This is a genomic window from Paracoccus saliphilus (assembly GCF_028553805.1).
GTDB lineage: Bacteria > Pseudomonadota > Alphaproteobacteria > Rhodobacterales > Rhodobacteraceae > Paracoccus > Paracoccus saliphilus.
The window spans coordinates 1-113315 of record NZ_CP067141.1; the positions used below are offsets into that span (position 1 = coordinate 1).

Below are 113315 nucleotides of genomic sequence, written 5' to 3' on the forward strand. Positions count from 1 at the left end.
ATGCGGCAGAAGACTCGCATCGACAAGCTGGTGGGCGACCATGCACTCGCGCTGTCCGAGCGCCTGCAGGCGCATAGGGCACAGCTTTTTCCACCTGACGCAAGGCGTGAATTGCGCAAGTTCACCAGCGGCGAGGTGGCGGATCTGCTTGGCGTCAAGGACGCCTATCTGCGCAAACTGGACCTTGAAGGCCGTGGCCCCAGCCCCGAGACGCGGGCGGGCGGGCGGCGCTATTATACTCCTGCCGATATCCAGGAATTGCGCAAGCTATTGGAAAAAGGCGCAAAATCTACCGGCACCTACCTTCCCGGACGGCGTGGCGAGGATCACCTGCAGGTCATCACGGTGATTAATTTCAAGGGCGGATCGGGCAAGACCACCACCGCCGCCCACCTGGCGCAGAAGCTGGCGCTGGACGGGTATCGTGTGCTCGGCATCGATCTCGACCCGCAGGCCAGCCTGTCCGCCCTGCACGGGTTCCAGCCGGAATTCGACCTGCTGGATGGCGGCACGCTCTACGATGCGATTCGCTACGAGGATCCGGTGCCGTTGCGCAACGTGATCCAGCGGACCTATTTCACGAATCTCGACCTGATTCCCGGCAATCTCGACCTGATGGAGTTCGAGCACGAGACCCCGCGCGCCATCATCGAACGCGCGGGTAACATCTTTTTCACCAGGATCGGCGACAAGCTGGGCGAGGTCGAGGACGATTACGACGTCGTTGTCATCGACTGCCCGCCACAGCTTGGATTCCTGACCATGTCCGCCCTGTCCGCCGCCACGGCCATCCTTGTCACCGTGCATCCGCAGATGCTCGACGTCATGTCGATGTGCCAGTTCCTGCTGATGACCTCGAATCTTCTCGGCGTGGTCTCCGAGGCCGGGGGGGACATGACCTATGACTGGATGCGCTATGTCATCACCCGCTACGAGCCCGGGGACGGGCCACAGAACCAGATGGTCAGCTTCATGCGCTCGATGTTCGGCGAGCATGTGCTGAACCATCCGGTGCTGAAATCCACGGCGATCTCGGATGCCGGGATCACCAAGCAGACGCTGTACGAGATCGAGAAATCACAATTCACCCGCGCCACCTATGAGCGCGCGATGGAGAGCCTGAACGCCGTGAATGGCGAGATCGAAGGGCTGATACAGGCGGCATGGGGCCGCTGAAGGGGGAAAGATGGCACGCAAGGACCTGCTGAAGGGATTGATGTCCGAGGGCGCCTCGGCCGCCAAGGACGAATCCCCTGCCCCGCCCCGCTACAGCCGTGGCGCGATCGGCGCTGTCAGCCGCTCCATCGCCGATCTGAAATCCCGCGCGCTGATCGAGGTGCCGGCGGACATGATCGACGATGCCGGTATCAAGGACCGGCTGGATGACGACCCCGAGGGGATCGAGGCGCTGAAGCAATCCATGGCGGAATATGGCCAGCAAGTGCCGGTCCTGCTGCGTCACAGCCCCAATTACGAGGGCCGCTACGAGGTGGTGTTCGGCCGCCGCCGGGTCCGCGCGCTGCGTGAATTGCAGATGCCGGTCAAGGCGATGCTGCGGCAGCTGAACGACCGCGAGCTGATCGTCGCGCAGGGGCAGGAAAACAGCGCCCGCAAGGATCTCAGCTTCATCGAGAAGGCCAATTTCGCCGCCCAGATGACCCGGGTCGGCTATGAGCGCAAGATCATCTGCGACGCCCTGTCAATCGACAAGACGGTGATCTCGCGGATGCTGACCGTCACCGACGCCATCCCCGAAGAGGTGATCCGCGCCATCGGGGCCGCGCCGTCGGCGGGGCGCGACCGCTGGCTTGCGCTGGCCGAAAAGGCCAAGGGGCGCGATGCGGATGCGCTGATCGAGGCCGCAAAGGGCCCGGATTCCGATGCGCGTTTCGTGGCCGTGCTGGCATCATTGGCTGCGCCGAAACCGGCCTCGGCGGCACCGCGCGCCTTGCAGGGGCAGGATGGCGTCAGCTTGGGGAGCGCGCGGAAAACAAAGGGAAAAACTGTGATCGAACTATCCGGCGAGGGCCGCGCCTTTGCCGATTGGCTAGTCGATCACATGACAGAGCTTCACCGCGACTGGCAAAAAAAGGAAGGCCGGGCGGGAAGATGAGGCAAATGAAGCAGCAAGGAGGCACGACACGGTAGAACCAAAAGAAAAGCCCCCCAGGACATACATCCCGAAGGGCCGTTTCTCGATCTAGCACCTCGAAGATAACGGCAAAAGTTGACAGCTGTCAACAACGTCCTTGTGGGCGAATGGTGGTTTTTACCCCAGTGACATGAAAATGAGGCATATTTCGATGACGCCTTTCGGGCGGCAGCCGGTGACGGCTGGCCTGCTCGCAACCCAGGCATTGGCCGAGGCCCCTGCCCCGGACCACGCGCCCGACAAATGGGCCGTGCTGCGCGACCTGACCACGGCACGCGCCGCATACGGCATCAGCGACCGCGATCTCGCGGTTCTGGCGGCGCTTCTGTCCTTCCATCCCGGCAAGGAGCTGGCAGATGACGACAAGCTGATCGTCTTTCCCTCGAATGCCAGCCTGTCAGACCGCGCGCATGGAATGGCCGAAAGCACCCTGCGGCGGCATCTGGCGGCGCTGGTGCGTGCCGGGCTGCTGCTGCGCCGCGACAGTCCGAATGGGAAGCGCTATGCCACCCGCGATCTTTCCGGTTCGCTGGACCGGGTATTCGGCTTTGATCTGCGGCCCTTGCTGACCCGATCCGCCGAGATCGCCTCGGCCGCGCAAGAGGCCCGTCATGTCGAATTCACGAAGCGCAGGTTGCGCGAAAGCGCCGTGATCCGGCTGCGCGACGCGGGCAAGCTGATCCAATGGGGCCGCGAACAGATCGCGGCGAATTGGGACGCGCTCTCGGATGGCTGCGCCTTGCTGCAACGCGCGCTTCGTCGCAAGCTGGACACTGGAAAATTGCGCGAACTGGCCGAACGGGCCCAACAGCTTCTGGATCAGGTCAAGGCCGTGATCGCACCTGAAACAGAAGAAATGAGCGGCAGTGACAGCGAAACCGAGCGGCACCATCAGAGTTCAGATAAAGAGATCCATGAATCTGAACCATGCGAAGAAAAGCAGGACAGACAGTCCGATCATCTCGCGAAGGACCCGCCGATTCCGCTTGGCGTGTTGTTGAAGGCGGCGCCGGATATCCTTGACTATGCTCCGGACGGAATCCGGACCTGGCGGGACCTGGTGGGGGTTTCCAATTTCGTCTATCCGATGCTCGGGATCAGCCCGGATGCCTGGCGGCAGGCGCAGGACAACATGGGTCACGAAATCGCGGCCATGACGCTAGCCTGCATGTTGCAACGCGCCGATACGATCATGCGACCGGGTGGTTATCTTCGCTCGCTGACAGCAAAGGCGGTCACAAGCGGATTCTCTCCCGGACCGATGGTGATGGCCTTGCTGCGAGCCGAAAATCGTCAGGCCCTGTGACCGCCTTGATCCGCCAGTCCGGGCAGGGACCTCGTGTTGACAGCTGTCAACAATCGGGGTGGGTGAGCGATCGTGAAAATGGCATCTCGAAGCGTTGTCGGGCCCGAATACCGGCAAGCCATATCGAGGCGTTATCCAGGTTATCAATCAAGCGGCTCGGATGCTGAAGCGAAGGGCAGGGCGTGTTGACAGCTGTCAACTTTGCAGCGCGGGCTTTGGTGAGTATCCGTTCGGAAAGCACCCTTACAAGAGTGGAAAGCAGGGGCTGCACTCCAGCGAGGCACGGACATTCACGCTTCGGGACGCGGGAATCAGTAAAAATCATTATAATTCAATAATATCTCTGCGTATGATCATTGAAATCGGCGTGCATATCGCTCAAATCCCCATCGCTGCCAGCATTGGCCCCCCGAACAGCACCGCGACCCCGAGGATCAGGAACAGTGCGGTCCGCATGACTCGTCTTTCCCCGATCAGCCCATGCGAAATCAACCCGCAACCGATGCCGATCTGGACCGCCGCCAACAGCGCAGCCCCCGGAGTTCCGGCCAGTTCGATCAGCGCCGGATGCGCGATCATCGCCAGCGGGATCAGGTAAAGGCCAACCCCCAGCGCCATGGCCGTCAGCGCGACCTTGATCCAGTTCTCGCCGATCATGCCCGCCGCGATGAAGACCGCGCCGCAGACCGGCGGCGTGATGGTCGACAGCAGCGCGAACCAGAAGACGAACAGATGCGCCTGAAGCGGTGTCAGGCCAAGCTGGGTCAGGGCAGGGCCCGCGACGGACACGCAGATGACATAGGCGGCGGTGGTCGGCACCTCCATCCCCAGCACCAGGCAGGCAAGTGCCGTCAGCAGCAGCGACGGCCACAGCATCCCGCCCGAGACCGACAGGATCAGCGAGGTGATCTTGACCCCCAAGCCGGTCACGGCCAGAACACCGATGATGATCGAAGCACACAGGATGATGGCCGCAATCATCGAGACCTGCCGGGCTGCGGTGATCAGGGCTTCGCTTATCCGCCCCTTGGCCCGGTGCAGGTCGATCCGTCCATCCGCACCCGCCAGCAGCAGAACGGCGGCTACCATGATCGACAGGCAGGCCGAGAATTGCGGCGTGTAGCCCATGCCGAACATGGCCACCATCAGCACGGTGAAGGGGACCAGGAAGAAGGCCGAGGTAATGGCGACAATGCGCGGCGCAGGGCGATCTTTGGCGTCGATGCCACGCAGATCGAAGCGCCGGGCATAGGCGTCGATGCCGATCCAGACCACGAGGAAATACGAAAACGCGGGCAGGGCGGCAGCCAGCACGATGCCGGTATAGGGCACCCCGGTCAGTTCGACCATGACGAAAGCCCCGGCCCCCATCAGTGGCGGCATGATCTGTCCGCCCGACGAGGCGACGGCCTCGACCGCCGCGGCGATGCGGCGCGGATATCCCAACCGGACCATCGCGGGCATGGTCACGGCCCCGGTCGAGGCGACATTGGCCGAGGCCGATCCCGAGATCGAGCCGAACAGGGCAGAGGCCAGCACGCTGACCTTGGCCGCCCCTCCGCGCAGGCGACCGGCTGCCGCGGCCGAGAGGTTCATGAACCCCTGTCCGGCCTCGCCCGCGTTCAGCACCGCGCCGAAGATCACGAAGATGGCGACGACGCCCACCGATACCCCGGTCAGGGTGCCCCAGATGCCGCCCTCGGCCAGGGTCAGCGTGCCCATCAGGCTGGCATGGGGCAGGGGGGCATGGCCGAACTCGCCGGGGATCAGGTGGCCCCAGAACGCATATGCCAGCGACAGCGCCGCCACGATCGGCAGCGGCCAGCCAATGGCCCGCCGTGCCGCCTCAAGAACCGAGATCAACAGCACGGCACCGGTGGCATATTGGAACCCGCTCTCGACAAAGCCGTATTGATCGGACAGCGCATCGGCGTTCCACGCCACCCAAACCGAGGCGGCGACCCCAAGCGCGCCCAACACCCATCCGCTGAGCCGCGACACCAGCGAATGGCTGTCGGTGAAAAGGAATATCCAGGGCAGGATCAGTGCCATATGCAGCGGGCGGGCGACAAGGTTGGGCGTCAGCCCGTAAAAGATCAGCCCAAGATGGTAAAACACCAGCAGCGCCGCCGCGATCAGCGCCAGCGGCCGGGCAGGGGGGCTGGCCGTGTCGGCGGTAGAGGGCATCTCGATCGGAGCAGAAACGGATTTCATCGGCGGAACCATGCAAAAGGGCTGCGGGTCAGTTCAAAGGCTCGGGGATCGTTCGTCCAAAAGACCGCAAGCAACCGGCACTCCCGCTCTTTCTTCTTCATGCAAATATCCTCTGGGGGTCGCCGGCAGGTCGCGCCACTGGTTCGAGAGACCAGCCGGCGACGGGGCGAAGCGCCCCCGGCCATCGCGGGACGCAGGTCCCCCTTACTCGCCGGTATCGACGCCCGCCTCTTCGTAATAGCGCGCTGCGCCGGGATGCAGCTCGCCGATACCGGCCACCTGTTCGGGGCTGACACCCGCCCACCAGGCGGCGGTTTCCGCCAGTTTCTCGCGGGTTTCCCAGAAATGTTTGGTCAGATCATAGGCGGTCTGTTCATCCATCGCCGTGGTGGTGAAGGCCACGACCGGCAGGCCGGTGGTGACGATCGGCTCAGCCTGTCCGGGATAGGTTTCCGCGGGGATCTCGACACGGGCCTGGCCGGTTTCCTCGACCTGGGCCTCGCTCAGCGACAGGATGCGGACGCCGGTGCTGGCCGCCGCCTCGATGATATTCGGCGCGGGCCAGCTGCTGGCCGAGACGAAGGCGTCGATCTGGCCGTTCTTGAGCGCATCCCCGGCATTGGACAATTCGGCATCGGCGACGGTCACGTTGTTCTTCAACCCGAACAATTCGAGATATCTTTCCCCCTCGGTGGCGCTGAACGTGCCCTTGCCAAGCAGGATGCGGGTTCCTTCCAGCACCGACATGTCGGTCGGGCCCTCACTGCCGGTGACGACGAAATGCATGGTCAGCGAGGGGATCGGGAACAGCGCCCGGATGTCCGAGAATTTCGGATCGGCCTTGCCCTCGAACGGTCCGGCACCCTCCTTGGCCGAGGCGATCAGCGAAGGCGGCGAGGTGAAGATATAGTCGCCGCCCCGCGCACGCACCTCCATCACGTTCTGGACCGAGCCCTGGCTTTCCTCGACCGTCATGATCAGGGCTTCCTGCGAGGCGCTCTTGACGGCTTCGGCCAATTCGACCCCCATCTGGTAATAGGATGTGCCGGTCTTGGCGGATTTGAAAGTAAGCTGGGTCTGCGCCATTGCGGGCAGGGCCAGTCCTGCGCAGGACATGAGTGCCATGGCGGCGGCGATCAGGTTGCGGCGTTTCATCTGGGTCCTCCTCGGGTTTTGCGCCACAGTTTACGCGGACGCGCAATTATGCAACCCGAGTTTGCCGCCATCGGCAAGCATCCGATGGGTTTGACGATGACCGGATTTGACGGCGGCGCATTCGGATGGCTTATGGCATCAGCGAAAAGCCGGAGGAGCAGAGATGACGCGTGATACGACGATGGGGGCCCTGCTCGACCGCCTTGCCGATATGGCGGGAGGCGATCGGCGCGTGCTCGTGGCGCTGGCGGGCGCGCCGGGTGCGGGCAAGAGCCATGTGGCCGAGGCGCTGGTCGGTGAGCTGGAGGCACGGATGCCCGGACGGGCGGCGGTGCTGGCGATGGACGGCTATCATTTCGACGACATGCTGCTGGAGGCGCGCGGCCAGCGCGACCGCAAGGGCGCACCGCATACCTATGATGTCGATGGTTTCAGGGTCATGCTGGAACGGCTGGCGCTCGACGATGGCCGCCCGGTGGTGGTGCCGGTCTTCGACCGCTCCATTGAGATCGCCCGGGCGGGGGCGCAGGAAATCCCCCCGGGGGTACGGCTGATCATCGTCGAGGGGAATTACCTTCTGCTCGACCGGCCGGGCTGGTCGGATCTTGCCGGATGCTTTGACCTGTCGGTCTTCATCGACGTGGCCGAGGCGACATTGCGGGACCGCCTTGCCGCGCGTTGGGCGGGGATGGATGCGGATCTTGCCCGGCGCAAGATGGAGGGCAACGATCTGCCGAACATGCGTCTGGTGCTGGAACATGGCCGTTCGGCGGATCTGCGCCTTCCCAACGGCTGAGATGCGTCCCGCGATGGCCGGGGGCTGCCTGCCCCGTCGCCGGCAGGTCTCTCGAACCAGTGGCGCGACCTCCCGTCGACCCCCCGGGATATTTGCATGAAGAAGAACAGGGGGCGAGCAGGGAAAGCCGCGAATTTGTCGAGACGATGGAATGTCTTGACGGAGAATGTGGCAAAAATGGCAGGGCTCTGCCAATTCGCCGCGAAAGCGTTTACATTCGACTTTGGTTGTAGCAGATTTTTGCTTGAACTGGACTCGACCTGGTCGAGTGGCTCATCCGGGCGCCTATCCCCCGGGCAATTCCGAGCGGGTTCCTGTTGCCATGGGTTCTAGGGTCATGTGGTCGACAGCATTGGTGGCATCGCATGTGAATCTGTGCTCGCATCGAATGTGAACGCTTTGACATGAAAAAACGCGACTCCCTGTTTCGCCGGATCATACGCGAGAAATTCGAGGATCTGTTGTCGGACACGATCCGCAAGGGCTCCCTGGTGGTGGAGATGCCATCGGGGGATAGCTGTGCGGGTGGTGACGGTTCGGGGCGGCAGGTCCGGATCCGGATCACGAGCTGGAAAGCGCTCACGCGGATCGTGCTTTATCCGGATCTGGCGGTCGGCGAGGCCTATATGGATGGCGATCTGGTCATGCTCGATGGCGAGATGTATGACCTGCTCGACCTGATCTTCACCAATATGACCGTCGACGAACCGTCCGGGCTGTCAAGCCTCACCCGCCGCCTGGTGCGGCTGTTTGTCAGGCTCCTCGATTACAACTCCCCCACGCGCTCACGCCGCAATGTCGCCCATCACTACGATCTCGACCGGCGGCTCTATGACCTGTTCCTCGATAGCGACCGGCAATATTCCTGCGGCTATTTCGAAACCCCGGGCGACGGGCTGGAAGAGGCGCAACTGGCCAAGAAACGGCATCTGGCCGCCAAGATGAACCTGGAACCCGGTCAGCGGGTGCTGGATATCGGCTCGGGCTGGGGCGGGCTGGCGCTGTATCTTGCGCGGATGTACGATGCGAGCGTGCTGGGCGTCACCCTGTCCGACGAGCAGCTGGCGATCTCGAACGAGCGCGCCCGCGCGGAAAAGCGCGAGGGGCAGGTGGATTTCAAGCTGCGCGACTATCGCTCGCTGACCGGACGGTTCGACCGGATCGTCTCGGTGGGCATGTTCGAGCATGTCGGCAAGCGCAGCTATGGCGAGTTCTTCGCTAAGGTCCGGGACCTGCTGGAGGATGACGGCGTGGGGGTCCTGCACTATATCGGCCGGACCACCGCGCCCTATGTCACCAATGGCTGGGTCCGGAAATACATCTTCCCCGGCGGCTACCTGCCGTCGCTGTCCGAGGTGATGCCCGAGATCGAGCGCAACGGGTTGACGGTCACCGATGTCGAGGTGCTGCGGCTGCATTACGCCGACACGCTGCGGCATTGGCGCAAGCGCTTCATGGCCAATCGCATGCGGGCGGTCGAGCTTTACGACAAGCGTTTCGCGCGGATGTGGGAGTTCTACCTGGCCGGCGCGGAGACGGGTTTCCGCTACCAGGGGCTGGTTATCCATCAGATCCAGTTCGCGAAATCTGTCTCGGCGCTGCCGGTGACCCGCGATTACATGACCGAGAACGAGGAGGGTCTGCGCCAACGGGACCGGGTTTCGGAGCGCTCGCAGACGGCGGCGGGATGAGGGAACCTGCCCATCGCGGCGATCTCTCGCAAATGTGAGCGGTGAGATGGCACATATTGCGGTTTCGGTGCGTTGCCGGGCCGGATTTTCGATACTAGATTGATCTCATGGCATTCGGACGCAGAAATTTCCTTGCCGGCGCGCTTTTATCCGGCATCGCGGCCTGCGGGCCCAGCAAATTCAAATCCTATACCGGTCCAAGGGTCACCCGCGTCGTGGTGAACAAGGGCGCGCGGCAGATGTATCTGTTCAGCGGCAAGAGGGCGCTGAAGGTCTATCCCATCGGGTTGGGCACCTATCCGGTCGGAGACAAGGAATACGAGGGCGATGGCAAGACGCCTGAAGGTCTCTATTACATCGACCGCCGCAATCCCGAGAGCCGCTATCACCTGTCGATCGGCATTTCCTATCCCGATGAGCAGGACATCGCGCGGGCGGCCGAACAGGGCCTCCAGGTCGGCAGCGATATCTTCATCCACGGCCAGGGGCCGGAGGGGCGGGTTCTGGCGCAGCGCGAGCGCGACTGGACCGTCGGCTGCATCGCGGTGACCGATGAACAGGCCGAGGAGATCTATGCCATGGTCGAGGACGGCACCCCGATCTACATCACCCCCTGAAACATTCCCGGCGAGGCGCGGAAGCGCCGGGATTTGTCATGAATATTGCGTGAAGGACGCTTTCCGGGCGGAACCCGTTCCGGTTCGGGCCGTTTATGCTGCAAGCAAGTTCCGAACCGTGACATGAGGGCGTCAGATGAAACGCATCGCTCGCAATACAACCGCCATTGTAACCTGTCTCTCGATGCTGATGCCCCATCTGGTATGGGCGGAGGCTTCGGATGAAAAGGATTTCTCCCAAAGGCTCTCCCAGGAGTTGGAGCGAAAGCAGGAGCAGTCGGAGAAAGAGCTCAAGCGCAAGGCCGAGGAGAAGAAGAAGGCTGCGGAAGCGAAGCGTGAAGAGCGCAAGGAGCGGCAAGAGGCCAAGCGTGAGAAACGCAAGGAGGCGCAAGCCCGGAAGGCTCGCGAAGAGGACAAGAAGGCCGCGGAAGCGAAGCGTGAAGAACGCAAGGAGCGGCAGGAGGCCAAGCGCGAGAAGCGCAAGAAAGCGCAGGCCCGGAAGGCTCGCGAAGAGGACAAGAAGGCCGCGGAAGCGAAGCGCGAAGAGCGCAAGGAGCGGCAGGAGGCCAAGCGTGAGAAACGCAAGGAAGCGCAGGCCCGGAAGGCCCGCGAAGAGGACAAGAAGGCTGCCGAAAAGGCGCGTCAGCAAGAGCGGAAAGCCGCGGAAAAGCGCCGCGCTGAAAGGCGCGAGGCCGAAGAACGCCGCGCCGAGAAGCGGCGGACCCGGAGCGCGGCTGCACGGGAGGCCGCCGAGGCGGCGCGTGCGCCCGAGGCCGCCGCTCTGCACAGCCTGCTCGGTTCGGGGTCGGGCGATGTCATCCGGCAGGTGATTACCGATGGGAATTCACGCTCGTCCGACGAGGATTTCGCCACCAGCCTGCGCGATGCGATGTCGGGGGACCGGAACAAGCGGCGCGAAAACGAGTCCCGCTGGCGGAAAGAGGAGCGCAAGAGGCAGGAAGCCCGCGACGATGACGACGACGACAACGATCTGACCAAGGCGCTGCTTCTGGGGCTTGGTGCGCTCGCGGTGGGCTCGATGCTGAACAATAACCGCCAGGTCGCGCTCAGCTCGCCCGACCGGGTGGTGACGACGCGCCCGGATGGCAGCCAGGAAATCGTCCGGGACGATGTGGCGCTGCTGCGCCAGCCCGGTTCGAATGTCGAGACCGAGCGTTTCGATGACGGGTCCTCGCGGACGGTGGTGACACGGGCCGATGGCAGCAAGGTCGTCACCATTCGCGACGCCAACATGCAGATCCTGCGCCGCACGCTGATCTCGCCGGATGGCCGCACGAGCCGGCTGATCGACGATACGGAAGATGTCCGGCCCGTCGATATCGACAGCCTTCCGGAACCGGCCCCGGTCACGGAACTCGGCAATTCCATGGATGAAGAGGCGCTGCGCGCGGCGCTGAACCGCGAGGCCAATATCGACCGTCGCTTCACGCTCGGCCAGATCCGCAACATCCCCGAGGTGCGCTCGCTAGTCGCGACGGTGGATATCCCGGCGATCACCTTCGATACCGGTTCGGCGGCGATCCCGCCCGGCCAGGCAGAACATCTTTCGGCCCTGGGACGGGTGATGGAGGATCGAATCCGCGAGAACCCGCGCGAGATGTACATGGTCGAGGGATATACCGACACGGTCGGGGATTCGGCGATGAATCTCGCGCTGTCGGACCGGCGGGCGGAATCCGTGGCGCTGGCGCTGACCGAGTATTTCGATGTGCCGCCCGAGAACCTGGTGGTTCAGGGCTATGGCGAAGAATTCCTGAAAACCGGGGAGGCGGGGGATGTCCGCGCCAATCGCCGAAGCTCGGTCCGCCGGATCACCGACCTGCTGCAGACCGCGTCTTCGGAATAGGGTAACGTTCTCTGCGCGGCGTCTTCCCGGTTGAAATACCTTCGGTGCGCGCCGCCCCGCCGTAACAGCGGGGCGGCGCCGTTACATCGAAGCCGGAAGCCAGAGGGCGATGGCCGGGAACAGGATGATCAATAGCAGCCTGATGATATCGGCTCCAAGAAACGGCATGATACCGTGGAAGATTGTACCGAGCGGGATATCCTTACGGACGCCGTGCATCACGAAGACATTGATCCCGATGGGCGGTGTAATCATGCCGATCTCGATCACCACGATCATGACGATCCCCCACCAGATCGGATCATAGCCAAGCCCCTCGGTCACCAGCGGGAACACGAATGGCAGTGTGATGACCATCGCCGCGATCGAGTCGAAGATCGCCCCAAGAGCGATATACATCGCCGCGAGCAACAGGATGACCGCGAGTGGCGCGAGGCCCAGGGAAATGACCGCATCGACCAGGGCCGAGGGCATATGCGTCAGGGTGACGAAATTCGAGAAGATATGCGCGCCGATGAGGATCACATAGAGCATCCCGACGCTATGCGCGGTCTCGGCCACGACGCGCTTGAGATCCGCGAGGTTCAGCTTGCCCCTCGCCCATGCGAAGAGGAATGTCACCAGCACGCCCGCCGCCGCTGCCTCGGTGACGGTGAAGATTCCGCCATAGAGGCCGACGGTCATGATCAGGATGACCAGGATGATCCCCCAGGTGGACAGCGCGACCCGGCCTGCCTCTGCCCAGCTCGACCGCTCGCCGGCGGGCGCGAGGGAGGGTTTCCTGCGGACCAGCAGGTAGATCGCGAGCCCGTAGATGCCGATGGTCAGAAGCCCCGGAAGGATACCGGCGATGAACAGGTCAACGACGAATTGCTCGGTCAGGAAGGCATAGATCAGCATGATCGACGAGGGCGGGATCAGCGAGCCCAGGGTGCCGCCCGCCGCGATGCAGCCGGTGCCGAGGCTGCGCGAATAGTTGCGGCTCTCCATTTCCGGCAGGGCGATCCGCGCCATGGTGGCGGTGGTCGCGATGGATGAGCCGCAGGCGGCGCCGAATCCGCCGCAGCCCGCGATGGTCGCCATGGCCAGCCCGCCCTTGCGATGCCCGATCAGGGCATTGGCGAGACGGTAGAGATCGCCCGCCAATCCGGATATCCCGGCAAGCGAGCCCATCAGCAGGAACATCGGGATGATGATCAGTTCCGGGCTGGCGATGGCGCCCGCGGTCTCGGTACCGAACATGGCGATCCCGGCCGAGATATTGCCGGTCAGGAAGGAAAAGCCCACGACCCCCGCCAGGGCCATCGCGATTCCGATAGGCACATGAAGGGCGATGAGAAGGAGCATGCCGAGAAAGCCGAGCATGCCGATCGTGATGGGATCCATGGTCTGTTCCTATATGCCTTCTTCGAGTTCGGGATGCTCGTCTTCCAGTGGCTGGCCCCTGCGCATATTCGCGAATGTCTCGGCGGTGACGAGGCACTGGATGGGCAGGCAGAGAACCAGCAGCAGGCTGGTCAGCAGCCAGAACGGCCAGGTCGGTATGCCCAACAGCCAGGTGACCTGCTGGTTGGCAAACATTTCCCAGCTATAGACGGCCACCCGCCAGGTCACCCCCAGGATGAAGAGCAGGACGGCAACCTGGCCCAGAAGCTCGACGGCCTGGCCGGGGCGGGGTGGCAGGGCGCGGCCGAGAAAGCGGATGGTGATGTTCTGCCGGGCAGCGAGGGCCACCGGCAGGCAGGAGGCGACGATCGGCGGGGTGACGATCTCGATCAGGTCGCTGAACCCGTAGATCGGGCTGTTGAAAACCGTGCGCATGACGACATCGGCAATCGTCGCGACTGACAGCGCCAACAGTCCGACAAGCCCGATGGCCGCGATCAGCTCGCTGCGCGCCAGCCATCTGGTGATGAGCGATGTGGATTGCATCTTTCCGTCTTTCGATAGCTGAACCAGACAGGGGCCCCCGCTGTCCGGGGGCCATGCGCATCAATTCGCGTCGCTGCGGACCTCTTCGATCGCGCTGACGGCTTCCTCGTAGAGATTGGCGCCATCCGCGTTGGGCTGGTCCCATTCCTCGCGCACCGGCGCCAGCAATTCCCGCGCCTCTTCGATCTGGGCCTCGGACCATTCATGAACGGTCTGGTTGCCGTCCTCCCTGATCTTGGCCATGCTTTCTTCCTGCTGCTTGTCCAGGCCTTCGCCCAGAACGCGGGTGAACCATTCGCCGGAATAGGTGTCGAAGGCCTCTTTCGCCTTGGGCGGAAGCTTTTCATAGGTGTCGCGGCGGATCGGGAAGATGACCGCGACCGAACCCAGTTTCAGATCCCACAGGTGATGGGTCGCCGCATCCGAGATCCGGAAGTTGTAGAGGTTGCCGGGGGCCATCATGGTGCCGCCGATCAACCCGCGCGAGATGTTCTCGGCGATCTGCGGGGCGGGGATATTGCCGACCGGGGCGGCGCCGAGCAGATTGGCCATTTCCGTCTGGATCGGTCCGCCGACCCGCAGCCGCTGGCCGTTCAGATCCTCGAGCGAGGTGATCGGATCGGTCGAGGACAGGCCATATGGTCCGGTCATGATGATGCCGACCAGCATCAGCTCCTCGAAATCCGAGACCAGCCCCTTCTCATAGAGCTTGTAGGCGGCCAGTCCCGCCTCGACATTGGATTCGGCGAGGAAGGGAAGTTCGAAGACCGACAATTCGGGGAACCGGCCGGGCGTGTAGGAGGTCACCACCTCGGCGATATCGACAATGCCGTTCTCGACCATGGAAAGTTGCTGGGGCGGGCTTTTTCCCAGGGTTCCGCCGGGAAAATGCTCGATCTTCAGCGTCCCTTCCGAGGCTTCCTCGACCGCCTCGATGAAGGCGGGAACGCTGATGCGGTTATTCGCGCTCATGGGCGAGAACGCACTCGCGAATCGCAATGTCACCTGCTCTTGCGCGGCGCCCGGTTGCCCGGTTCCGGCATTCAGCAGCAGGCCGAGCCCGGCCGCCAGAGTGAGGTTTCTCAAAAGCTTAGCCATCGTGACGTTCTCCCTGTTCTTGTGCTGCCGAGATATGTGGGCAGTGTGAGCGTAGAAGTTTCGCGATCTTCGAGTCGCCGCGTCAGTCGTTGACAAGTCTATGCAGGTATATACAATTAATGCAACGGTAATCTTTGGGCAGGTTTGGAATTTGATTGTGGATCAGTTGAAGAAGCAGGCGCAGACCCCGATCAGTCAGCAGATCAAGGAGTTCATCCTTGAAGAGATCGAGTCCGGGACGCTGGCGGTGGGGGACAAGGTGCCGTCAGAGGCGCAACTGGCCACGAAATTCTCTGCCTCGCGCATGACCGTGAACCGTGCGGTCAAGGAATTGACGGTCGAGGGCCGGTTGAACCGGGTGCAGGGGCTGGGAACTTTCGTGGCGGAGTACAAGCCGCTGGCCCCGCTGATCGAGATCCGCAGCATCGCGCAGGATATCGCGTTGCGTGGCGGGGTGCATTCCTGTGTTCCGATCGATATCAGCGAGGGAATGATCGGCGATGACGAGGCGGAACGGTTGGGCCTGCCGCTTCGGGCGCGGGTCTATCAGCTACAGGCGGTGCATAAATGCGACGGCGTGCCGATCCAGCTCGAGAACAGGGTGGTGAACCCGGCTTTCTCCCCGGATTTCCTCGAGCAGGATTTCAGCAAGGCGACCGCGTCGGACTACCTTCTGAAGAACGTGAATTTCACCGAGGTCGAGCACAAGGTCGACGCGATCCGGCCGACCGCGGAAATGAGCCGGCTGCTCGAGATCGGCGAAAGCGATCCCTGCCTGCGCCTGGTGCGCCGGACATGGTCGGGGAACAGGCTGATCACCTATGTCCAGCTTGTCCATCCCGGCGAGTCCTTCCGCTTGGGCGGCCGGTTCCAGGGGCCCGGAATCGCACGGGAAATCGCGTGATGATCGCCTGCACCCGCATGTATGACGTCACCCCTACCGTGGCCGGGCTGTGGCGAGAGCTGATCACCCGGATATCGGCGCAGGCCGGTCACCCGTTGGAGGTGGTGGATTATCCTGCCCCCGCGCCGCTGGATGAATTGTGGAACCGGGCGGATCTGGGGGCGGTGTTCATGTGCGGCTGGCCGTTCCGGAAAAGATCGCCGGGACCGCAGATCGTCGCCGCGCCGGTGCCGGTTGACCGCGATTGCAGCGGACCGAGCTATTGCACCGACATGGTGGTCGATGCCGCCAGCCCCTACCACAGGCTCGAGGATACGTTCGGAGGCCGGATTGCCTGGACGGATGCGGGGTCGCAATCGGGGTTCAACGCGCCCCGGCGGATGCTCTTGAAGTTCAGCAGGGATGGCGCGCCTCTCTATCGTGAAAGCCTCGGGCCGCTGGTCACGCCGCGGGCCTCGCTGCGTTCGGTCCTGGAGGGGAAGGCCGATATCGCCCCGCTGGACAGCTATTTCCATGCCCTGCTCAGGCGCCACGAACCGGAGACCGCGCAACGGTTGCGGATCGTCGCCAGAACCGAACCGACGCCGATCCCTCTTCTCATCGCCTCCAGGGAGATCGATCCGAAGATCGTCGAGGCGCTTGGCCGGGCATTCGAGAATGCTGCCGCCGATCCCGTCCTGCGCCCACTTCTGGAAGATCTCTGCCTGTCCGGTTTCGCCCGTATCCCCGATCCCGAACGCTATGGCATCACCGAAGAATGGGATCGCGAAGCGCTTGCGGCGGGCTATCCGGTGCCCAGCTGAAAGGCCCGGCGATGCCCTTCGCCGAGCTAGCCCTTTCTTCTTCATACAAATATCCTCTGGGGTCGGCGGCGGGTGCGCCACTGGTTCGAGAACCAGCCGGCGACGGGGTGTGAACCCCCCCAGCCATCGCGGGACGCAGCCCGCGCTAGCCGCTGCCGCGGCAGAAGCAGGCGCTGGTCACGGCAACATCCGCACGCGCCTCGGCAATGGCGAGTTTCTGCGCGATCATCGCCTGCCCGCTGCGATCCCCCTTGTGCTCGAGACATTCCAGAAGCCCGCGCAGGGCCCAGATATTGTCCGGATGCCGGGTGCAGCGGGCGATCTGGTCGTCGAGCCCGAGATCGGCGCGATAGGCTTCTTCGGCTTGCGCGAAATGCCCCTGCTCGGCCAGAAGCGCGCCAAGCGCGTGGCGGGGCGGATGCATCCAGGCCCAGGGCTCTGTATAGGTCAGGTTGTCGTCGCGTTCGACGGCCAGGCGCAGGGCGCGGAAGGCCCGGTCGTAATTGCCCTTGCGATATTCCAGCTCGCCTTCCAGCATCGCCTCGCCGACGGCCAGCATCTCGGTCACCGGGTTGCTGAGGAAAACCGCCTCGCCGGGGATATTCGCGAGGATGTCGTGAAAACGGCGCTGCGCCATTTCGGCCTCATCGACATTGCCCAGGGCGGAATGGGCCACCCCCTTGCCGTAGGCATCCATCGCCGCGCGGATCGGGGTGCGTTCGGCGTCATGCACCTGCTCGGCGGCGATCAGGTCGGACCAGCGGCCAAAGCGGACCAGGACATGCACGCGCATCGCCGAATAGCCGTCGAGGATCGCGGCCATGAAGGGAAAGCTTTCGGCGATCAGTTCCGGGGTGGCCGTCCCGCAGATCCGGTCCGCGGCATAAAGGGCGCTGCGATACTGGCCCAGCATCATGGCCGCGAACATGTAGAGATGCAGGTCGTGGCAGCGGGCGGTGGTATAGAAGTTCCGCGCCCCGCGTTCGGCGAGATATTTGTCATCCCTCGCGACAGCGCGTTTGCTGACGGCGAGGGATTGGGCATAGTCGCCGCATTGCACATAGATATGCGCCGGCATGTGGTGGAAATGCCCCTCGTCCTGCGCCAGGTCCCGCAGGGTATCGGCGGCCAGCAGTGCCTTTTCGGGCTCCTGCGACATTTCCATCGCGTGCAGATACATGTGGATGATGCCGGGATGGGGCGTGGCCCCGGGGGCGGTCATGCCGCGCATGGCCCGGTCCAGCACCTCGACCGCTTCGACGATATCCGAGCCCGGAAGGGGTGCGCCCGTCCGGATATTCCACAGCTTGCGGGGCGTGCGGGTCACGGCGGCCTCGACGAACAGCGCGGCGATGTCGAGATCATCGGGAAAGGCGCGATGGGCCGCGCGCATCCGGTCGGTGAAATCGTCATGCCAGCGGTTGAGTTCGGCCAGCGGCGCCGGTTCGGCCTGCGGATAGCGGCACGGGATCGCCTCGATCAGCGCCTTTTCCTGCGGCGACACCCCTGCGCTTGCCGCGACGGCCCGCGCTGCGGCGTCATGGCAGACGGGCAGGGCTTCGGCGATCTCGGATCGCGTGAAGCGGATCCATGGCCGATTGTAGAACGGACCACTGGCATAGGCGATGCCCCACCACGCCATCGCGCAATGGGGGTCATGCTTCAGGGCCTCGCGGAAGCAGAGAACCGCCTCTTCATGGTTGTAGCCATAGGTCCAGGCCAGGCCCCGGTCGAACCATGTCCGGGCCTGCGGCGAAGAGGTGGTGACAGGTCTGCGCCAGTCATTCAGATCGAAACGGTAACCCTGTGACATCGCGGTTCCTGTTCTACTTGAATCGCAGCTTCTGGCCGATGCCCATGCCGGCGGCCTTGCCGATCATCGCGGCGCCGAGCGCGACATCGGTGCTGGACAGGCCGCGATGCCAGAAAAGGATCGTCTCGTCATCGCTTTCCCGGCCCGGTTTCAGCCCCGCGGCGACTTCGCCCATCTCGGCATAGAGGGTTTCGGGCGTCAGCTTGCCTTCATCCACATGCCGGCGGAGCGAGCCATAGGGCCGCCCGGGGCCGCATTGCCCCCAGTCATCGACGAGGATCTTGTCCATGATGTCGGTCAGGTCGAATTCGACAGCGCTCATGGTGCCATAGGGCACGACGAATGCGCCTTTTTTGATCCATTCCGTCTTGAACATCGGCTGTGGCTCGGGCAGGCGCGTTGCTTCGACCATGATGTCGGCGCCTTCGAGGCAATCCTGCCAGTTATCGGTTACGACAATCTTCTTGCCGAGATCCCGTTCCAGCCGTTTGGCAAAGGATTCGCGGCTTTCGGGACGGCGGGAATGGACACGGATTTCCTCGAAATCGAAGAGATGATCCATGAGCCGGATATTCCAGTAAGAGGTTCCCCGCGTGCCGACATGGCCAAGGATCCTGCTGTCCTTGCGGGCCAGGTATTTCGCGCCGATCGCGGTCACGGCCCCGGTGCGCATCTCGGTGATCGCGGTCGCGTCGACGATCGCCTTGGGAACGCCGGTCTCCGGGTCGAACAGGTTCAGGACCGCCAGTTCGGATGGCAGGCCCTGCTTGTAATTGTCGACGAAATCCCCGACCACCTTGACGCCGGCCACATCGAGCGGCTTCACATAGCCCCGCAGGACATTGAAATGGCCCTTTTCCGATGTTTCGGGAACAAGGTGGACCCTGGGTTCGATCACCGTTTCGCCCCGGCCCTGTGCGGCCAGGCAGGTTTCGATGGCATCCAGGATCTCGTCATTGGTCAGGGCAAGCGCCTCGACATCCAGGGCATTGAGATAATCCATCCAGATCTCGGTCATTCCAGCATTCCCTCCGCTATGTGCCGTGACGCCGGGTGGTGGCGTGGCGTTGACCCGGCCACCTTATCGTATATACTTATATATACAAGCTAAAAGCCGGATTTTTCCAAGGAGTGGCGACGTGCAATATTGTCCCGGGTCCCGTAGATCGTTTCGTGACATTTCCAGGGAAAGTACCGGGCTGATACGGCATGCATGAAAAACTGAACGGGCTGCGTAATGGGCTGCGCGGCATCGCGCCCGGCCTGATGATCGCGATCTGCGTGGCGCTTGCGGCGCAGTTCCTGTCCGAACATTACGGCGTCCCGGCGATGCTGATGGCCCTGTTGCTCGGCATGACCCTTGCCTTCCTGTCCGAGACCGGGCGCTGCGTCGAGGGGATCGGGTTCTCTGCCCGGTTCCTGCTGCGCCTTGGCGTTGCGTTGCTGGGCGCGCGGATCAGCGTCAGCGCCCTGGTCGAGCTTGGCGCTGGCCTGGTCGTGCTGGTCGTGCTGGCGGTGGTCTGCACCATCCTGTTCGGCATCCTGATCGCGCGGATCATGGGCCGGGGCTGGCGCTTCGGGGTGCTGACCGGCGGTGCGGTGGCGATCTGCGGTGCCTCGGCGGCGATGGCGCTTGCGGCGGTGCTGCCCCGTAACGAGAAATCCGAACTTAACCTGACCTTCACCGTTCTAGGCGTTACGCTGCTCAGCACCTTGACGATGATCGCCTACCCGATATTGGCGGGCTGGCTGAATTTCGACGATTTCACCGCCGGGTTCTTTCTTGGCGGCACCATCCATGACGTGGCGCAAGTGGTGGGGGCTGGGTATTCGGTGTCAGAAACCGCCGGCGATACCGCCACCCTGGTCAAGTTGATCCGCGTGGCCATGCTGGCCCCGGTCGTCGTCACGCTGGTGGCGCTGACCAATCGTCACGACGGGAAGGTCGGATCCGGGGCGTCGAAAATCGCGCTGGTGCCGCCCTTCCTGATCGGGTTCATCGCCATCGCCGGGTTGAATTCGCTCGGCCTCCTGCCCGGACCCGTGGTGGCGGTCGCCAATGACCTGTCGCGCTGGTTGCTTCTGATCGCCATTGCGGCGGTCGGCATGAAGACCTCGCTCAAGACCGTGCTGGAGATCGGACCGCAGGCGATCATGCTGCTCGTGCTCGAGACGGCATTCATCGCCTGCTTCGTGGTCATGGGGCTTTATCTGCTGTGACCTCGGGTGGGTCTTGAGCCCGATTTCGCGGGCTCAGTTCGTGGTGCTCATGACATAACCCGGATGGCAGGCGATGCGGACGGTCGTTATCGGGCCCGTGTCGTTCCATGTCGTGCGATGCAGGATCAGCAACGCCTGTCCCTTCGGGATATGAAGCAGGCGCGCATCCCGCGCATCGGCATTCTCGGCCGAGAAGGCGATATCCGCGCGCAGATAGGGGGCGTTGCGCACCAGCCATTCATTGGCGTTCTGATGGCGGAAATCGACCTTGTCGAGACCGGGCACCGAATCCGGGTTGATCCAGCGATCCTCGAACTGGAAGGCCCGGTCATCGCCGTAATGCACGGCGCGCAGATGGATGAATTCCCGTCCGGCCGGGACGCCGATCCGCGCGGCCGTCGGATCCGGGACCGGACTGCGCCGCTGCGCGATGACGCGATGGCTGTATTCCATCCCGGCGCGCTCGATCTGTTCGCGGATGATGGGGATCGTGAAGACCGCCTTGCGGGCGGGATTGACCGCCACCCGCGTGCCTGCCCGCCGCTTGCGGTCCAGCAGCCCCTCATCGGCCAGGAGTTGCAACGCCTTGTTGACCGTCGCCCGCGCGGCGCCGAATTCGACGGCCAGCTCGGCCTCGTCGGGAATCCGTTCGCCCTGCTGCCATTCTCGCCCGACGATGCGGCGGCGCACCTCGCCCGCGATGAGCTGCGCCTTGGGCGAGGTCAGGCCGGGTTGACGGTCGGTCACATCCGCTCCTGCAAACGGGCGATCCGGGCCAGGTAGTCGGCACTGATCCGGTCACGGTCGATATGCCGCCCGTCGCGGACCACATGTCGTCCCGCCGCCCAGACATCGCGGATCAATCCATCGCCGCCCGCGAAGATCAGGCTGTCCAGCATCTGGTCGCCGTCGCGCGCGACCATCACCGGGTTCTGTCGCGACACCGCGCAGAGATCGGCCCAGAGTCCTTCGCGGATCGCGCCGCTTTCGCGTCCGGCGGCACGTGCGCCGCCTTCCAGTCCGGCCTCGTAGAGCACCCGCCCGGTCGAGCGTTCGGGCTGCGCGAGGATGGCGCGGGCAGTGTCACGCAGGCGCTGGCTGTATTCCAGCGTGCGCAGTTCCTCGATCAGCGAGATACGGATATTGCTGTCCGAGCCGAAGCCGAGCCGACCCCCGGCCTCGCGCCAGATCGTGCCGTTGAAGATGCCGTCGCCAAGGCTGGATTCGGTGATCGGGCACAGCCCCGCCACCGCGCCGGTCGCGGCCAGCCTGCGGGTTTCGTCCTCGGTCATATGGGTCAGGTGGATCAGCGTCCAGTTGTGGTCCGGGGCGTGGTTTTCCAGCAGCCACTCGACCGGGCGGCGGCCATGGGTCGCCTGCACCTCCTCGATCTCGGGAATCTGCTCGGCTAGGTGCATATGCAGGGGGCGGCCCGGACGCAGCCCGGTGCAGGCCGCCAAGCCTTCCGGGCTGACGGCGCGCAGGGAATGCGGCGCCACCCCGATTCCGGCGTCAGAGGGCAGGCCGCGCAGGCTGGCCTCGGCAGCGTCGAGCAGGCGGGCGAAGCCATCCGGGTCGGTGCCGAAACGCGCCTGTCCGGGGCCGAGCGGCCGCCCGTCGCAGCCGCCGAACTGGTAATGCACCGGCAAGAGCGTCAGCCCGATCCCGGTCCGGCTGGCGGCAGCGGCGATTCGCTCGGACATCTCGGCGATATTGTCATAGCCCGCGCCGCCGGGGCGGTGATGCAGGTAATGGAATTCGACATTGGTGGCATAGCCCGCCTCGAGCATCTCCATCTGCACCAGCGCGGCGATGGCCTCGACATCCTCGGGGGTCAGGTGATCGAGAAAGCGGAACATGATCTGCCGCCATGTCCAGAACGTGTCGCGGGGATGGGGGCCGCGCGACTCGGACAGCCCGGCCATGGCGCGCTGGAAGGCGTGGGAATGCAGATTGGCCATCGCGGGCAGCAGCAGCTCGACCCGCTGCCCATCCGGCGCGGAATCCGTCGTGACACCGGCGATCCGGCCGTCTGGCGTCAGTTCGATCCGGGTATTGCTGGCCCATCCGCCGGGCAATAATGCGCGTTCCGCCCATAGCACAGTCATCTCGATCCCCTTTTTCGCCGGTCCGGGCCGGACAGTGTTTGACCTGTAATAGGTTTATACATATAACAGGAATAAGTTTAAACATATATCGCTGCCAAAAGCAATCGAAAGCGGGTGTGCCATGCAACTTCTCGGGAATGCAAAGCTTGCCGTGATTGACGGTAAATCAGGGCATTACACGGTAACAGACCCGTCCACCCTTGTGATGGAGGGCGGTCGAATCGCCTGGATCGGCGACGCGGCCGCGCTTCCAAAGCGTTTCGCCGCTGCGCCTTGCCGTGATCTGGGCGGGCGGATCGTCACGCCGGGGCTGATCGATTGTCACAGCCATATCGTCTTTGGCGGCGACCGCGCCCGCGAATTCGAGATGCGGCTGGAAGGCGCGGGTTACGAAGAGATCGCGCGGGCGGGCGGCGGCATCCTGTCGACCGTCAAGCACACCCGCGAGGCGGATGAGGCCAGCCTGCTGGCCTCGGCCCTGCCGCGCGTCGATGCGCTGCTGGCCGAGGGCGTGACCGCGCTGGAGATCAAGTCCGGCTATGGTCTGGATATCGAGACCGAGATGAAGATGCTGCGCGTGGCCCGCCGGATCGGGCAGGAGCGTCGCGTGAGCATCCGCACGACATGGCTGGCCGCCCATGCCCTGCCGCCGGAATACAGCGACGACCGGGCGGGCTATCTGCGCGATGTTGTCATCAAGGGCATGGATCGCGCCCATGCCGAGGGGCTGATCGACGCGGTGGACGGGTTCTGCGAAGGCATCGCCTTTACACAGGGTGAGATCGCGCAGGTCTTCGATCACGCCGCCCGCCTTGGCCTGCCGGTCAAGCTGCATGCCGAGCAATTGTCGGATCTGGGCGGTGCGGCGATGGCCGCGAAACATGGCGCGCTGTCGGCGGATCACCTGGAATATCTGGGCGCGGATGGGATCGGGGCCATGGCCGCGTCGGGCACGGTGGCGGTGCTGCTGCCCGGCGCCTTCTATACGTTGCGCGAAACGCAATTGCCGCCGGTGCAGGCGCTGCGCGATGCCGGGGTGCCGATGGCGCTGGCCACGGATTGCAATCCCGGCTCGTCGCCGTTGAGCTCGCTGCTGCTGACCATGAACATGGCGGCGACGCTGTTCCGCATGACTCCCTCGGAATGCCTGGCGGGGGTGACCGCCCATGCCGCCCGCGCAATTGGCATGGGCGATCGCGGCGTGATCGCGGTGGGCAACCGCGCCGATCTGGCCATCTGGGACATCACCCATCTGGCCGAACTGAGCTATCGCATCGGGTTCAACCCGCTTCATGCCCGCATTTACGGAGGCGAATTTGCCTGAACTGATCCTTGTCCCCGGTGAGACGACACTTGCCCAGCTTGAACGGATCTGGCGCGAGGGTCTGGCCGTCCGGCTGGATGACAGCGCCCGCGCGGGCATCATGGCCTCGGCCGCGCAGATCGAGGCCGCCGCGAATGGCGATCGGCCCGTCTATGGCGTGAATACCGGTTTCGGCAAGCTGGCCTCGATCAAGATCCGGGCCGAGGATACCGCCACGCTGCAACGCAACCTGATCCTGTCGCATTGCTGCGGCGTGGGCGAGCCGGTCGAACCCGAGACCACAAGGCTGATCATGGTGCTGAAGCTTCTGTCGCTCGGGCGCGGCGCATCCGGGGTGCGCCCCGAGGTGATTGCGCTGATCGAGGGAATGCTGGCCCGCGATGTGCTGCCGGTGATCCCCGCGCAGGGTTCGGTCGGGGCCTCGGGCGATCTGGCGCCGCTGGCGCATATGGCCGCCGTGATGCTGGGCGAGGGCCGCGCCACCCATGACGGGCAGGAAATGAGCGGCGCCGAGGCCTTGGCGGCGGCGGGACTGGCGCCGGTGGTGCTGGCCGCCAAGGAGGGGCTGGCGCTGATCAACGGCACGCAGGTCTCGACCGCTTTCGCGCTGGCCGGGCTGTTCGAGGCTTTTGCCTCGGCCCGTGCCGCGCTGATCACCTCGGCGCTGTCCACCGACGCGATCATGGGCTCGACCGCGCCTTTCCTGAACGAGATCCACCAGCTGCGGGGGCATCGCGGCCAGATCCTGTCGGCGCAGGTCATCCGGGGGCTGATGGAGGGCAGCGAGATCCGCGAAAGCCACCGCGAGGGCGATGCCCGCGTACAGGACCCTTATTGCATCCGCTGCCAGCCACAGGTCACCGGGGCTTGTCTTGATCTGCTCTGGCAGACGGCAAGCAGCTTGCAGATCGAGGCGAATGCGGCCACCGACAACCCGCTGGTGCTGGCGGGCGAGGATCGGATCGTCTCGGGGGGGAATTTCCATGCCGAGCCGGTAGCCTTCGCCGCCGACCAGATCGCGCTGGCCATCGCCGAGATCGGCGCCATCGCGCAGCGGCGTGTCGCGCTGATGGTGGACCCGGCGCTGAGCCATGACCTGCCGCCTTTCCTGACCCCCGATCCGGGGCTGAACAGCGGGCTGATGATCGCCGAGGTCACCAGCGCCGCGCTGATGAGCGAGAACAAGCATCTGGCCAATCCCTGCAGCACCGATTCCACGCCCACCAGCGCCAACCAGGAGGATCATGTCAGCATGGCCGCCCATGGCGCGCGGCGCTTGCGGCGCATGAATGCCAACCTGTCGCAGATCATCGGCATCGAGGCGCTTTGCGCGGCGGCGGGCGTGGAATTCCGCGCGCCCCTGGCGACCTCCGCCCCGTTGCGGGCGGTGATCGGCCGGTTGCGCGAAACCATTCCGGCGCTGGAGCAGGACCGTTACCTGGCCCCCGACCTGGCCGAGGCGGCCGAGATGGTCCGCTCGGGCGCATTGGTCGCGGCAGTGCCCGCCGATATTCTGAAGGAGGTATGCCCGTGAATCCCGTCGACATTATCCAGGGCGACAGCCCGATCATCCTGGGCCTGCCCCATAGTTGCGGCTATCTGCCCGAGGATATCCGCGCCAAGCTGAACACGAGCGGGCAGGTTCTGGCCGATACGGATTGGCATGTACACCGTCTCTATGACGGGCTTCTGCCCGGCGCGACCACGGTGCGGGCGCGGTTTCACCGCTATGTCATCGACGCCAATCGCAGCCCTGACGATGCCAGTCTCTATCCCGGGCAGAACACCACCGGGCTTGTGCCGCTGACCGATTTCGACGGCGAGCCGATCTGGACCGAGGCGCCCGGCCCCGAGGAGATCGCCGAACGCAAGGCGCGTTTCCATGCCCCCTATCACGCCGCGCTCGCCGCTGAAATCGAGCGGGTGCGGGCGAAACATGGCGTGGCGATCCTGTATGACTGCCACTCGATCCGCAGCGAGATCCCGTTTCTCTTCGAGGGCAGGCTGCCGGATTTCAATATCGGCACGAATATGGGTGCGAGCTGCGATCCGCGCATCGAGGCCGCCGCACGCGAGGTCGTTGAAGCTACTGGCCTGAGTTGGGCCGTGAATGGCCGCTTCAAGGGGGGCTGGACGACGCGGCATTACGGCCAGCCCGCGCTTGGTGTTCACGCCATCCAGATGGAACTCGCTCAATCGACGCATCTGGTGACGGAGACCCCGCCCTTTGATTACGACGAAGGAAAGGCCGAGGCATTGCGGGATCCCCTGCGCGAGATCCTGGTCCGGTTGGCCGCGTTGGCGCCGATGCTGCTGGCCGAATAGTTGCGTCCCGCGATGGCCGGGGGCGCTTCGCCCCCCGGATCCCCAGAGGATATTTGCGTGAAGAAGAAATACAGGTTTTCCGATCTGCTTGGGAGCAAGACATGAACAATCCCCGTCATAACAGCCGCGATATATATCCCGCCACCGGCACCGAGATCACCGCGAAAAGCTGGTTGACCGAGGCGCCGATGCGGATGCTGATGAATAACCTGCATCCGGACGTGGCCGAGAACCCGCATGAACTGGTCGTCTATGGCGGTATCGGTCGGGCGGCGCGGACATGGAAGGATTTCGACCTGATCGTGGACAGCCTGAAGGCGCTGGAGGAGGATCAGACCCTGCTGGTCCAGTCCGGCAAGCCGGTCGGCGTGTTCCAGACCCACAAGGACGCGCCCCGGGTGCTGATCGCCAATTCCAACCTCGTGCCGCATTGGGCCAATTGGGATCATTTCAACGAGCTGGATAAGAAGGGGCTGGCCATGTATGGCCAGATGACCGCCGGATCCTGGATCTATATCGGCAGCCAGGGCATCGTGCAGGGCACCTACGAGACCTTTGTCGAGGCCGGGCGGCAGCACTACGAGGGCGATCTGACCGGCCGCTGGATCCTGACCGCCGGGCTTGGCGGGATGGGTGGCGCGCAGCCGCTGGCGGCGGTGATGGCAGGGGCCTGCTGCCTGGCCGTGGAATGCGACGAGACCCGCGCCGATTTTCGGCAGCGGACTGGCTATGTCGATGAAAAGACCCATAGCCTCGACGAGGCGCTCGCCATGATCACCCGCTGGACCAAGGCGGGCGAGGCGAAATCGGTGGCGCTGATCGGCAATGCGGCGGAGGTGTTTCCCGAACTGGTCCGCCGCGGCATCCGCCCCGATATCGTCACCGACCAGACCAGCGCGCATGATCCGGTGCATGGCTATCTGCCAAAGGGCTGGAACGTGGCGGAATGGCGGGCGCGTCAGGAAAGCGATCCCAAATCCGTCGAAAAGGCCGCCCGCGCCAGCATGCGCGAGCATGTCGCCGCGATGGTGGATTTCTGGAATGGGGGCGTGCCGACACTGGATTACGGCAACAATATCCGGCAGGTCGCCAAGGAGGAGGGGCTTGAGAACGCCTTTGCCTTCCCCGGCTTCGTGCCCGCCTATATCCGCCCGCTTTTCTGCCGCGGCATCGGCCCGTTCCGTTGGGCGGCGCTGTCGGGCGATCCGGAGGATATCTATCGCACCGACGCCAAGGTGAAGGAACTGATAGACGACCCGCATCTGCATAAATGGCTGGACATGGCCCGCGACCGGATCAGCTTCCAGGGCCTGCCCGCGCGGATTTGCTGGGTCGGGCTGGGGCTGCGCCACAAGCTGGGCCTCGCCTTCAACGAGATGGTCCGCAATGGCGAATTGAAGGCCCCGATCGTGATCGGCCGCGACCACCTGGATTCCGGCTCGGTCGCCTCGCCCAACCGCGAGACCGAGGCGATGAAGGACGGCTCGGACGCGGTGTCGGACTGGCCGCTTTTGAATGCGCTGCTGAACACGGCCTCGGGGGCGACATGGGTCAGCTTGCATCACGGCGGCGGCGTCGGCATGGGCTTTTCGCAGCATTCCGGCATGGTGATCTGCTGCGATGGCAGCAAGGATGCCGATGCGCGGATCGCGCGGGTGCTGTGGAACGACCCGGCGACCGGGGTGATGCGCCATGCCGATGCGGGCTATGACATCGCCCTCGACTGCGCGCGCGAATATCAGCTGAACCTGCCCGGTATCCTGTAAGGGACCGGGCCGGGGCGGGGGGCCGGCATGCCGGCCGCTGGAGGAAGTCAATCGAGAGGGAGGGACGTGACATGAGGATCATGGGCAGGACAGGTGGTGCATATATCCCTGCATTTCTTGTCTCGGCATTCCTGGCTGGCGACGCCGATGCTGCCAGTTGGGTGTTGGACGGAGAAAGCCTGACGGTGGAGGACGTGGCGGGCCTTGCGCGCGACACCGAGGCCGAGATCGAGCTGACGGCGCGGGCGCAGGCGCAGATTGAACAGGGTTTTGACCTGGTGATGGAGGCCGCCCTGCAGGACAAGGCGGTTTACGGGCTGACCGTGGGCGTCGGCTGGAACAAGGACCGGCCGGTCGTGACCATGAAGGATGGCGAGGCGGTGCTTGCCGAGGAATTGCTGACCCAATCGCGCAAGTTCAACCTCAATTCGCTTCGCGCCCATGGTGCCGGGGCGGGCGATCCGATGCCGGTCGAGACTGTCCGCGCCGGGATGGCGATCCGCCTGAACCAGATCGCCACCGGTCAGGCCGGGGTGCAGCCAGAGCTTGCCGAGATGTATCGCCGCCTTCTCGAAGAGGGGATCACGCCGGTCGTTCCCTCGCGCGGGTCGGTCGGAGAGGCGGATATCACCCTGGCATCGCATATCGGCCTGGCGATGGTCGGCGAGGGCGAGGTGTTCCGAAATGGCGAGCGTATCGCGGCGGCAGAGGCGCTGGAGCAGGCCGGGATCGAGCCGTTATCGCCGATTGGCAAGGATTTCCTGTCGATCCTCAGCACCAATGCGCTGACGGCCGGCAAGGCCGCGCTTCTGGCTCATGATCTTCGGGATTACCTGGAAAAGGCGACCGTCGTCTACGCACTGACCCTTGAAGGATTCAACGGCAATGTCGCCCCCTTCCTGGAAGCCACGAATGACATCCGCCCCTATCCCGACAATCTCGCAGGGGCCGCGCCGATCCGCGAGGCGCTGCAGGGCAGCTATCTGTGGGAGCCTTCGGAGGATCGGGCACTTCAGGATCCGCTGTCCTTCCGGACCATGGCCTATGTGCTGGGAAGCAGCCTGTTGGCCGAGCGGGATCTGCGCGAGGCCCTGCTGATCCAGATCAATCACGGCGATGACAACCCCTCGGTGATCGTCGGTGCCTCCGGGCAGGATGCGGAGCCGCAGGTCCGGGGATATCATGTCGAGGGCGATATTTCCGGGGCGATCTTCCCGACCGCCAATTTCGAGATGCTGCCGATCGCGACGCGGGTCGAACAGTTGAATGTCTCGCTGGTGCGCCTGTCGCAGGCCATCGCGATGCAGACCATCCGTTTCGAGAATCCGGACAAGACGAAACTGCCGCGTTTCCTGTCCGCGCCGGAGAATGACGGCCATGCCTTCGGCGCGATCCAGAAACCGCTTGTGGCGCTTCTGGCCGAGAACCGGCAGCTTGGCGCACATCCCGCGGTGGAGTCGATCGCGATGTCGGGCAATATCGAGGATCTCAACAGCAATGCGCCGCTCGCGGTCGCCAATCTGGACGGGATTCTCGACAATCTCTACTGGATGTCGTCGGTGCAGCTTCTGCACGCCGCGCAGGCGGTCGATCTGCGGGAACCGGAAAAGCTTGGTGCACGGACCGGGCCCTTGCTGGAAAGCTATCGCGAACATGTGCCCTTCGTCGACCAGGACCGGGTGTTTTCCGAGGATTTCAGCGCCGGTTACGATTTCCTGACGGCATATCCGGCAGCGCCGGACGGTCAACCGGCACCCTAGGCGGGGCAGAACCCGCTTCGGCTCAGGCGCGCGTCAGGTCGATGGCAAAGCGGAAATAATCCGACCGATAGACCGCCCGCAGCAATTCAAGCGGGCGGCCATCGGTTGATAATGTCAGCCGCTGCATCTCGATCAGCGCGGTCAGCCCATCAAGCTGCAAGAGCCGCTGCTCTTCCCCGGTCGACAGGCGCGCGCTGATGGACTGCCGGGCGGTCCCGATCCGCAGGCCAAGCTCGTCGTCGAAAACCTGGTACATGCGGATATTGATCAAGTCCCTGTCTTGCAAATCCAGCCCGATATCGGGCGGGTAGAAGGCATGCTCGATGGCGATCGGCATCTGGTCGGCGAAACGCACCCGGCGCAATTGCCAGATGGCCCGTTCGTTCAGGGCGGCATGGATATCCTCGCCCGCCGCATTGGTCATGCCCTTGTCGAGGATCTCGGCGCCGGGGTGATAGCCCTGCTCGGCGATGACTTCCTGAAAGCCAAGCAGCCGGCCCATCCAGCGCTCGGATTCATTGCTGCGCAGGAAGGTGCCGCGACCGGGCGTGCGTTCGAACAGGCCGCTATCGACCAGCGGCGCGATCGCGCTGCGGATGGTGATGCGGCTGACGCCGAAATGCCGGCCAAGCTGGGCCTCGGTCATCAGCCGCCCGCTCTCGTCGACCAGCTCGCCGTTCAACGCCTGCCGGCGGATCATCTCGCGCACCTGCACATGCAGGGGCTGGTCAGGTTCGAAGCGGATCTGGTCTGTCATCGGACGGGCCTCGCGGGAAAAACCGGCAATGCAGGGTCAATAGCCGAACCAGCGCGGCAGCCACAGGTAAATCTGCGGCACGAAACCGATCAGCAGCACCGTCATGAACATCGCGACCAGGTAGGGGACGGCCGCGCGCATCACCCGGCCGACGCTGATCCCGCCGATCCCGGCGGCGACGAAGAGGCACAGCCCCACCGGCGGCGTCACCAGGCCGAGCGCCAGCGTCATGCAGGTGAACAGCCCGAATTGCACCGGGTCGATGCCATAGCTTTGGGCCAGCGGCGCGAAGATCGGCACCAGCATGACCATCGCCGCGGCCTGCTCGATGAACATGCCGACGACCAGGTAGACCACCAGCATGATGGCGATGAACATGACCGGGCTGGCGGTGACGCCCTGCACGTAATCCGACACGGCGCGCGGCACGCCCTCGATGGTCAGCCACCAGGTCGAGACATTGCCGAAGGCGATGATGATCATCACCACGGCGGTGACCAGCACGGTGCGCTCCATCGCCGCGAAGACCTGCGCCCAGCTGAGCTCGCGGGTGATGAAGAAGCCTGCGAAAAGCGCATAAACGATGGCCAGGCAGCCGGCCTCGGTGGGGGTGGCAAAGCCGCCGACCACGCCCGCGACCATGATCACCGGCAGGACGGCCGCGACCAGGAAGCGCCGGGAGATCCTGAATATGTCGCGAAGACCGTAGCGGGTGGTGTCGCGCGGATAGTCCTTGCCGCTGACGATCAGCGCCGTCGCGACCAGCAGGGTGATGCCCAACAGGATTCCGGGCACCACCCCGGCCAGGAACAGCGCCGCGATCGAGACGTTCCCGGCCGCGAAGGCATAGATCAGCATCGGCAGGCTGGGCGGCACGATGGGACCGATCACCGAGGAGACCGCCGTCACAGCCGCCGCCAGGTCCGGCTCTCCATATTCCTTTTCGGTGGCCTTGATCAGCATCGAGCCCACCGCGCTGGTATCGGCGATGGCCGAACCGTTGATGCCGCCGAAGAAGATCGACACCAGGACATTGATATGCAGCAGCCCGCCCTTGATCCGTCCGACCAGCAGGCGCGAGAAATCCAGCAGCCGCGACAGGATGCCCGATCCGCCCATCAGCTCTCCGGCAAGGATGAACAGCGGCAGGGCGACCAGCGTGAACTTGTCCAGCCCGGTCCAGAGCCGCTGCGCGAAAAGCGACAGTGGCTGGCCGTCCAGCCAGAAGACCGTGACCGTGGCCAGCCCCAGGGAAAAGGCGATGGGAACCGACAGGGTGATCAGAACCAGGAAGGCGATCAGGTAGATGGCAAGCATGGCGTCAGATTCCCTGTGTGGCGGCATGGGGCAGTGGGTCTTCGTCTCGCGGTCCGGTCAGGGTGATCCCGGCAGTCAGCAGCGCCTGCACCACGGCATAGAGCGCGCCGACAGGCACCGACAGATAGGGAATGACCATCGGCACGCCGAAGACGAAGGGGTCGGAAGAGGTCAGGCCGGACATCGCATATTGCCAGCCATAGACCAGGATCACCGTGAACAGCCCCGCCACGGCCAGCAGGATCGCCAGGGCAAGCCCGCGCCGTATCCGAAGCGAAAGCCGGTCGGACAGGGCGCTGACCAGCACATGCTCACCCCGGCGCATGGCCAGCCCCACGCCGAGGAAGGCGATCCACTGCATCAGGTATTTCGACAGCGGATCGGCGAAATTCAGAGGTGTGAAGATAATGAAGCGGGCGAAGATGGCGGCGCTGATGGCGATCACGATCAGTCCCAGCAAGGCGATGCAGATCGCCCGAACGGTGACATAAAGCGAATGCTCGATCCGCAACAGCCTTGCGTGAATCCGGTCCCGCGTCATCTATCCAGTATCCTGCCCGTCTTGTTTCTTCTTCATGCAAATATCCCGCGGGGGGTGCCGGGGGGCGCGAAGCCCCCCGGCCGGCGCGGGACGCAAGTCCCGATCACTCGATACTGTAGCCCCAACCGCCATCGCCGATCTCTCCGGCTTCGGACTGGATCAGGTCGATCTTGTCCTGCTCCATCCCCGGCTGGCCCACGAATTCGCCCCAGACCTTGTCGATGGTCATCTCCTTGACCTTCTCGTATTCCTCGGGCGGTAGGCTATAGACCTCGACACCCGCCTCCTTCATCTCGGCGACATTCCGGGTGACGTAATCGGCCACGTAATCGACATGCCATTCATGCGCTTCCTGCGCGGCTTCCTCCAGAACGGATGTCACGTCCTCGGGAAGCGCGGCATATTTCTCGGCATTGACCACCAGGACAGAGGCGTAGTTCTGGAAATTCAGGTCCAGCATGTACTTGATCAGCCCGCCCTCGTGGAACTTGGCCGAATAAAAGCTGGCATAGGGCACGGTCAGTCCGTCCACCATGCCAAGCCGCACCGATTCCGGGGTCTGCGGCCAGTCCACCGTGACGCCCGCCGCGCCCCAGGCCTCGTGGCTGCCGATCTCCAGCGGCGAGCGCGAGGCGCGGAACTTCATCCCGGCCAGATCCTCGGCCGTCTCGATCTTCTTCGTCGAGGTGCCGACCTCGCGCGGGCCGCCGATCTCGAAGGTCGAGAACCATTTGAGGTTGACGGGTTCCAGTTCCCCGTTGACGCGCTCCTGCACCTTTTCGCTTCCCATGGCGTTCAGCAACTGGGCGCGGCTCTCGAACAGGAACGGAAAATGGAAGACCTCGAAAGCCGGGGTGATCGAGGCCAGGTTGGCGAAGCTGTCGGCGGCGAAATCCAGGTTGCCGTTCTTGACCGCCTCGAATGTCTCGACACCCGAGCCGAGCTGGCCGCCATGGAAGACCTCGATGGTGATCCGGCCGTCGGATTTCTCGTTGACCAGTTCGGCAAATTTTTCGACGCCCGCGGCGGTCACATCCGTGGATGACAGCACATTGGCCAGCCGGAACGTATGGCTTTCCTGTGCGAAGGCCCCGGAACACAGCGCCATGATCCCGGCGCCTGCCAGCAGGCTGCGTCTTGCAATATCGAACATCTTTTCTCCTCCCGTTTCGTACCTGATTTTCGGGTCAGGCATCCTCTTCCCAGAACGCTTCGACGCCCTGTGCTTTCATGATTTCAAGGATCTTCTCGCGCGGGATCACCCCGCAGCGATCCGCCCATTCCTGCCAGCCGGCCGCCATCCGCTCGACCCGGTCGGGATGCTGCCCGGCCATGTCATGCATCTCGGTCCGGTCGGCCTCCATGTCGTAAAGCTCCCATGGGCCGGGATAGCGGCGGACCAGTTTCCACTTGCCGTCGCGCATGGCGGCATTGCCCTCGTGTTCCCAGAACAGCGGTTCCTCGCGCGTGACGTCCTGCCGGAACGAGGGGCGAAGGCTGACGCCTTCGCAGGGCGGGATGGCATGGCCGTCGCGCGCTGCCGGATATTCGGCCCCGGTGATGTCCAGGATCGTCGCCATGATATCGGGCAGCTGACCGGGAACATGACGGATACCGCCTGCTTCGACCTCTTCGGGCCAATGCACGATCAGCGGTGTGGCGATCCCGCCCTCATGGGTAAAATGCTTGTAGAGCCGGAATGGTGAATTGGACAGGTTGGCCCAGGGGATGCCATAGCTTTGATAGGTGTCCTCGCCCCCCGGCATGATCGACGGATCGTTGCCGATGGTGACCGGGCGGCCGTCGCGGGTCCGGTACTGGGCGATCTTCAGATCCTCGACCAGTTGCCGGGGATCGACATCCTCGGGGATATCCTCGGCGCAGCCGCCATTATCCGACAGAAAGACGATGATCGTGTTGTCCATCTGGCCGTTCTGTTCCAGCGCCTCCAATATCCGCCCGATGCCCTGGTCCATCCGGTCGATCTGCGCGGCATAGACCTCCATCAGCCGGCACAGCCATTCCTTGTTCCCGGCCTCCTCGAAGGGCGGTTGCGACGGATCGCGATCGGTCAGCTGCCACGACGCGTCGATCAGCCCGGCGCGCACCAGCCGGTCCAGCCGTTCCTCGCGCAGCCGATCCCAACCGGCGTCGAAGCGGCCCTTGTAGCGGGCGATATCCTCGTCATGCGCGTGCAGGGGCCAATGCGGCGCGGTATAGGCGACATACATGAAGAAGGGTTGATCGGCATGAGCGGCCTTGTGCCCGCGCACATAATCCGCCGCCTGGTCCGAGATCGCGTCGGTATAGAAGAATTCCGGGTTCCCGACCGCCTCATGCTCGACATTCTCCAGCCCGCGGGTGAGGGTATTGGGGTGATAGAAGCTGCCCGCGCCGATCACCGTGCCGTAGAATTCGTCGAAGCCCCGTTCGGTTGGCCATGCGCCGTTGGGTTTCTCCAGATCCGCCGCGACATGCCATTTGCCGGACATGTAGGTGCGATAGCCGCGTGATTTCAGCAGTTCGGGAATGGTGATGCATTCATCGACCAGGTTGCCGACATAGCCCTCGGGGCCGATGCTGTAGGTCAGCACGCCGATGCCGGTCTGATGCGGATGCAGGCCGGTCATCAGCGATGCGCGCGAGGGCGAGCAGCGGGCGGTGTTGTAGAATTGCGAATAGCGCAGACCGTTTTGCGCCAGCCGGTCCAGGTTGGGGGTCTCAACCTCGCCGCCGTAACAGCCGATATCGGAATATCCCATGTCGTCATTGAGGATCAGAACGATGTTCGGCTGGTTCATGATGATTGCATCCCACGCTGACTTAAATGTTATGACATTTGCCTCTTCAACCGAAATGTGCTGACATTAGTGATTCTTGTCAACAATAAAGTCCGGCGGGAGAAAGCCACGTCCGCCGGGACTTGAATCCGGGGCAGGCCGGGTTCAGAACGTTGAATGCAACGACCGGGAGGCGAATGATGGGCAAGGATGGCGAAGGGAAAACCTGTTGTGGCGCATCGCGTGCCATGCTGTCATCCGATCCGATGGAGCGCGATGCATGGTTCCTGCAGCAGGCCGAAGAGGTCAGCCGCGCCCCGGCAAGCGTGACCGATGAATTGCGCGGGCGGCTGAAGCCGATCCCCGGCGGAATCTACGAGATGGGCGCCCGCCGTTCGAGCTTTCCGGCGGATCTGGACAGCCCGCGGCGCAAGGTGAAGGTCTCGCCCTTCCTGATGTCGCCCCATAGCGTGACCAATGCCGATTATGCCCGCTTCGTCGAGGCCAGCGGCTACCTGACCGTGGCCGAGCAGGAGGGCTGGAGTTTTGTCTTCCACCTTTTCCTGGCCGACCGGGCGGCATGGCCGATCAGCCCGCCGGGGCTTCGCTGGTGGCGCAGGGTGGATGGCGCCTGCTGGTCGGCGCCCGAGGGGCCAGGTTCGGACATCACCGGTCGCGAGGACCATCCGGCCGTGCATATCGCCTGGTATGACGCGCTGGCCTATTGCAACTGGGCGGGGCTGCGCCTGCCGCGCGAAGCCGAATGGGAGCGGGCGGCCCGCGGCGGGCTGGTCAAGCGCAAGTTCCCCTGGGGCGACGAGATGATGCCTGGCGGTGCCTTCGCGATGAACACCTTTCAGGGAAAATTCCCGGATCTGAACACCGCCGAGGATGGCTGGCCCGGCACCGCCCCCGTCGATGCCTTCGAGGCGAATGGCCATGGCATGTTCAACATGACCGGCAATGTCTGGGAATGGGTGCAGGACCGCTTCGGCCCACGCCCCCCGGCGGGACGCCTGCCCGAGACCGATCCCGCCGGACCCACCGAGGGCCATGCGCGGGTCCAGCGCGGCGGGTCATATCTGTGCCATGCCAGCTATTGCGACCGCTATCATGTCCATTCCCGGACCCGCAACGACCCCGACAGCTCGACCGGGAATTGCGGTTTCCGGGTGGCCGCCGATCCGTAATGCCCGGCGGCAGGCCGGTTCCTATTGCCAGATGATCAGCCCGGGCAGCCAGATCAGGGTGAGGATCAGGACCAGCGTGCAGGCCAGGTAGGGCAGGCAGGCGCGCACGACCTCCCAGATGGAGGTGCCTTTCGGTGCCACTCCGAGCATGACGAACAGCAGCAACCCGAAGGGCGGCGTGGCAAGGCTCAGCTCCAGCGCCAGCAGCATGATGATGCCGAATTGCAGCGGATCGATCCCCTGCATGGCGATCAGCGGCATGAAGATCGGCAGGGTCAGCATCATGATCGACAACTGGTCCATGAACATCCCGAGCAGGACCAGCACCGCCAGCATGGCGAGCAAGGTGGCATGCGGTCCAAGCTCGAATCCCGCCATCCATGCGACCAGCCCCGCAGAGGCGCCGGAAAAGGCCAGAAGTTGCGAGAAGGTCGAGGAGGCGAGGATGATCACCAGCATCATGACCGAGACCGACAATGTGCCCCATAGGGCCTTCTCGACCGCCGGCCAGCGCAGCTTGCCATAGAACAGCGCCAGGATTGCCACTGCCAGCACCCCGAAGGCGGCGGATTCGGTCGGGCTGGCCACGCCGAGGATGATCAGCCCGATCACGGCGAAGATCACCAGCCCCATCGGCGCGACATCGCGAAGCATCGCCAGCGCCTTTTCGCGGGTCGGCACCGAGACAGGCGAGACCGGCGGCGCGGCCTCGGGGTCGATCCAGACATGCAGCCGGATCACCGCCAGATACATGACCGACAGGATGATCCCCGGCACCACGCCCGCCAGAAGCAACGCGCCGACATCGATCTTGGCCAGCGAGCCCAACAGCACCGCCAGCGACGAGGGCGGGATGATCATCGCGATGCTGCCGGTGGCGATGATCGGGCCCATGATCAGGCTTTTCTTGTAGCCGCGCTTTTCCATGTCGGGCATCAGGGTCGAGCCGAGCATGGCGGTATTGGCGATCGAACTGCCTGACAGCGTGGCGAAGATCGTGCCGCCGATCACCGTCAGATAGGCCAGCCGCGCCCGGATCGCGCCAAGGATCTTGTCCAGCGCGTCGAAGACCCGCACCGCCATGCCGGTATGGAACAGCAGCTCTCCCATCAGGATGAAGAGCGGCACCGGGACCAGCGCGAAAGAGGTGATCGAGGAGGTCGCATTGGCGATCAGCTGGTCGATCCCGCCCAGCCCGCCCATGAAGGCCACCGCGCCGATCAGGTTGACCGTCAGGAAGGCGATGACCACGGGCGTGCCCAGGGCCATCAGGAACATGACTCCGCCACCCAAAAGCAGCGCCGCCGCTTGCCAGCTCATCCTTGCCCCTCCCTATGCCGAGACCGAGCCCTGCGGCTCGAAACGTCGTTGCAGGATCAGCCGCAGGCATTCGGTGCCCATCAGGATGAAGCCGGTGGCGAGGATGCCGTAAGAAATCCATTCCGGCACCGCGATGGACCGGACATCCATGCCGCCCCGCAACCACTTGTCATATCCGACCATCGCCGAGCGCCAGCCGAGGATCAGCAGCGTGAGCGTCGAGATGGCGAGGGCCAGCGCCCCGGCGAATTTCCGGCCTGTGGGCGGGAGCAGCTCGACCAGCGAGGTGACGGTGATATGCCCGCGCCGGCGCATCAGCCATGGCGCCCCAAGCATGGTCGCGAAGAGCAGCGCATATTCGATCAGCGTGCTCGAGGCCCGGATGGAGCCCAGCCCCAGAAAGCGCATTGTCACATCGCCAAGGATCAGCCCGGTTGCCACCAGAAGCGAGATCACGGCAAATCCCGCTAGCAGGTGAATCAGGCCCGAATACAGCTTGCCCAGAATGGCCATCATGCCCTCAGCGATCGTAGAAGGTTTCGCGCAGCCGGTCGTAATAGGCCGACCCCGAATCCTCCAATGCCTGCCACGAAGTGTCATAGGCGGCATCGAGGAATGCCTCGGCGGCCTCGCCTTCAAGCTGGAAGGTCTCGACCCCGGCTTCGGCAAGCTCGGCCTCGGTTTCCTTGGCCAGTTCCGTGAAATGTTCGCCGCTCTGGACTTCCCAATCGGCGGCGGCCTGTGTCAGCAACTCTTGTGCCTCGGGCGCCAGCCCCTCCCAGGCTTCGGGATTGAGCACGATCGACAGATCGCCCTGGAAGAAACCCGGATCGATGCGGTATTTCAGGAACTTGTCCCAGGACAAATCGCGTATCCCGATCATCGGAAAGCCCAGCCCGTCGAAGGTGTTCCGCTCCAGCCCGGTATAGACATCGGGCACCGGAACCGAGATCGGCACCGCGCCAAGGGATTCGAAGAACTTGTTATAGATCGGCAGGGCGCGAAGCTGCATGCCCGACAGGTCCACGCCGCCATCCTCGGTGCGCTTTGGCTCGCCGACGGTGTAGATATAGAAGCGAATATCCGAATCCGGGCGGCCAAGCAGATAGACGCCCAGCTTCTCGAGCATCGCCTCGCGCATCACTTCCAGCCCGCCATTCTCGCGGGTTTCCACCGGATCGACGGTGCCGCCGACAAAGGCATAGGCCTCGGGCAGCGAGCCGATGGAGTAGGTGGCGGGGCCGTATTGCATATCGACGATGCCACGGCTGACGGCGTCGATTTGCTGGTTGGGCGGAAAGACCTCGGGCCCGCCCATCATCTGGATCTGCACCACGCCCTTGCCGCGTTCGTTCACCAGTTCGACGAAGCCCTGGAAGCTCTGCGCGAAGGCAAGGTTCGGCGGAAAGGCCGAGACGGCCTTGAGCGTGGTTTCGGCATAAGCCGCCGCGCTGCCCATAAGCGCGACGAGGCCGCTGGCGGCGAATAGTCTGAACATCTGGCGGGGGGGTTTCATTCGGTCAACTCCTGCTGGTCATTGTTCTGGCGGGGATCGGCGCGGCTCATCCGCGCTCGTGACGGGCTGGTTCCACAGTCCCGCATTGCGGACCGCCGCCAGGAACGCCCCAAGCCGTTCGCGGCGATAGGCGTCGATGTCGCGGTCCGAGTAATCAAAGAAGCCCTGTCCGGTCCGCAGACCGATCTGGCCGTTCTCCATCTTGTCATTGACGATGGCGGGGGCGGCAAAGCGCTGCTCCCCGGTCGCCTGCGTCATGTAGCGGCTGGCGTGAAACAGGATGTCGCCACCGCCCCAATCGATGAATTCCAACAGCCCCAGAACCCCGAAGCGCAGGCCGAAGCCGTATTTCACCGCGCGGTCGACGTCTTCGGCGCTGGCCACGCCCTCTTCGACCAGCCGCGCCGCCTCGTTCATCGCCAATGCCTGGATGCGCGGGACGATATAGCCGGGCGAAGCCTTGCAGCGCACCGGAACCTTGCCAAGCTGTTCGAGGATCCGTTCCAGCCGGGCGAGGGTGTCGGGCTCGGTCTGGTCGCTCGGGCTGATCTCGACCAGCGGCACGAGGAAGGCGGGGTTGAGCCAATGCGCGTTCAGCGTCCGGCCGGGCAGGGCGGTCAGGCCCGCCAGTTCGGTTGCCAGCATGGTGGAGGTGGTCGAGGCAAGGATCGCGTCGCTTTCCGCGTGGCGATCCACCAGCGCAAAAGCGGCGGCCTTGGCGTCGTGGGTTTCCGGCACCGCCTCGAAGATCAGCTCGGCCCCGGCAAAAGCGGCCTCGGCCCGATCCGCCGGGTGGACCGAGACCCGGCCAAGGATGTCACCGACAAGCGCGGGATCGAACCCGCCCAGATCCGCGACCATGCTCAGGCTGCTGCCGATTTCGGCCAGCGCCTCGTCTTTCAGGCGCCGGAAATCCGCCGGATCGCGGGGTTTCATGTCCAGAAGCCGGACATCATGCCCGCCATGCGCCATGGCATGGGCGATCCCCCGGCCCATCCGGCCCGCGCCGAGGCAGAGGACCGGCCGCCGGCTCATGCCGCCGCCCCGGCCAGTGACAGCTTGCCACCCTGCAAAAGCTCGGTCATCTCGGCCCGGCTCAGGCCCGACAGACCCATCGCCTCGATCGTGCGCGGCCCGTGGCGCAGATCCCGCCCGGTCACCGCAGAGGCCAGCGCCAGCAGCCCCTTGGCCACCGGCACATCGACCCCGGCCCAATCGGCGACCGAGACCAGCAGCGCAAGGCCATAGGCGATGTCTTCGCTCATGTAGCGGTGATCGTCGAGATTCAGCTTTTCATGCCAATCGCCCGAGCCCACCAGCTTGTCATGGGCCAGGTTGCCATACATCCACTGGTCGGTCTCGTAATGATCTCGCAGCGGGAAATGCGGGGCGGTATATCCAAGCGTCTCGCGCAGGGTGATGCGTTCCCCGTCCAGCGCGTCATGGATTCGGCGGATCGAGGGTTGCGTGCCCTCGTTATGGATATCCCAACGGTCGAAATGCTCGATCGGTCCGGCATTCATCAGGATCAGCGGCGGGTGGATGATCGGCCCGGCATTCATCAGCGCGCCGGACAATGCGTCCTCGGACCGTTCGATCACGCCGGGAAAGGCGCGTCCTATAATCTCCAGGGCGCGATCGGTCAGCCTTGCGGGAAAGACACCGGTCGGCAGGCGCGAGGCGCGGGTGGTGATGCGCACGGCATCCGGCCCCTGCTTGCGCGCGAGCCATGGCAAGGTGCCGGTTTCGGCCAGCGCGATATCGGCGCTGCAACCGGCCTCGCGCAGGATTTGCGCCATGCGCAGGCTGCCGAAACTGCCGGGGGCGAGGAAGATCACCTGCCCGTCCCGCAGATGCGGGGCAAGGCTGCGGGCGATATCTTCCTGCGAGAAGGCGGGCGTCGGGATAAAGATCAGCTCGGCGCCGTCCAGCGCCGCTGCCAGATCATCGGTCGCCCGGACGGCAATCTCGCGGCTGCCCTTGTGGTCGATCAGGGTCAGCTCGGATGCGTCGGATTGCGGCCCGTTACGCCGCCACCAGCCAATCTGATGCCCGGCCTCGGCGAAATCCGCCACGGCGGCAAAACACCCATTCCCTCCGCCTATCACTGCTATCTTCATCTTTCCTCCTGTTCATCGATGTCACTGCGAATAGATTGATGAAAATGAGCAGATGCCACGCCTTGCTATAATAATATTTCAAATTTGTAAATATGCATTTGCACATATAAGCGCGGACCAACTCATTTCGCGGATTGCTCCTTTGGGCGGCCCGCGTGTCTCTTCTTCATGCAAATATCCTCTGGGGGTCCGGGGGGCGAAGCGCCCCCGGCCATCGCGGGACGCAATCCTGCCCGCGCCTCTAGATCGGCACCCCGCCGATACTCGCGCCGCCGCAAACATAAAGCGTTTGCCCGGAGACGAACCCGGCCTCGGGTTCGGCAAAGAACATGAAGGCGCGGGTGATATCCTCGACCGTGCCGAGCCGTCCGACCGGCAGGCGCGCGGCAAGGTCGCTTTCGGCATCGCTGCCTTTCGGGACGATGCCCCAGAAATTGTCGGTCTGCACCGGACCGGGGGCGACGACATTGACGGTGATCCCATGCGGGGCAAGCTCCAGCGCCCATGTCCGGGCCATGCCGATGATGCCCGCCTTGCTGGCCGAATAGGATGTCCGCGTCTTCGCCCCGAGCGCCGCGCGAGAGCCGTTGAACAGCACTCGCCCGAAACCCCGCTCTTTCATCGCGGGCAGGAAGGCCTGTAGTAATTGCAGTGCCGCGCCCAAGTGAAGCTGGGTGAGGGTCTGCATCTCTTCGACGCGGGCATCCTCGATCAGGTTGGGCAGGATGATCCCGGCATTATGGACCAGATGCGTCACCCGGTGCCGCGCGGCGATCTCGGCTGCGGTTTGGGTCACGGCCTGCTGATCGGCCAGATCGGCGGTGACCTCCTCGATCCCCTCGGCCCCGGATCGGTGCCGCGCGATCGAGACGACATGCCAGCCCCGCCCCCGCATCGCCTGCGCCAGATCGGCGCCGATGCCCTTGTTTCCGCCGGTGATGACGGCCGTGTAATCGCTCATTCTCTCAGCCCTCCTTCTCGATCAGTGCCAGCACCCGCAGCGGACTGCCAGAGCCGTTCTCGATCTTGAGTGGCGCCGCGAGCAGGATGGCCCCGGCCGCCGGCAACCGGTCCAGATCGCACATGCATTGCAGCCCGTAGCGCCCCGCGCCATGCAGGGTGGCATGGGCCGGGTAGGGCGGATCCAGATGCCCCGCCTGCCCGGCATCGGTTCCCACCGTCTCGGTTCCGAAGCCGCGGATGTCGCGTTCCTCGACCAGGAAGCGGATCGCCTCGGGCGAGGGGCCGGGGGAATGCGCGCCATCCTCGCGCAGGTTCAGATAGGCCGCGCCCTGGCGTTTCGACCAGTCGGTGCGCAGAAAGACCCAGCAATCGGCGGGGACCCGTCCGTGGAGATCCTCCCATGCGTGGATATGCGCGACCTCCAGAAGTGCATCCTCGTCCGCTGCGGCCTCTGCGGTGAAATCGATCACCACGACCGGGCCGACGAAATTGCGCACCGGGATAGAGTCGGTGGCGCCATTGGGCACGTCCCGGCCGGTGATCCAATGGCTTGGCGCGTCGAAATGCGTGCCGGTATGCTCGTTCATGGTGATCTCGTTCCAGCGCCATGCCGGGCCGCGATGGTCATAGGCGCTGACCTCGGTCTTGCGGAAGGCCGCGCATTGGGCGAATTCCGCTGGCAGGACCATGACCGGGAAATCCGGGGTCAGCCGGTGGGTGAGGTCAACTACCTCGACCCGGCCCAAGGCGAGCGCGCCGGATAATTGCGCGAGTATGCCGGTCATGTGACTGCTCCTTTGCTGCATCGATTCGGTTGGAGCCGGGGTGCTGGTTGCGTCCCGCGATGGCCGGGGGCGCTTCGCCCCCCGGACCCCCAGAGGATATTTGCATGAAGAAGAAATGCAGGTGATCTCATGTCATTTCGCCAGTGCTTCGCGGATGGCCAGAGCCGGGTCGTCGCGCCAGCGGGCATGGAGGTCGCGGGCGATCTCTCCGGCCGTTGCCTCTTCCTGCCCAGCGATCAAGGCCGAGACGATCGCGCGGGCCAGCGCCGAGGGCGTCACTTTCGGGGGCGGCAATTCCTGGTGCCATTCGTCGTCCACCGGCCCGGTATAGAGGTTCATCACCCGTACGCCGCTGCCACGCATATCGGCGCGCATGCCATGCGACATCGCCAGCGCGGCGGCGCCCGTGGCCGAGGTCATGCCATGGACGGGCTGAGGCACCAGCGCGCCGATGGGCAGGATATTGACCCATGCGGTGGCGTTGTTCACTCCGTCCTCGCCCCGCGCGACCATGGCGCGGCCGAATGTCTGCGCCAGCCGCATCAGGCCAAGGCAGCCGGTCTCGATTTCCTGTCTTGCGAAGATCGTGTCCGGGCGCGCCAACGCGCCGCCCGGGCGGATGAAGCGGGCATTGTTGATCAGGATATCGGTCTTGCCGCCGATCTGGGCGGCCAGCTCCCGGGCCGAGTCGATATCGGTCACGTCCAGCGGCATGATGCTGCAATTCCCGATCTCTTCCAGCTCGCGGCGGGCGGGGAAGGGTTTCCACGCTTCGGGCAGGCCCAGGAAGATGTGCGATGCACCGGCCTTTTGCAAGGCGCGGGCGAGGGCGGGAGCCTCGGGCGCGCGGGCGTCGGTGATCAGCACGCGGCGGTGGCGCGGATCGCAGGACAGGGCGCGCAGGGCGGGATCGTCTTGCATATGGGGGACCTCCTTGAGGGGCAGGGCGAGCAGGATCGCCTGGCCGGCAGCGTCGATGCGGTTGATCACCCGCACCCGGTCATCGCCCGAGACATCGCCATGCAACCGGCAGATCAGCGATGGCCCGGCATCCAGAAGCACCGTGCCGATGCGGATCGGCAGCCGGTCGCGGAAATGCGTGTCGGGGGTGGCGCGGATCGTGGTTTCGGCGATCAACTGGCCCATCGGATCGGTATCACGCCATTCCAGCGCTTCGGACAGGCAGCTGCGGCACAGGTCGCGGGGCGGATACTGGATGCGCCCGCAATCGGCGCAATGTTGCAGCGCGAACCGGCCCTCGGCGGCCATGACGCTCAGGCCGGTCGCGGCGCGAGACCGGGTTCCGGGCGGCGAAACCGGCACCCGCGTCCGCTTGAGCGGGTTCTTTTTCGGCGGTGGTTGCAGGGGTTTGGTCATGCGCCCTCACCTTCGATGATCGCGGCGGCCGAGCAGATGCCGCGGTCGTAATTGACCATGCCGAAGCCCGAGACCAGCGCCCTTGCTGCTTTTGCCACCTGTGTCGGCCCGGCGGTTGCGGTGACCTGGCGGACTGCCTCGGTCAGGCCAAGGAAACCGCCCGCCGCCCCGGCCTGTCCGGCCGAAAGCTGCCCGCCCGAGCTGTTATGCGGGAAATCCCCGTCTGTGGTCGTGTCGCGGGAGGCGAGAAAGCGCGCGCCCTCGCCCTTGGGGCAAAAGCCCAGATCCTCGGCCTGCATGGCGCAGATCACCGGGTAATCGTCATAGGTCTGCAGCAGGTCGATATCGCTCGGCCCGATCCCGGCGGCGTCCCACATGTCCGGCGCGTCTGCGGTCCAGCCGCCGCGATATTGGGCGGGATCGTCGGGAAAGGCGTTGTGACGTTCTATCGTGGCGCGGATGCGGGCATGGGGCAGGCGCAGCGCGCGGGCGCGATCCTCGGACATGACCAGGAACGCTTCGGCCCCGGCGCAGGGCATGACGCAATCGAACAGGCAGAGCGGGTCCGAGATCATCCGCGCGCCAAGGTAATCGTCAAGGCCGAGCGCGCCGCGCAGCAAGGCCTGCGGGTTGCGGCGGGCATTGGCGCGTTGGGCGGTGGCGATCCTGCCAAAATCCTCGCGCGTGGCGCCGTATTTTCGCATGTAGTGATCGGTCAGCAGAGCAAAGACCGCGTTCGGGCCGCCCGCCCCATAGGGATAGCTGGCATCCATCGCGAAACGGCTGAAGGATTGCAGCAATCGGCGGAAACTGTCGGGCTCGTTGGCGTCCCCGGCGGTGCAGGCGACGATCTCGGCCTCGCCCATTTGCACGGCGCGGGCGGCGCGGCGCAGGGCGACGACACCGCAGGCGCCGCCGACCGTCACGGTTTCCAGCCAGCGCAGGTCGAGGCCGAGATGATCGGCCAGGCCCGGCGCAGAGTCTGGAAACAGCGAGAAGGATGACACCGTCAGCCCGTCGATTTCGCGCGGGGTCAGCCCTGCCGCCTTCAGCGATCCACGCAGGGCGGAGCCGAGCCAGTATTGCGCCGGATGCGGAGAGAACCGCGTATAGGGCATGGTGAACGGCGCGGCGACGACCACGCCGTCATAGGGGGCGGGGGCGGTCATGCCTGCCTCTTTTTCAGATGCCGCAGGTCATGGGTTTCCGGCTGCCCGACCAGCGCGGCGGCGCGGGTTTTCAGCTCGGCCCGTTGCAGTTTGTTGGTCGCGGTCAGCGGCAGGGCGTCGGTCAGCGCGATATAGCCGGGGATCTTGTAATAGGCCATGCGATCCAGCGCCCATGCGGCAAGGTCTTCGGGTGCAATATCGGCGCGGGGGACGATCAGCGCGAAAACCTCATCGCCGCGCAGCTCATCGGGGACGGCGGCAATGCCGACCGAGGCAATGGCGGGGTGGCGGGCAAGGATCGACTCGACCTCGACCGCGGCGATATTCTCGCCCGAGCGGCGGATCACGTTCTTCTTGCGGTCGACGAAATGGATCTGCCCGTCCGGGGCGCGGCGGACGATATCGCCGGTATGGAACCAGCCGCCTTGCCATGCCTCGGCGGTGGCGTCGGGGTCGTGCAGATATTCGCGGAAGAAGCCCTGATGCGGATCGAAACCCGCAGCGCGGACCAGCAATTCGCCCTGTTCGGCGGGATTGCCGTCCTCGCCCTCGATTCGCATTTCCATCGCCGGGCCCGGTTGGCCGAGTGCGCTCTGGCCCACGCTGCGGGGCGTCCGGCTGGCGGCGATGACTGCGCCCGCGCCGGTCTCGGTCATCGCCCATGCCTCGATCAGCGGAAAGCCGAAGCGGTCCTCGAATGGCCCGTGCAGCTTGGGATCGACCCCGGCGCCAAAGCCGAAGCGGACGGAATGGCTGCGGTCCAGCGGGCTGTCCGGCAGTCCCATCAGGATCGAGGGCATGACGCCAAGGTAGTGCAGGCAGGTCGCGCCGCTCTCTGCGACCGATTGCCACCAGCTGCGCGGATGGAACCGGTCCAGCGCGATCAGGCAGCCGCCCACCGCGATCATCGCCATGAAGGAATAGGCCATGGCGTTCATGTGAAAGATCGGCAGCGGGGTCAGCATCCGCTCTCCATCGGAGGACAATGCGCAGAGGCTGCCCTCTTGCGCATACCACTGGCCCGCCCGCAGGAAATATTCATTCGTCAGTACGCAGCCCTTGGGCCTGCCGGTGCTGCCCGAGGTGAACAGCACCGCCGTCTCGTGGGTGCGGCCGGGGATGTCGTCGAAGACCGGTCCCGACGTCAGTTGCGCGATGGCCTCCCCCGGCGCATGGACCGGCACGCCGGGGATGGCGGCCTGTAGATCGGCGTGGCGGGACCGGATCGCGATGATCAGCGCCGGGCGGGTCAGGCTGGCCATATGTTCCAGCTCGGCGGCGCGCAGATCGGGATTGATCGGCACGACCGACAGGCCGAGTCCGTTGGCGGCCAGCCAATACAGGAAGAAATCCGGGCGGTTTTCCAGAAGCAGCATCAGCCGCATGCCCCGAACCGCCCCGGCGGCCTGGAGGGATTCGCGGATCGCCCGCACCCGGGTTGCGGCCTCGGCATAGGTCAGTTCGATTGCGTCCCGCGATGGCTGGGGGCCAGCCCCCGTCGCCGGGTGGTTCTCGAACCAGTGGCGCACCACCCGACAACCCCCGGGATATTTGGATGAAGAAGAAGCCGGCGGAGAAGAGCGTTTGTCTCGATCGGCGGAGGGGGCGTCATCGAGTGAAATGCCATAGGCCCGCGCGGTTTCCGGCAGCACGCAAAGGAATGGGCGATCTGGCCAGCGGTTTGCGGCGGTGGCGAAGGCGTCTGCGACGGTATCGGCCTGCATCGGGTTCATGGCAGCAACTGGATATTGCCGAAGGCGGCGTCGCAATTCAGGATATCGACCCGCTTCCCGGCGATCATGATCTTGCCGTCCACCCGCTTGAGGTGATGGCGCACGGTCAGGGCCAGCAGCATCTGCTCGTCCAGCCGCGTCTCGACATAGTGCATCTGCGTGACCACCCGCGCCTCGTCATCCGAGACTTCCTCGATGCGGGGGCGGTTCAGCACATGGTGACAGCGGCTTTTCGGTTTCTGGCTGAAGGTGCGCGCGCCGTGCAGCCGCTCGACCCGCAGGCGCAGCATGAAATTGTCTTCATAGAGCAGCGAGGTCTCGTTGATCGGGTCCTGCTGGTTCCAGTTCAGCGGCATCCAGTAGATGGCCTCGGGCAGCCACAGATCCAGCCAGTCGTGAAACTGGCCCTGGTCCAGCATCCATGCCTCGTCATAAACGAAATCGGTGATCTCTTCGGGTTTCATGCCGCACCCCCGATCATGAAGCGCTTCCAGGCGTTGAACTGGTTGCGCATCTGCCGCTCGGTCGTGCCGTTCAGCACGGCCTCTTGCGACAGGTCCTCGCCCTCTTCGTAGAGCCGCTGGACATTCACCCATTCAAGCCCGTCGGCCATCAACCCCTCCTGCGCGCGCTCATACATTTCCAGATCGTCATGCCCGACCATCGAGGTTGGCGCGTTGATCATCCGGTTATACATCGCGGTGCGGGCGACAAGCTGGTCGGGGGCGCCGTCCAGCCGGAAGATCCAGCTTTCCACCAGCGTCTTGTCGGCGGCAAGCGGGATGAAGTTGCGCAATTGCTGGATCGGGCCCTTGATCATGATATTGGGGAAATAGACCGTGTTATGCCGGTTCTCGCCGAGGATTTCCTTGGCGCGATCCTCTCCGTAAGCCTCGACCATCGACTCGAAATAGCCGGGGATCGCCGAGTAATCCGAATGGATCGAGTGATGCACCCCGGTATGGCCGTGCCCGTTTGGCCATGTGCGGATGCCCATGTTCTCAAAGAATTCATAGGGCGACATGAAGGGCGCGATAATCTCCATCGCCGGGGGCTTTGGGGTGTCCTCGGTCTTGTCCATCGACTCCCAAATCTTCACGGCGGTGCCGGCGCTGGATTCATGCGCGACCATCGGGTGGCACGTGTCGGTCTGGTTCTCGACCAGCATCTTCCAGTTGCAGCGATGCATGTAGCGCAGCGGCGCGCCCGCCACTGTCAGGCTGCCCACCGGCGAGCGGTCCACCATGTTGTCCAGCGAGGACAGCGAGTCGCCGAAGAAATCCTCGAAAGCGATCCCCTCGCGCGCCAGCCGGGCAAAGATGAAGCCGCGGTAATTATGCCATGAGCCGACCGCGGCCATGCCCTTGGCGGCCTCGGTCCCCTCCAGTCCAGTGCCCTGATAGCCCTTTTTCAGTGGGATCGCGAGCAGGCAGCCATCGGTCTTGAAGGACCATGCGTGATAGGGACAGCGAAAGAACTTGCCGGTATTGCCCGCCTTGTCGATGGCGATCTTGGTGCCCTTATGCGGGCAGCGGTTATACAGCACCTTGATCTCGCCATCCGAATGGCGGACCTGCAACAGCGGCTGATCGCCGATCTGCGTGGTGATGTAATCGCCGGGATTGGGGGTCTGGCTTTCATGGCCGACATAGACCCAGCTATTGGGAAACAGGTTGCGCATTTCCAGCCGGAAGATCCCGGGGCTGGTATAGACATCGCGATGCACCTGTTCGGGCCGGATCACGCGGTCGATGACCTCGTGGATCTGTTGTGTTTCATCGGTCATTTGCTTCTCTCCCTGTTTGCCCCCGGATCTCGTCAGAGGTCCAGCTTGAGCCGGGACGACAAGGCCCGGCTGACACAGATCTGCATGACATCGCCGGCGCTGCGCTCGGCGTCGGACAACACCACGTCGCGGTGATCGGGTGTGCCCTCCAGCACCGCGGTCTGGCAGATCCCGCAATCGCCGCGCTGGCAATCATAGATGACGTCGAGGCCGTTTTCCTCCAGCACCTCGATGATGGTCTGTCCCGGCGGCACGGTAAAGACCTGCCCGGTCGAGGCGATCTCGACCTCGAAGGGGCTGTCGCCCGCCTCGGGTTCGGGCGTGTCGAACAGTTCGGTATGGATACGCTCGGGCGTGAAACCCGCCGCCTCGGCCGCCTGCCGCGTGGCATCGATCATCGGACGCGGGCCGCAGACATAGACATGCGTGCCCGGTGCCGCCGCCGCGACCAGATCGGCGACGGGCAGGGGGCCGCCCGCCTCGTCATCGCGATGCAGCGCGATCTGCTCGCCATGCGCGCCCGTCAGGTGATCGGCATAGGCGGCGACTGCCGCCGAGCGGGCCGCGTAATGCATCCGCCAGTCCCGTCCGCCGCGCGCCAGCGCAGTCGCCATCGAGATCAGCGGCGTGACCCCGATCCCCCCGGCCAGCAACAGCGCGGGCGCGTCCCCGGTATCCAGCGGAAAATCATTCTGCGGACCGCGCGCCGTGATCTGGTCGCCCACACCTAGGTGATGCATCCACTTGGAGCCGCCCGCGCCCGCATCGTCGCGGCGGATTGCCAGCAGGTATTCTTCCGGGTTTTCGGCATCACTGCCAAGGTCGATCAATGAATATGCATTGGTCTTTCCGCCAGGCAGAGCCACCCGGATATGCGCCCCGGCATCATAGGCGGGCAGCTTCCCGCCATCCGCCGGGACCAGTGCGATCTCGCGGATACCATCGCCCGGATCGGCGATTCGCGTCACGGTCAATTCAAGCTCTTGGGCGGCAGACCCGGTCGGGGAAGGCTGTGTCGTCGGCATTGTCCGATCCTGTTGGCGTTGCACAAATTCCTGCGCTGGCTGGCGATCTTGGGGCCGCCCTGTTTCGGAAAATATGAAATATCATGCTTTCTCCTGTCAATCTTTAAACTTAAAAAAATGCAGTTTCATATTTTTCTTGCGTGAAGGGGGCGTTTGGTGAGAGGCTTTCGGAAAAAGATTCGTCAACCGGGAGCCACCTCATGAAGCATTTCAATACCCGCCTTCTGGCAGCCACGGCCGCCCTGTGCCTGTCGGCCCTGCCATCGCTTGCGCAGGACGTGACCCTGCGCCTTTCCAACTGGCTGCCGGTGTCGCATCCGGTGGTCAAGGATATCATGGTGCCCTGGGCCGAACAGGTGAAGGAAGCGACCGAGGGCCGGGTCGAAGTCCAGATCCTCGACGCCCCCCTGGGCCCGCCGCCCGCGCATTTCGACCTTGTCTCGTCGGGCGCGGCCGATATCGCATTCTCGGCGCATAGCTATACGCCGGGGCGTTTCTCGCTGACGCAGCTTGCCGAACTGCCCTTCCTGACCCCGAGTTCCGAGGCGAATTCAGTCGCCTTCTGGCGGGTGTGGGAAGAGATGCTGGCCGAGCAGAACGAACATGCCGGGGTCAAGGTGCTGGCGCTGTTCGGGCATGGGCCGGGGCAGCTTTTCACCACCTCGAAACCGGTCAGTCCCGTCTCGGGGCTCGAAGGGGCCAAGATCCGTGTCGCGGGCGAGGTGACGGATCAGCTTGTCACGAATCTGGGCATGGTCTCGGTCCAGGCGCCTTCCTCGGAAAGTTACGAGTTGCTGCATAACGGCGTCGCCGACGGGATCGTGTTCCCCTATGAATCCGTGCCCTTCTTCAAGCTGGACGATACGGTGAAGCAGGCGCTGACCGTCGATGGCGGCATGTATAACGTGTCCTTTTTCATGGTCATGAACCAGGCGCGCTATGACAGCCTGTCAGAGGCCGACCGTGCCGCGATCGACAAGGTCTCGGGCGAGGCGCTGGTGCGCATGGCGGGCAAGGCATGGGATGCCGCCGACAAGGCCGGGCGCGAGGCGATGGAGGGCAAGGTCGCCTTCACCCCCGCCGAGGGCGATGACCTGGCCGCGCTGCAGGCCGCGTCGGATTCGATCTATGAATCTGTGCGCGGGAAATACGAGGCCAAGGGCGTCGATTTCGACGCGGCACTGGAGATGTTCAAATCCGAGATCGAGAAAGTGCAGGCCGGGGAATGACGGTCGAGCAGCTGCGTGCCGGCATGCGAACCGTCACCGCGGTTCTTCTGGGCGTGCTGCTGGTCGCACTGACCGCGGTGACGGTGGTGGACGTGGTCGGCCGTTACGTTTTCAACAGCCCGCTATCGGGAGGCACGGAACTGACCGAGCTTCTGGTCATGGGCGTCGTCTTTGCCGGGCTGCCCGCCATCACGCTGGATGACGGCCATATCACCGCCGATCTGTTCACCCAGCTATTCAGCTCGCGCGGCAAGGAAATACAGCTTTTCTTCGCGCGCGTCCTGTCCGCTGTCGCATTGGCGTTTGGAGGCTGGCAGCTATGGGAGCACGGGGCGCGGCTGGCCGGCTACAACCAGACCACGCTCTACCTGAAAATCCCGATGGGTCCGGTGGCACAATTTGCCGCCGTGATCTGTGTGGTCTCGGCGGCGATGGTCCTTGCAATGGCGGTGCTGCGGGTCCGGCGCGCCGAATAAGATCAACCGAATATGGCTCTGGCAGGGAGGTAACATGGACTGGCCCTTTGGGATGGCGATCCTGTTCGCGATGCTGTTTCTGGGAATCCCGATCGGGTTCTCGCTGGTCCTGGTCGGCATTGTCGGCATTTCCAGCATCATCGGCCTGGACCCCGCCCTGTCCATGCTGGGGCAGATCTTTTTCGACACCGCGCGCAGCTATTCCCTGTCGGTCGTGCCGATGTTCCTGCTGATGGGCAATTTCATCGTGCAGTCAGGGGTCGCCGACGAGATCTATGACGCCGCCAATGCGTGGCTGCGGCACCGCAAGGGCGGGTTGGCGATGGCGACCGTGGTGGCCTGCGGCGGGTTCGGCTCGGTCTGCGGCTCGTCTCTGGCGACGGCGGCGACGATGGGCAAGATTGCGCTGCCCGCGATGCGGCGGCACGGCTATTCCGACAGTCTTGCCACTGGCAGCATCGCTGCGGGCGGCACGCTTGGGATCATCATCCCGCCATCGGTCATCCTGGTGATCTATGGCATCCTGACGCAGCAGGATATCGGCAAGCTGTTTCTGGCAGGCATCATTCCTGGCCTGCTCGGGGTGATCGGCTACATGATCGCCGTGCGGATTTCCCTGTGGATGCGTCCCGAGCATCTGACCCAGATGTCGCCGCTACCCTTGCGCGAACGGCTGCTGGCCCTGCGCGGCGTGCTGCCCGCGATGGTGCTGTTCGCCTTTGTGCTTGGCGGCATCTATCTGGGCGTTTTCACCGCCACCGAGGCGGCGGGAATGGGTGCGGGCGGGGCGATCCTGCTGACGGCCCTGCGCGGCAAGCTGACGGCGAGGGCCACGCTGACCACGCTGTTCGATTCGGGCAAGACCACGGCGGCGATGTTCTTCATCCTGATCGGCGCGCTGTATTTCATGAATTACGTGAACCTGTCGGGCCTGTCCTCGGATATCAAGAATGGCGTTCTGTCGCTGAACATGCCGCCCTTCGGCATCCTGCTGATGATCTCGCTTTTGCTGCTGGTGCTGGGTTCGCTTCTGGAGAGCCTGTCGATGGTGACGCTGGTCGTGCCGGTGCTGTTCCCGATCGTCACCTCGCTTGGCATCGATCCGATCTGGTTCGGGATCTTCATCGTCGTGGCAGCCGAACTCAGCTATATCACCCCGCCGATGGGGATGAATGTCTTTGTCCTGCGCGTGGTCGCGCGCGAAGTGCCGGTGGGGCAGATATTCCGTGGTGTGACGCCCTTCGTGCTGATGGATATCGTCAGGTTGTTGCTGCTCATGCTGTTCCCGGCATTGGCTCTGGTCATTCCGAACTCGATGTAGTCAATGGATGACATGAGCGATCATAACAGCGACAAGCCGGAGGCCGAAGAGCCGTTCCTGGCTGATTACCTGCAATTCCTGTTGGCCACCGCCAGCGGATTGGCGAGCCATGGGTTCCACGTGCAGGCGGCTGCCGCGGGCGTGTCGGTCGCTGAATGGCGGGTGCTGGCCTGCCTGAGCGATTGCGACGGCCAGTCGGTGACCGAACTGGCCCGGCTTGCGCAGATGGAGCAGTCGCGCCTGACCCGGGTGATCGAGCGGATGGACAATCGCGGCCATGTCACCCGCAAACGCTGTCAGGACGACCGGCGCAAGGTCTATGTCTGGCTGACCGAGCAGGGCGCAGGGATCGGCCGCGATCTTGTCGCCCGCGCCAGGACGCATGAGGCCGAGTTCATCGAAAGCTGCCTGAGCCCGGCCGAAGGCCGCCGCCTCAAGGCACTGCTGACCCGGCTGATCGAGCGCGCCGGCAAGGGCAAGGTCCACGCCATCCGCCGTTGATCCGAGCCGGCTGCTGCCCGCGATGAGATCCAGATATATCCATTTTCATTTATTTTGACCCGCGCGGTGGCGGTCTCGCGTCATGCGTTCATGGTATGCTACCTGTAGCGACGAATTCCTGCAGCAGGCCTGGCCTGTCTTGCAGGAATTTAGTTGCAAATGCATATTTAAATGCGTAGCCTTCACTATGATCTGGATCGGCGGCATCGAGTCGCGATGCCTATGTCCGATCCGCTACTGACAGGGGGGGAAATCGATGACTGCAAGTGAAACTCTTGGCGCATTGGCCGGTCTGCTCGCCTCGGGCAAGGTCGAGGTCGTGGACCTGACGGCGACGCTCGGTCCCGATACGCCATTGCTGAAATTGCCGCCCGAGCTGGCCGTGGACACGCCGCCGGTGAAGATCCACAAGATCAGCGAATATGATAATAACGGCCCGTTCTGGGCCTGGAACTGGCTGGAGCTGGGCGAACATTCCGGCACTCATTTCGACGCGCCGCATCACTGGGTCACCGGCAAGGATTATGCCGAAGGCTATACCGACACGCTGGATGTCCAGCGGCTGATCGCGCCCGTGAACGTGCTGGATTTCAGCAAGGAATCCACCGAAGATCCCGATTTCCTGCTGACGGTCGAACATATCAAGGCATGGGAGGCCGAGCACGGCGAAATCGGCGCGGGCGAATGGGTGGTTCTGCGTAGCGATTGGGATCGCCGCAACCATGACGAGGCACAGTTTCTCAACGCTGACGAGACCGGCCCGCATACGCCCGGACCGACCCATGACGCGATCCAGTACCTGATCGACAAGGATATCGTCGGATGGGGCAGCCAATGCATCGGCACCGATGCCGGGCAGGCCGCGACGATGGACCCGATCTTTCCGGCCCATAACCTGCTGCACAAGCATAACCGCTTCGGCCTCGCCTCGCTGACCAACCTCGATCGCCTGCCGCCAAAAGGCGCGATCCTGATCCCGGCGCCGCTGAAATTCCTGAACGGCACCGGCTCGCCCATCAGGGCATTGGCGCTTGTGGCGCGGGGGTAGGTTCCGGATGATCCGGTTCCAGTCTCCCGCAGAAGGAAGGCCCATGCGATGACCCAGGATGATCACAGCCAAACCGCCGCCGCTCCCCGGCTCGGGGAAATCGGGCTTGCGAATTTCGCGCCCTACCTGATGAACCGGATCATGGGGCGCTATAACGCCTCGTTGCGCGACGAAATGGCGAGGCTCGGTCTCAGCACGCCCAAGATGCGCGCGCTGGCGGTGCTGTCGGTCATTGACGGGCCGCTGATCCGCGAGCTGGCGATCTATGCCGTGGTGGAACAGTCCACCCTGTCGCGCGCCCTCGATCAACTGGTCGGTGACGGGCTGATCCGGCGCGCGCAGGATAGCAGCGACAGCCGCGCGACGCGGGTCTATCTGACCGAAGCGGGGCGGGCGTCATTCGACCGGCTCTGGCCGCATATGGCCGCCGCCGAGGCCGAGATGTTCCGGGGCGTCCCCGACGAGGACAAGCGCGTCTTCGTGGGCACCCTGCAGAGAGTTCTGAAAAACATACGCAAACACGAGATCTAATCCGGGCCCGGCAGGTCCGGCCCGCGTGCTCGTGCGTAGCCGAAGGAGAAGAAGATGGCAGAGCGATCATTCAAGGCCGAGGTCAAGCATCTGCGCCTCGGCGCGGGCGAGAGCTTTACCGGCGAAGGTATTCTGGCCATCACCAAGGCGCTTCTGGAAAACGGCGTGGGCTATGTCGGCGGCTATCAGGGCGCGCCGATCAGCCATCTGATGGATGTTCTGGCCGATGCCGAGGAATTGCTGACCGAACTGGGCGTTCGTTTCGAAGCCAATGCGAACGAGGCGGCGGCGGCGGCAATGCTGGCGGCCTCGGTACATTACCCGATCCGGGGCGCGGTGACCTTCAAGGGCTCGGTCGGGGTGAACGTGGCCTCGGATGCGCTGGCGAACCTGGCCTCGTCGGGGGTGAATGGCGGCGCGCTGGTGATCGTGGGCGAAGATTACGGCGAAGGCTCCTCGATCATGCAGGAGCGGACCCATGGTTTCGCGATGAAATCGCAATTCTGGCTGCTGGATCCGCGCCCCAACCTGCCCTCGATCGTCAAGGCGGTGGGGGATGGTTTCGAGCTGTCCGAGGCGTCGAATACCCCGGTCATGCTGATGGTGCGGATCCGCGCCTGCCACGTGACCGGCAGTTTCCCCACCCGCGACAATCAAAGCCCCAGGCTGAGCGTCCGCGACGCCCTGTCCAATCCGCAATCGGATTTCTCGCGCGTGGTGCTGCCGCCGATGAGCTTCGCGCATGAGCAGGACAAGATCGACAACCGCCGTCCCGCCGCCGAAGGCTACATCCGCGATCACAAGCTGAACGAGGTTTTCGGCCCGCGCGAGGCGCCTGTCGGGCTGGTCCTTCAGGGCGGCATGTATAACAGCGTGATCCGCGCGCTGCAGCGGCTTGGCCTGGCCGATATTCATGGCGAAAGCCAGGTGCCGCTTTACGTGCTGAACGTCACCTATCCGCTGGTTCCCGACGAGTTCCTGTCCTTCTGCGAGGGCAAGGAGCAGGTGCTGACCATCGAAGAGGGTCAGCCGGAATTCATCGAGCAACAGCTATCGACCTATCTTTACCGTGCCGGATCGACGGTCAAGTTGCGCGGCAAGGACGTTCTGCCGATGGCCGGGGAATATACCGGGCAGGTGATGCTGGACGGGATCGGCCAGTTCCTGCGCGAGGCCGCACCCGGTATCCTGCCCGCGCAAGTCCTGGCCCCGAACGAGGAACGCCCGCCGCTTCCCGATCTGTCCAAGACCGTGCCGATCCGCCCGCCCGGCTTCTGCATCGGCTGCCCCGAGCGCCCGATTTTCGCGGCGATGAAACTGGTGCAAAAGGAAACCGGCAAGCTGCAGATCTCGGCCGATATCGGCTGCCATCTCTTTGCCGCGCTGCCGCCTTTCGAGATCGGCGGGGCGACCATGGGTTACGGGCTTGGACCCGCCGCGAATGCCGCTTTCGACGGCGGCGGCGAGCGCAGGCCAGTGGCGGTGATCGGCGATGGCGGGTTCTGGCATAACGGCTTGTCGTCCAGCTTCACCAACATGGCCTTCAACAAGTCCGATGGCGTGGCGGTGATCGTGGACAATTACTATTCCGCCGCGACAGGCGGGCAGGACGTGATGTCGTCCCGCGCCGACAACCCGACGAAATCCACGAAGAACCCCATCTCCAAGGCGTTGAAGGGGATCGGCATCAATTGGGTGCGGCAGGTCGATCGCACCTATGATGTCGGCAAGATGCGCGACGTGTTGCGCGAGGCGCTGACCACCGATGCGCCGGGACCGCGCGTCATCGTCGCCTCGTCGGAATGCATGCTGAACCGGCAGCGCCGGGAAAAGCCGCAGCGCGCGCAGGCGATCCGCGATGGCCGCCGGGTCGAGGCGCCGCGCTTCGGCGTGGACGAGGATGTCTGCACCGGCGATCACGCCTGTATCCGGCTGTCGGGCTGCCCCTCGCTCGGGCTGAAGCGGCTGGACGATCCGCTGCGCGACGACCCGGTCGCCTCGATCGATCAAAGCTGCGTCGGCTGCGGCAATTGCGGCGAGGTGGCGGATGCCGCCGTGCTCTGCCCCTCGTTCTACCGTGCGGATCTTGTCCATAACCCCGGCAAATGGGAGACCCGGCTGGCCCGGTTCCGCGCCCGCATCATCGGCTGGCTGCAGGCCCGCCGCAACGCCAGCCGCCTGACATTCGAGGCCCAGTCATGACCCTGCACCAGCATCTGCCATCCGCCCCTGCCGATCCGCGCCTGGACGGGATCATCAAGCTCGCGATCCTTGCGGTCGGCGGGCAGGGGGGCGGCGTGTTGACCAACTGGATCGAGGCGCTGGCCCGCCGCAACGGCTATGTGGCGCAAGCCACCAGCGTCGCGGGCGTGGCGCAGCGCACCGGCGCGACGGTCTATTACATCGAGATGGCGCCGCAGGCTGACGCCGCCCAGGTTTTCGCGCTGGCGCCCTCGACTGGTGATGTCGATATCATGATCGCCGCCGAGATGATGGAGGCAGGGCGCTCGATCCAGCGCGGCTTCGTGACCCCTGACCGGACGGTGCTGATCGCCTCGACCCATCGCGCGCTTGCGGTATCGGAAAAGATGGTGCCGGGTGACGGCATTGCCTCGTCCGAAGAGGTGATCGCAGCGGCAGAGATCGCCGCGCGGCAGTTCATCTCGGCCGATTTCGACCAGATGGCCATCAATAATGGATCGGTCATCTCGGCCTCGCTGTTCGGGGCCCTGGCCGGGTCGGGCGCGCTGCCTTTCCCGCGCGAGGCTTTCGAGGATGCGATCCGGGCGGGCGGCAAGGGGGTGGAAGGCTCGCTTCGCGCCTTTGCCGCAGCATATGACTATGCGCGTGCGCCTGCAGAGGAATCGACGTCGACCGAGCCGGGGACAGTGACTGCCCCGCGCCCATCGGGCCCCGCGCGGCTGGTCACGCAGTGGCGGGAATTGGAGGCGAGAGCCACCGCACTGCCCGCACAGGTCACCGAGATGGCCCTGCCCGGCCTGCGCAAGGTGGTCGAGTTCCAGGATCTTGCCTATGGGCGGGAATACCTGGACCGGCTTGACGAAGTGCTAACGCAGGACGATGCCGAACATGATTTCATGCTGACGCGGGAAGCGGCGAAATATATCGCCAATGCGATGGCTTATGACGATGTGATCCGGGTGGCCGATCTCAAGACCCGGTCCAGCCGGATGACCCGGATCCAGGCCGAGATGCGGGCGGGCGAAGACAACCTGATGCAGGTGACGGAATACATGCATCCCCGCGCCGAGGAAATCGCCGGAATGCTGCCTGCCGGATTGGGTCAGAAGGCGATGGACAGCCCGAAATGGATGAAGCGGCTGGATCGCTGGTTCAACAAGGGCCGCCGGTTGCGCAGCGACAGTCTGCGCGGCTATGTCATGCTGCATATGTTGGGCGGATTGAAGGGCTGGCGCCGCCGCACCCTGCGCCACGCGCAGGAACAGGCGCATCTGGCCGATTGGCTGAGCCGGGCGATGGACTACCGCGCGGCCAATTACGATCTGGCGGTCGAGCTGGTCCGCTGCCGTCGCCTGGTCAAGGGTTATTCGGACACCCATGCCCGTGGGTTGTCGAAATTCGATCTTGTGCTGGAGGGGATCGCCACCGTCGCCGCCCGTCCGGATGCTGCGGATTGGGCACGTCGGTTGCGCGAAGCCGCGCTGCAGGACGAGGAAGGCAAGGCCCTTGAGGGCGCCATCGGGACGATCCGGAGTTTTGCCTGAAGCGGTGGGCCTTGGCTGGCGTCCCGCGATGGCCGGGGGTTTCACACCCCCGGACCCCCGTGGGATATTTGGATGAAGAAGATGAAAAAAGTTGGCGTGAGCTAGCCGCGCGCAGCCCCCGAGCTGCCAAGTTCATCGAGAATCGCGCAGTCCGGGTCGGTATCGCCACGGCATTCGGTGATCAGGTCCTGCAGCTTCCGTTCCAGAGATTGCAACTGGGCGATCTTTTCCCGGATCTCGGAGAGATGAGCGACGGCCAGGTCGCGGACATCGCGGCTGGCGCGGTTTTCATCGCAGTAAAGCCCCATCAGGCGGCGGCATTCCTCGAGCGAAAAGCCAAGGCTGCGGGCTTGTGACAGGAAATGCAGCCGGGTCAGTTGCTGGCCGCTGAAGTCGCGATAGCCGTTATCGCCGCGATCCGGGGCGACAAGGCCGATTTCCTCGTAGTAGCGGATCGTCTTGACCGGCAGCCCGGTCGTCTCTGCGGCTTCACCGATATTCATCATCTGCTCCTGCGCTCTGGCGGGTGAAAGAAAACTGGTCATGGCGGGCAGCGGTTTCAAGCGCCCGCCATGACTGGTGAGACCCTTATCCGGCGGGTTGTAGCGCGGTGCGGGTGCTGCCTTGCCCTGTGGCGGCTGGCGGCGTTCCGGTCCGCGATCCGGGGCCGGCGCGGCGCAGGCGCAGCGCGTTGCTCAGCACGAAGACGCTGGACAGGGCCATTGCCCCGGCCGCCAGGATCGGCGACAGCAATATGCCGTTCAGCGGATAGAGCACCCCTGCCGCGACCGGGATCAGCGCAGTATTGTAGCCAAAGGCCCAGAACAGGTTCTGCCGGATATTCCGCATCGTCGCATGGCTGACCGCGAAGGCATTGGCGACGGTGCCGAGGCCTTTGCCCATCAGCACCACATCGGCGCTTTCGATGGCGACATCCGTGCCCGAGCCGATGGCGATGCCGACATCCGCCGAGGCCAGCGCGGGGGCGTCATTGATGCCGTCACCGACAAAAGCGACCGGCCCGTGTTCGCGCAGACGCTTGAGGGCGGCGAGCTTGCCGTCGGGCATGACCTCGGCCACGACATCGTCGATGCCGAGTTTCGCCGCGACCGCCTCTGCCGTGGCGCGGCTGTCTCCGGTGATCATCGCTACCCGCAGCCCCTGCGCATGCAGGTCGGCAATGGCCGCGGGCGCACTGTCCTTGATCCGGTCGGCTACCGCGATCAGTGCCGCGATCCGCCCGTCACGAGCGGCGAAAAGCGTGGTCTGTCCTTCGGCGGCCAGCGCTTCGGCTCGTGCCGCGAATTCGCCGGTATCGATGCCCTCGCGCTCCATCAGCCGGGCGGCGCCGATCAGCAACCCGTGCCCGCCCACCTGTGCACGAACGCCCAAGCCCGTCATCGCCTCGAACCCATCGGGAGAGGTGGGGGTCAGTCCTTCCTCGCGCGCCCCTTCGGTGATGGCGCGGGCGATGGGATGTTCCGAGCGTTCCTCGACCCCGGCCACCTGTGCCAGCAATTCGGCGCGGTCCAGGCCCGGTGCGGTCTCGAATGCGATCAGGCTGGGGCGGCCTTCGGTCAGGGTGCCGGTCTTGTCCATCGCGACCACCGCCACGCCTTGCAGCGATTGCAGCGCGTCGCCCTTGCGGAACAGCACGCCCAGTTCGGCGGCCCGTCCGGTGCCCACCATGATAGATGTCGGCGTGGCCAGACCCATCGCGCAGGGGCAGGCGATGATCAGCACGGCCACCCCGGCGACCAGCGCATGGCTGAGCCGGGGTTCCGGACCGAAGGCCAGCCACAACCCGACGGTCAGCAGCGCCACGGCCAGGACGGCGGGGACGAAATACATGGTGATGCGGTTCACCAGCCCCTGGATCGGCAGGCGGGCGCCCTGAGCCTCCTCGACCATGCGGATGATCTGCGACAACACCGTGTCGGCGCCGACATGGGTGGCACGAAACACCAGCGCGCCATTGCCGTTCACCGTGCCGCCGGTCACCTGCGCGCCCTCGGATTTTTCGACCGGGACCGGCTCGCCGGTGATCATGCTCTCATCGACCCATGAGTCGCCCGAGACGACCTGCCCGTCTACCGCGAGCTTCTCTCCGGGGCGGACATGGATCAGGTCGCCGGTCACGATCTGTTCGATGGGCAGTTCGCTGACTTCGCCGCCGCGTTCGACCCGAGCGGTGCGGGCGCGCAGACCGGCCAGCTTGCGGATCGCCTCGCCGGTGCGGCCCTTGGCGCGCGCCTCGAGAAACCGGCCCAGAAGGATCAGCACGATGATCACCGCTGCCGCCTCGAAATAGACATTGCGGCTGGCCTCGGGCAGCAGCGCTGGCAGGAAGGTCGCCACGGTCGAAAAGCCCCATGCCGCCGCCGTGCCCAGTGCCACGAGCGAGTTCATGTCGGGCGCGCCCTTCAGCAGGGCCGGAAAGCCCGTGGTGTAAAAGCGCCGGCCCGGCCCGATCACAACCAAAGTCGTCAGCAGGAACTGGATCACCCACGAGGCCTGCATGCCGATGCTGTCCGCGATCAGGCGATGGAAGCCGGGGATCAGGTGGCTGCCCATTTCGAGCACGAAGACCGGAACGGCCAGCAGGGCCGCGACGAGCAGGTCGCGGCGCAGCGCGGCGATCTCGCCTGCTTTCCGGTCATCGAGGCTATCCACAGCGTCGGGCCGGGCCGAATCGGCTTGATACGGCCGCGCGGGATAGCCCGCCTCGCTCACGATTGCAGCGATCTCGCCCGCATCCAGCTCCTCGGCATGGCGCACCACCCCGCGCGCCGAAGCCAGGTTGACATTGGCCGAGACGATTCCCGGCGTCGCGGTCAAGGCGCGCTCTATCCGCCCCACGCAAGAGGCGCAGGACATGCCGTCAATCTCCAGCGTGGTCTCGGCCAGACGGGCGGGATAGCCGGTCTCCTCTAGGACCTCGGCCAATCGCCCCACTGTCAGGCTACCATCATGCCGCACCGTCGCGCTTTCCGTGGCCAGGTTGACCTCGGCCCCGGTGACGCCCTGCGCCTGTTGCAGGGCGCGTTCTACCCGTCCCACGCAAGAGGCGCAGCTCATCCCGTCCACGCCGATCCGCAGGGTTCTGTCATCGCTCATCATGCTGCTCCGTCCATGAATTCCCGTTCTCGGCATCTTACCTAGGGCTTCCAGTTACTGGAGGGTCAAGGGGTGATTCCAAAAATGTTCTTCAAAGCTGAGCTCCGATCCGCGCCACCTAAACGCGCCGCTTCTTCTTCATGAAAATATCCCCGGGGGTGCCGGGGGGCAGGCAGCCCCCCGGCCATCGCGGGACGCAATCCCGGATTGGCCAGTCTCAGAAATCCAACCCCAGATCCAGCGTCCGGGCCGAATGGGTCAGGGCGCCGGACGAGATGTAATCCACCCCGGTTGCAGCCACTTCGGCGATGCGCTCCAGCCGCATATTGCCCGAGGCTTCCAGCACCACGCGCCCCGCCGCCATGGCGACCGCTTCGCGCAGCGTGGGGGTGTCCATGTTGTCCAACAGCACGACATCCGCACCGCCCTCGTCCAGCACCTCGGCAAGCTGCTCGAGGCTGTCCACCTCTATTTCGGTGCGGATCATATGCGATGCGCGGGACTTGACTGCCTGCAGGACAGGGCGGATGCCGCCCGCCGCGGCGATATGGTTGTCCTTGATCAGGATGGCGTCGGACAGGGAGAAACGGTGATTGAAGCCGCCGCCATGCAGCACCGCCTGTTTCTCGACCAGCCGCAGGCCCGGTGTGGTTTTGCGCGTGCAGGTGATCCGCGTGGCGCACCCCTCGGTCCGGGCGACGAAAGCGGCGGTCAGGCTGGCGATGCCGCACATCCGGCCGGCGAAATTCAGCGCCACACGCTCGGCCGAGAGGATCGAGGCGGCGCTGCCCTCGATCTCCATCAGCAACTCGCCGGGTTGGAAAGGGGTGCCGTCCGGGCAGGCGATGCGCAGAGCCAATCCCGGATCAACCAGCCGGAAGGCCATCGCGGCCAGTTGCATCCCCGAGGCCACGCCCGCCTCGCGCGCACGCAGATGCGCGGTATAGCGCAGATCCGCCGGGATGACCGTGCGCGTGGTGACATCGCCCTGGCTGCCCAGATCCTCGGCCAGCGCGGCACGGATCAGGGGTTCGACAAGCAGGTCGGGCAGGGACGGGATCATGGGGTGGTCTCCGGTGAAAATGCGTCGCGGATCGCCATGGCCTCGGTCAGCGTAAACCGGCTGCGGTGAGGCTCGGGCAGGCTGTCGGGGAAATCGCGGCGGCAATGCGCGCCGCGGCTTTCCTGTCGTTGCAGGGCGGCGGCGGCGATCAGCGTGGCGGTGGCGGTCATGTTGGAGAGCGAAGGACAATCGGGCTGCGCGGCCTCGATGGTGGCGATCTCGCGCAGGCAGCGGGTCAGGCCATCCGCGTCGCGCAACACCCCGGCGCCCTCGGTCATCGCCTGTCGCAAGCGCGAGACCAGTTCCGGGCGCGGCAAGGCGGCATCTGGCAGATCGGGCAGTTGCAACCATGCGGATGCGTTTGGCCCCTTGCCCATGCTGTCCGAGATATCCCGTGCACATCGCGCCGCAAAGACCAGCCCTTCCAACAGCCCGTTCGAGGCCAGCCGGTTCGCCCCATGCAGCCCGGTTGACGCTGCCTCACCGCAGACCCAAAGACCGTCAAGGCTGGCGTGCCCGTTAGTATCCGTGGCGATGCCGCCCATATGGTAATGCGCGGCGGCGGCGATGGGGATCGGCTGCGTGACCGGGTCGATACCGGCCTTTTCGCAGGCTTCCGCAAGGGCGGGAAACTCGGTCAGGATACGCGGGCCAAGACAGGCACAGCTGTTCAGCATCGGCTCCAGCCCGGCCTGCGTCTGCGCATAGACCGCGCGGGCGACGATATCGCGGGGGGCAAGCTCGGCATCCGGGTGCAGGCCTTGCATGAAACGCTCGCCCTTGCGGTTGACCAGCCACGCGCCCTCGCCCCGCAGGGCCTCGGTCGCCAGTGGGGCCGGGTCGAGGCCGCAGGCGATGGCGGTGGGGTGGAATTGCACGAATTCGGCATCGGCGATCATGGCACCCGCCCGCGCCGCCATGCCGATCACCTGCCCGCGTATGCGCAGTGGATTGGTGGTCACCGCGTAAAGCCCGCAGGATCCGCCCCCTGCCAGCAGCACCGCAGGGGCCTTGACCGTTACCGGGGTCGAGCCATCCGCGCGGGCAATATCGACACCGGTCACCCGGCCCGCATCGACCTGCAACCCGGTGGCGAGCATTCCCTCCAGCACCTGCACCGAAGGCGTGGCGCGCAGGGCGGCGACCAAGGCGCGCATGATCTCGGCCCCGGCCTGATCGCCTTTCACGCGAACCACGCGGGCAAAGCTATGCGCCGCCTCGCGCGACATGATATAGCCGCCACCCGGCGCGCGGTCGAACGGCGCGCCAAGCCCGGTCAGGTCAAGGATATGGTCCCGCGCCGCCTCGGTGACGATCCGCGCCACATCGGCATCGACCGTGCCCGCCCCGGCCCGCATCGTGTCGCTTGCATGGGCGGCGGCGCTGTCGGCCGGATCCATCGCCGCCGCGACGCCGCCAAGCGCCCAGGCAGAGCTTGCACCCTGGCCTAGGTTTTCGGGCGAGATCATCAGCACCGGGCGCGGGGCAAGGTTCAGCGCGGCATAGATCGCCGCCAGCCCCGCACCGACGATCACGATCCGGTCACTCGCGATTTGCGGCATATGCGTGGCCCCTCAGCCCGCCAGTTGGCGCGACAGGTCGATCATCCGCTGCACCGCCAGCCGCGCCCTGTCGGCGATCTTCGGGTCCACCTCGACCGCGCCACTCATGCTGTGCAGCGAGTAGAGCACCTTTTCCAGCGTGATCTTCTTCATGTAGGGGCACATGTTGCAGGGGCCGAGAAACTCGACCTCGGGGAAGGCGTCCGAGATATTGGTCGCCATCGAGCATTCCGTGACCAGCATGGTCTTTTCCGGCTTCTCGCGGCCGACCCAATCGATGATCCCCGCGGTCGAGCCGGCGAAATCGGCCTCGGCCACGACATCGGGCGGGCATTCGGGATGGGCGATGATCCGCAGCCCCGGGTTCCATTCGCGGAAATCGCGCAGGTCCTGCGGGGTGAAACGCTCATGCACGATGCAGGCGCCGTCCCACCAGACGATGCGCTTCTGCGGCACCTGCTTGGCGACATTCTGCGCCAGGTATTTGTCGGGGGTCATGATGACCGTGTCGCCTTCCATCGCGGCGACGATCTGCGCGGCATTGGAGGAGGTGCAGCAGATATCCGAGGCGGCCTTCACCTCGGCGGTGGTGTTGACATAGCTGACCACCGGCGCGCCGGGATATTGCGCCCGCATCTCGGCGATGCCCTCGGCGGTGATGCTTTCGGCCAGAGAGCAGCCCGCCTCCATGTCCGGCATCAGCACGGTCTTGGCGGGGTTCAGGACCTTCGAGGTCTCGGCCATGAAATGCACGCCGCATTGCACGATCACATCGGCCTCGACCTCGGTCGCCTTGATGGCAAGCTGCAGGCTGTCACCGACGAAATCCGCGATACCGTGATAGATGTCGGGCGTCATGTAGTTATGCGCCAGCACCACGGCGTTGCGTTCCTGCTTGAGCCGGTTGATCGCGGCCACATAGGGGGCCTGCATCGCCCAATCGGGCGGCGGGACGACGCGGTTCATCCTTGCATAGATATCCCCCATCTCTTCGGCCAGTTCGACAGAGGGGGCAAGATCGTAATGCGCTTCAAGCTCGGCGCGAAGGTTCGTCTGGTCGAGCAATGGTCTGACACCTCTCGCATGCATGGGCGCTCGGGCAGATCGAGCGGGTCCGGTCCTTGCGCCGGGGCGCGGCGCATCTGCGCTGTTCTAGACATTGCTTGTCCCCACGGCAAGCATTCGCTGCCTTCCGGGCAGGTTTTGCTGGCCCGATCGCGGTTGGAAACCGGTCATCATCCGGAAATCGGATGATTCTGCCAGATCCGGAAATCGGATGATTCTGCCAGTTGTGGGTTCGCCGGAAAATGCAGCCCTGGATTGCCGATCTCAAACCGCCCAATTCTTGGTCAAATTCCCGAATCCGGCGGTCACGGCTTGGGCTGTTTGCGTAATGCTGCACCGCAGAGACGCTATTTCCCCCGTCAGGCTTGCAAGAAGATGGCAGGTCATGGCGCTGATGCATGCGGGAAGCCACCGTATCGCCAAGGGAGCCCATATGACCGATCCTGTCCACGCGCCCGCCTCGCCTGAAGAGGCCAATCGCGCCCTGATCATGTCCACCATCGCCTTCACCGTCTGTTTCGCGGTCTGGACCATTTTCTCGATCATCGGCCTGCAAATCCGCGAACAGCTTGACCTGAGCGACTCGCAATTCGGCCTGATGGTCGGGTTGCCGATCCTGACCGGCTCGCTGGTGCGGATCGTGCTGGGGATCCTGACCGACAGGCTGGGCGGGCGCATCGTCTACAGCCTGACCATGCTGACCGCCGCCGCCTCGACCCTGCTGCTGTCTTTCGCCCAGAGCTATCCGCAGGTGCTGCTGGCCGCCACCGGCGTCGGGGTGGCGGGCGGATCCTTCGCGGTGGGCGTCGCCTATGTATCGCGCTTTTACCCTGCGGAGCGGCAGGGGACGGCGCTTGGCATTTTCGGGGTCGGCAATGTCGGCGCGGCGGTGACCAAGTTCGTGGCGCCCTTCGTGATGATCGCGGTCGGCTGGCAGGGCACCGCGCAGATCTGGGCGCTGCTTCTGGTGGCCATGGCGGCGCTGTTCTGGTTCACCACCTATGACGATCCCGACAGCTTCGCCCGCCATCACGGCACCGCCCCCAAGGCGCCGCCGCGCAGCCTTTTCGCAGAGCTTTCGCTGCTCAAGAACCTGCAGGTCTGGCGTTTTTCCTTCTATTACTTCTTCGCCTTCGGGGCTTTCGTCGCGCTGGCGCTGTGGCTGCCGCATTACCTGATCGAGGTCTACGGCTTCGATGTGAAGACCGCCGGGATGATCGGCGCGGCCTATTCCATCCCGGCCTCGATCTTTCGCGCCTATGGCGGGGTGCTGTCGGACCGGCTCGGTGCGCGGCGGGTGATGTACTGGACCTTTGCCGTCTCGCTGGCGGTCACGGGGGTCCTGTCCTTGCCGGGCGGGCTGCCGCCGCTGGTCTTCGTGGTGGCGATCTTTGTACTGGGCTTTTTCATGAGCCTCGGCAAGGCCGCCGTCTACAAGCATGTGCCCAGCTATTATCCGCAGAATGTCGGCGCGGTCGGCGGGCTGGTCGGCATGATCGGCGGGTTGGGCGGCTTCTTCCTGCCGCTCCTGTTCGGTTGGCTGCGCGACGAGACGGGTCTCTGGTCAAGCTGCTTCATGGTGCTGTTCGTGCTGGTCGCCATCGGCCTCGGCTGGATGCATGTCTCTGTCCGTCGCCTCGACCGCGCCGCTGTCCCGCAAGCTGCCTGAAAGGAGCCATGCGATGAAGAAGAAACTCGTCATCATCGGAGCCGGGATGGCCTCGGGCCGGATGCTGGAGCATCTGTTCGACGCCGCCCCCGATCTTTACGACGTCACCCTGTTCAACGAGGAACCGCGCGGCAATTACAACCGCCTGATGCTGTCGCCGGTCCTGTCGGGCGAAAAGACCTATGAAGAGATCGTCACCCATGACGCCGGCTGGTATGAAACCCATGGCGTGACCTGTCGCTTCGGCGAGCCCGTGGTTCGGATCGATCGCGAGGCCAAGGTCGTTCACACCAATTACCGCTCGGCCGAATATGACGCGCTGGTCATCGCCACCGGCTCTGCGCCCTTCATCATTCCCGTGGTCGGCAAGGAACTGCCCGGCGTCGTCACCTATCGCGATCTCGAAGATACCCATGCGATGATCGATGCCGGCATCGCGGGCAAGGATGCCGTGGTGATCGGCGGCGGGCTGCTGGGGCTGGAGGCGGCTGCGGGCATGGCCGCGCGCGGCGCCAGCGTCACGGTGATCCACCTGATGGATCACCTGATGGAGCGGCAGCTCGATCCGGCGGCGGGTTACCTGCTGAAGAAGGACCTGGAGAGCCGCGGCATCAAGGTGCATTGCAAGGGCGCGACCAAGGCGATCCTTGGCCATGAGCGGGCCGAGGCCGTGCTGCTGGAAGACGGCACCGTCTACCCGGCGGACCTGGTCTGCATGGCCGTGGGCATCCGCCCCGAAACCCGTATCGCCGTGGATGCCAAGCTGGAGGTCGAGCGCGGCATCACCGTCGATGATTCCATGCGTACCACCGATCCCTCGATTTTCGCGCTCGGCGAATGCGTCGAACATCGCCAGCAGCTTTTCGGCCTTGTCGCACCGCTTTACGATCAGGCCAGGGTGCTGGCGCAAACCCTGCAGGGCGAGGCCGCCGAGTTCCGCCCGGTCCAGACCGCGACCAAGCTGAAGGTCACCGGCTGCGACCTGTTCAGCGCTGGTGATTTCGCCGACGGCGAGGGGCGCGAGGATATCGTCTTCCGCGATCCGGGCCGCGGCATCTACAAGCGGCTGGTGCTAAAGGATAACCGTATCATCGGCATCGTCATGTATGGCGACACCGCCGACGGCAACTGGTTCTACGGTTTGCTGAAGGACGGAACCGATGTCAGCGAGATGCGCGACACGCTCATATTCGGCCCCGCCTTCCAGGGAGGGGGTGCGCCGGACCCTATGGCGGCCGTTGCAGCCTTGCCGCCTGAGGCGGAGATCTGCGGCTGTAACGGCATTTGCAAGGGGCAGATCGTCGAGGCGGTCCAGGGGGGTGCGACCTCTCTGGACGCGGTTCGGGCACAGACCAAGGCCAGCGGCTCATGTGGCACTTGTACCGGGCTGGTCGAGCAGGTGATGCAATTCACGCTTGGTGACGATTTCACCGCCGCCGCGCCTGCTTGCATGTGCGGCTGCACCGATCACAGCCACGAGGATGTGCGCCGGCTGATCAAGTCGATGGGGCTGAAATCCATTCCTGCGGTCATGCAGGAACTGGGCTGGAAAACCCCCGGTGGCTGCCATTCCTGCCGCCCGGCGCTGAATTTCTACCTGCTCGCCGAATGGCCGACCGAGTATCGGGACGACCGCCAGAGCCGTTTCGTCAACGAGCGCAACCATGCCAATATCCAGAAGGACGGCACCTATTCCGTCGTGCCGCGCATGTGGGGTGGGGTGACAACGCCCGCCGAGTTGCGCGCCATCGCCGATGCCGCCGACAAGTATGACGTGCCGATGGTCAAGGTCACCGGCGGCCAGCGCATCGACCTGTTGGGCGTCAGCAAGGAGGATCTGCCGCATATGTGGGCCGATCTGAACGAGGCCGGGCTGGTGTCGGGCCATGCCTATTCCAAGGGGCTGCGCACGGTGAAAACCTGCGTCGGCAAGGATTTCTGCCGCTTCGGCACGCAGGATTCGACCGGGCTCGGCATAAGGCTGGAAAAGCTGCTTTGGGGGTCCTGGACGCCGCACAAGGTCAAGCTGGGCGTTTCGGGCTGCCCCCGGAACTGCGCCGAGGCGACCTGCAAGGATGTCGGCGTGGTCTGCGTCGATTCCGGCTACAATATCAGCGTCGCCGGCGCGGCGGGCATGGAGGTGAAAGAGACCGAGCATCTTGCCTCGACCCCGTCCGAGGACGAGGCGGTCGAGATCATCACCGCCTTCATCCAGCTTTACCGCGAGAACGCCAAATACCTGGACCGCCCCTATAAATGGGTCGCCAAGGTCGGGCTGGACTGGGTGATCGAGCGCGTCGTCGATGACCTCGCCGGGCGGCAGGCACTGGTCGAGCGGTTCGAGCTGAGCCAATCCGTCTATCGCAAAGATCCATGGGCCGCACATTCCACCGACCGGGAACGCGCCAAATGGGCCCCGATGGCCGATTTCACCCTGGAGGCCGCGGAATGACCCAATTCGTCGATATCGGAGCCTTGGAGGATATCCCCGTGCAGGGCGCCCGGCTGGTGCGCACCGCGCAGGGCTGTATCGCGGTGTTTCGCACCGCCGATGATCGGGTCTTCGCGCTGGACGACCGCTGCCCGCACAAGGGCGGTCCCCTCTCCGAGGGCATTGTCCATGGCACCTCGGTGACATGCCCGCTGCATAACTGGGTGTTCGACATGAATACCGGCGCGGCGCAAGGCGCGGACGACGGGCAGGTCGGCACCTATCCCGCCCGGGTCGAGGGCGGGCGCGTGCTGCTGGATGCCAGTGCGCTGCCAAGGCACAGCGCGGCATGAATATCCGGGCTCAACCCATCCGCACCACCTGCCCCTATTGCGGCGTGGGCTGTGGCGTGCTGGCCCGGCCGGACGGGGAAGGCGGGCTGGATATTTCCGGCGATCCCGACCACCCGGCCAATCGCGGCAGGCTCTGCGTCAAGGGCGCGGCGCTGGCCGAGACCCTTCGGCCCGACGGGCGGCTGCTGACCCCGCGCATCCATGGCCGGGTGGCCGATTGGGACAGCGCGCTCGACATGGTGGCGCGCCGGTTTCAGGAAACAATTGCCGAACACGGCCCGGATTCGGTCGGCTTCTATGTCTCGGGACAGTTGCTGACCGAGGATTACTATGTCGCCAACAAGCTGATGAAGGGCTTCATCGGCTCGGCCAATATCGACACGAATTCGCGGCTCTGCATGGCCTCTTCCGTGGCGGGGCATCGCCGCGCCTTCGGCTCGGACACCGTGCCGGGCCTGTATGAGGATTTCGAGGAAGCGGAATTGGTGGTTCTTGTCGGCTCCAATCTCGCATGGTGCCATCCGGTGCTGTATCAGCGCCTCGCCGCGGCCAGGGAAAAGGGGCTGGGGCCGCGCGTGGTGGTGATCGATCCGCGCCGCACCGCGACCTGTGACCTCGCCGATCTGCACCTGGCGATCAAGCCGGGCGGGGACGCGGCGCTGTTCAACCTGCTGTTGGCCGAGAACGAGCGCCGCCGCGCCTGTGACGGGATTTTCCTGCCCCATGTTTCGGGGCTGCAAGAGGCGCTACATGCCGCCCGCGCCACGGATCCGGCGATGACCGGGCTTGAGCCCGAGGATCTGGCGCGCTTTCTCGAATGGTGGATCGATACCGAGAAGGTCGTGACGGTCTATTCCCAGGGCATCAACCAGTCCGACAGCGGCACCGACAAGGTGAACGCGATCCTCAACTGCCATCTCGCCACGGGCCGCATCGGCCGCCCCGGCATGGGGCCGTTCAGCGTCACCGGGCAGCCCAATGCGATGGGCGGGCGCGAGGTTGGCGGGCTGGCCAATATGCTGGCCTGCCACCTGGATATCGAGAACAAGGCGCATCGCGACGCCGTGCAGTATTTCTGGCAGGCGCCCGCGATGGCGCCAGGGCCGGGGCTGAAGGCGGTCGAGATGTTCCGCGCCGTCGAAGAGGGCCGGATCAAGGCGCTGTGGATCATCTGTACCAACCCCGCCGTTACCATGCCCGAGGCCGACCGCGTCGCCCGCGCCATCGAGGGCTGTGATTTCACCGTGGTCAGCGACATGATGGAGCAGACCGATACCACCCGGCTGGCGCATGTGCTGCTGCCCGCCACCGGATGGGGAGAGAAGGACGGCACCGTCACCAATTCCGAGCGCCGCATCAGCCGCCAGCGCCCCAGCCAGCCCCGAAGGGGCGAGGCGCGGGACGATTGGCGCATATTGGCGGATGTGGGGCGGCGGATGGGCTGGGAAAATGCTTTCGGCTGGAACTCTGCCGCCGAGGTCTATGCCGAATATGCCGCCCTGTCCGGGGTGGCGGGCGGGCTCGGCAGCGATTTCGACATTTCCGCCCATGCCGGGATCACGTCCGCCGAATATGATGCGCTGGAGCCGTTCCTATGGCCGCAATCATCGCGCAAGCGGGGTGGGCGTTTCTTCGGCGATGGCCGGTTCCATACGCCGGATGGCAAGGCACGGATGGTGCCCGTCACCGCGCGCGCGCCGCAGCCGCTTTGCCCGGCCTATCCGTTCAGGCTGAATACCGGGCGGGTGCGCGACCATTGGCACACCATGACCCGAACCGCCCTGTCGCCGCGCCTCAGCCGCCACATGGCCGAGCCCTATCTGGAACTGCACCCGCAGGACGCGGCGGAACTGGGCCTGCAACCGGCGGAACTGGCCGAGGTCGACAGCCCGCATGGCCGGGCGATCCTGCGCGTGCTGGTAACCGACCGCGTGGCGCGGGGCCATCCCTTCGCGCCGATGCACTGGACCGGGGAAACCGCCCCCTCGGGCCGGATCGATGCGCTGGTGCCGTGGCTGACCGATCCGCTATCGGGTCAGCCCGCCTCGAAATCCGCGCCGGTGGCGATCCGGCCCTTTGCGGCGGGCTGGTTCGGTTTCGCCCTGGCGGCGCGCGCCTTCCGTCCCGATTGCGCCTATTGGGCGAGGGCGAGCCTGCCCGGCGGGATGCAGGCCGAACTTGCCGGGCGGGCACCGCCTGCGGATTGGGGTGAATGGGCCGCTGCGATGTTCGGCCTGACCAGCGAGCCCCTGACGATTTCGGATCGCGCCCGTGGCATGCAGCGCCTCGGTTTTGTCGAGCAAGGACGTCTCGCGGCCGCTCTCTTCGTTGCCCCTGAACCGGTGGCGCTGTCGCGCAGCCATGTCGCCGGGTTGTTGGGGGCAGAGCCCGGTCCCGGCATGTTGGCCGGTCGCGCCGGGGCGGACCAGCCGGACGAGGGCGCCACGGTTTGCGCCTGCTTCGGGGTGGGGGTGAATACCATCGCCCGCGCCATCGCCGAACAGGGGCTCGTCACGGTCGAATCCGTCGGCGCGGCCTTGCAGGCAGGCAGCAATTGCGGTTCCTGCCGTCCGGAAATCCGGGCGTTGATCGAACGCTGCCTTGCCGGATCGGGTAATCCTGCGAAGGAACCGACGGTGTTCGACGCAGGTGAATCACTTATATTATCACGCGACATACCTGCCGACGATCGGAAACATGCTTCTGATCACGCTAACTAAATTGGGGAAATCACCTGCCTGTCACACTGATCGAAGGTGGTAGAAGGGTCGGAGTGAATGTCATTCTGACTTCATCAAAAAAAACCGACGTGAGGCGACGGTTGGCTGTGAATTTTAGGTGATGGCACTGGAGGCGTTAACTACAGGATATATATGTTTTAGGCTGCTCGCTAAGAGGATAGCGAAGGAGGAACGATGAAAGCCAGTCAAGTCGAGACGGTCATGTTCTGTTGGCGCGTGATAACAACCATTGATGGGAGCAGAATGATCGCCAAGAAGATGATGACGAGGATCCGGCGTTAGAAAGCAGGAAATACATGTTGGCCCTTTCAGGGTCGGCTTTAGTGGGTCATGCATCAAGCTTTTCCATCAAGCGTTCTGCATCGGCGCCCTGGCGGTCGAATTGCTCGGCCAAGTGCTCGTGAGCAGGACTAGCATGTCGCAAATTGCACGCGTTGTCCTGGTAGCGGTCGCGAGCGATTTCGAGCGCATCGCGAAGAACAGTTAGCTCCCTTTCTGTCAAAGTGAGGGTCTGCATGTTCACCTCCTGGGCTAGAAGAACGGTTGTTGATCGCTTCCCTTTTCTCCAATAATCGCTTTCGATCAGATGATAGGCAAAATGCTTTATCGGATCGACCACGTCGATGATCTGCTCCATATAGCCGCGCCTCGAGCGCTGCCCGGCGAACTGTTCCCGACGATAATCGAGCAAGAGACCGCTTTCGGAAGCCCCAATCAAAAAACGAATGGCATCCGATCATCCATTCACGAATTGAAAAACAAGGGCCAGATCGCTTCGGGACCAGTGTCGCTTTCGACTGTGCTTGTCAGGCCCATTTTCACGTCTTTGCGTTTTCATTGACATCTTCGAGGAAACCAACCCTATAGGGCTCTTTCTTGATCGGCTTGACCGCGACCAGCATGAAATTTAGCTGATCGATATGCTGGATCAGGGTCACCTTGTGACCTTTGGGATCCAGACCGTGGAATTCGATCAGATTGGGATTTTGATACGATATTGCGCGGATATGCAGCTGTGCCGCAAGGCCGAAATTGGCCAGTTGCAGGCCGATTTCCTCGCTCTCGCCCAGGTTCGCCTCGAATTGTTTGATCCGCTGGCGCAGATGATTGAAAATAAGGGCCGCCTCATGCAGTTCAAAATTCTCTTCGGTGATTTCGGGCTGACTAGCGGCCTGTGCCCTCTGCTGCCGAACCTGCTGGCGCTGTTCAGCCACCATCTCTTGTGCCACGATTTCCGGGAAATTCACATCGTCGGGCTGATCGTCAGTATCGGCCATATTCGCCTCGCTCATTGGCCGCAGTATGGCGGCCCAGTTGCAGAGATTTTATCAGCCGTTGGACTGGGGGCAATAGGGCTGTCAATCAGGCCGCCTGAGAAATGCAGTTGCTAGCTGTCCCCCGGCTAAAGCGTTCGTTGCTTCGCAGTTTGACACGCAGAATGCAGTCGAGTCATTCGCAGAACATGGCGTCTATCGTGCTGCTGCCTATAAATGCGATGGCATCGAGACCAATCCGGCAGTTGATGCCATGATCTCTGAGCTGTTGTGGTCACTCAAAGCCACTACCTCACCAGAAGCATATGCGCTTGTTGCTTCAGCGGAGGCGGGCGCGGATTCTGCGGTCGAGCAGATGTTGAACCGCATCCCTTACAATGACCCTGGCTTTTGCACGGGACTCGTTGCCTCCATCGGCGGGTGGCTCGTAGAAGTTGGCCAATAACATTCACAGCGATTTCGAGCCCAGTAGGGGTGCAGCGATGTGAATCTTGATCTGCATGTCAGTGTCATTCTTCTGACTGCGCCCGGTGAGGCTTGGGCGGGCGAATCCGCATTGAACGGAATTGGAAAGCCCACGTGAGGCGGGTTTGGTGAATTGACTATTTGTCGGTTATGCTGAACTGCCTTCATTGACCTTTCGTCAGGCATGGGTGAAGGTATGGGGTCGAGATGCCCGGAAGCTTCTCGGCCCCACATTCAACTCCGATCGATATTGGATTTGGGGAACCGCGCCCCATTTACTCGGGATGACTGGACTCAAGCTCTACAAGCGGCTGCGACACATGCGTGATGAGGCAATTCGGGGGCCGGCCTATCGGGTGATTTTTGCCCACGCTCTGACCGTAGCGCATATGGAAGGCCATCTGATCTCGGATGATCATCCCGCATGGGATGCGATTTACACCGCCATCAGCGCTGCGCGCGAGGCAGACCCTGGCGCGTTGGATACGATCGAGCGGGAGATCGCGCGGCTCCATGATCGACCGGTGAAGCCGTCATCCTGAAACGTAGATATCGGCACTCGCTTGCTGGTCCGAATATGCCTGCGCGAAGCGGACTTGATGAAACGGAAGAGCCGGGATTTATTGCTCGTGCCTGCCCATATCGCCGTGGGGAGGCATGGGGCCGGATGGTTTTCGGCATATTCTCTATCCGGTCTCGCTCACCAGATTTTCTGGAAGATCATGGCCACGGCCGCGCCGATGACGGCGACGCCGCCGCGATTTCTCAGGGCATCAGACAGGTGGGTGTGGCCGAAGGTAGCGGGGTTGTGGCATCAATGCTCTCCATATTATCGGCGGGTTCCGATTGCCCTGGACGGCGCGGGCTGTTTAGGTTGACCTCTAAACCGATGGGGAGCGAACATGCGGACATGCTATTTGCACGCCGGGATGCCGAGAACCGGATCAACTTCCATTCAGAATGCCCTTCTCAGCTTCAAATCAGATCGTATCCGTTATGCGGACCTCGGCCAAGCTAATCACAGTGCGCCCCTGATCTGCTCTTTTTCTGAGAGCCCGCAAGATTATCACGTGTACCGAAACAGGGGCCTGACAGACAAACAGATTGCCGAGGAAGTTGACCGACATATGAAGGCGGTTAACTCGGCAGTCCTTGAAGATGGCGACGTGATTTTTTCCAGCGAAGGCATCGTAGACCACCTGAAGCCACACGAGATCAAGGCGATGGCCAAGTTCCTTCGCGATCATTCCGAACGCGTCCAAGTCATCATCTATGTGCGCCCTCTAGCCTCACTGGCAGCGAGCCAAATGCAGCAACGCATTATAGATGGGCTCAAGAACTTCACTATTCCTGCTCCGCAATACAGAAAGCGATTTCAGCCTTTCATTAACCAATTTGGCCGGAAAAACGTCCAGTTCGTCCGTTATTCACGCGATGACCTAATTGGTGGTAATGTCGTGAGCGATTTCGCCGAGCGCGTTGGTGTTGATGAAGTCCGTTTGTCGACACCTATTCGCAATGACCCATGGTCCGTAGAAGCGATAGGAACACTATACGCGTTCAACAAATTCACCGCCCCGCAGTTGGATGGGAGAAAGAAGAGCGAGGCATTACATAAATTAATGCAGAATCTATCTGGCGTTACCGGTAGAAGATTTGATCTGTCTCGAGAGTTGATCGAGCAGCATATCGAGAAACATCGTGGCGCCGTTGAGTGGGCCGAACGCGTTTGCGGTTTCGACCTACGGGGCACCATCAAGGACGTTGAGAACCCGATCAGGAGCGAGGCCGATTTGCTGGGTGCGGCTATACCTATAGAGCCGCAATCTCCCGACGCATCAACGCCACCTCAAGCACATGGCAATTATCCATTCGAACGCCGTATCGGTTTCCGGCTAGCTCATATGGCGAGAAGACTTCTCCGCTCTCGTTGAAACTTCCGACTATGCCGGCCACCCGTGATAGCAAAGCAAGCCATAGGCGAACGGGTCGAAGCCATGTGCAACGAATACCCCGCGTTCTGCTGTGCCAAAATAGTGCAATGGATGCGGACGCCTTCGCCCTTCGCAACCACCGCGTGCTTCCGGCGAATCCGAAAAAACTAGACATTGATCCAGGCATTCAGTGCCGCATTAACTACCGGTACAATGTCCTGTATTCATCTCTCATCTGAGATGTTGATAGTTCAGTCCCGGCAAATCTCCTTTCGGCCCCGCTCACCAGAATTTCTCGAAGATCACGGCCACGGCCACGGCCGCGCCGATGACGGCGACGCCGCCGCGATCCATCCAGCGGAAGAAATGCCTGCGCCCATAGGTCAGCTGCTCCAGCTTGGCGACGCGATCCATGGTCTTGCCTTGGTGGGCATCATAACCATCCATGCGCTTAAAGAGTGTGACTATGCGCTCTTCCATGCGCACCTGTAATTCTGTTCCGGCATGCCGCCTCCTTTGCTCAGGTAAGAAAAAGCCCGCCGAATCGGGGGGTAGCAACGAGCCACTCCTTGCGCAGGCCCATAACGGCATCTAAGCTGAGAGAACTATGCCCTCAAGACATGAGCTGTGAAGATCGCCAAGCGTCGTAGCCTGAAGAAGGCCTGTGTCGCGCTTGCCCGTCGCCTCTCGGTGATCATGCATGCCATGCTGCGCGACGGTACTTTGTTCCACGCGCAAGATAGGGTAAATTCAGTTTGCCAGCGGTGAAGCGTCAAAGCTGATCCGAGGGCGGTGTCCCGAGAGGAAACGCAGTGACGAACGATCTGCGGAGGTGGTCGGATGGGTTCGCAAGCCCGTTTCGTGTCAATGCAACGTTCGCCTCTGTGAGACCCGATACAGCACGACCAGCCTCGGCTCGGTCAGTGCGGACAGATCCATGAAACCCTCGAGGGATCAACACCGCCTGAGCTATGCAATTACAGAGCTAACCCTATAAATTTCCATTGAAAGGCAGTGTGTTGAGTGATTCACGCTGGTCATGTTCGGAAAAGCCCGCACAATGACCGAACTCAAACTCTATAAACAGTTGTGCAACTTGCGTGGTGAAGTGATCCGGATGCCGGCGTATCGGGCTGTTTATGCTTACGCAGTTCCAGTAGCCATATGGAAGGTCATCTAATTGCGGACGATCATCCTGCACGGAAGGTGATCGGCACAGCCATCAAGGCTGCGCGCGATGGAGTCCCCTGATGCATCGGATACGATTGAGCGAGAGATCGCCCGGCTGCATGATTGCTCGGAGAAAGTATCGCCCTGAGGCGTTGAGACAACGCCGAGAATTTTGGTTCGAGAATGTCTAAAGATTGACGGCGACAAATTGCCTCAAAGGATAGCCGAATCGGCGAGCAACCGCTTATAAATGCAAAAAGCGGAGGAAGAATAATTGACTGAACTACTACAGATCACCTGCATCAATAAAATCAACAGGCTCGATCCTTACGACAGCATTTCGCATGTCGGCGGGAGGCGCTGGATTGCAACACTCGAGGAGGTGATTCGCTACATCGAATCAGGACGTTACAGATTCTACGTTGATGTCGGAGGGAAGTGCGTCAATGTTGTTATTGCGACAAGCGGATTCGGTAACAAATTCCTCAAAACTGAGATGGACAAAGACCTTCCAAACTATCTGCTATCTCTGTCAGAATGCGCCCAATCATACTGAAGATTGCGCCAAAACCATCGGGCTCGAACGCCCTCTCAGAGGGCGTTGATGATCGGATGAGCAGGGGTCTGTTGTCCGTGTTAAGCTAATAACAAAATTTGGGGACGGTGGCCGATGTGAGCGGATGGATACTCAAGCTGCCTCAGGAGATTCCGCTATGCATGGCATTTAGCGATCCTGAATGCTAAATTGGCCTTGGCGAGCGGAAAAAGGGGAAAAGATGCCTTTGGGCCCGGAGTTGGAGCGAGACGTTGTCCGCATTCTTGTACTATGTGCTGGTATCGTCTTGTTTCTTGGGTCGTCAATCGGAGGCATATTGGTCTGGTGGCTGATATGAGCCTATTTTGTTGAAAAACTCGACCTGTTTGTCGCATTGATCATCTTTCGATACTGCCGCGCACGAGGCCCTTGCCCTTCAGTGAGCGATTTGTCTCCACATCTTGGTTGCTCCCTCAAGGAGTTTTGATTGGCGATGCGGCTACTTTAATAAACTACGATCAACCGATGTTCTTGGCGGCAGAACACCGGCTTCGCGGCTTGACGAGTGCCATGACGGAGATCGACAGCAATATGAAGCCGAGCCCACCAACCCATAAATTGCCGCGAAGATAGGCCTCTCCGGCCAGAGCGGCAAATAGCGCCCCGCCAAGGTTTGCAGCGCTGGTGCTCAATGCCAGCAGGACACCGCGATGGGTGTCCGATAGACCGGCAATGTGTGCTTCCAGTCCAGGTGCGCCTATCCCTCCAACGATTGTCCACACTCCCAAGGCTAGGACGACGGCAAGCAGAGTGGGATTCGGAAGCACAAACACGACCGCCAGACAGACAATGACATTTGCCGTGGCCAGCCGCATCGCACGCCTGCCGCCGCCGATGCGTCGTATCGCCGTAGGCGCCAAAGCGTTTCCGGCAACAGAGAGTATGCCGAAGCCGACATAAACAAGGCCAATTTGATGCGTATCCAGATGGAGACCATCGCGTAGACGCTCACCAACCAGCGAATAGATCCCTACCGCGCCGCCGAGACCGAAAAACATACCGCAAAGCGCTCCGAACGTACCTGGAACGAACAGTCTGCCCTCGCCAGTGTGGAGTTCTCTCATGCGCTATTCTACAGCCAGCCATAGCAGATTTTACCACCGTTATCATGTGGTTTGGGCGACAAAATATCGATATCAGGTTCTGCAGGGCACCATGCGCGAGCGCCTGCGCACGATCATCCGGCAGACCTGTGATGAGATGGGGGTGCATATCGCGCGCGGCGTGCTGGCGCGTGATCACATCCACATGTTCGTCTCGATCCCGCCGAAACTGGCTTTGTCGAATGTGATGCACTGGAGTTTCCGGACCTGCGCAAACGTTATTGGGGGCGCAGGTTCTGGGCGCGGGGGTATTTCTCAACCACATCCGGGAACGTGACCGATGACGTGATCCTGCAGTATCTGGAATTACATTCCAAACGCGATGCTACCGGCGCAAGCCGGTAGAGAATTCACTTTCGATGGCTGATTTGTCTCTTTTACCCAGAACTGCGGGGCCGAGGATAGCGACAGTCAGGGCTGCGAGACCGAGCGTGATGAACGCGGCGCGCCACGACCAGAGTTCGGTCAGATATGCGCCGAGGCCGGGACCGGCCATCAGTCCTTGTCGTCAAACCACCCATTGCGAATGAAATGCTCCTGGTGGCTTCTTCGCTGTCGTCTGCCGCCAGAGCAAACCCAGAAGGCGACGCTCTCCAATGGACGCTATTACGAGAACAGCTACGTTTTCATCCTCGAGATGCGGGAGGACAAGGTTTGCCGCATCCGGGAGTACATGGACACGCTGATGGGGTACCAGATGGTGTTCGCCGATGATCATCCCGGCAAGATCGTGCGCTGAGATCTTTGCGCCGTCACTTTGTGGGTGCGCAATGTCGATCCGGTCCAGATCGACGTGGGCTTAGCCGTCGTCCCTCATGCCCCGTATCTCAAGCCCCGGGTCTTGCTTTTTTGCATCTGGTGCATGTCCCAACTGGACCGCCAGTTCGCGCGAGGCTGGTGCCCCGATATACCCGGGGAAGAGACAGAGGTTGTCGACATCCCTCTCCCCCGACTCAAGATGTCCCGCCGCGAATTGGCCCGGAAACGTGCCGGAAAGTTCTAGCCGGGCGATCCTCGTTTCGAACACGGCGCCTTCATGGATGAGATGTGGAGCGAAACCAGGCCTGGTCGGCCCGAAAACCTCTGAGGATCGGAGGGCCGATCCAGCGATGATTTTGGAACCCGGATGCCGTCAGGGCCACATTTGCGCGGCGTGAAGTACGCGCAGCACCGTGACCGTCGCCGCGGTTTCGGCATAGACCGCGATGTAGTTGGGCCGGACCATCAGTTCCCGTGTACCCTCCACCCTGTCGGGACGGCAGCGTTTCGGATGCGCCGGGAGCTGCGCCACCTTGCCCTGTATTTCCTCAAGCAGGGCAAGCGCGGCATCCGGGTTGTCGTCCGAGATGTACTCGACAATCGCCACCAGGTCCGCGACCGCCGGGGCCTTCCATTCGACTTCAGGCACGGCGCTTCCCGTCGATCAGGGCGCCGGCGCCCTGCATCACCTGGTCATGCGGTGTCGCCGGGCGGAGATCGGCAAGTGCCTCCTGCACCTTGGCACGGAACCAGGCGTCATAGGCATCCGGGTCCGCAGTCAGACCGGCGGGCAAGCCCCCTTCGGCGGCAACGCGGGTCAGCAGGATACGCACGGCATCCGAAAGCGTCAGGCCGACCCCGGACAGGGCATCGGCTGCCTGTGCCTTGAGCTGGTCGTCCACGCGAACATGGAGCATCGAGGTTTGGGCGGGCATGGCATGTCCTCCTGTTTTCGGAAGCACTATGTATCTCAATTGAGATATTCGCAAGACCGTCATGATCAGGGTTCCTGCCGATCCGCAACAGCGTCAATGCACCCGGTGTCGTCGAACCCAAACGCGTCGCCTCGCCGTCCCAATGGAAACGGGAAGCTACACCCGAAGCCTGAGTTCTACATCAATGCCACCACAATCCTTGGACGATACTTCATTCTGATCCCGGCATGAGCGGCGCGATTTCCCCGGCATCGGATAGCGACTTCGGCTTGACAATCGCCCCGCCTGTGCCGCAGGTGAGGGTTGCGCTGGTTCCTGCCTCTCGGGCAGGCGAAGAGGGAATGCGACAGGCAGGGCCGGAAAGGTCCCGCCAAAGCGCAGCCGCCCCCGCGACCGTGACCGGATAGGTCGCCCAGGCCACTGGCAAGATGCCGGGAAGGTGGGTCGACCGTTGGGGAAACCCTGAATCCGCAAGCCGGGAGACCTGCCAGCGCTGGTTGTTGACGGGCGGACGGGGTGATCCGCGACCGGCAGGCGGAAAGCTGGCTGCGCGCCTCTTTCGGCCTTCTGGCCCCACCCCATGCGCCGTGCTGGAGGGAAGGGGCCGCTATGCGCGCCATATTGCATGTTTGCACCACCTGCCGGGGGATTGACCCGGATGCGCCGCCGGAGCCGCGTCCCGGCGCGCGATTGCATGACAGTCTCGCCTCGGGCAACCTGCCGGAAGGCGTCGAGCTGCGCCCCGTCGAATGCCTCTCGGCCTGTTCTATGGGCTGTTCGGTCGCATTGTCGGCGCCCGGCAAGTGGTCCTATGTCTATGGCCGCCTGACCCCCGACGATGCCGCCGACATCCTGACCGGCGCCGGTGCCTATGCCGCCGCCCCCGACGGGCTCGTGCCATGGCGCGAGCGACCCGTGATCTTTCGCAAGCAAAGCCTTGCCCGTATCCCCCCGCAGGAGTGATCCATGACCGACCTGACCAAGACTCCCGTTACCGTCATCACCGGCTTTCTGGGCTCGGGCAAGACGACGCTGATCCGGCACCTGATGCAGAACCCGCAAGGCAAGCGGCTGGCCGTTCTGGTCAACGAGTTCGGCACCGTCGGCGTCGATGGCGAGATCCTGAAAGGTTGCGCAGACGACAATTGCCCGGCCGAGAATATCCTCGAATTGTCCAATGGCTGCATCTGCTGCACCGTCGCCGATGATTTCATCCCGACGCTGGAACGGCTGATGGCGATGCCGCAAAAGCCCGATCACATCCTGATCGAAACCTCGGGTCTCGCACTACCCAAGCCCCTGCTCAAGGCTTTCGACTGGCCGGCGATCCGCTCGCGCATCACCGTGGACGGGGTGATCGCGCTGGCCGATGCCGAGGCGGTGGCCGCGGGCCGGTTCGCCCCCGACGAGGCCGCCGTGCAGGCGCAGCGCGAAGCCGATGACAGCCTCGACCACGAAACCCCGCTGTCGGAAGTCTTCGAGGACCAGATTTCCTGCGCCGATGTGGTGCTGCTGACCAAGGCAGATCTGGCGGGCGATGCGGGCGTGGCCGCCGCCCGCGCCATGATCGAGGCCGAAGCCCCGCGCAAGCTGCCGATCCTGCCGGTGACCGATGGCGCGATCGATCCGGCGGTGATCCTGGGCCTCGGGGCGGCGGCCGAGGACGATCTGGAGGCCCGGCCCAGCCATCACGACGGCGCCGATGACCACGAGCACGAGGATTTCGACACGGTGGTGATCGATCTGCCGGAATTCGACGATCCCGACCTGCTGGCCCGCGCCATCGAGCGGTTGGCAGCCGAGCAGAACATCCTGCGCGTCAAGGGCCATGTCGCCATCGCGGGCAAGCCGATGCGCCTGCTGGTGCAGGCGGTGGGTGCGCGGGTGCGGCACCAATATGACCGGCCCTGGGGCGATGCGCCCCGTGTCTCGCGCCTCGTGGTGATCGCCGAGCATGACGATGTGAACGAGGCCGCGATCCGCGACCTGTTGCTGGGGGCCGTGCCTGCCTGATGCATATCGTTTTCCGCGAAAGCCACGGTCTGGAAGAGACCGACACCCCCTATGATCCCGGGCAGACACCCGGCGATCTGGTGGTGCTGTCCTTCTCGGACAGCGATCTCGGGGCTTTCGCGGCAGGCTGGCATCGCGCGAGCGGAGGGCTGCCCTCGCTGCGGCTGTGCAACCTCGTGGCGCTGCGGCATCCGGTCTCGGTCGATACCTATGTCGAGCAGACCCTGTCTGGTGCGAAAGGCATCCTGATCCGGCTGATCGGCGGCGAGGCATATTGGCCCTATGGGCTGGCCTCGGTGCAGGATCTGGCGCGGCGGCGGGGGATCGCACTTGCCGTATTGCCCGGCGATGGCCGCGACGATCCGCGACTGGACGCGGTTTCAACCGTGCCGGTCTCGGTTCTGCGGCAACTCAAGCGGCTTTGCGATGCGGGCGGAGCGGTGGCGGCGCAGGCCGCGCTGGCGCAGATGGCGATGGCGGCGGGGCTGTGGGCCGAACCGGTCATGGGCGCGACCTCCGTGCCGCAGATGGGTTTTTACGACCCCGATCGAGGCGTTATCTCCGCACCGCCAGATGATGGCCCGCTGGCCCTTGTCAGCTTTTATCGCAGCTACCTGGCCGCCGCCGACACCGGCCCGGTCGATGCGCTGATCCACGGGCTGCACAAGGTCGGATTTGCGGCCTGCGGAGTCTTTGCGCCATCGCTCAAGACTCCGGGTTTCGGTGAATGGCTGGCCGGGGCGCTCCCCTCTCCTCCGGTGGCCCTCGTCAATGCGACCGGCTTCTCGGTCCGGGCCGAAACCGGGGTCACGCCGTTCGACGGGTTCGGTTGCCCGGTCTGGCAGGTGGCGCTCTCCACCAATCGCCGCCGGGAATGGGAGCAGGCAGAGCGGGGGCTGTCGCCATCCGACCTGGCCATGCATGTCGTCCTGCCCGAGATCGATGGCCGCATCTTCGCGGGCGTGACCAGCTTCAAGGCCCCCGAGCCGCGCGACCCCGACCTGCAATTCAGCCGCTTTGCCCATCGCGCCGAGCCTGATCGCGTCGCGGCCATCGTGGACCGGGTCAGCGCGCGGCATCGCCTTACCGTCACGGCGCCCGAGGATCGCCGCATCGCCGTGGTCCTGTCCACCTATCCGGGGCGCGACTGGCAGATAGCCCATGCCGTGGGGCTGGATGCGCTGGCGTCGGCGGATGCCGCGCTGAAGATACTGAATGAAGCCGATTACGACATTCCCCCCGGCGCGGATGCCCAAGCACTGGCAACCGAGCATATCGACTGGCCGCTGGCCGACTACCTGGCCGCTCTGGAGCATCTTCCCGAAACCCTTCGCGGCGATCTGCGGGCGGAATGGGGCGATGCGCAGGCCGATTCCGATTGCCGCGATGGCGTGTTCCGCTTTGCCGCGATCCGGCGCGGCAACCTGCTGCTGGCGCTGCAGCCCGAGCGTGGCCAGCGCGACAGCCGCAAGGACGATTACCACGACCTGACCCGCACCCCGCGCCACGGCTATGTCGCCTTCTACCTGTGGCTACGCGCGCAAGGCCTGCATGCGCTGGTGCATATGGGTGCGCATGGCACGCTGGAATGGCTGCCCGGCAAGGCGGTGGCGCTGTCCGGGTCTTGCTGGCCCGAGGCATTGGTGGGTGATCTGCCGGTGATCTATCCCTTCATCGTCAACGATCCCGGAGAAGCGGCACAGGCCAAGCGCCGCCTTGGCGCTGTAACATTAGGCCATCTGCCGCCGCCGATGGTCGCCGCGGCCATCCCGGCAGGCTTGGGTGAGCTGGAGCGGCTGCTGGACGAATTTTCCACCGCCGACGGGCTGGACCCGGCGCGGCGCGACCGCCTGACCCGCGCCATCCGCGACGAGGCCCGCGCGGCCGGTGTCGAGGCGGATCTGGGCATCCCGCCCGATGCCAGCGCCGCCGAGGCGATCGCCCGGATCGATCTGTTTGTCTGTGATCTCAAGGAAAGCCAGTTCGGCGAGGGGCTGCATGTCTACGGCTCGGGGGATTGCGGGGCCGAGGAACAGGCGGGGCTGCTGGCCGCGCTGGATGGACGCCATGTCGCACCCGGACCCTCGGGCTCGCCCGCGCGGGGACGCAGCGACGTGATGCCCACCGGGCGGAACCTGTTCAGCACCGATCCTCGCGCCGTGCCGACCCCTGCCGCACATGCGCAGGGGGTCAAGCTGGCCGAGGAATTCCTGCGCCGACATTTGCAGGATCACGGCGACTGGCCCAAGGGGCTGGTCGTCGATCTGTGGGGCAGCGCGACCATGCGCACGGCGGGCGAGGAATTCGCCATGGCGCTGCACCTGGCGGGGCTGAAACCGGTTTGGGATAGCGGATCGGGGCGGGTCTCGGGCGTCGAGGTCGTGCCGCTGACCCTGCTGAACCGCCCCCGGATCGACGTGACGCTGCGGGTCTCGGGCCTGTTCCGCGACGTGTTCCCAGTGCTGGCGCAATTGTTCGAGACCGGCGCGGCGGCATTGGCCGGGCGTGGCGAAGACCCGGTGGACAATCCCTACCAGACCCGCAACCCCCGCGTCTTCGGCCCCGAACCGGGACAATACGGGCTTGGCATGGGTCCGGCGGCTGACAGTTTCACCGATCAGGCGCGGCAGGCGGCGGGCGAGGCATGGCTGGCCGCATCAAGCTGGTCCATCGGCGCAGATGGCCAGGCGCGGCAGGACCGCGCGGCGCTGGAATCGCGGCTGGCGGGGGCGGACAGTTTCCTCCATGCGCAGGATTTGCCGGAAACCGATCTGCTGCTGGCCGCCGATTATGCCGCGCATGAGGCCGGTTTCGCCGCCGCCATGGCGCGGATCGGGGCGGCAGAACCGTCGCTCTACCATCTCGACGCCACGCAGCCCGACCGCCCCCGCGCCCGCAGCCTGACCGAGGAGATCGCCCGCACGGTCCGCGCCCGCGCCTCGGATCCGCGATGGGCCGATGGCATGGCCGCGCATGGATTCCGGGGTGCGGCCGAGATCGCCGCGACGCTGGATCACCTTGCCGCTTTCGCGCATCTGGCCGGGGCGGTGCCGCCGCATCTGTTCGATCTCTATCACGACGCGACGCTTGGCCGCCCCGAGATCGTGAATTTCATGGAACAGGCCAACCCCGAGGCGCTGCAGGCGATGCGCGACCTGTTCCGCCGCCTTGCCGATGCCGGTCTATGGACGACCCGCCGCAACTCGATCGCGGCCTCGCTGGAGGCGGAACGATGAGCCGGGTCAGGGGATGGTGCCCCGGCGCGTTGCGGCCGATGGAATCCGGCGATGGCTGGATCACCCGCATCCGTCCGCATGGCGGGCGTCTGAGCCCCGTGCAGACCGAGGAAATCGCCCGCGCTGCACGGGATCATGGCAATGGGTTGATCGACCTGACCGGACGCGCCAATCTGCAAATTCGCGGCGTGACGCCCGATAGCCATGCCCCGCTGATCGAGGCCCTTCGCGCGCTTGGCCTGATCGATGCGGATATCGGGGCCGAGCAGCGGCGCAACATCATCGTCACTCCTTTCGCGGATCCCGAAACCGATGGGCTGGCCGCAAAACTGGAGGCGGCGCTGGCCGCCTCTGCCCTGCCCCTGCCCTCGAAATTCGGCTTTGCCGTCGATACCGGCCCGGCCCCGGTTCTGCAGGACATCCCCGCCGATATCCGGCTGGAGCGGGGTGCGGATGGCGGCTTGATCCTGCGTGCCGACGGATGCGCCTACGGGACTCGCTACCATGATGCGACCGAGGCGCTGGCACTGGCCGAATGGTTCCTTGCACAGGGCGGAGCGCCCGAAGGCCGGGGGCGAATGGCCGGGCTGATCGCGCGCGGCGTCTCGCCGCCGGATGCGGTGCTGTCCCCCGCCCCTGCCTTGACGCCTCCCGTTCCGGGTGATGTGCCGCAAGGGATATTGCTCAGCGTCGAGTTCGGTCAACTCAAGGCGGAAACACTTGCCGATCTTGCCGCGCTTGGCCCGCTCCGCGTGACACCGTGGCGGATGCTGCTGATCGAGGGCGCGGTCTCGGTCCCCGCCCTGCCCGGCCTGATCGCGGAACCCGGCGATCCCCGGCTGCGGCTGCGCGCCTGCACCGGCGCTCCGGGCTGCCGCCATGCCCATGCGCCGACCCGCGCCCTTGCCCGCCAGCTTGCGCCGCATCTGCCCGAGGGGCGGGTGTTGCATGTCTCGGGCTGCGCCAAGGGCTGCGGTTGGCCGCGCGCTGCCGATCTGACCTTTACGGCCACGCCCGAGGGTTTCGACCTGATCCGGGGCGGCTGCGCCTCGGATATTCCCCAGCTTCGCGGGCTGCCGCCCGCCCGACTGCCAGAGGTTCTGTGATGCCTTACGATTACGAAAAGGACGGCGCGGCGATCTATCGCCAATCCTTCGCCACCATCCGGGCCGAGGCCGATCTGGCGCGCTTTACCCCCGAAGAGGAAATCGCCGCCGTTCGCATGATCCATGCCGCCGGGATGGTCGAACTGGCCGCGCATATCCGCTTTACCCCCGGCATGGCCATCGCCGCCCGTGCCGCGCTGGAAGCCGGCGCGCCGATCCTTTGCGATGCGCGGATGGTCAGCGAGGGCATCACCCGCGCCCGTCTGCCCGCCGGGAACGAGGTCATCTGCACCCTGCAGGATCCAAGCGTGCCCGCCATGGCGCAGGAGATGGGCAATACCCGATCCGCCGCCGCGCTGGAGCTGTGGCGCCCGCATCTGGACGGCGCGGTGATCGCCATCGGCAACGCTCCGACCGCGCTGTTCCACCTGTTGAACATGCTCGAAGATCCCGCCTGCCCCCGTCCCGCCGCGATCATCGGCTGCCCGGTGGGTTTCGTCGGTGCGGCAGAATCCAAGCAGGCGCTGATCTCTGCCCCGCCAGTCCCTTCGCTTATCGTCGAGGGGCGCTTGGGCGGCTCGGCCATCACCGTCGCCGCCGTCAACGCGCTGGCCAGCCGCAAGGAGTAAGCCATGACCCAAGCGAAAGGCAGGATCATCTGCGCGGGCCTTGGCCCCGGCGACCCCGAGCTGATCTCGGTCAAGGCCGACCGGGCGATCCGGGGCGCGCGGCATGTCGCCTATTTCCGCAAGGCGGGGCGGCAGGGGCAGGCGCGCCGGATCGTGCAGGGCATGCTGGCCGAGGGCGTGACCGAATACCCGATGGAATACCCGGTCACCACGGAAATTCCCTTTGACAGCCCGGAATATAACGCCCTGCTGGCCGCATTCTATGACCAATGGGCCGCAAACCTGGCCGATCTGGCGCGCGATCACGAGGTGGTGGTGCTCTGCGAGGGCGACCCGTTCTTCTACGGCTCCTTCATGCATCTCTATATTCGCCTGCGCGAGCGGATCGGGATCGAGGTGATCCCCGGTATTCCAGGCATGGCGGGCTGCTGGAACGTCACGGGGCAGCCGATCACATGGGGCGACGATGTGCTGAGCGTGGTCATGGGCACCTTGCCCGAGGCTGACCTGATCCGGCATATGCAAGGATCGGATGCGCTGGTGGTGATGAAGACCGGGCGCAACCTGCCCCGTATCCGACGGGCATTGGCGGCAGCCGGGCGGCTGGACCAGGCATGGCTGATCGAACGCGGCACCATGCCCGGCGAAAGAGTCCTGCGGCTGGCCGAGATCGAGGACGCGGATTGCCCCTATTTCGCCATCGTGCTGGTCCATGGGCAGGGCCGCCGCCCGGTCTTGATGCCCAAGGCGGCGGAATGAGCGGTTGGGTCACGGTTGCAGGTCTTGGTCCGGGCGCCGAGGATCTGGTCACGCCCGAGGTCAGTGCCGCGTTGGCCGAGGCCACCGATGTCATCGGCTATATCCCCTATGTCGCCCGCATCGCGCCGCGCCCCGGCCTGACCCTGCACGCCACCGACAACCGGGTCGAGCTGGACCGCGCCGCCCATGCGCTGGAACTGGCAGGGGCGGGGCGGCGCGTGGTCGTGGTGTCCTCGGGCGATCCGGGGGTCTTCGCCATGGCCTCGGCACTATTCGAGGCGCTCGAGGCCGATCCGCGCCATGCCGCGCTGGATATCCGTATCCTGCCCGGCATCACCGCCATGCTGGCCGCCGCCGCCCGGGCGGGCGCGCCATTGGGGCATGATTTCTGCGCCATCAACCTGTCGGACAATCTCAAGCCCTTCGCACTGATAGAGCGCCGGTTGCGTCACGCGGCAAGGGGCGATTTCGCCATGGCCTTCTATAACCCCCGCTCGTCCAGCCGCCCGCATCAATTCGCCCGCGTACTGGAGATCCTGCGCGAGGAATGCGGCTCTGATCCGCTGATCACCTTTGCCCGTGCCGTCTCGACCCCTGACGAGCGGCTGGTCACCATCTCCCTGTCCGAGGCACAACCCGGGATGGCGGATATGCGGACGGTCGTTCTGCTCGGCAATTCCGCGACGCGTCGGGTCGGGCGCTGGATCTATACCCCGCGACGGGCAGAGGACGCGCCATGATGCAGCCATGCCATCGCCTCTCCGGGTTCCGCGACACTGCGGCGCGGCGGCAGCCGGGGCCGGTCGATCATCACTACCGGCAGGCTCAATTGGCGGGCAGCGATCAGCTTGGCCTCGGCCCCCGCGCCGCCGGAATTCTTGGCGACCAGATGGGTGATGCCATGGGCGCGCATCAATGCCTCGTCGCCCTCTGCCGTAAAGGGGCCACGGGCGATCACCGCCTCGGCATCGGGCAATGGCAGCGGGCCTTCGGGCGGATCGACCAGCCGCAGCAGGTAATGATGCGGGCGAGTGGCGAAGGAGGCGAGGTTCTGCTTGCCGATGGCGAGGAACACCCTCGCGGGCGCATCGGGCAAGACGCGGGCGGCCTGTTCGGGATCGGCGACAAGGATCCAGCGATCATCCGGCCCGGCGCGCCATGCCGGGCGCTCCAGCGCCAGAAGCGGGGTTCGCGTCTCATTGCAAGCGGTGATCGCATTGCGGCTCATCTGTGCGGCAAAGGGATGGGTCGCGTCGATCACGTGGCTGATCGCCTGATCCCGCAGAAAGGCCGCCAGCCCCGACGCGCCGCCAAAGCCGCCCACCCGCAGCGGCAGCGGCTGTGCGACCGGCGCATTGGTGCGGCCCGCATAGGAGAACACCGCATCCATGCCGGCATCCGCCAGCAGGCGGGCCATGCGGCTGGCCTCGGTCGTGCCGCCCAGCAAAAGGATGCGGTTCATGGATAAGCCCTGGTTGACGATCATCGGTATCGGCGAGGATGGCTTGGCCGGGCTGCCGGATGCAAGCCGTTCCGCGCTGGAACAGGCCGAAATCGTCTTTGGCGGTCCCCGGCATCTGTCGCTTGCAGGGGTCGCGGCCAAGGGACGCCCCTGGCCGGTGCCCTTCGACATCGCCCCGGTGCTGGAATGCCGGGGGCGGCCTGTCGTCGTGCTGGCCTCGGGCGATCCGTTCCATTTCGGCGCGGGGGGGAGCCTTGCCGAGCATCTGGAGCCCGGAGAATGGCATGGGCTGCCCGCACCGGGCGTGTTCTCGCTGGCCGCCGCACGGTTGGGATGGCGGCTGGAACAGATCGCCTGTCTTGGCCTGCATGCCGCGCCCTTCGCCCGGCTTCGCCCGTATCTGGGCGCAGGCTGCCGGATCATCGCCACCCTGCGCGATGGCGCGGCCCTCGCGGCTCTGGCGGAATGGCTGACGGCACTGGGCGCAGGGGCGATGCGCATGGCGGTGCTGGAACGGCTTGGCGGCGCGCAAGAGCGTGTGCGGCAGGCCCGCGCAGACAGCTTCGGGCTGACGGAGATCGAGGCCCCGGTCGCCGTCGCCCTCTGCGGTGCCGATCTGCCGCGCGGTTTCGGCCCGGCCAATGCGCCGGGACGGTCCGAGGCGGAATTCGCCCATGACGGCCAGATCACCAAATCGCCCATCCGGGCCCTGACACTGGCCGCGCTGGCCCCTAGGCGCGGCGCGTTGCTGTGGGATATCGGCGGCGGATCGGGCGCGGTCTCGGTCGAATGGGCTCTGGCCGGGGGCCGCGCCTGCTGCATCGAGCCCCGTGCCGACCGGCTGACCAATATCCGTGCGAATATCGATGCTTATGGCCTGTCCGGCCTCGTCAAGCCTATCCATGGCAAGGCCCCCGAGGCGCTGGCCGGTCTGGCCGAACCCGATGCCGTCTTTATCGGCGGCGGCGCAAGCCACGAGCTGTTCGAGACGCTCTGGCCGCTTCTGCCCACAGCCGCCCAGCTGGTCGCCAATGCCGTGACCCTGGAAACCGAAGCGCTGCTGACCGAACTGCATGCCCGCCATGGCGGCAGCCTGACCCGGATCGAGATCTCCGAAGCCGCGCCCCTTGGCCGGATGCGAGGCTGGCAATCCGCGCGTCCGGTGGTGCAATGGCAGGTGACGCGATGAAGGTGGCGGGATTCGGGTGCCGGCCGGATACGCCCGCCGAGGCGTTGCGCGATGCGCTGACCCGCACCGGGGCTCAGGATCTTGCGGCAATTGCCACCATCCCGGCACGCGCCGTCGAGCTGACGGCTTTGGCACAGGCACTGGACCTGCCATTGCGCCTGACCGAGGTGAGGGGCGTCACCACCCCCACGCGATCCGAGCGCGTCCAGGCCCTGCACGAGACCGGCTCGGTCGCCGAGGCCGCCGCCCTGTCGGCCTGCGGGTCTGACGCGCGGATCATTGTCACACGCGTCACCAGCAGTTGCGGCCGCGCCACCGCAGCCATCGCCGAAAGCGAGGAAACCCCATGACCGTCCATTTCATCGGCGCCGGTCCCGGCGCGGCGGACCTGATCACCCTGCGCGGGCGCGACCTGATCGCGGCCTGCCCGGTCTGCCTCTATGCGGGCAGCCTGATCCCCGAGGCACTGCTGAGCCATTGCCCGCCCGGCGCGCAGATCGTGAATACCGCGCCGCTCAGCCTCGACCGGATCATCGACGAGATCGCCTCGGCCCATGCGGCAGGCCATGACGTGGCGCGGCTGCATTCGGGCGACCTGTCGGTCTGGTCGGCGATGGGCGAGCAGCTTCGACGCCTGCGGGCGAAGGGCATTCCCTTCGAGGTCACGCCCGGGGTGCCCTCTTTCGCAGCAGCAGCAGCCGCCTTGCAGACCGAGCTGACCTTGCCCGGCATCGCCCAATCCGTGGTGCTGACCCGCACGCCCGGCCGCGCCTCGGCCATGCCGTCGGGCGAGACGCTGGCCGCCTTCGCCGCCACCGGTGCCACGCTGGCCATTCACCTGTCGATCCATGCGCTGTCCCGCTCGGTGGCCGAACTGATCCCGCATTACGGCCCCGGTTGCCCGGTGGCCGTCATCTGGCGCGCAAGCTGGCCCGATCAGCGGGTGATCCGCTCGACCCTCGCACAGATCGAGGCCGAGGCTGAAGGCATCGACCGCACCGCGCTGATCCTTGTCGGCCCGGCACTGGCGGCCGAGGATTTCGACGACAGCCGCCTCTATGCCGCCGATTACGACCGTCGCTATCGCCCGACCGGCCCTGACCCGAGATTTCCCGAATGATGCCGTTGATCCATCCTACATGCGGGGGGCCAACCCCCCGCCGCCGACCGGTTCGCGAACCAGTAGCGCCCCAACCGGCGACGCCCCTGGATATTTATATGAAGAAGAAGGCGGAAAGGTCTTCTTCTTCATATAAATATCCAAATTCCAACGTGACAATTTCGCTCAACGCGGCAAGTGAGGTGCTCGATGTCCAATAGCCCGCCCCCCCCGGGTCTGCTTGTCTCCGCCCCGTCCTCGGGCACGGGCAAGACGGTGCTGATGCTGGGGCTGTTGGCCGCGCTGCGCACGCGCGGCCTGGATGTGCAACCCTTCAAGAGCGGGCCCGACTATATCGACCCCGCCTTTCATCTTGCCGCTTCGGGAAGCGCTTCGTTCAACCTGGACACATGGGCCATGAGCCCGGGCCAGATCGCCGCACATACAAGCGGAAGAGAGGCGGACCTGGTGCTGGCCGAGGGCTCGATGGGCTTGTTCGACGGGGTGGCGAAACCCGGCGAAACCGGCATCGGCTCCAGTGCCGAGATTGCCGGTCTGATGGGCTGGCCGGTGGTCCTGATCCTCGATGTTTCTGGGCAGGCGCAATCGGCGGCGGCGGTGGCCAAGGGGTTCGCGACGTTGCGCCCCGACATGCCGTTCGCCGGGGTTGTGCTGAACCGGGTCGCCTCGCCCCGCCACGAAGCACTGATCCGGAAGGGCATGGAAGAGGCCGGCATCGCGGTGTTGGGCGCCCTGCCACGACAGGGAAATATCGAGCTTCCAGAGCGGCATCTGGGCCTCGTGCAGGCCGAGGAAACCGCCGGGCTGGAGGGTATCCTGCGCCATGCCGGGGAGTTCATCTCCGCCCATTGCGACCTGGACGCCATCATCGCCGCCGCCGCCACGCGGAACCTGCCGGACACGGCGCCGCATCGGCCGGTGCCACCGCCGGGCGCGCGGATCGCCCTGGCCCGGGACGCTGCCTTTTCCTTCACCTATCCGCATCTGCTTGCGGAATGGCGCAGCCAGGGTGCGACGATCCTGCCCTTCTCGCCCCTGGCCGACGAGGCCCCGGATGAAAGCGCCGATGCCTGCTGGCTGCCCGGCGGCTATCCGGAACTGCATGCGGGCCGTCTCGCCGATGCGGGGCATTTCCGTGACGGGCTTTCCCGCTTTGCCCGGACGCGCCCCGTGCATGGTGAATGCGGCGGCTACATGGCGCTGGGGGCCGGGTTGGTGGATGCGGAAGGGCGGCGGCACCGGATGGCGGGCTTGCTGGGGCTGGAGACCAGCTATCAGAAGCGCCGCATGCATCTGGGCTACCGGCTCGCGCGGCTCAACACCGCCACCCTGCCCGGCCTGGGCGCGGAGGAGGCGCTGCGCGGGCACGAGTTCCACTATGCCACGATCCTGTCGCAGCCCGACGCGCCGCTGGCCCGGGTCAGCGATGCAAATGGCGCCAAAGTGCCGGAAACCGGATCATACCGCGCCATGGAAGGCGGGGGGCAGGTGAGCGGAACGTTTTTCCACCTGATTGCACGGGCACAGAACGCTTGACCCGGCCGCCACGATGATCTTTAGCTGAACCCCTGATCGGTGGCCCGCAAGGACGCAATGATGCGTCGGGCTTCATCGGGAATGGGGAAGGGCATGGCATCCCGCCGCGCCCCAAGCCTCAGCCGCCCCCGCGACTGTATGCGGAGAGCGCGCTTCATCTGCGCCACTGGTTCCTCTGAAGGACTGGGAAGGCCGAAGCCGCGCGACGATCCGCGAGCCAGGAGACCGGCCGTCAGACATAACGCCAACGCCGTCGGGTGTGACGGCACAAGGAGACTGACATGCATATCGAACCCGGAATCGTCACCGGCGCGAAAATCGCGCTGAGCCATGCCACTGCCGCGGCCGCAGCCGGTTATACGCTGAAACTGGCATGGGAGGCGCTGCGCGAACGCGGGCTTGCCTCGCTGGCCGGACGGGCCGTGCTGACGACTGCCGCCGTATTCACCTTCTTCGAGATCATGCCGCATTTCCCCGTCGGCGTCTCGGAGGTGCATTTCATCCTCGGCTCGACGCTGTTCCTGTTGTTCGGGGCGGCACCTGCCGCGATCGGGCTGGCATTGGGGCTGCTGTTGCAGGGGATGCTCTTCGCGCCCTTCGATCTGCCGCAATACGGGATGAACATCACCACTCTGCTGGTGCCGCTTTTCGCGCTTCAGGCGCTGGCGGCGAGGATCATCGCGCCGGGCACTGCCTATGTTGATCTGCGCTACGGGCAGGCCCTGGCGCTGTCCACCGCCTACCAGGGCGGGATCGTGGCATGGGTCGCGTTCTGGGCGATCTACGGCCAGGGGTTTGCCGGTGGAATCCACGGCATCGCCACATTCGGCGCGGCCTATATGCTGGTCGTGCTGATCGAGCCGCTGGTCGATCTGGCGGTGCTGGCCGGTGCGAAATCGCTGCGAGGCCTGCGCGGATCCAGCCTGGTGACGCCCCGGCTGTTCGCCTGATGCATCAGTTGCGGGCGCTTCACCGCCCGCAACCTTCTACGGAGACCAGATGATCGACCTCACCCTGATCGGCATCGGGACCGGCAATCCCGACCACCTGACATTGCAGGCCATTGCCGCGATGCAAGAGGCCGATCTGATCCTGATCCCGCTGAAAGGCGCCGAAAAGGACGACCTGGCCGGGCTGCGCCGGAAGATCTGCGACCGGCATGTCGGACCATCCACCCGGATCGCCGAATTCGCCCTGCCTCGCCGGGACAGTGCCGATCCCGATTATCTGGGCGCCGTGAGCCGCTGGCACGATGCCATCGCCGATGCCTGGCATGCCGAGATCCGCGGCCACCTGCCCAGCCTGTCCGGCCGGGTGGCGCTGCTGGTCTGGGGCGATCCCTCGCTTTACGACAGCACCCTGCGCATCGCCGACCGGCTGGCCCGCGACCTGCTGCTCCGCCGCCATGTCATTCCCGGCATCACCGCGATCCAGGGGCTCTGCGCCGCCCATGCGATACCCCTGAACCGTATCGGCGCGCCGGTCCAGGTCACCACCGGGCGCCGTCTGCGGGATCATGGCTGGCCCGAAGGAGCCGATACGGTGGTGGTGATGCTTGACGGCCAATGCTCGTTCCAGGCTCTGCCACCCGAAGGGCTGAGCATCTGGTGGGGCGCCTATATCGGCATGGACGAGCAGATCCTGGACCAAGGCCCGCTGGCCAAGGCCGGACCGCGCATCGTCGATAGCCGCGCCCGCGCCCGTGCCGCCCATGGCTGGATCATGGATATCTACATGCTGCGCCGCGAGCCCGCCTGACGCGGCCCATCGACACAACCTGTTCTTCTTCCTGCAAGAAGAAGATACGCGGTGCAGGCCTGGATCGGGGGAAACATCCTCCGTCTGAGGCGAACTCAACCGAGGTGGCGATCCGACGCGATCGTGACCCGGTCGCGTCGGGAGGCCTGAACGAAGGGAATGATCTTCTTGTAGACCGACAATGGCGGTCGGACCTGCCCGGAATGCGGGACGAACATGTTTCCCTTGCACAGGGTCGGGTCCAGCGGATTGCCGCCGCAGAGAAGGATGAAGTAATCCATGATCATATCGGCCTGCGCCTCCCTGTTCAGGCCGGAGAAGGCGAGTTTTTCCCAACCGAAGGTGAGGTAGTTGTAATCGGAGGAATCATGCCAGAACCTGCGGATTCGCTCGCGGTTCTTCCGTGTATCCGGCACCGCGTGCTCGCGGATGAACTGTTCCAGAATTCCCGAATTCGCCACGTCGGCCCCGTTCGCCGGTTTCGTGCTGGTCGTGCCGTCCATATTGTCGGCGCTGATCGTCGTCGGCATGGTGACGGGCCGTGTCTCGTGATGGACATGCAGCGGCCGGCTGACGATATCCATGACCGGGCGGTGATCCTTGTAACGGCATTCCCCGGCGAGCCGATCGAGATATTCGAGCAATGACATCTCCAGATGCTCGCTGTAGTTCAATGCCTTGTGATAGCCTAGGCTTGCCCGGGGCTGGGTCTGGTTCTGCCAGACATGGGCAAGCTCGTGGATGAATTTCGCCTGCTGCGTCAGGCTGGCCTGATGGAAGCTGTCCACGAAGGCGGTACCGTTCGCATTGGGCGGGAAATGGATATCGTTGCCGACGGTATGCGGCGATTCCGTCTCATGCGCGCAACCATGCACACGCACCTTTCTCAGGGTGATCTTGCCGTTGAAGACCATGTTCGCGAGGGTCTGCTCTCCCTCGGTCAGGCGCCGCTTCTGCTTCTTGGTGCCGCCGCAGTCCTGGATGTCCATATCCAGGTCCTGAATTGCCACGGTTCAATTCCCTTGTTCTTCAATGCGGGCATCCTGCCATGACATTCCTTGTCTTGTCGATCGCGCAGTGCAGCAATGCAGACCCAAGGGCGCAACACCTGACCCGGTCATGCGGTCATCAGGGCAAGGTGCTGCGTCTCGCGGCGCCGTCGAACAGCAATTCGCATGTTTCCGCCCTCAGGCCCTTGCGCGCATTATCCCTGGAATGAGCCTCGACCCACCTGGTCAGTTGGGCGAGTGTGGGCTCTTCAAGACCCTGTTTGTCCAGATCGGCCTTGGCAACGGTTTTCGCATGCGCGTAAATCCGCGGCTTTTCCAGTTTTACCGAACAGCCCCAGGCAAGCACGAGATCGCTCGCGACCTCCTCGATATAGGCGTTCTGCTCGTCGTTCAGGCGCGAGGCGATGCCTTCCATCTCGGCGATGCTGGCCTCGCGTTCGGCGGCTTTCCCGCCGCCGGTGCCACCCTGCTCGCAGGCGGTCAGCGCCGTGATGGCTGCAAATGCCGAAATGAGAATGGTCTTGTTCATAAGATCCCCCGTGCTTGCAATCGATTGCCTGTCTGCCGACTTATCGGGGTGACTGCAACCTGAAGAGGTAGGAATTTCCTATGAAATCCGCCTTCGCGCCCTTGGCATCGGCCAGTGCGACATCGCGGATGGAATTGTTGCGGATGTTCCGTTTCTGGCGATCTGAAAGAATGCAGGCGGGATCTGCCGCGCAAAGTTGACAGCTGGCAACCCGCGCGGGGCGATCCGCCTGATTGAGTATGGGGGCGTCCCGGCCATCCTCCGTGGAAGTGCGGCGGCCACGGTCAGCCAGTTGCTGGAACGACAAGCGTCCCGTTCATGGCCAGGAAGTGAGGGTATCCCCGGTGGAGGGCCGTGAGTTCCGTTATACCGCCTGAATGCCCCTGCGGTCGCCTTCGATCGGCGCAAGCGCCAACCCGCCCTCGCGGACAAGGAAATCCGCGATGTCCTGCACGCCGCCGCCATGACGTAGCGAGGCCATGACCACCGGACGTGTCCCGCGCGAGGCACGTGCATCGGCCTCCAGCAATTCGGCATCGACGCCCACATGCGGCGCAAGATCGATCTTGTTCACCACCAGCAGGTCGGAGCGCGCCAGGCCGGGGCCGCGCTTGCGGGGGATGTCCTGGCCCGCGGCGGTGTCGATGACATAGATGGTCAGATCGGCCAGTTCCGGCGAGAATGTCGCGGCAAGATTGTCGCCGCCCGACTCGATCAGCACCAGGTCGAGATCGGGAAAAGCGACGTTCAGATCGGCGATAGCGGCAAGGTTGATGCTGGCATCCTCGCGGATCGCGGTATGCGGGCAGCCGCCGGTCTCGACGCCCCGGATACGCTCTTGCGGCAGGACCTGCGCGCGCATCAGCGCCTCGGCATCCTCGCGCGTGTAGATGTCATTGGTGATCACCGCCATGGACAGGCGCGGGGCGAGGTGGCGCGCCAGTTGCTCGGTCAGGGTGGTCTTGCCTGCACCGACGGGTCCGCCGATACCGACGCGAAGGGGGCCGTTGAAGCTCATGATCTGAAAATCCTCGTTCTCATGGTTTCATGCGACATGGCGGCGATGTCCGCGCCCCATGTTGCGCTGACCAGATCGGCCTCGGAGGCCGATGCGGCGCGGATCGCCGTGGCCAGCAGCGTCGGCTGCAGCCCGGCCAGCATCGCCTGTCCCTCGACCGGACCAAGTGGCATGAAGCGCACCGCAGCCGAGATCAGCGCCGCCGCCTGCGCCTGCAGAAAAGCGGCGATCATCTCGGGGGCGGGCAACGGGAACCCGGCGCAGGCCCGACCGAAGGCGACCGGCAGCGCGGCGGGGGCATGGGCCTCGCCTGTCAGTGCCGTGACATTGGCGGAAAACGCGGTTCCCTGCTCGATGGTCTCGGTCAGGCGTTGCGAGCCCATGCAGGTGGCGCGGGCCAGATCGTCCAGCCCGGCATGATCGGCACCGGGCCGCAGCGACAGCGACACCAGGACCCCATCCGTCCAGCCTCCGCCATGTTCCAGCCAGTCGGCCAGCCATTGCGGCAGGGTCGCGCGGGTCGCCGCCCCCCGGTCCATCGCCCATTCCAGCCCTTGCGACCAAGCGAAACCGCCCACCGGGAAGGCGGGCGACAGGTATTGCGCCAGCCGCAGCCGGGCGGCGTCAGGCGTGATCGTGCTGATGGTCATGGTCATGGGCATGTGCATGAAAGTGACCGTGGTCATGGCCGAAGGTGCGGCCATGGCCATAGGCACCCTTTTCGGGGCTGAAGGGCAAGCTCGCGTGCTCGATCCGCGCGCCAAGCTGGTCCAGCATCGCCTCCAGCACGTGATCGGCGCGGATGATCAGCCGCTCCGCCTCGATCCGGCAGGGGGTGTGGCGATTGCCGATATGCCAGGCAAGGCGGGGCAGGTCGCCGCGAATGACCAGCACCGGCTCGGCGGCGGCATGGACGAGGATCCGGCGGCCATCCGACAGCAGGAAAGCGTCGCCATCCTCAAGACTGGTGACCTCGGGCAGATCGACAAGGAAATCGCCCGCGTCGCAGGCCAGCCGCTTGCGGCGCAGCAGCCGCCCCTCGTAATCCAGCATCACGCCGCCATCGAAGGGGCCGGAAGCATTGCGGATCACCTGGTGGCTATGGGGGATCATCGGGGACTCCTCAGAACAGGAAATAGCGCTGCGCCATGGGCAGCTCGCTTGCGGGCTCGCAACTCAGCAATTTGCCATCGGCGCGGACCTCGTAGGTTTCGGGATCGACCTCGATCTCGGGCATGGCATCGTTCAGCACCATGTCTGTCTTGCCGATGTCGCGTGTCTGCTCGACCGCGATCAGCACCTTGTCCAGACCCTCGCCCGCCCCGGCCTCCAGCCCCGCGCGTGACAGGAACAGCGCCGAGGCGCGGCGCGAATGCCCCCACATCGGACGGCTGAAGACCGGCTGCACCGGGATCGAGCCATTCGGATCGCCCATCTGCGCCACGCTGATCTGGCCGCCGACCAGCACCATCTCGGGCTTGACGCCGAAGAATGCCGGGGACCACAGCACCAGATCAGCACGCTTGCCGGGGGTGATGCTGCCGATATGGGCGCTGACCCCATGCGCGATGGCCGGGTTGATCGTGTATTTGGCGATATAGCGGCGGGCGCGCAGATTGTCGTTCTCGCCCTGCTCGCCTTCCAGCCGCCCGCGCTGGCGGCGCATCTTGTCGGCGGTCTGCCATGTGCGGATGATCACCTCGCCGATCCGGCCCATCGCCTGACTGTCCGACGAGATCACGCTGAAGGCACCCAGATCATGCAGGATATCCTCGGCGGCAATGGTCTCGCGCCGAATGCGGGATTCGGCGAAGGCGACATCCTCGGGCACCCGGCGGTCCAGATGGTGGCAGACCATCAGCATGTCCAGATGCTCTTCGATGGTATTTGCCGTGTAGGGCCGGGTCGGGTTGGTCGACGACGGCAGCACATTGCCCATGCCCACCATGCGGATGATGTCGGGGGCATGGCCGCCGCCCGCGCCCTCGGTGTGATAGGCATGGATCGTGCGCCCGCCGATGGCCGCCATCGTGTCCTCGACAAAGCCGGATTCGTTCAGCGTGTCGGTATGGATCATCACCTGCACATCCATCGCGTCGGCCACATTCAGGCAATTGTCGATGGCGGCGGGGGTGGTGCCCCAATCCTCGTGCAGTTTCAGCGCGCAGGCCCCGGCGCGGACCTGTTCCTCAAGGGGTTCGGGGCGCGAGGCATTGCCCTTGCCCGCCACGCCGATATTGACGGGCAGATCGGCGCAGGCTTCCAGCATTCGGGCGATATGCCACGGGCCGGGGGTGCAGGTGGTGGCCAGAGTGCCATGCGCGGGTCCGGTGCCGCCACCGAGCAGCGTCGTGACGCCGGAATGCAGCGCGTGATCGACCTGCTGCGGGCAGATGTAATGGATATGGCAATCGAAGCCGCCGGGGGTCAGGATGCGGCCCTCGCCCGCGATGATCTCGGTTCCCGGTCCGATGATCAGGGTGACGCCCGGCTGCGTGTCGGGATTGCCCGCCTTGCCGATCCCGGCGATGCGGCCTTCCTTCAGCCCGACATCTGCCTTGGTGATGCCCTGATGGTCGAATACGACTACGCCGGTGATGACGGTATCCATCACGCCGCCCGCGCGCGTGACCTGGGACTGGCCCATGCCGTCACGCACGACCTTGCCGCCGCCGAATTTCACCTCTTCTCCGGGGATGGTCAGGTCGCGCTCGACCTCGATCAATAGCTCGGTATCGGCCAGCCGGATGCGGTCGCCACTCGTCGGGCCATACATCGCGGCATAATCGGCGCGGGAGAGGGTCAGAGCCATTACAAAGCCCCCATGATGTCTTTGCGAAAACCCTGCACGATCCGGTCGCCCGCATAGGGGATCAGCCGGATCTCGCGCGATTGGCCAGGCTCGAAGCGCATAGCGGTGCCTGCCGGGATGCACAGGCGCATGCCACGGGCGGCGGCGCGGTCAAAGCGCAGCGCCGGGTTGGTTTCGGCGAAATGGTAATGGCTGCCCACCTGGATGGGGCGGTCGCCGCTATTGGCAACCATGAGGGTGATCGGCTCGCGGCCCTCGTTCAGTGCGATGTCACCAGAGGCGGGAATGATTTCACCGGGGATCATGGCCTAGCCCGCAACCGCAAGAAGCAGACCGGCGAGGGTCGTGCCGCCCCCGATGCCGCGCAGAAACGTATCGCGGCGGAGCAGCTTGCCGATCCCGATGCCGAGCAAATGCAGCGCCATGGTCGCGGCGGCAAAACCGAGCGCATAGGGGAGCAGGCCCTGCGCCGGGCCCTCTGCCCCATGCGCCCAGCCATGGGCAAAGCCGAAGATCGCGGCCCCCGGAACCAGCATCGCCATGGGCAGGCGCATGGCCATCGCCACCAGCGCGCCGAGGATCACCACCGAGGCGAGGATCATCGGCTCGACCCCGGCAAAAGGCAGTCCCGCCCAACCCGACAGCCCGCCCGCGATCATCGCAGTGACGAATGCGGCTGGCAGCGCCCAGAGCGCCCGCCCGCCGATCTGCGCCGCCAGCAGGCCAAGCGCGACCATGGCCAGCAGGTGATCGGCGCCGCCGACGGGATGCGACAGGCCGCCGATGAATTGGCCTGACTCATGTCCGGGATGCGCGAATGCCATGCCGGGCAGGATTGCGGCGGCGGTCAGGGTGAAAAATCGTTTCATTCAAGCCTCCTGGCGGATCGGGTGATGGACGGTGACCAGCTTGGTGCCGTCGGGAAAGGTGGCCTCGACTTGCACCGACCCGATCATCTCGGGCACGCCCTGCATGCATTGATCGGCGGTGATCACATGCGCCCCCGCCTGCATTAGATCGGCCACGCTGCGGCCGTCGCGCGCGCCCTCGACGACGAAATCGGTGATCAGGGCGATGGCCTCGGGATGGTTCAGCTTGACGCCACGGGCCAGCCGCCCGCGGGCGACCATCGCGGCGACCGAGACCAACAGTTTCTCGCGTTCACGGGGGGTTAGGTTCATGGGTCAGACCTGCCAGACACGGGGTAAGGGATCGGGGCGCAGCACCTGCAGCAAGCGGTTGATCTGCCGTCTCAGCGGCCAACCATCCCCGGCCAGAAGCCGCAGGACCAGCCGCCCGGGCGGAGCGCTGGCAGCGGATGTCACGCCGGGTTCGGTCAACGTGTCGCGGGCGCGACCCAGCAAATCCGGGGCATGCGGGGCAATCACCGACAGCGTTGCCATGGCCTTCGCGCCATTCAGCATAGCCGCACCGTCCAGCCGCCGCAGCCCGGCATCGTCCAGCGCCAGCGCATCGTGATGCAGGATGCGGCCTTCGCGCCGGACCACGCGGCGGTCATGCAAACGCAGATGCGTCAGGGTCTCGCCCATGGCCAGCCGGCCCAGCACGACCATTTCCAGCAGCATGCAGCCCGCGCCCGGTGCCAGGTCGACCTCGGTCACGCGATCCAGCGCGGCACCGTCGAAGAGGATGGTTTCCTGCGGCAGCCAGTCCAGCCAGCCATCCTCGCCGATGCTCAGCCGCACATACGCCCGCGCCATATCGCCTTCGGCACGATAGGCGCGCTCGGCCGTCTGTGTCGTCGCCAGGGCGCGCGTGCGGGGATGCAGCTCGATCCCGTATTCGAGCCGGTCATCCGAGGCCAGCCCGCCAGAGGTGTTCAGGAACACGATCTCGGGCAATCCTCCTGCGACCCGCGGCAGCATCGCCTTGGCCGAACCCGACTGCGCCAGATCGACGATACCGCGGGGACCGAGGACAATTCGCGCCTGGCCATGGCTGCGCTGGAAAGCGGATATGCGGGGCGAGTCGAACATGGGTCCACTGAAATGTGCAGGCGCATGATCTCAATCACGCACCGCCGGAACCGGCTTCGAAAAGGGTTGAGCTGACTGCGTATGCCGCCAATATAGGCAATGTGGCGAATAAAGTGGCAGTTTTGCGAAGGAGAAATCAGAGGCGGTTCGGGATCGCGGTATCCAATGATCGTCACCGCAACTGCATAAGGATTTCTTATATGATCGATCAAAAAATCCAAATTTCACTAATCTCAAATCATGCTACAAACGACCCGTAGCCGATGACCGGATTCGCGTGATCGACGCAGGGATCAATGCCGAACCGGTCACCGTGATGACACGGGTAAGCAAGGGGAAATCCAATGGACGGAAATGACATCAAATCTTCGGGGAAATGCCCGGTCATGCATGGTGGCATGACAGCCTCGGGCGCCAGCGTGATGGACTGGTGGCCGAATGCCCTCAATCTCGACATCCTGCATCAGCATGACAGCAAGACCAACCCGATGGGCAAGGATTTCAACTATCGGGAAGAGCTGAAGAAACTGGATGTCGAGGCGCTGAAGAAGGACCTGCGCGCATTGATGACCGACAGCCAGGACTGGTGGCCCGCCGATTGGGGCCATTACGGGGGCATGTTCGTGCGCATGTCCTGGCACGCCGCGGGCTCTTACCGCCTGGCGGATGGCCGTGGCGGCGGCGGCACCGGGAACCAGCGTTTCGCGCCGCTGAACTCCTGGCCGGACAATTCCGGCACCGACAAGGCCCGCCGCATGCTGTGGCCGATCAAGAGGAAATACGGCAACAAGATCAGCTGGGCCGACCTGATGATCCTGGCAGGCACCATCGCCTATGAGGATATGGGGCTGAAAACCTTTGGCTTCAGCTTTGGCCGCGAGGATATCTGGCATCCGGAAAAGGATGTCTATTGGGGCTCGGAAAAGGAATGGCTCGCGCCGAGCGACGGGCGCTATGGCAGCGTCGACGATCCCTCGACGATGGAAAACCCGCTGGCCGCCGTGCAGATGGGCCTGATCTATGTGAACCCCGAAGGCGTCAACGGTCAGCCTGACCCGCTGAAGACAGCGGCGCAGATGCGCGAAACCTTCGCCCGGATGGCGATGAATGACGAAGAGACCGTCGCGCTGACCGCTGGCGGCCACACGGTCGGCAAGACCCATGGCAATGGCGATGCCGATCTCTTGGGCGAGGCTCCGGAGGGCGCGGGCGTCGAGGATCAGGGCCTTGGCTGGCTCAACAAGTCCAAGCGCGGCATCGGGCGCGACCAAGTGGTCAGCGGCCTGGAAGGTGCATGGACCACGAATCCCACCAAATGGGACAATGGCTTCTTCGAGATGCTGTTCAACCATGAATGGGAGCTGCGCAAGAGCCCGGCAGGCGCAAACCAGTGGGAACCGGTCGATATCAAGGAAGAGGACAAGCCGGTCGATGTCGAGGACCCCTCGATCCGCCGCAACCCGATGATGACCGATGCCGACATGGCGCTGAAGGTCGATCCCGGCTATCGCGAGATCGCCATGCGCTTCATGAAGGACCCGGATTATTTCTCGGAGACCTTCGCGCGGGCATGGTTCAAGCTGACCCATCGGGACATGGGGCCGAAGGCACGTTATTTCGGGCCGGACGTTCCCGCCGAGGACCTGATCTGGCAGGATCCGGTTCCGGCCGGAAGCACCGGCTATGACGTGGCCGCGGTCAAGGCGAAGATCGATGCCGCCGGATTGTCCATCGCCGACATGGTCTCGACCGCATGGGACAGTGCGCGGACCTATCGCGGCTCGGACATGCGCGGCGGCGCGAATGGCGCGCGCATCCGGCTGGCCCCGCAGAAAGACTGGGAAGGCAACGAGCCCGAACGCCTCGCAAGGGTCCTGTCCGTGCTGGGGCCCATCGCGGCCGAGACCGGCGCCAGCATCGCCGATGTGATCGTGCTGGCCGGCAATCTCGGCATCGAGAAGGCCGCGAAGGCGGCGGGACAGGACATCACCGTGCCCTTCGCACCGGGCCGCGGCGACGCGACCGACGAGATGACCGATGCCGAATCCTTCGACCCGCTGGAACCGCTTGCCGATGGTTACCGGAACTGGCTGAAAAAGGACTATGCGGTGAGCGCGGAAGAGATGATGCTCGACCGGACGCAATTGCTGGGCCTGACCGCCACCGAGATGACCGTGCTGGTCGGCGGGATGCGTGTGCTGGGCACCAATCACGGCGGTGCGAAGCATGGTGTCTTCACCGACCGCGAAGGCGCGCTGACCACGGATTTCTTCGTGAACCTGACCGATATGGGCAATAGCTGGAAGCCCGTGGACAAGGGGCTCTACGAGATCCGCGACCGCAAGACCGACGCGGTGAAATGGACGGCAACCCGGGTCGATCTGGTCTTCGGCTCGAACTCGGTTCTGCGCTCCTATGCCGAGATCTACGCCCAGGATGACAATCACGACAAGTTCCTGCGGGACTTCGTGGCAGCCTGGACCAAGGTGATGAATGCGGATCGGTTCGATCTGGCCTGATTGATTGAACCTGCCCCCGGCGGGCTGTTCGCCGAGGGAACAAATCTTTCAAGACGCATGGACGCGCGGGAAGGCGAAACGCCCTTCTCGCGCGTCTTGCTTTTGGTCCGGACATTGTGATCTGCGCCCCACGCCGCCGAGCCACCGCCCCAATGCGCACACCTCGCAGAGGTTGAAAGTTACCTGTTGCGAACACCTGAAATTCGTACTATGTATACCAAATGTGAGTACATGGTTCCTTGTTTTGTCGAACTGCCCGATGACACAGATACGGTCCCTTTTGTCGAACAAGTGCACATTTTTTTTTCGTCATCGGGCAGTTACCACCATTCCCGACATATATATGATGGCGACGGTGGGATGATTGATCCGCTGAAGCGGCGCAGAGCGGACATACGGGTGCGCCGGCGGTCACTGGCCAACGCAGGCGACAGAACCGTCGATACGCAGCCTCCTCCCCTTCGGTATAAATTGCCTTGAGAGACAGGGTCCAGGCAGCAGCTGAAAGCAGGAAATGCTGAGTCATGGTCACCTCGAAACGCGACAGATGTTTTCATTATGTTCTCGCTGTTCCTGCCAAGCAAGTCTTTGGTGCATTTGCTACCTAAGACCGAATGTCTGAACGCGCACTGGTTCTTGACGCTTGCAGATGCAGCCGAAAAGTTGGAGGCTTGACGTAGATACTACAACGAAGAACGGCCAAACAGTGCGATCGGTAACAAAACTCCGGTCATGCTGACGAAATCGGGGGACTCACCAGCCTGTCACCCTGATTGAAGCCGGAAAACTCTCGCCATGAGTGGTAGAAGGTTCAGAGTCGAACTACCTTCACCTTGCGTTATTCGACCTGATTATAGATCGGTTCATCGCGCATCAATCTAGATCTTATCATGCATATTTATCGTTCCTATCGTTGGAATTGATTGCAGGCCGATGCAGAGGCGTTTTGAGTAAATATCCACATAATATGCAGGTGAGTTAGTGAAGGGTTATTTGGTTTGGAAGGGCTTTAAAGTATATAAAATACTATTAGTATTTTTTCTAAATAAACCTTGATCGGCATGCCATCCTATCAGATACTTGAGGATAATATTCGCATTTTCTTAGGGGCGACCTCCATGACATTCAAATTTCTTACGTCCGTCTCCATTCTTGTTGGAGCAGGGATTCTTACGAATGCAACAGCCTTTGCCGGAGGCTACGCTGCCTCGGTTGAGGAGCCGCCCATCGTTGCTACCCCAGCTGAGGCGCCCCCGAGCCCCGATTGGGCTGGTGCATATGCCGGTGGTTCTTTGGGATATGCCTTTGGCGGAGATGACATCGTAGGGCTCGAGCGCCGCAATACCAGTGGCGAAACGCTCCAGCATCGCTCCGATCTCGGTGCCGTCGACCTGAAAGGCCCCACCTTCGGACTACATCTCGGCTATCGTTGGCAAAGAGACAACTGGGTCTTCGGCCCCGAGTTGGGCGTTGAAGGCAGTAGCGTTGATGCGACAGATGCTATTGAGGCGATCGGTGTGGTCGGAGAGGTCAAATCTGAGCTAAACTATCTTGTCGCGCTGCGAATGAAGACAGGTTATGCGATCAATCCGCAAACGCTGCTTTATGGAACGCTTGGTGTTGCACATGGCGATTTTGACTACACGTTGTCTCGCCCAGGCAATTCGCAGACTGAAAGCTATAGCGATACGGCCTTTACGGCGGGTCTTGGGCTCGAACGCAAAATCAACGAGCGCCTGTCTGCGTTCGCGGAATGGGAGTTTCGTCAATTTGACAAGACTGAAATCATCTACTCGGATGGTGATGATCACTTGGTCACCAATACTTCTCCAGAGCATCATCATATCAGAGTCGGTGTGAATTTCCGCTTCTGAGCCGGTTTCAAAAGGAATTTTGGTTAAAAATTTGCATCGGCATTCTTTGCTACTGAGCTGAAGGATCTCGGTTCAGTCAGTTTCTGTGCCCCATGAGGCGAATTGGGGTAGATATGGAGAATTCCCTGTTGCCTATAATTCCAACGCAGCGGGTCTTCTTGCTGCTTCAGGGTCCGCATGGTCCCTTCTTTGATCATCTAGGCCGGATTCTGCGGGCATCCGGGGCCGATGTCTGGCGCTGTGGCTTCAATGCCGGCGACGAATTCTTCTGGTCCGACAAGCTTCGTTTCATCCGCCATACCGGAACGGTAGAGGACTGGCCTGCCCATCTCGAGCAAATCCTCAGCGAGAAAAACGTCACCGATATCGTGCTCTACGGCGATGTCCGCCCGATACATGCGACGGCACGCAAGCTTGCCTCGCAGCGCGGGCTGCGCATTCATGTCTTCGAAGAGGGCTACCTGCGCCCCTATTGGATCAGCTACGAGCGCGGAGGTTCCAACGGCAATTCGGCGCTGATGCATATCCCATTAGCGGAGATGAGGACTGCACTTTATGAAACCGAGGACGAGATCCGGCGTCCCCCTGCGCGTTGGGGAGACATGCGTCATCATAAATTCTATGGCGCATTTTATCATTTCCTGGTACTCGTCGCGAACCGGGCCTATCGCCACTATCGCAGCCATCGGGTCATCTCGATCAGGCGTGAGTTCCGACTGAACCTGCAGCGTTTCCTATCGACTCCGACGCATAACTTGGCAACCGCGATCCAATGGCGAAGGTTCCGTCGCGCCGGCCGGCCCTATTCCCTCGTGCTGATGCAGCTCGAACATGACTCGAATTTTCTCGGCCATTCACCCTTCAGCAGCAATGCCGATTTCGTCGAAACGGTAGTGGAAGAATTCGCCCGCAGCGCGCCGCAACACCATCATCTGCTATTCAAGGCGCATCCGCTTGAAGATGGGAGGGCACGCAATCGCACCGCGATCCGCAACTCTGCCGCACGTCACGGAATTTCGAACCGTGTCCATTACTTGCGCGGCGGCAAGCTTGCCATGCTGCTTTCTCAGGCTCGTTCGATCGTGACGGTCAACTCGACAGCCGCGCAACAAGCTCTGTGGCGCAATCTGCCAGTCAAATCTCTCGGGCAAGCGGTCTACAACAAACCTGGCCTCGTATCGGAGCAGACGTTGGCTGATTTCTTTACCCAACCCGAGCCCCCGGACCCGAACGCCTATAGAATCCTCAGAAATTACCTGCTGCAGACCAGCCAGATTCCCGGGGGATTCTACTCGGAGCGTTCACGTGCCCATGCTTTGCGAAACGTCAGCGATCTGATCCTCGCCTCCAACGGTCCCTATCAATCGCTGGCTTCGGGACAGATCACATTTCGGCAACAGATAACCGCAAGAGGTCGTTAGACATTCCCCTACCTTGTTGTTAAGAAAGATAATTTTTATTCGTATTTTGTTTGCACGGCGAGAGACCTTTGGGTTTAATCTTCATATGTGATGGAGGCTCGATTGAGCGGGGGAATATCAGGTGAATTAGGTGCTTCGCTATTCGATGTTATCATCACCTCTCGCGAGCGATAATGCCACTCACAATATTTTTTGCTACCTTCTCAGGATGATGGTGCGATCGTAAGCTTATTTTTTTCCATTGCCTCAACATGCGATAAGCGCTGATGTTACACGGGCGAATTTTCAGACCAACGGCAGCCCGTGACCACTGTTGATCAAGAGTTGTTACGGTTACATTGATCAACAACTTCAGGAGCTTCGATCGACCAAAGACCACCATACGGTCCGGGCGATCAAATTGCTCAACCACCAAACGAACCGACTGTGACTTGTTCCGCCAATCGAAATAAAGGTCCCACCCCATTACAATTCCGGACTCTTTGGCAGGATCAATACGAACAGCTTTCATACCGTATTGACGTAGCTCCTCGCTCAGAGGTTCGCAGTCTGCCACTCTATTGAAAGCTTCTTCAGCGGTGAGCTCAACATCAACACATGTCGAGAACATATCTGACTTTCGACCCAGCATGTGCTCGAAAACACCGTAATTTCCGTACGAGCTTGAAGTATGTTGCTCAATTGAGGGCAGAGTATTCAACCATGTCGTTATCATAGCTCAGCCCCTTCGACCGTATGGCTGGCGGGATGGAAACAACAAACCATATCATACAACCATGTTGCAGTTCTTTCCGCTCGGCCCTTTGAACAACCTCAAACCCCCGGTGCCAATGCGAGGGTCCCGTGCTTTGTATAGAACGTCCGATCACGAGTTTGGGCGCTCTTTGATCAATCGAGCGATGCAGATCAGAACAATACAATTCCAAGCATGAAACCAAAGATTAATGCCACGGTGCCCACGCAAGCCGGCAGGAAATAAATGCTCCTCTTGAACTCCTGCCAGTATTCTCGCGAAACCATAGCATTCTGCTCGGCATATGAACGCCGATAAGCCGCAGGAATGGATGGCCCAACATCTTCGTCGTGCCAGTCTAGAGACGACAGCACTTTCATGTATCTGACACGCTCCAATCAATGCCTCCCTTTTGAATCGTGGTAAAAGAGCCGGGGTCCAAATTCAGACGTCAGGTTGACTCAACAAGACAGTAATTGCCGCAACAGGATGCTCCCCGTGGGGATACAGCCGTGGTTCTCATGGCACAGTCTAATTCTGTTGAATAGCATACTTCGTAGCACCGAATTGTAGGATCGGTGGTCAGGGTGTGACACTGCCCTGACCACCTTAACAACGTCACAATACCAGAGGTTTGCGATTCTGGAGGTGACGCATGGCGAGCTTGCGTGCCTGACGTCCTGACGGGAGCTCTCGAGCCGCAAGTGGCGCGTAGTCCGGCTCCTTAAGCTCCGGGAAAAGCGCATGGATCTCGTCGCGGGCAGCGATGCCTACCGATTTCAGCGCTTGCGGCCCAGTATAAAGCGACTCTGTTTCTGCACCATTGGAATAGACCACTTCATGTTGATCGAAGAGGAAGTGGACGTATTCAACGTCAATGATGTCTGACGCAATATCAATGCCCTCGAGTTTCAACAACTGCTTTGCGGCAACCAAGACCTCGAGGGTACCAAACATCCGCTGCGCAATTTTCGATCGCACCAACACCCGATGTTGTGGCGAAACCAGCAGATCCGTGGAAGGTGCGCCCTCACCAAGTGCACCAGCCCTGATCCGAATAGGCTGCAGATTGGGATTCTCCTTAAGGGTTTTGGAGCAAAGCTTGGTTGATCCGATCCAGCGAATTTCTTTCAACCCATTGTCTCGGGTCATTACCTGATCACCGATCTGCAACTCTTCGATCGGGCGCTGCCCGTCACTGGTTTCGATCAGGGTTCCACGGACAAAGCAAACAATCAACGTACCGGCTGGATCATATTCGAGAGATGTAACTGCCGAATCCAATACAAATTGGGTGGTGTCTCCAACAGCATCCAAAATCGGACCTACACCAGGAATATCTGCCAACCAATCATCCAGCTCTGACAAACTTCCTTCAAATGTCGTTTCAACACCAAGTACAGTCACGGTCGCTGTAATGCCGATCCGAGCATCATTGATAGGATCCTCGGAAATCATATGGAGATCGCCGCCATCCGCTTGGTATAGCTCCCCCTCAATTGGATTAACCTGTACACTTAGACCGCCTACGAGAGGAACGCTTATGCTTGGAGAAGTGGTCGTCAAGGTGAGATCGCCAAGATATGTTCCTGACAGCGACGAACCTTCTTCGGTACCTATACCCAAAGGTTCGCCGTTTTCCAGCGTGTCGTCACCACCGCTCGTGTCATATGAATCGATTGTTTCGGGGGTTCCGAACGCATTCAGTAGCGATAAATTGTTAGTGTCAATTATGCCGGTATTCACGTCGAATGAAATCGACGAATCGAATTGTGTAATGAAGGTCATAGCTGCATCCTTGTCGTTAGCACCGAGTGTACGCTCCCAGGGCAAAGGCTGAGCACAGAGCAGGCGCGTAGGTTGGTTCCCTACGCAAGCTAACGTTTTGGCAAAAATCTGATCATTAAGAAAAAATTGATCATTACAGAGTTGCAATCAACCCAGAAGCATCTACAGAGAACAACAGATTTTCTATTTTTTCAACCAGAAAGATGCGTGACTAGGGTAATGGGCATTATTGTATTAATGCCTTTCGGTTGAACCGTGAAACGTTTGCGGTTGCCTGTGGCAATGTTGCGCAAAGCAGGCTCCAACATAAATGCGCCCCTTCCCGCCTGAGTTCATGCAACGACTTCGATCTCGGCCCTGCCGAGGATCGAGAAGTGGTTCATGACTGAGCAGGCGAATGCCATCAGTTCGAGAGAGGCTGCGAAGGATGTGGATTTCGGCCGTCTTGCGGTCCGGGTCTCGTGACTTGATCTTTTCGCCGAAGACCTTCAGGCAGTTCGTCTTGGCCTCGATTCGGTTTCGCGCATGGTATCGGGGTCAATTCTTTCAAATTGTGCGTTCGAGTTGTCGCGTCGCGCGAAGGATCTCATTCCTGGATGAGACCGCCGGGCAGCTTTCCTTCCAGGCGCGACCGTTGCGGCTGATCGGGACGATCGCCTCGGCGCCTCGATCGATGATCGCGCCATGGCACCGCCGCGTATCCTGGACGCCATCTGTGGTGCTATCCCAATCAGGCTCTCGACCAATCCAACCGTCTGGCGAAGTGTAGGACCGAATAGCACTTTCGGCGTCAGGTAGGTTTGGGTCGCGACGTCCGAGAAGGTCTCCGGCCGTCCGCGCTTGCCGGACTTCTCGCGTGCCGGCCGGATCTTGCAAGATGCTTGTGCTCGGAGTGAGCAGGCTCCAGCATGAATGTTATACCTCTTCGTAGGCAGTTCCTCCTGCTCTGGTCTGAGTACCGAAACCGAGCAACTACTAATCTGGTCGGAATCGACGAGCTGGAACTGAGCCAGCGCATGGCCGGTCAGGGCGCCGCCACGGGTGATCTGATGATCAGCTACGATGCGGGCAGCCGGGAATATGCCCTGCGCCTGGACGGCTCATGGGATGCCGGTCTCGGCGCGGATGATTTCCTGTTCACCTGACAAAGCGCCTGCCCTGCCGGAGTGTCGTCATTCCGGCAGGGCTCCGCAGAAGCCGCCAGAGGATGACTGCCCCGATCTCAGGGCAAAGGCCGGGGGGGCCTTGTAGGGATTGAGATCGGCACTCGCCTGATCGAAACCTACCAGCGCGACAAGGAACGCGATGGCGATAGATGCGGTGACGGTGCGGGTCATGTGCGTGCCTCCAGCCCCGCGAGCGGACGCAGCCTGATTCCCAGGAACGCGCCGGCAAAGGCTGCGACGAACCAGACCCAGCCATGCAGGCTGCCCGTGGACACGCCCGAGAAGAACGCCCCCACATTACAGCCGAATGCGAGGCGCGAGG

At 63.7% G+C, this 113315-nt stretch carries 103 protein-coding genes, 6 pseudogenes, 2 riboswitches and 1 other annotated feature (1 of these 112 running past the window's edge); of the genes and pseudogenes, 52 read left to right on the top strand and 57 right to left on the bottom strand.

The genetic code is table 11. The annotated features are described in order from the left end of the window. From repA to repC, 3 genes are all read left to right on the top strand, one after another. Complete coding sequence (repA, locus tag JHX88_RS21025; RefSeq protein ID WP_076526813.1) at positions 1 to 1176, top strand: plasmid partitioning protein RepA; 1176 nt, start codon at positions 1 to 3, stop codon at positions 1174 to 1176. A gap of 10 nt (positions 1177 to 1186) precedes the next feature. Next, positions 1187 to 2113: a plasmid partitioning protein RepB gene (gene repB / locus JHX88_RS21030; protein ID WP_076526814.1), complete on the top strand. Its 927-nt coding sequence runs from the start codon at positions 1187 to 1189 to the stop codon at positions 2111 to 2113. A gap of 175 nt (positions 2114 to 2288) precedes the next feature. Beyond that, a complete protein-coding gene (gene repC, locus JHX88_RS21035; protein ID WP_272848310.1) occupies positions 2289 to 3458 on the top strand; it encodes a plasmid replication protein RepC in 1170 nt (389 codons plus the stop codon). Positions 3459 to 3836: 378 nt separating this feature from the next. Here repC and JHX88_RS21040 read toward each other — a convergent pair whose 3' ends face one another. Together JHX88_RS21040 and JHX88_RS21045 are read right to left on the bottom strand one after the other, a co-directional pair. After that, positions 3837 to 5645: a TRAP transporter permease gene (locus JHX88_RS21040; protein WP_076526940.1), complete on the bottom strand. Its 1809-nt coding sequence runs from the start codon at positions 5643 to 5645 to the stop codon at positions 3837 to 3839. Positions 5646 to 5876: 231 nt separating this feature from the next. Then, a complete protein-coding gene (locus JHX88_RS21045) occupies positions 5877 to 6827 on the bottom strand; it encodes a TAXI family TRAP transporter solute-binding subunit (protein ID WP_076526816.1) in 951 nt (316 codons plus the stop codon). A gap of 163 nt (positions 6828 to 6990) precedes the next feature. Here JHX88_RS21045 and JHX88_RS21050 point away from each other — a divergent pair, with 163 nt between their 5' ends. The 4 genes from JHX88_RS21050 to JHX88_RS21065 all read left to right on the top strand — a co-directional run bounded on the left by JHX88_RS21050 (position 6991) and on the right by JHX88_RS21065 (position 11798). Then, positions 6991 to 7623 carry a nucleoside/nucleotide kinase family protein gene (locus JHX88_RS21050; protein WP_076526817.1) on the top strand — a complete coding sequence of 211 codons (633 nt, stop codon included), beginning with the start codon at positions 6991 to 6993 and terminating at the stop codon, positions 7621 to 7623. 248 nt (positions 7624 to 7871) lie between these two features. Then, positions 7872 to 7925 (top strand) — a sequence feature (sul1 is cis-regulatory element that is thought to sense ions involved in sulfur or methionine metabolism; They are found in Alphaproteobacteria). A 102-nt stretch (positions 7926 to 8027) separates the two neighbouring features. Further along, entirely contained in the window at positions 8028 to 9314 is a 1287-nt protein-coding gene (locus JHX88_RS21055; RefSeq protein WP_076526818.1) for an SAM-dependent methyltransferase, read from the top strand. A 107-nt stretch (positions 9315 to 9421) separates the two neighbouring features. Beyond that, entirely contained in the window at positions 9422 to 9931 is a 510-nt protein-coding gene (locus JHX88_RS21060) for a L,D-transpeptidase family protein (protein ID WP_076526819.1), read from the top strand. A gap of 136 nt (positions 9932 to 10067) precedes the next feature. After that, positions 10068 to 11798, top strand: coding sequence for an OmpA family protein (locus tag JHX88_RS21065; RefSeq protein WP_076526820.1), 1731 nt, complete (start codon positions 10068 to 10070; stop codon positions 11796 to 11798). A gap of 81 nt (positions 11799 to 11879) precedes the next feature. Here JHX88_RS21065 and JHX88_RS21070 read toward each other — a convergent pair whose 3' ends face one another. The 3 genes from JHX88_RS21070 to JHX88_RS21080 are packed head-to-tail and all read right to left on the bottom strand — an operon-like array spanning position 11880 to position 14828. After that, on the bottom strand, positions 11880 to 13184 hold the full coding sequence (locus tag JHX88_RS21070) for a TRAP transporter large permease (RefSeq protein ID WP_076526821.1): 1305 nt from the start codon (positions 13182 to 13184) through the stop codon (positions 11880 to 11882). 9 nt (positions 13185 to 13193) lie between these two features. Next, positions 13194 to 13730 carry a TRAP transporter small permease gene (locus JHX88_RS21075; protein ID WP_076526822.1) on the bottom strand — a complete coding sequence of 179 codons (537 nt, stop codon included), beginning with the start codon at positions 13728 to 13730 and terminating at the stop codon, positions 13194 to 13196. A gap of 60 nt (positions 13731 to 13790) precedes the next feature. Beyond that, the gene (locus JHX88_RS21080; RefSeq protein WP_076526823.1) at positions 13791 to 14828 is read right to left on the bottom strand and encodes a TRAP transporter substrate-binding protein; all 1038 of its coding nucleotides are present in this window, start codon (positions 14826 to 14828) and stop codon (positions 13791 to 13793) included. A gap of 157 nt (positions 14829 to 14985) precedes the next feature. Between JHX88_RS21080 and hutC the strand changes: the two genes are divergently transcribed. Further along, positions 14986 to 15732, top strand: coding sequence for a histidine utilization repressor (gene hutC, locus JHX88_RS21085; RefSeq protein ID WP_176011459.1), 747 nt, complete (start codon positions 14986 to 14988; stop codon positions 15730 to 15732). After that, complete coding sequence (locus tag JHX88_RS21090; protein ID WP_076526824.1) at positions 15732 to 16535, top strand: phosphate/phosphite/phosphonate ABC transporter substrate-binding protein; 804 nt, start codon at positions 15732 to 15734, stop codon at positions 16533 to 16535. Before hutC ends, JHX88_RS21090 begins: the two co-directional genes overlap by 1 nt. A 145-nt stretch (positions 16536 to 16680) precedes the next feature. Here JHX88_RS21090 and JHX88_RS21095 read toward each other — a convergent pair whose 3' ends face one another. Further along, positions 16681 to 18348 carry a tetratricopeptide repeat protein gene (locus JHX88_RS21095; protein ID WP_076526825.1) on the bottom strand — a complete coding sequence of 556 codons (1668 nt, stop codon included), beginning with the start codon at positions 18346 to 18348 and terminating at the stop codon, positions 16681 to 16683. A gap of 13 nt (positions 18349 to 18361) precedes the next feature. Continuing rightward, positions 18362 to 19366 carry an ornithine cyclodeaminase family protein gene (locus JHX88_RS21100; protein WP_076526826.1) on the bottom strand — a complete coding sequence of 335 codons (1005 nt, stop codon included), beginning with the start codon at positions 19364 to 19366 and terminating at the stop codon, positions 18362 to 18364. A 191-nt stretch (positions 19367 to 19557) separates the two neighbouring features. Between JHX88_RS21100 and JHX88_RS21105 the strand changes: the two genes are divergently transcribed. Further along, on the top strand, positions 19558 to 20568 hold the full coding sequence (locus JHX88_RS21105; protein WP_076526827.1) for a YeiH family protein: 1011 nt from the start codon (positions 19558 to 19560) through the stop codon (positions 20566 to 20568). 33 nt (positions 20569 to 20601) lie between these two features. Here the strand turns inward: JHX88_RS21105 and JHX88_RS21110 are convergent, their stop codons facing one another. Then, positions 20602 to 21315, bottom strand: a complete 714-nt coding sequence (locus JHX88_RS21110) for a GntR family transcriptional regulator (RefSeq protein ID WP_076526828.1) — start codon at positions 21313 to 21315, stop codon at positions 20602 to 20604. Then, complete coding sequence (locus JHX88_RS21115; RefSeq protein ID WP_076526829.1) at positions 21312 to 22676, bottom strand: formimidoylglutamate deiminase; 1365 nt, start codon at positions 22674 to 22676, stop codon at positions 21312 to 21314. The genes JHX88_RS21110 and JHX88_RS21115 overlap by 4 nt, the downstream gene beginning before the upstream one ends. A 121-nt stretch (positions 22677 to 22797) precedes the next feature. Here JHX88_RS21115 and hutI point away from each other — a divergent pair, with 121 nt between their 5' ends. The 5 genes from hutI (at position 22798) to JHX88_RS21140 (ending at position 29851) form a co-directional block, all read left to right on the top strand. Continuing rightward, entirely contained in the window at positions 22798 to 24000 is a 1203-nt protein-coding gene (gene hutI / locus JHX88_RS21120; RefSeq protein ID WP_076526830.1) for an imidazolonepropionase, read from the top strand. Beyond that, positions 23993 to 25534, top strand: a complete 1542-nt coding sequence (gene hutH / locus JHX88_RS21125; RefSeq protein WP_076526831.1) for a histidine ammonia-lyase — start codon at positions 23993 to 23995, stop codon at positions 25532 to 25534. Before hutI ends, hutH begins: the two co-directional genes overlap by 8 nt. Next, positions 25531 to 26325: an N-formylglutamate deformylase gene (gene hutG / locus JHX88_RS21130; RefSeq protein WP_272848311.1), complete on the top strand. Its 795-nt coding sequence runs from the start codon at positions 25531 to 25533 to the stop codon at positions 26323 to 26325. The genes hutH and hutG overlap by 4 nt, the downstream gene beginning before the upstream one ends. Positions 26326 to 26426: 101 nt before the next feature. Continuing rightward, positions 26427 to 28091 (top strand): urocanate hydratase, encoded by a 1665-nt coding sequence (gene hutU / locus JHX88_RS21135; RefSeq protein WP_076526833.1) that lies wholly within the window; start codon positions 26427 to 26429, stop codon positions 28089 to 28091. A 71-nt stretch (positions 28092 to 28162) separates the two neighbouring features. After that, the gene (locus JHX88_RS21140; protein ID WP_076526834.1) at positions 28163 to 29851 is read left to right on the top strand and encodes an HAL/PAL/TAL family ammonia-lyase; all 1689 of its coding nucleotides are present in this window, start codon (positions 28163 to 28165) and stop codon (positions 29849 to 29851) included. Positions 29852 to 29873: 22 nt separating this feature from the next. Here JHX88_RS21140 and JHX88_RS21145 read toward each other — a convergent pair whose 3' ends face one another. The 5 genes from JHX88_RS21145 to JHX88_RS21165 all read right to left on the bottom strand — a co-directional run bounded on the left by JHX88_RS21145 (position 29874) and on the right by JHX88_RS21165 (position 35267). After that, the gene (locus JHX88_RS21145; RefSeq protein ID WP_076526835.1) at positions 29874 to 30608 is read right to left on the bottom strand and encodes a GntR family transcriptional regulator; all 735 of its coding nucleotides are present in this window, start codon (positions 30606 to 30608) and stop codon (positions 29874 to 29876) included. 36 nt (positions 30609 to 30644) lie between these two features. After that, positions 30645 to 31925, bottom strand: a complete 1281-nt coding sequence (locus JHX88_RS21150; RefSeq protein ID WP_076526836.1) for a TRAP transporter large permease — start codon at positions 31923 to 31925, stop codon at positions 30645 to 30647. 4 nt (positions 31926 to 31929) lie between these two features. Next, the gene (locus JHX88_RS21155; RefSeq protein ID WP_076526837.1) at positions 31930 to 32466 is read right to left on the bottom strand and encodes a TRAP transporter small permease; all 537 of its coding nucleotides are present in this window, start codon (positions 32464 to 32466) and stop codon (positions 31930 to 31932) included. A gap of 103 nt (positions 32467 to 32569) precedes the next feature. Further along, positions 32570 to 33619, bottom strand: coding sequence for a TRAP transporter substrate-binding protein (locus JHX88_RS21160; RefSeq protein WP_076526838.1), 1050 nt, complete (start codon positions 33617 to 33619; stop codon positions 32570 to 32572). A gap of 34 nt (positions 33620 to 33653) precedes the next feature. Next, positions 33654 to 35267, bottom strand: a complete 1614-nt coding sequence (locus JHX88_RS21165) for an arylsulfatase (protein ID WP_076526839.1) — start codon at positions 35265 to 35267, stop codon at positions 33654 to 33656. A 179-nt stretch (positions 35268 to 35446) separates the two neighbouring features. On the opposite strand from JHX88_RS21165, the gene JHX88_RS21170 reads away from it, so the two are divergent. Beyond that, positions 35447 to 36436: a formylglycine-generating enzyme family protein gene (locus JHX88_RS21170; protein ID WP_272848312.1), complete on the top strand. Its 990-nt coding sequence runs from the start codon at positions 35447 to 35449 to the stop codon at positions 36434 to 36436. 21 nt (positions 36437 to 36457) lie between these two features. Here the strand turns inward: JHX88_RS21170 and JHX88_RS21175 are convergent, their stop codons facing one another. From JHX88_RS21175 to JHX88_RS21235, 13 genes are all read right to left on the bottom strand, one after another. Beyond that, positions 36458 to 37756, bottom strand: coding sequence for a TRAP transporter large permease (locus tag JHX88_RS21175; RefSeq protein ID WP_272848313.1), 1299 nt, complete (start codon positions 37754 to 37756; stop codon positions 36458 to 36460). 12 nt (positions 37757 to 37768) lie between these two features. After that, the gene (locus JHX88_RS21180; RefSeq protein ID WP_176011460.1) at positions 37769 to 38272 is read right to left on the bottom strand and encodes a TRAP transporter small permease; all 504 of its coding nucleotides are present in this window, start codon (positions 38270 to 38272) and stop codon (positions 37769 to 37771) included. A gap of 4 nt (positions 38273 to 38276) precedes the next feature. Further along, a complete protein-coding gene (gene dctP, locus JHX88_RS21185; RefSeq protein ID WP_076526842.1) occupies positions 38277 to 39272 on the bottom strand; it encodes a TRAP transporter substrate-binding protein DctP in 996 nt (331 codons plus the stop codon). An 18-nt stretch (positions 39273 to 39290) separates the two neighbouring features. Continuing rightward, complete coding sequence (locus JHX88_RS21190) at positions 39291 to 40307, bottom strand: 3-hydroxybutyryl-CoA dehydrogenase (RefSeq protein WP_076526843.1); 1017 nt, start codon at positions 40305 to 40307, stop codon at positions 39291 to 39293. Further along, entirely contained in the window at positions 40304 to 41392 is a 1089-nt protein-coding gene (locus JHX88_RS21195) for an NAD/NADP-dependent octopine/nopaline dehydrogenase family protein (RefSeq protein ID WP_076526844.1), read from the bottom strand. Before JHX88_RS21195 ends, JHX88_RS21190 begins: the two co-directional genes overlap by 4 nt. A 241-nt stretch (positions 41393 to 41633) precedes the next feature. Further along, the gene (locus tag JHX88_RS21200) at positions 41634 to 42353 is read right to left on the bottom strand and encodes an SDR family oxidoreductase (RefSeq protein ID WP_076526845.1); all 720 of its coding nucleotides are present in this window, start codon (positions 42351 to 42353) and stop codon (positions 41634 to 41636) included. A gap of 4 nt (positions 42354 to 42357) precedes the next feature. After that, complete coding sequence (locus tag JHX88_RS21205) at positions 42358 to 43140, bottom strand: cyclase family protein (protein WP_076526846.1); 783 nt, start codon at positions 43138 to 43140, stop codon at positions 42358 to 42360. 132 nt (positions 43141 to 43272) lie between these two features. Continuing rightward, positions 43273 to 44517, bottom strand: coding sequence for an SDR family NAD(P)-dependent oxidoreductase (locus JHX88_RS21210; RefSeq protein WP_076526847.1), 1245 nt, complete (start codon positions 44515 to 44517; stop codon positions 43273 to 43275). After that, positions 44514 to 45686, bottom strand: a complete 1173-nt coding sequence (locus JHX88_RS21215; RefSeq protein ID WP_076526848.1) for a thiolase family protein — start codon at positions 45684 to 45686, stop codon at positions 44514 to 44516. The genes JHX88_RS21210 and JHX88_RS21215 overlap by 4 nt, the downstream gene beginning before the upstream one ends. Next, on the bottom strand, positions 45683 to 47419 hold the full coding sequence (locus JHX88_RS21220) for an AMP-binding protein (protein ID WP_076526849.1): 1737 nt from the start codon (positions 47417 to 47419) through the stop codon (positions 45683 to 45685). Before JHX88_RS21220 ends, JHX88_RS21215 begins: the two co-directional genes overlap by 4 nt. Further along, on the bottom strand, positions 47416 to 47883 hold the full coding sequence (locus JHX88_RS21225; RefSeq protein ID WP_076526850.1) for an aromatic-ring-hydroxylating dioxygenase subunit beta: 468 nt from the start codon (positions 47881 to 47883) through the stop codon (positions 47416 to 47418). Before JHX88_RS21225 ends, JHX88_RS21220 begins: the two co-directional genes overlap by 4 nt. Further along, positions 47880 to 49205 (bottom strand): aromatic ring-hydroxylating dioxygenase subunit alpha, encoded by a 1326-nt coding sequence (locus tag JHX88_RS21230; protein WP_076526851.1) that lies wholly within the window; start codon positions 49203 to 49205, stop codon positions 47880 to 47882. The genes JHX88_RS21225 and JHX88_RS21230 overlap by 4 nt, the downstream gene beginning before the upstream one ends. A 32-nt stretch (positions 49206 to 49237) precedes the next feature. Then, positions 49238 to 50230: a PDR/VanB family oxidoreductase gene (locus JHX88_RS21235; RefSeq protein ID WP_084203184.1), complete on the bottom strand. Its 993-nt coding sequence runs from the start codon at positions 50228 to 50230 to the stop codon at positions 49238 to 49240. A 200-nt stretch (positions 50231 to 50430) separates the two neighbouring features. On the opposite strand from JHX88_RS21235, the gene JHX88_RS21240 reads away from it, so the two are divergent. From JHX88_RS21240 to JHX88_RS21275, 8 genes are all read left to right on the top strand, one after another. After that, positions 50431 to 51459 (top strand): TRAP transporter substrate-binding protein, encoded by a 1029-nt coding sequence (locus JHX88_RS21240; protein ID WP_076526852.1) that lies wholly within the window; start codon positions 50431 to 50433, stop codon positions 51457 to 51459. Next, a complete protein-coding gene (locus JHX88_RS21245; protein WP_076526853.1) occupies positions 51456 to 51935 on the top strand; it encodes a TRAP transporter small permease in 480 nt (159 codons plus the stop codon). Before JHX88_RS21240 ends, JHX88_RS21245 begins: the two co-directional genes overlap by 4 nt. Before the next feature lie 34 nt (positions 51936 to 51969). Further along, the gene (locus tag JHX88_RS21250) at positions 51970 to 53256 is read left to right on the top strand and encodes a TRAP transporter large permease (protein ID WP_076526854.1); all 1287 of its coding nucleotides are present in this window, start codon (positions 51970 to 51972) and stop codon (positions 53254 to 53256) included. 12 nt (positions 53257 to 53268) lie between these two features. After that, complete coding sequence (locus JHX88_RS21255; RefSeq protein ID WP_084203199.1) at positions 53269 to 53757, top strand: MarR family winged helix-turn-helix transcriptional regulator; 489 nt, start codon at positions 53269 to 53271, stop codon at positions 53755 to 53757. 256 nt (positions 53758 to 54013) lie between these two features. Beyond that, on the top strand, positions 54014 to 54805 hold the full coding sequence (locus JHX88_RS21260; RefSeq protein WP_076526856.1) for a cyclase family protein: 792 nt from the start codon (positions 54014 to 54016) through the stop codon (positions 54803 to 54805). Between the two features lie 48 nt (positions 54806 to 54853). Continuing rightward, the gene (locus JHX88_RS21265) at positions 54854 to 55336 is read left to right on the top strand and encodes a MarR family winged helix-turn-helix transcriptional regulator (RefSeq protein ID WP_076526857.1); all 483 of its coding nucleotides are present in this window, start codon (positions 54854 to 54856) and stop codon (positions 55334 to 55336) included. A 54-nt stretch (positions 55337 to 55390) separates the two neighbouring features. Further along, complete coding sequence (locus JHX88_RS21270; RefSeq protein WP_076526858.1) at positions 55391 to 57538, top strand: thiamine pyrophosphate-dependent enzyme; 2148 nt, start codon at positions 55391 to 55393, stop codon at positions 57536 to 57538. Then, complete coding sequence (locus tag JHX88_RS21275) at positions 57535 to 59082, top strand: indolepyruvate oxidoreductase subunit beta family protein (RefSeq protein ID WP_076526859.1); 1548 nt, start codon at positions 57535 to 57537, stop codon at positions 59080 to 59082. The genes JHX88_RS21270 and JHX88_RS21275 overlap by 4 nt, the downstream gene beginning before the upstream one ends. A 101-nt stretch (positions 59083 to 59183) precedes the next feature. Here JHX88_RS21275 and JHX88_RS21280 read toward each other — a convergent pair whose 3' ends face one another. The 5 genes from JHX88_RS21280 to nadA form a co-directional block, all read right to left on the bottom strand. Continuing rightward, complete coding sequence (locus JHX88_RS21280; protein ID WP_076526944.1) at positions 59184 to 59585, bottom strand: Cu(I)-responsive transcriptional regulator; 402 nt, start codon at positions 59583 to 59585, stop codon at positions 59184 to 59186. A gap of 85 nt (positions 59586 to 59670) precedes the next feature. Then, entirely contained in the window at positions 59671 to 62199 is a 2529-nt protein-coding gene (locus JHX88_RS21285) for a heavy metal translocating P-type ATPase (protein ID WP_076526945.1), read from the bottom strand. A gap of 217 nt (positions 62200 to 62416) precedes the next feature. After that, entirely contained in the window at positions 62417 to 63262 is an 846-nt protein-coding gene (gene nadC, locus JHX88_RS21290) for a carboxylating nicotinate-nucleotide diphosphorylase (protein WP_076526860.1), read from the bottom strand. Further along, positions 63259 to 64824, bottom strand: a complete 1566-nt coding sequence (locus tag JHX88_RS21295; RefSeq protein ID WP_076526861.1) for an L-aspartate oxidase — start codon at positions 64822 to 64824, stop codon at positions 63259 to 63261. The genes nadC and JHX88_RS21295 overlap by 4 nt, the downstream gene beginning before the upstream one ends. A 12-nt stretch (positions 64825 to 64836) precedes the next feature. After that, positions 64837 to 65913, bottom strand: coding sequence for a quinolinate synthase NadA (nadA, locus tag JHX88_RS21300; RefSeq protein ID WP_076526862.1), 1077 nt, complete (start codon positions 65911 to 65913; stop codon positions 64837 to 64839). Positions 65914 to 66322: 409 nt separating this feature from the next. Between nadA and JHX88_RS21305 the strand changes: the two genes are divergently transcribed. The 4 genes from JHX88_RS21305 to JHX88_RS21320 are packed head-to-tail and all read left to right on the top strand — an operon-like array spanning position 66323 to position 73062. Continuing rightward, positions 66323 to 67558 (top strand): MFS transporter, encoded by a 1236-nt coding sequence (locus JHX88_RS21305; RefSeq protein WP_076526947.1) that lies wholly within the window; start codon positions 66323 to 66325, stop codon positions 67556 to 67558. Between the two features lie 13 nt (positions 67559 to 67571). Next, the gene (nirB, locus tag JHX88_RS21310) at positions 67572 to 70010 is read left to right on the top strand and encodes a nitrite reductase large subunit NirB (RefSeq protein WP_076526946.1); all 2439 of its coding nucleotides are present in this window, start codon (positions 67572 to 67574) and stop codon (positions 70008 to 70010) included. After that, positions 70007 to 70342, top strand: coding sequence for a nitrite reductase small subunit NirD (gene nirD, locus JHX88_RS21315; RefSeq protein WP_076526863.1), 336 nt, complete (start codon positions 70007 to 70009; stop codon positions 70340 to 70342). The genes nirB and nirD overlap by 4 nt, the downstream gene beginning before the upstream one ends. Next, positions 70339 to 73062, top strand: a complete 2724-nt coding sequence (locus tag JHX88_RS21320) for a nitrate reductase (RefSeq protein WP_084203185.1) — start codon at positions 70339 to 70341, stop codon at positions 73060 to 73062. Before nirD ends, JHX88_RS21320 begins: the two co-directional genes overlap by 4 nt. A gap of 349 nt (positions 73063 to 73411) precedes the next feature. On the opposite strand, the gene JHX88_RS21325 is transcribed toward JHX88_RS21320, so the two are convergent. After that, a complete protein-coding gene (locus JHX88_RS21325) occupies positions 73412 to 73720 on the bottom strand; it encodes a hypothetical protein (protein WP_141225853.1) in 309 nt (102 codons plus the stop codon). Between the two features lie 181 nt (positions 73721 to 73901). Beyond that, on the bottom strand, positions 73902 to 74360 hold the full coding sequence (locus JHX88_RS21330) for a DUF6173 family protein (protein WP_141225854.1): 459 nt from the start codon (positions 74358 to 74360) through the stop codon (positions 73902 to 73904). 782 nt (positions 74361 to 75142) lie between these two features. On the opposite strand from JHX88_RS21330, the gene JHX88_RS21335 reads away from it, so the two are divergent. Both JHX88_RS21335 and JHX88_RS21340 read left to right on the top strand, forming a co-directional pair. Next, the gene (locus JHX88_RS21335; RefSeq protein WP_084203186.1) at positions 75143 to 75364 is read left to right on the top strand and encodes a hypothetical protein; all 222 of its coding nucleotides are present in this window, start codon (positions 75143 to 75145) and stop codon (positions 75362 to 75364) included. A 360-nt stretch (positions 75365 to 75724) separates the two neighbouring features. Further along, complete coding sequence (locus tag JHX88_RS21340; protein WP_141225855.1) at positions 75725 to 76756, top strand: hypothetical protein; 1032 nt, start codon at positions 75725 to 75727, stop codon at positions 76754 to 76756. 282 nt (positions 76757 to 77038) lie between these two features. Here JHX88_RS21340 and JHX88_RS21345 read toward each other — a convergent pair whose 3' ends face one another. Beyond that, on the bottom strand, positions 77039 to 77236 hold the full coding sequence (locus tag JHX88_RS21345) for a hypothetical protein (RefSeq protein WP_141225856.1): 198 nt from the start codon (positions 77234 to 77236) through the stop codon (positions 77039 to 77041). Positions 77237 to 77380: 144 nt separating this feature from the next. Between JHX88_RS21345 and JHX88_RS21350 the strand changes: the two are divergent. Both JHX88_RS21350 and JHX88_RS21355 read left to right on the top strand, forming a co-directional pair. Next, positions 77381 to 77524, top strand: a pseudogene (locus tag JHX88_RS21350) (IS110 family transposase); the annotation flags it as partial. Positions 77525 to 78200: 676 nt separating this feature from the next. Further along, a complete protein-coding gene (locus JHX88_RS21355) occupies positions 78201 to 78482 on the top strand; it encodes a DUF3892 domain-containing protein (protein ID WP_076526868.1) in 282 nt (93 codons plus the stop codon). 497 nt (positions 78483 to 78979) lie between these two features. Here the strand turns inward: JHX88_RS21355 and JHX88_RS21360 are convergent, their stop codons facing one another. Then, a complete protein-coding gene (locus JHX88_RS21360; RefSeq protein WP_076526869.1) occupies positions 78980 to 79519 on the bottom strand; it encodes an MFS transporter in 540 nt (179 codons plus the stop codon). Positions 79520 to 79583: 64 nt separating this feature from the next. Here JHX88_RS21360 and tnpA point away from each other — a divergent pair. After that, positions 79584 to 79969, top strand: a pseudogene (tnpA, locus tag JHX88_RS21365) (IS200/IS605 family transposase). 181 nt (positions 79970 to 80150) lie between these two features. Continuing rightward, entirely contained in the window at positions 80151 to 80363 is a 213-nt protein-coding gene (locus tag JHX88_RS21370) for a nuclear transport factor 2 family protein (RefSeq protein ID WP_076526870.1), read from the top strand. 393 nt (positions 80364 to 80756) lie between these two features. On the opposite strand, the gene JHX88_RS21375 is transcribed toward JHX88_RS21370, so the two are convergent. Further along, positions 80757 to 81032 (bottom strand): type II toxin-antitoxin system RelE/ParE family toxin, encoded by a 276-nt coding sequence (locus JHX88_RS21375; protein WP_076526872.1) that lies wholly within the window; start codon positions 81030 to 81032, stop codon positions 80757 to 80759. Then, complete coding sequence (gene relB, locus JHX88_RS21380) at positions 81025 to 81318, bottom strand: type II toxin-antitoxin system RelB family antitoxin (protein ID WP_076526873.1); 294 nt, start codon at positions 81316 to 81318, stop codon at positions 81025 to 81027. Before relB ends, JHX88_RS21375 begins: the two co-directional genes overlap by 8 nt. Positions 81319 to 81610: 292 nt before the next feature. After that, a riboswitch (cobalamin riboswitch) is annotated at positions 81611 to 81824 on the top strand. A gap of 103 nt (positions 81825 to 81927) precedes the next feature. On the opposite strand from relB, the gene JHX88_RS21385 reads away from it, so the two are divergent. Genes JHX88_RS21385 through cobJ form a run of 7 tightly spaced genes read left to right on the top strand, consistent with a single transcriptional unit; the run spans position 81928 to position 89801 of the window. Further along, positions 81928 to 82281 carry a DUF1636 family protein gene (locus JHX88_RS21385; RefSeq protein ID WP_076526874.1) on the top strand — a complete coding sequence of 118 codons (354 nt, stop codon included), beginning with the start codon at positions 81928 to 81930 and terminating at the stop codon, positions 82279 to 82281. 3 nt (positions 82282 to 82284) lie between these two features. Continuing rightward, positions 82285 to 83331 carry a cobalamin biosynthesis protein CobW gene (gene cobW, locus JHX88_RS21390; protein ID WP_076526875.1) on the top strand — a complete coding sequence of 349 codons (1047 nt, stop codon included), beginning with the start codon at positions 82285 to 82287 and terminating at the stop codon, positions 83329 to 83331. Next, positions 83331 to 86567, top strand: a complete 3237-nt coding sequence (cobN, locus tag JHX88_RS21395; RefSeq protein ID WP_076526876.1) for a cobaltochelatase subunit CobN — start codon at positions 83331 to 83333, stop codon at positions 86565 to 86567. Before cobW ends, cobN begins: the two co-directional genes overlap by 1 nt. Further along, the gene (cobG, locus tag JHX88_RS21400; RefSeq protein WP_076526877.1) at positions 86564 to 87673 is read left to right on the top strand and encodes a precorrin-3B synthase; all 1110 of its coding nucleotides are present in this window, start codon (positions 86564 to 86566) and stop codon (positions 87671 to 87673) included. The genes cobN and cobG overlap by 4 nt, the downstream gene beginning before the upstream one ends. Further along, positions 87673 to 88302, top strand: a complete 630-nt coding sequence (locus JHX88_RS21405) for a precorrin-8X methylmutase (RefSeq protein ID WP_076526878.1) — start codon at positions 87673 to 87675, stop codon at positions 88300 to 88302. The genes cobG and JHX88_RS21405 overlap by 1 nt, the downstream gene beginning before the upstream one ends. A gap of 3 nt (positions 88303 to 88305) precedes the next feature. Next, positions 88306 to 89061 carry a precorrin-2 C(20)-methyltransferase gene (locus JHX88_RS21410; protein ID WP_076526879.1) on the top strand — a complete coding sequence of 252 codons (756 nt, stop codon included), beginning with the start codon at positions 88306 to 88308 and terminating at the stop codon, positions 89059 to 89061. Beyond that, positions 89058 to 89801: a precorrin-3B C(17)-methyltransferase gene (gene cobJ, locus JHX88_RS21415; RefSeq protein WP_076526880.1), complete on the top strand. Its 744-nt coding sequence runs from the start codon at positions 89058 to 89060 to the stop codon at positions 89799 to 89801. Before JHX88_RS21410 ends, cobJ begins: the two co-directional genes overlap by 4 nt. Here cobJ and JHX88_RS21420 read toward each other — a convergent pair. Then, positions 89768 to 90523: a cobalt-precorrin-6A reductase gene (locus JHX88_RS21420; protein WP_076526881.1), complete on the bottom strand. Its 756-nt coding sequence runs from the start codon at positions 90521 to 90523 to the stop codon at positions 89768 to 89770. The genes cobJ and JHX88_RS21420 overlap by 34 nt on opposite strands. Between JHX88_RS21420 and cbiE the strand changes: the two genes are divergently transcribed. The 6 genes from cbiE (at position 90522) to cobF (ending at position 96126) form a co-directional block, all read left to right on the top strand. Then, positions 90522 to 91712, top strand: a complete 1191-nt coding sequence (gene cbiE, locus JHX88_RS21425) for a precorrin-6y C5,15-methyltransferase (decarboxylating) subunit CbiE (protein ID WP_076526882.1) — start codon at positions 90522 to 90524, stop codon at positions 91710 to 91712. The genes JHX88_RS21420 and cbiE overlap by 2 nt on opposite strands. Further along, positions 91694 to 92062 (top strand): cobalamin biosynthesis protein, encoded by a 369-nt coding sequence (locus tag JHX88_RS21430; RefSeq protein ID WP_084203187.1) that lies wholly within the window; start codon positions 91694 to 91696, stop codon positions 92060 to 92062. The genes cbiE and JHX88_RS21430 overlap by 19 nt, the downstream gene beginning before the upstream one ends. After that, positions 92059 to 92832 carry a precorrin-4 C(11)-methyltransferase gene (gene cobM, locus JHX88_RS21435; protein WP_076526884.1) on the top strand — a complete coding sequence of 258 codons (774 nt, stop codon included), beginning with the start codon at positions 92059 to 92061 and terminating at the stop codon, positions 92830 to 92832. Before JHX88_RS21430 ends, cobM begins: the two co-directional genes overlap by 4 nt. Before the next feature lie 189 nt (positions 92833 to 93021). Beyond that, a complete protein-coding gene (locus tag JHX88_RS21440) occupies positions 93022 to 94368 on the top strand; it encodes a cobyrinic acid a,c-diamide synthase CobB (RefSeq protein ID WP_076526885.1) in 1347 nt (448 codons plus the stop codon). Positions 94369 to 94387: 19 nt separating this feature from the next. After that, positions 94388 to 94616, top strand: a riboswitch (cobalamin riboswitch). Positions 94617 to 94649: 33 nt separating this feature from the next. After that, positions 94650 to 95318 carry an energy-coupling factor ABC transporter permease gene (locus JHX88_RS21445; protein WP_076526886.1) on the top strand — a complete coding sequence of 223 codons (669 nt, stop codon included), beginning with the start codon at positions 94650 to 94652 and terminating at the stop codon, positions 95316 to 95318. Positions 95319 to 95367: 49 nt separating this feature from the next. Beyond that, positions 95368 to 96126 (top strand): precorrin-6A synthase (deacetylating), encoded by a 759-nt coding sequence (gene cobF, locus JHX88_RS21450; RefSeq protein WP_076526887.1) that lies wholly within the window; start codon positions 95368 to 95370, stop codon positions 96124 to 96126. A gap of 95 nt (positions 96127 to 96221) precedes the next feature. Here cobF and JHX88_RS21455 read toward each other — a convergent pair whose 3' ends face one another. The 10 genes from JHX88_RS21455 to JHX88_RS21500 form a co-directional block, all read right to left on the bottom strand. Then, a complete protein-coding gene (locus tag JHX88_RS21455) occupies positions 96222 to 97136 on the bottom strand; it encodes a hypothetical protein (RefSeq protein ID WP_076526888.1) in 915 nt (304 codons plus the stop codon). Between the two features lie 118 nt (positions 97137 to 97254). Further along, positions 97255 to 97665, bottom strand: coding sequence for a hypothetical protein (locus tag JHX88_RS21460; RefSeq protein ID WP_076526889.1), 411 nt, complete (start codon positions 97663 to 97665; stop codon positions 97255 to 97257). Positions 97666 to 98029: 364 nt separating this feature from the next. After that, positions 98030 to 98683: an urease accessory protein UreG gene (ureG, locus tag JHX88_RS21465; RefSeq protein WP_076526891.1), complete on the bottom strand. Its 654-nt coding sequence runs from the start codon at positions 98681 to 98683 to the stop codon at positions 98030 to 98032. Further along, a complete protein-coding gene (locus JHX88_RS21470; RefSeq protein WP_272848315.1) occupies positions 98680 to 99339 on the bottom strand; it encodes an urease accessory protein UreF in 660 nt (219 codons plus the stop codon). Before JHX88_RS21470 ends, ureG begins: the two co-directional genes overlap by 4 nt. After that, on the bottom strand, positions 99308 to 99796 hold the full coding sequence (locus JHX88_RS21475) for an urease accessory protein UreE (RefSeq protein WP_076526892.1): 489 nt from the start codon (positions 99794 to 99796) through the stop codon (positions 99308 to 99310). Before JHX88_RS21475 ends, JHX88_RS21470 begins: the two co-directional genes overlap by 32 nt. Positions 99797 to 99806: 10 nt before the next feature. Next, positions 99807 to 101495 carry an urease subunit alpha gene (gene ureC, locus JHX88_RS21480; RefSeq protein WP_076526893.1) on the bottom strand — a complete coding sequence of 563 codons (1689 nt, stop codon included), beginning with the start codon at positions 101493 to 101495 and terminating at the stop codon, positions 99807 to 99809. Continuing rightward, on the bottom strand, positions 101495 to 101800 hold the full coding sequence (locus JHX88_RS21485; protein ID WP_076526894.1) for an urease subunit beta: 306 nt from the start codon (positions 101798 to 101800) through the stop codon (positions 101495 to 101497). The genes ureC and JHX88_RS21485 overlap by 1 nt, the downstream gene beginning before the upstream one ends. A gap of 3 nt (positions 101801 to 101803) precedes the next feature. After that, entirely contained in the window at positions 101804 to 102364 is a 561-nt protein-coding gene (locus tag JHX88_RS21490) for a HupE/UreJ family protein (RefSeq protein WP_076526895.1), read from the bottom strand. Continuing rightward, complete coding sequence (locus JHX88_RS21495; protein WP_076526896.1) at positions 102365 to 102676, bottom strand: urease subunit gamma; 312 nt, start codon at positions 102674 to 102676, stop codon at positions 102365 to 102367. Between the two features lie 3 nt (positions 102677 to 102679). Further along, entirely contained in the window at positions 102680 to 103492 is an 813-nt protein-coding gene (locus tag JHX88_RS21500) for an urease accessory protein UreD (RefSeq protein WP_076526897.1), read from the bottom strand. Between the two features lie 344 nt (positions 103493 to 103836). Here JHX88_RS21500 and katG point away from each other — a divergent pair, with 344 nt between their 5' ends. Next, on the top strand, positions 103837 to 106011 hold the full coding sequence (gene katG / locus JHX88_RS21505) for a catalase/peroxidase HPI (RefSeq protein ID WP_076526898.1): 2175 nt from the start codon (positions 103837 to 103839) through the stop codon (positions 106009 to 106011). A 379-nt stretch (positions 106012 to 106390) separates the two neighbouring features. Here katG and JHX88_RS21510 read toward each other — a convergent pair. Continuing rightward, positions 106391 to 106537 (bottom strand): annotated as a pseudogene (locus JHX88_RS21510) (IS1595 family transposase); the annotation flags it as partial. A gap of 80 nt (positions 106538 to 106617) precedes the next feature. Here JHX88_RS21510 and JHX88_RS21515 point away from each other — a divergent pair. The 3 genes and pseudogenes from JHX88_RS21515 to JHX88_RS21525 all read left to right on the top strand — a co-directional run. Next, positions 106618 to 106788: pseudogene (locus tag JHX88_RS21515) on the top strand (integrase core domain-containing protein); the annotation flags it as partial. A 341-nt stretch (positions 106789 to 107129) separates the two neighbouring features. Next, positions 107130 to 107885 carry an outer membrane protein gene (locus JHX88_RS21520; RefSeq protein WP_076526900.1) on the top strand — a complete coding sequence of 252 codons (756 nt, stop codon included), beginning with the start codon at positions 107130 to 107132 and terminating at the stop codon, positions 107883 to 107885. A gap of 158 nt (positions 107886 to 108043) precedes the next feature. Next, positions 108044 to 109306: a capsule biosynthesis protein gene (locus JHX88_RS21525; protein ID WP_336389970.1), complete on the top strand. Its 1263-nt coding sequence runs from the start codon at positions 108044 to 108046 to the stop codon at positions 109304 to 109306. Positions 109307 to 109460: 154 nt separating this feature from the next. Here JHX88_RS21525 and JHX88_RS21530 read toward each other — a convergent pair whose 3' ends face one another. From JHX88_RS21530 to JHX88_RS22260, 5 genes and pseudogenes are all read right to left on the bottom strand, one after another. Then, positions 109461 to 110021 carry a hypothetical protein gene (locus JHX88_RS21530; RefSeq protein ID WP_141225857.1) on the bottom strand — a complete coding sequence of 187 codons (561 nt, stop codon included), beginning with the start codon at positions 110019 to 110021 and terminating at the stop codon, positions 109461 to 109463. A 191-nt stretch (positions 110022 to 110212) separates the two neighbouring features. Then, the gene (locus JHX88_RS21535; protein ID WP_141225858.1) at positions 110213 to 110419 is read right to left on the bottom strand and encodes a hypothetical protein; all 207 of its coding nucleotides are present in this window, start codon (positions 110417 to 110419) and stop codon (positions 110213 to 110215) included. 238 nt (positions 110420 to 110657) lie between these two features. After that, positions 110658 to 111827, bottom strand: a complete 1170-nt coding sequence (locus JHX88_RS21540; RefSeq protein WP_076526903.1) for a Hint domain-containing protein — start codon at positions 111825 to 111827, stop codon at positions 110658 to 110660. A 332-nt stretch (positions 111828 to 112159) separates the two neighbouring features. Next, positions 112160 to 112547, bottom strand: a pseudogene (locus JHX88_RS21545) (IS5/IS1182 family transposase); the annotation flags it as partial. Between the two features lie 56 nt (positions 112548 to 112603). Beyond that, a pseudogene (locus JHX88_RS22260) lies at positions 112604 to 112840 on the bottom strand (hypothetical protein); the annotation flags it as partial. Between JHX88_RS22260 and JHX88_RS21555 the strand changes: the two are divergent. After that, a complete protein-coding gene (locus tag JHX88_RS21555; protein WP_141225859.1) occupies positions 112736 to 112972 on the top strand; it encodes a hypothetical protein in 237 nt (78 codons plus the stop codon). The pseudogene JHX88_RS22260 and the gene JHX88_RS21555 sit on opposite strands and share 105 nt — an antisense overlap. 27 nt (positions 112973 to 112999) lie before the next feature. Here JHX88_RS21555 and JHX88_RS21560 read toward each other — a convergent pair whose 3' ends face one another. Beyond that, positions 113000 to 113164, bottom strand: coding sequence for a hypothetical protein (locus tag JHX88_RS21560; protein ID WP_176011462.1), 165 nt, complete (start codon positions 113162 to 113164; stop codon positions 113000 to 113002). Further along, on the bottom strand, positions 113161 to 113315 hold the end of the coding sequence (locus tag JHX88_RS21565) for a YeeE/YedE family protein (protein WP_084203191.1). The gene runs 985 nt beyond the window's last position; the window shows 155 of its 1140 coding nt (coding positions 986-1140); the start codon falls outside the window, past its right edge; the stop codon is at positions 113161 to 113163. Before JHX88_RS21565 ends, JHX88_RS21560 begins: the two co-directional genes overlap by 4 nt.

Bases quoted from the DNA above. Each gene is read 5' to 3' on its own strand.
- JHX88_RS21535 (WP_141225858.1), bottom strand. From the start codon at position 110,419: ATGAAAGTGCTGTCGTCTCTAGACTGGCACGACGAAGATGTTGGGCCA.
- JHX88_RS21210 (WP_076526847.1), bottom strand. From the start codon at position 44,517: ATGACCAAACCCCTGCAACCACCGCCGAAAAAGAACCCGCTCAAGCGG.
- JHX88_RS21340 (WP_141225855.1), top strand. From the start codon at position 75,725: ATGCGGACATGCTATTTGCACGCCGGGATGCCGAGAACCGGATCAACT.
- JHX88_RS21430 (WP_084203187.1), top strand. From the start codon at position 91,694: ATGGCAGGTGACGCGATGAAGGTGGCGGGATTCGGGTGCCGGCCGGAT.
- JHX88_RS21090 (WP_076526824.1), top strand. From the start codon at position 15,732: ATGATCGCCTGCACCCGCATGTATGACGTCACCCCTACCGTGGCCGGG.
- JHX88_RS21460 (WP_076526889.1), bottom strand. From the start codon at position 97,665: ATGAACAAGACCATTCTCATTTCGGCATTTGCAGCCATCACGGCGCTG.
- JHX88_RS21255 (WP_084203199.1), top strand. From the start codon at position 53,269: ATGAGCGATCATAACAGCGACAAGCCGGAGGCCGAAGAGCCGTTCCTG.
- nadC (WP_076526860.1), bottom strand. From the start codon at position 63,262: ATGATCCCGTCCCTGCCCGACCTGCTTGTCGAACCCCTGATCCGTGCC.
- JHX88_RS21280 (WP_076526944.1), bottom strand. From the start codon at position 59,585: ATGAATATCGGTGAAGCCGCAGAGACGACCGGGCTGCCGGTCAAGACG.
- JHX88_RS21050 (WP_076526817.1), top strand. From the start codon at position 6,991: ATGACGCGTGATACGACGATGGGGGCCCTGCTCGACCGCCTTGCCGAT.
- JHX88_RS21165 (WP_076526839.1), bottom strand. From the start codon at position 35,267: ATGAACCAGCCGAACATCGTTCTGATCCTCAATGACGACATGGGATAT.
- dctP (WP_076526842.1), bottom strand. From the start codon at position 39,272: ATGAAACCCCCCCGCCAGATGTTCAGACTATTCGCCGCCAGCGGCCTC.
- relB (WP_076526873.1), bottom strand. From the start codon at position 81,318: ATGCCCGCCCAAACCTCGATGCTCCATGTTCGCGTGGACGACCAGCTC.
- cobF (WP_076526887.1), top strand. From the start codon at position 95,368: ATGATCGACCTCACCCTGATCGGCATCGGGACCGGCAATCCCGACCAC.
- JHX88_RS21075 (WP_076526822.1), bottom strand. From the start codon at position 13,730: ATGCAATCCACATCGCTCATCACCAGATGGCTGGCGCGCAGCGAGCTG.
- JHX88_RS21335 (WP_084203186.1), top strand. From the start codon at position 75,143: ATGCGTGATGAGGCAATTCGGGGGCCGGCCTATCGGGTGATTTTTGCC.
- JHX88_RS21070 (WP_076526821.1), bottom strand. From the start codon at position 13,184: ATGGATCCCATCACGATCGGCATGCTCGGCTTTCTCGGCATGCTCCTT.
- JHX88_RS21145 (WP_076526835.1), bottom strand. From the start codon at position 30,608: ATGACAGACCAGATCCGCTTCGAACCTGACCAGCCCCTGCATGTGCAG.
- JHX88_RS21065 (WP_076526820.1), top strand. From the start codon at position 10,068: ATGAAACGCATCGCTCGCAATACAACCGCCATTGTAACCTGTCTCTCG.
- repC (WP_272848310.1), top strand. From the start codon at position 2,289: ATGAGGCATATTTCGATGACGCCTTTCGGGCGGCAGCCGGTGACGGCT.
- JHX88_RS21190 (WP_076526843.1), bottom strand. From the start codon at position 40,307: ATGAGCCGGCGGCCGGTCCTCTGCCTCGGCGCGGGCCGGATGGGCCGG.
- JHX88_RS21285 (WP_076526945.1), bottom strand. From the start codon at position 62,199: ATGAGCGATGACAGAACCCTGCGGATCGGCGTGGACGGGATGAGCTGC.
- JHX88_RS21440 (WP_076526885.1), top strand. From the start codon at position 93,022: ATGTCCAATAGCCCGCCCCCCCCGGGTCTGCTTGTCTCCGCCCCGTCC.
- JHX88_RS21295 (WP_076526861.1), bottom strand. From the start codon at position 64,824: ATGCCGCAAATCGCGAGTGACCGGATCGTGATCGTCGGTGCGGGGCTG.
- JHX88_RS21170 (WP_272848312.1), top strand. From the start codon at position 35,447: ATGGGCAAGGATGGCGAAGGGAAAACCTGTTGTGGCGCATCGCGTGCC.
- JHX88_RS21555 (WP_141225859.1), top strand. From the start codon at position 112,736: ATGAATGTTATACCTCTTCGTAGGCAGTTCCTCCTGCTCTGGTCTGAG.
- JHX88_RS21490 (WP_076526895.1), bottom strand. From the start codon at position 102,364: ATGAAACGATTTTTCACCCTGACCGCCGCCGCAATCCTGCCCGGCATG.
- JHX88_RS21540 (WP_076526903.1), bottom strand. From the start codon at position 111,827: ATGACCTTCATTACACAATTCGATTCGTCGATTTCATTCGACGTGAAT.
- katG (WP_076526898.1), top strand. From the start codon at position 103,837: ATGGACGGAAATGACATCAAATCTTCGGGGAAATGCCCGGTCATGCAT.
- JHX88_RS21305 (WP_076526947.1), top strand. From the start codon at position 66,323: ATGACCGATCCTGTCCACGCGCCCGCCTCGCCTGAAGAGGCCAATCGC.
- JHX88_RS21360 (WP_076526869.1), bottom strand. From the start codon at position 79,519: ATGTTTTTCGGTCTCGGCGGCGCGGTAGGGATCTATTCGCTGGTTGGT.
- JHX88_RS21475 (WP_076526892.1), bottom strand. From the start codon at position 99,796: ATGATCCCCCATAGCCACCAGGTGATCCGCAATGCTTCCGGCCCCTTC.
- JHX88_RS21215 (WP_076526848.1), bottom strand. From the start codon at position 45,686: ATGACCGCCCCCGCCCCCTATGACGGCGTGGTCGTCGCCGCGCCGTTC.
- JHX88_RS21180 (WP_176011460.1), bottom strand. From the start codon at position 38,272: ATGATGGCCATTCTGGGCAAGCTGTATTCGGGCCTGATTCACCTGCTA.
- JHX88_RS21530 (WP_141225857.1), bottom strand. From the start codon at position 110,021: ATGATAACGACATGGTTGAATACTCTGCCCTCAATTGAGCAACATACT.
- nirB (WP_076526946.1), top strand. From the start codon at position 67,572: ATGAAGAAGAAACTCGTCATCATCGGAGCCGGGATGGCCTCGGGCCGG.
- JHX88_RS21445 (WP_076526886.1), top strand. From the start codon at position 94,650: ATGCATATCGAACCCGGAATCGTCACCGGCGCGAAAATCGCGCTGAGC.
- hutU (WP_076526833.1), top strand. From the start codon at position 26,427: ATGAACAATCCCCGTCATAACAGCCGCGATATATATCCCGCCACCGGC.
- JHX88_RS21195 (WP_076526844.1), bottom strand. From the start codon at position 41,392: ATGAAGATAGCAGTGATAGGCGGAGGGAATGGGTGTTTTGCCGCCGTG.
- JHX88_RS21055 (WP_076526818.1), top strand. From the start codon at position 8,028: ATGAAAAAACGCGACTCCCTGTTTCGCCGGATCATACGCGAGAAATTC.
- JHX88_RS21410 (WP_076526879.1), top strand. From the start codon at position 88,306: ATGACCCAAGCGAAAGGCAGGATCATCTGCGCGGGCCTTGGCCCCGGC.
- JHX88_RS21270 (WP_076526858.1), top strand. From the start codon at position 55,391: ATGGCAGAGCGATCATTCAAGGCCGAGGTCAAGCATCTGCGCCTCGGC.
- cobW (WP_076526875.1), top strand. From the start codon at position 82,285: ATGACCGACCTGACCAAGACTCCCGTTACCGTCATCACCGGCTTTCTG.
- JHX88_RS21495 (WP_076526896.1), bottom strand. From the start codon at position 102,676: ATGAACCTAACCCCCCGTGAACGCGAGAAACTGTTGGTCTCGGTCGCC.
- JHX88_RS21040 (WP_076526940.1), bottom strand. From the start codon at position 5,645: ATGCCCTCTACCGCCGACACGGCCAGCCCCCCTGCCCGGCCGCTGGCG.
- nadA (WP_076526862.1), bottom strand. From the start codon at position 65,913: ATGCATGCGAGAGGTGTCAGACCATTGCTCGACCAGACGAACCTTCGC.
- JHX88_RS21160 (WP_076526838.1), bottom strand. From the start codon at position 33,619: ATGTTCGATATTGCAAGACGCAGCCTGCTGGCAGGCGCCGGGATCATG.
- JHX88_RS21500 (WP_076526897.1), bottom strand. From the start codon at position 103,492: ATGTTCGACTCGCCCCGCATATCCGCTTTCCAGCGCAGCCATGGCCAG.
- cbiE (WP_076526882.1), top strand. From the start codon at position 90,522: ATGGATAAGCCCTGGTTGACGATCATCGGTATCGGCGAGGATGGCTTG.
- cobG (WP_076526877.1), top strand. From the start codon at position 86,564: ATGAGCCGGGTCAGGGGATGGTGCCCCGGCGCGTTGCGGCCGATGGAA.
- cobN (WP_076526876.1), top strand. From the start codon at position 83,331: ATGCATATCGTTTTCCGCGAAAGCCACGGTCTGGAAGAGACCGACACC.
- JHX88_RS21175 (WP_272848313.1), bottom strand. From the start codon at position 37,756: ATGAGCTGGCAAGCGGCGGCGCTGCTTTTGGGTGGCGGAGTCATGTTC.
- JHX88_RS21560 (WP_176011462.1), bottom strand. From the start codon at position 113,164: ATGACCCGCACCGTCACCGCATCTATCGCCATCGCGTTCCTTGTCGCG.
- JHX88_RS21330 (WP_141225854.1), bottom strand. From the start codon at position 74,360: ATGGCCGATACTGACGATCAGCCCGACGATGTGAATTTCCCGGAAATC.
- cobJ (WP_076526880.1), top strand. From the start codon at position 89,058: ATGAGCGGTTGGGTCACGGTTGCAGGTCTTGGTCCGGGCGCCGAGGAT.
- JHX88_RS21420 (WP_076526881.1), bottom strand. From the start codon at position 90,523: ATGAACCGCATCCTTTTGCTGGGCGGCACGACCGAGGCCAGCCGCATG.
- JHX88_RS21100 (WP_076526826.1), bottom strand. From the start codon at position 19,366: ATGACCGAGATCTGGATGGATTATCTCAATGCCCTGGATGTCGAGGCG.
- JHX88_RS21150 (WP_076526836.1), bottom strand. From the start codon at position 31,925: ATGCTTGCCATCTACCTGATCGCCTTCCTGGTTCTGATCACCCTGTCG.
- JHX88_RS21155 (WP_076526837.1), bottom strand. From the start codon at position 32,466: ATGACGCGGGACCGGATTCACGCAAGGCTGTTGCGGATCGAGCATTCG.
- nirD (WP_076526863.1), top strand. From the start codon at position 70,007: ATGACCCAATTCGTCGATATCGGAGCCTTGGAGGATATCCCCGTGCAG.
- JHX88_RS21470 (WP_272848315.1), bottom strand. From the start codon at position 99,339: ATGACCATGACCATCAGCACGATCACGCCTGACGCCGCCCGGCTGCGG.
- JHX88_RS21045 (WP_076526816.1), bottom strand. From the start codon at position 6,827: ATGAAACGCCGCAACCTGATCGCCGCCGCCATGGCACTCATGTCCTGC.
- JHX88_RS21220 (WP_076526849.1), bottom strand. From the start codon at position 47,419: ATGAACCCGATGCAGGCCGATACCGTCGCAGACGCCTTCGCCACCGCC.
- JHX88_RS21325 (WP_141225853.1), bottom strand. From the start codon at position 73,720: ATGGAGCAGATCATCGACGTGGTCGATCCGATAAAGCATTTTGCCTAT.
- JHX88_RS21250 (WP_076526854.1), top strand. From the start codon at position 51,970: ATGGACTGGCCCTTTGGGATGGCGATCCTGTTCGCGATGCTGTTTCTG.
- JHX88_RS21060 (WP_076526819.1), top strand. From the start codon at position 9,422: ATGGCATTCGGACGCAGAAATTTCCTTGCCGGCGCGCTTTTATCCGGC.
- JHX88_RS21345 (WP_141225856.1), bottom strand. From the start codon at position 77,236: ATGGAAGAGCGCATAGTCACACTCTTTAAGCGCATGGATGGTTATGAT.
- hutI (WP_076526830.1), top strand. From the start codon at position 22,798: ATGCAACTTCTCGGGAATGCAAAGCTTGCCGTGATTGACGGTAAATCA.
- JHX88_RS21080 (WP_076526823.1), bottom strand. From the start codon at position 14,828: ATGGCTAAGCTTTTGAGAAACCTCACTCTGGCGGCCGGGCTCGGCCTG.
- JHX88_RS21370 (WP_076526870.1), top strand. From the start codon at position 80,151: ATGAAATGCTCCTGGTGGCTTCTTCGCTGTCGTCTGCCGCCAGAGCAA.
- JHX88_RS21105 (WP_076526827.1), top strand. From the start codon at position 19,558: ATGCATGAAAAACTGAACGGGCTGCGTAATGGGCTGCGCGGCATCGCG.
- JHX88_RS21385 (WP_076526874.1), top strand. From the start codon at position 81,928: ATGCGCGCCATATTGCATGTTTGCACCACCTGCCGGGGGATTGACCCG.
- JHX88_RS21115 (WP_076526829.1), bottom strand. From the start codon at position 22,676: ATGACTGTGCTATGGGCGGAACGCGCATTATTGCCCGGCGGATGGGCC.
- JHX88_RS21520 (WP_076526900.1), top strand. From the start codon at position 107,130: ATGACATTCAAATTTCTTACGTCCGTCTCCATTCTTGTTGGAGCAGGG.
- JHX88_RS21405 (WP_076526878.1), top strand. From the start codon at position 87,673: ATGCCTTACGATTACGAAAAGGACGGCGCGGCGATCTATCGCCAATCC.
- JHX88_RS21240 (WP_076526852.1), top strand. From the start codon at position 50,431: ATGAAGCATTTCAATACCCGCCTTCTGGCAGCCACGGCCGCCCTGTGC.
- JHX88_RS21265 (WP_076526857.1), top strand. From the start codon at position 54,854: ATGACCCAGGATGATCACAGCCAAACCGCCGCCGCTCCCCGGCTCGGG.
- repA (WP_076526813.1), top strand. From the start codon at position 1: ATGCGGCAGAAGACTCGCATCGACAAGCTGGTGGGCGACCATGCACTC.
- JHX88_RS21230 (WP_076526851.1), bottom strand. From the start codon at position 49,205: ATGACCGATGAAACACAACAGATCCACGAGGTCATCGACCGCGTGATC.
- JHX88_RS21275 (WP_076526859.1), top strand. From the start codon at position 57,535: ATGACCCTGCACCAGCATCTGCCATCCGCCCCTGCCGATCCGCGCCTG.
- JHX88_RS21140 (WP_076526834.1), top strand. From the start codon at position 28,163: ATGAGGATCATGGGCAGGACAGGTGGTGCATATATCCCTGCATTTCTT.
- JHX88_RS21225 (WP_076526850.1), bottom strand. From the start codon at position 47,883: ATGAAACCCGAAGAGATCACCGATTTCGTTTATGACGAGGCATGGATG.
- cobM (WP_076526884.1), top strand. From the start codon at position 92,059: ATGACCGTCCATTTCATCGGCGCCGGTCCCGGCGCGGCGGACCTGATC.
- JHX88_RS21200 (WP_076526845.1), bottom strand. From the start codon at position 42,353: ATGAGCGATTACACGGCCGTCATCACCGGCGGAAACAAGGGCATCGGC.
- JHX88_RS21095 (WP_076526825.1), bottom strand. From the start codon at position 18,348: ATGTCACAGGGTTACCGTTTCGATCTGAATGACTGGCGCAGACCTGTC.
- JHX88_RS21245 (WP_076526853.1), top strand. From the start codon at position 51,456: ATGACGGTCGAGCAGCTGCGTGCCGGCATGCGAACCGTCACCGCGGTT.
- JHX88_RS21320 (WP_084203185.1), top strand. From the start codon at position 70,339: ATGAATATCCGGGCTCAACCCATCCGCACCACCTGCCCCTATTGCGGC.
- JHX88_RS21260 (WP_076526856.1), top strand. From the start codon at position 54,014: ATGACTGCAAGTGAAACTCTTGGCGCATTGGCCGGTCTGCTCGCCTCG.
- JHX88_RS21205 (WP_076526846.1), bottom strand. From the start codon at position 43,140: ATGACCGGCATACTCGCGCAATTATCCGGCGCGCTCGCCTTGGGCCGG.
- ureG (WP_076526891.1), bottom strand. From the start codon at position 98,683: ATGAGCTTCAACGGCCCCCTTCGCGTCGGTATCGGCGGACCCGTCGGT.
- JHX88_RS21235 (WP_084203184.1), bottom strand. From the start codon at position 50,230: ATGCCGACGACACAGCCTTCCCCGACCGGGTCTGCCGCCCAAGAGCTT.
- JHX88_RS21485 (WP_076526894.1), bottom strand. From the start codon at position 101,800: ATGATCCCCGGTGAAATCATTCCCGCCTCTGGTGACATCGCACTGAAC.
- ureC (WP_076526893.1), bottom strand. From the start codon at position 101,495: ATGGCTCTGACCCTCTCCCGCGCCGATTATGCCGCGATGTATGGCCCG.
- repB (WP_076526814.1), top strand. From the start codon at position 1,187: ATGGCACGCAAGGACCTGCTGAAGGGATTGATGTCCGAGGGCGCCTCG.